Below are 115343 nucleotides of genomic sequence, written 5' to 3'. Positions count from 1 at the left end.
TCTGCGCGTAGATCGGCCGGAGGAGATCGAGGTCGCGCACGATGGCCGCCGGGCGCAGGTCGAACACCTCGCGGATGGCGCGGATGATCCGGTCGTCCGGAACCGTGCCGGTGCCGAACGTCTCCACGTACAGCCCGACAGGCGCCGCCTTGCCGATCGCGTACGCCACCTGCACCTCCAGCCGGTCGGCGAGGCCTGCTGCGACGGCGTTCTTCGCGACCCAGCGCATCGCGTAGGCCGCCGAGCGGTCGACCTTCGACGGGTCCTTGCCCGAGAACGCCCCGCCGCCGTGACGGCTCGCGCCGCCGTAGGTGTCGACGATGATCTTGCGGCCGGTGAGGCCGGCGTCGCCCTTGGGGCCGCCGATCTCGAACCGTCCGGTCGGGTTGATGAGCGTGCGGATGTGCGCGGTCTCGAGCCCGGCGGCGTGCATGACCGGCGCGATGACCTCCTCGATCACCTCGGCCTGCAGCTGCTCGCTGGAGACGTGCGGCGCGTGCTGCGTGGAGAGGACGACGGTCTCGACCGACCGCGGCGTGTAGCCCTCGTAGCCGATCGTCACCTGCGTCTTGCCGTCGGGCCGGAGGTAGTCGAGCGTGCCGTCTTTGCGCACGGCGGCGAGCCGCTCGGCCAACCGGTGGGCCAGCCAGATCGGCAACGGCATGTACTGCGGCGTCTCGGTGGTGGCGAAGCCGAACATGATGCCCTGGTCGCCCGCACCCTGCCGGTCGAGGTCGTCGACGCTCTGCTCGGCGCGCGACTCGAGCGCATTGTCCACGCCCTGAGCGATGTCGGGCGACTGGGCGCCGATCGAGACGGAGACGCCGCACTGGGTGCCGTCGAAGCTGACGTCGGACGAGTCGTAGCCGATCTCGACGATCTTCTCGCGCACCAGCGCGGGGATCTCGACGTAGCCGTTGGTCGTCACCTCGCCCGCGACGTGCACCAGACCGGTCGTGACCAGCGTCTCGACCGCGACCCGGCTGTGCGGGTCGACCGCGATGAGCGCGTCGAGGATGCTGTCGGAGATCTGGTCGCAGATCTTGTCCGGGTGACCCTCGGTGACCGACTCGGACGTGAAGAGGCGCAGATCTGCCATTGTTCTCCTTGATCGCGGCGCGGAGGGTGTGCCCGGGATGCCGTGGCCCGGTCGTCGACTAGACGACGACGTCGAGGATACGGTCGGCCACCGACAGCTTGCTCCCCGAGGCCTCCATCACTATATCGCCGCCCTTGCGCAGCACGACGACCTCGTTGCTCTCCGTTGCGAAGCCCTGCTCCCAGCCGACCTGGTTGAGCACCAGGAAATCACTGCCCTTCGCGGCGAGCTTGGTGCGCCCGAGCTCGATCAGCGTGGACGGGTCCGGCTCGGTCTCGGCCGCGAACCCCACGACGACCTGGCCGTCGCGGCGCTCCGACGAGAGCCCGGCGAGGATGTCGGGGTTGGCGACCAGGTCGATGCTCAGCGTGTCGCCCGCCTCGGACTTCTTGATCTTGCTGTCGCGAGTGACCGCGGGACGGTAATCGGCGACCGCGGCCGTCATCACGACGACATCGGCCGATCTCGCCGCCTCGGTCACCGCCTCCTGGAGCTCGAGCGCCGTCTGCACCTCGACGACCTCGACGCCCTCGGGAGGGTCGACCTCCAGGTGCGCGGCGATCAGCACCACGTCGGCGCCGCGCGCCTGCGCCGCTGCGGCGACGGCGACGCCCTGGCGCCCGCTGGATCGGTTGCCGAGGAAGCGCACGGGATCGAGCGGCTCGCGCGTGCCGCCCGCCGTCACGACGATGCGTTTGCCGGCGAGGTCCACGCCTCCACGCGGCAGCCGCGACGCTTCGTTCGCGCGCCGACGCTCCGAGAGCACGACGACGTCGGCGACCGGCTCGGGGACGGCCGAGACGGCGAGACGCGGCGAGATCCCCGCGGCGCGCAGTGCGGCCCGCACGATCACGTCGGGCTCCTCCATGCGGCCGGGGCCGGAATCGGCCCCGGTGAGCTGGCCGGAGGCGGGACCGACCACGGTGACGCCGCGGCTGCGGAGCGTCGCGACGTTGGCGACGGTGGCAGGATTGCGCCACATCTCGGTGTGCATCGCCGGCGCCACGACGAGCGGCGCCGTGGAGGCCAGAACGGTGTTGCCCAGCAGGTCGTCGGCGAGACCCGCCGCCAGCTTCGCGAGCGTGTTGGCGGTCGCGGGGGCGATGACGATGAGGTCGGCGGACTGGCCGATGGCCACGTGACGCACCTCGGCGACGCCCTCGTAGAGGTCGGTCGCCACCGGGTTGCGGCTGATCGCCTCGAGCGTCGGGCGGCCGACGAACCGCAGCGCGGCCTCCGTCGCGACGACGTGGACGGAGTGCCCTTCGAGGACCAGCGCGCGGATGACTCCGACGGCCTTATACGCGGCGATGCCGCCGGTCACTCCGACGACGATGGTCAATCGTGGGCTCACGGCGGCATCTCCTCCATCGGCCGGGGATCCGGCTGCGATCGTACGGCTGCTCGGGGCGCGCTGGCTCTCGGCGCTGGTTCTGAAGCGCCGGTTCAGCGGCTCTCAGTCTGCGGGTCTCGGAGGGCCGAGTTACTCCGCGGCGAGGGGCTTGATGACGAGCTTGTCCTCGTTGATCTCGTGCAGCGCCACCGACAGGGGCTTGTCGTCGACCGAGGAGTCGACCAGCGGGCCGACGTTGTCGAACAGGCTGCCCTCGTGGAGGTCGGCGTAGTAGTCGTTGATCTGGCGCGCACGCTTGGAGGCGAAGATGACGAGCGCGTACTTGGACTCGACGCGAGCCAGGAGGTCGTCGATGGGCGGGTCGATGATGCCGTTGTTGCTGGTTGCCATGCGGAAACCCTCTCTGTTCGTGCTTCCGGCCCCGTGAGGCGGGGCGCGGAGAACCTGCGGAAGGCGCCGAACTCGGCGCTACGATTCTGATCTACGGGCGCGACGGCGCCGAGCGGACCTTCATCAAGTCTACGACCTCGCGAGCGGCCTCGGCGACCGTGTGGTTGACGACCCGGTAGTCGAACTCGTCCTGGGCGGCCAGCTCGACCTTCGCGGTCTCCAGCCGGCGCTGCTGCTCGGAGGCGTCTTCGGTGCCCCGGCCGATGAGCCGGCGGACCAGCTCCTCCCACGTCGGAGGCAGCAGGAAGATGAGCCGGGCCTCCGGCATCGACTCGCGCACCTGGCGCGCGCCCTGGAGGTCGATCTCGAGCAGCACGCTCCTGCCCTGCTCCAGCGCGTCCTCGATCGGGGCGCGCGGAGTTCCGTAGCGGTAGGCGTTGTGCACGGTGGCGTGCTCCAGCAGCTCGCCCTCCGCGATCATGCGGTCGAACTCGGCGTCGTCGACGAAGTAGTAGTTGACGCCGTCGACCTCGCCGGGCCGCGGCGCCCGGGTCGTCGCCGACACCGAGAGCAGCACATCGGGGTAGTTCTCGCGGATGTAGGTCGAGACCGTGCCCTTGCCGACCGCGGACGGCCCGGCGAGGACAACGAGCTGGTTGCGGCGCCGGCCGACCTTGTTCTCGCGCTCGATCAGGAACTCGCGCAGCTTGAGACGCTGATGGCGGCCGAGGCCGCCGAGGCGCTTGGCCGGCGAGATCGCCAGCTTCTGCAGGGCCTCCTGCATCTTGGTCGTCCCGATCGCGGGGACGCTGAGCAGGAACTCGGTGACGCGGAGGCGACCCTCGACGCCGCCGGGGGCGGCGGTCGCGTGGTCGAGGACGACCAGCGGCGAGATCTCGCGCGCGGCGATCGCGTTCTTCACGGCGGCGCGCGCCCGCCGGGCGGCGACGGCGGCGGCGGACGCCGCTGCGCGGTCGACCTCGGGAGGCGCCGGCCGGACCGATGCGGGTCGCGTCGAGGCCGGTCGAGCCGATGCGGACTGGGGCTCAGCCATGGCTGGCGCGCACCTCCTCCGCGCGGCGCGCGACCGCGTCGGCCAGCCCGTGCGGGCCGGCGCTCAGGAGGCCGCGGGACTCGCTCACGATCACTCCGGGCGCGTACGCGCCGAAGAGCCGGTCGACGTCGTCGACCCGCGCGCCCTGGTGCCCGAACCCGGGCGCGAGCACCGGGAAGGCCGGCTCGATCGCGACCGCGGTGTCGATGCCGTAGTCGCCGAGCGCGACCGTGGCGCCGAGCACCAGGCCGACCGTGCCGAAGGGATGCGGAGGCTGAGCCTGGTTGAACGCGTGCACGTCTTCGATGATCGCACGCGCCACGGTCATCCCGGCACGCGCTCCGTCGGCGACGACCGCCTGCTGCACGGCCGCGGCCTCCGGGTTGGAGGTCGCGGCGAGCACGAACAGGCCCTTGCCGGTCTCCTCCGCGAGCCGCATCGGCTCGGCGAGGGAGCCGACGCCCTGGAACGCGGCGACCGTCAGGGCGTCGGCCTCCAGCGGAGAGCCGGGGGTGAGCCACGACTCGGCGTAGGCGGCGACGCTCGTGCCGATGTCACCGCGTTTGGCGTCGGCGATCACGAGCAGGCCGGCTTCGCGCGCTGCGCGGATCACGTCCTCCAGCGCCGCGTAGCCCGCCGAACCGAAGCGCTCGAAGAACGCGACCTGCGGCTTGACGATGCCCGCCGCGCCCGTGGCGGCGTCCACCGTGCGCAGGCCGAACTCCCGCAGCCCGGCGGCGGAGGCGTCCAGCCCCCAGTCCGCCAGCAGGTGCGCGTGCGGGTCGATGCCGACGCAGAGCCGCCCGCGCTCGGCGAACACGCCAGCGAGGCGGTCGCCGAACGAGGCGGCTGCGGTGGCCGTGCCGTCGGTCACGCGCGCGCGGCCCTCTGCCGTGCGTACTCCTGCAGCGACGTCACCTCGAAGCCCTCGCGGACCGCATCGAGCGACGCCACGGCGGCGCTCAACTCGGCGATCGTGGTGAACAGCGGCTTGTCGCCGGCCACCGCCGCCGCGCGGATCTCGTAGCCGTCCGCACGCGCCGAGCGACCGCTCGGGGTGTTGATGACGACATCCACCTCGTTGCGGGTGATGAGCCCGACGACCGAGTCCTCCTCCGGCGCCTCGCTGAACTTGCGGACGACGCGCGCGGCGATGCCGTTGCGGTTGAGCACCTCCGCGGTGCCCTCGGTGGCGACGATGTCGTAGCCGAGCTGCTGAAGCCGGAGCACCGGGAGCACGATCGCGCGCTTGTCGCGGTCGGAGACCGAGACGAAGACGGTGCCCTCCAGCGGCATGCCGCCGTAGGCCGCCGCCTGGCTCTTGGCGAACGCCGTCGGGAAGTCGCGGTCGATGCCCATGACCTCGCCGGTCGAGCGCATCTCCGGACCGAGCACGGAGTCGACGATCTTGCCCTCGCGGGTGCGGAAGCGCTTGAACGGGAGGACGGCCTCCTTGACGGCGACCGGCGAGTCCATCGGGATGATCGAGCCGTCGGTGTCGGGCAGGAGCCCCTCCGCGATCAGGCCGGAGATCGTGTCGCCGACCATGATCCGCGAGGCCGCCTTCGCGAGCGGGATGCCCAGCGCCTTCGAGACGAACGGGACGGTCCGCGACGCGCGCGGGTTGGCCTCCAGGACGTAGAGCACGCCGGCGCCGATCGCGAACTGCACGTTCAGGAGGCCGCGCACGCCGATGCCCTCGGCGATCTTCAGCGTCGCCTCGCGCACGCGGTCGATCTCGCGGCGGCCGAGCGTGATCGGCGGCAGGGTGCAGCTGGAGTCGCCGGAGTGGATGCCGGCCTCCTCGATGTGCTCCATGACGCCGCCGATGTAGAGCCGGTCGCCGTCGAAGAGCGCGTCGACGTCGATCTCGATCGCGTCGTCGAGGAAGCGGTCGACCAGCAGCGGATGCGCCGGGCCGACGATGCCCTGACCGGCCACGCGCTCGAAGTAGTCCGCCAGCGACGCGGTGTCGTAGACGATCTCCATGCCACGGCCGCCGAGCACGTAGCTCGGGCGCACCAGCACCGGGTAGCCGATCTGCTCGGCCGCGTGCGCGGCGCTCGGGAAGTCGACGGCCGTGCCGTTGCGCGGGGCCAGCAGGCCCGCGTTCTCGAGGATCTCGGCGAACAGGCCGCGCTCCTCCGCCAGGTCGATCGCCTCCGGGGTGGTGCCGAGGATCGGGACGCCCGCGGCCTCCAGGCCCTTCGCGAGGCCGAGGGCGGTCTGGCCGCCCAACTGCACGACCACGCCGACGAGCTCGCCGGACTGCGACTCCGCGTGGATGACCTCCAGCACGTCTTCGAGCGTGAGCGGCTCGAAGTAGAGGCGGTCGGAGGTGTCGTAGTCGGTCGACACCGTCTCCGGGTTGCAGTTGATCATGATCGTCTCGAACCCGGCGTCGTGCAGGGCGAACGAGGCGTGCACGCAGGAGTAGTCGAACTCGACGCCCTGGCCGATGCGGTTCGGGCCGGAGCCGAGGATGACGACCTTGCGCGAGTCGCTCGGCGCGACCTCGGTCTCCTCGTCGTAGCTCGAGTAGTGGTACGGCGTGAGGGCGGGGAACTCGCCGGCGCAGGTGTCGACCGTCTTGTACACCGGGCGCACGCCGAGGATGTGGCGCACCTCGCGCACGTCGGCCTCGCCGAAGCCGCGCAGCTCGCCGATCTGGGCGTCGGAGAACCCGTGGTCCTTCGCGTAGCGGAGCGTGTCGGTGTCGAGCGTCTGCGCGTCGCGGATCTGCACCGCGACCTCGTTGATCAGGACGATCTGGTCGATGAACCACGGGTCGATCTTGGTGGCCTCGAAGACCAGCTCGGGCGTCGCTCCCAGCCGCAGCGCCTGCTGCACGTCGACGATGCGGCCATCGGTCGGCGTCGCGATCGACTCCAGCAGCTCCTCCACGCTGCGCGACTCGGGTCCCCAGTGGAACGAGGAGCCCCGCTTCTCGAGCGAGCGCAGGGCCTTCTGCAGCGCGCTCGTGAAGCTACGGCCGATCGCCATCGCCTCGCCGACCGACTTCATGGTCGTCGTGAGCGTCGGGTCGGCGGCCGGGAACTTCTCGAACGCGAACCGCGGGACCTTGACGACGACGTAGTCGAGCGTCGGCTCGAAGCTCGCCGGCGTGACCTGCGTGATGTCGTTGGGGATCTCGTCGAGGCGGTAGCCGATCGCGAGCTTGGCCGCGATCTTGGCGATCGGGAAGCCGGTCGCCTTGGAGGCCAGCGCCGACGAACGCGAGACGCGCGGGTTCATCTCGATGACGATGATGCGGCCGTTCTCGGGGTTCACCGCGAACTGGATGTTGCAGCCGCCGGTGTCGACGCCCACCGCGCGGATGATGTCGATGCCGATGTCGCGCAGCTTCTGGTACTCGCGGTCGGTGAGCGTGAGCGCCGGTGCGACCGTGATCGAGTCGCCGGTGTGCACGCCGACCGGGTCGACGTTCTCGATGGAGCAGACGACCACCGTGTTGTCGGAGGTGTCGCGCATCAGCTCGAGCTCGTACTCCTTCCAGCCGAGGATGGACTCCTCGAGGAGCACCTCGCTGGTCGGGCTCTGGTGGATGCCGTCGCCGGCGATGCGGCGCAGCTCCTCCGGGGTGTACGCGAAGCCCGAGCCCAGGCCGCCCATCGTGAAGGAGGGGCGGACGACGAGCGGGTAGCCGAGGTCCTCCGCGTACTCCAGCGCCTCGTCGACGGTGTGGGCGATGTAGGAGCGTGCGACCTCCGCACCGGCCTCGATGACGAGGTCTTTGAAGATCTGGCGGTCCTCACCCTTCTGGATCGCCTCGAACTTGGCGCCGATCAGTTCGACGCCGTACTTCTCGAGGATCCCGTGCTCGTGCAGCTGCATGGCCGCGTTGAGCGCCGTCTGGCCGCCCAGGGTCGGCAGGATGGCGTCCGGCTTCTCCTTGGCGATGATGGTCTCGATGACCTGCCAGGTGATCGGCTCGACGTAGGTGGCGTCGGCGAAATCGGGGTCGGTCATGATCGTCGCGGGGTTGGAGTTGACCAGGATGACGCGCACGCCCTCCTGCTTGAGCACCCGGCACGCCTGGGTGCCGGAGTAGTCGAACTCGCAGGCCTGGCCGATGACGATCGGGCCGGACCCGATGACCAGGACGGAGTGGATGTCGTCGCGCTTGGGCATCAGTCGTTCTCCTGGGTCTGGTCGTCGTTCTCGACCTCGGTCGCAGGCTCCACCGCGCGGATCATGTCGAGGAACCGGTCGAAGAGGTAGTTGGCGTCGTGCGGGCCGGCCGCCGCCTCCGGGTGGTACTGCACGCTGAACGCGTCGATGTCGAGGCAGTTGAGGCCCTCCACGACGTTGTCGTTGAGGCTGAAGTGGCTGACCTCCACCGTGCCGAAGCCGGCCGGCGAGTCGAAGGTCGCGTCGATCGGCGCCTTGACCGCGAACCCGTGGTTCTGCGCGGTGATCTCGACCCGCCCGGTGCGCTTGTCGAGCACCGGCTGGTTGATGCCGCGGTGGCCGAACGGGAGCTTGTAGGTGGTGAGCCCGAGCGCACGGCCGAGCAGCTGGTTGCCGAAGCAGATGCCGAAGTACGGCAGTCCGGCCCGCAGCGTCTCCTGCAGGAGCGCGACGTGCTTGTCGGAGGCCTGCGGGTCGCCGGGGCCGTTCGAGAAGAACAGGGCGGACGGCTTCAGGCTGAGCACGTGCTCGGCGGTGACCTGCTGCGGGAGGACGTGGACGTCGAGCCCACGCCCTGCCAGGTTCTCCAGGGTCGACTTCTTGACGCCCAGGTCGAGGACCGCGACCGAGCCGACGCGCTCGCCGACCGCCGGGACGGTGTAGGGCTCCACCGTGGAGACCTCGGCCGAGAGGTTGCGGCCGGACATCTTCGCGGCCGAGAGCACGAGCTCCAGCTGCTCCGCGTCGCTCAGGCCGAAGTCGTCACCCGAGAAGATCCCGGCGCGCATCGCGCCCGCCGACCGGATGTGCCGGGTCACCGCACGGGTGTCGATGCCACTGACGCCCACGACGCCCTGCTCGACGAGGTCGTCGTCGAGGCTGCGCTGCGCGCGGAAGTTCGAGACAACACGGCTGGGCTCGCGGACGACGAAGCCGTCGACCCAGATCCGCCGGGACTCCATGTCTTCGTCGTTGGTGCCGGTGTTGCCGATGTGCGGCGCCGTCATCAGGACGATCTGGCCCGCGTACGACGGGTCGGTCAGGGTCTCCTGGTAGCCGGTCATGCCGGTGGCGAAGACCGCTTCGCCGAGTGTGCGGCCACGGGCGCCGTACGCCCGTCCCACATAGCGCTTCCCGTCTTCGAGGACGAGGACGGCAGGCTCTGCTGCGACCACGTCACACCTCCCTTTCGGTGCTGTCACCCGGCGTGCTGTCCGCCGGGACGATCTCTTCGACGGCCGAGGTCAGCCGACCCCGGCCGGCCGGGTCCACGACCCGGAAGTAGCTGTCGGCGGCCGCGCCGCCGCTGGTGGTCCAGCCGAGGCGGACGAGACCGTCCCGCTCGACGACGCGGTCGATCGCGACAGTGGACGCCCCGATGCCGGTGAGCGCAGCGGCGGGGATGAACACGGGCTGCTCCCCCGTCACCCGCAGCTGGACGCCGTCGGCCGAGACCTCCACCGTGCCTCTGCCGCGGTACGAGAGGCCGGGCAGTGCGAGGCGCTCCAGCGGCTCGCCCGCCTTCGTCGTGGCGACGTAGAGCACCTCGGAGGTCGCGGTCGCGGCGGACGCGGTCTCCGGCGCGGGGTAGCCGCCCCCGGCCGGCGCGTCGCGACGCACGCGCCGGCGCCAGCCGACGATTGCGAGAGCGAGCACGACGATGACGACGAGCAGGATGCCGATCGTCGGCAGGAGCTTATCCACGGGCCACCTCCAGCTGTTCGACGACCGCGCCGTCGACGACAGTCGCGTACCCGCGGTGGAACGTCGCGACCACACGGCCGGGGAGCGTCATCGACAGGTACGGCGAGTTGACGCCCTTGCCGGCGAGATCGCCGGTCGAGAACTCCCGCGACGCGGTCGGGTCGTAGAGGAACAGCTCCGCCGGTGCGCCCGCCTCGAGCGGGAGGCCGTGGCCCTGCAGCCGGCCGATGCGAGCCGGGGCGGCCGAGAGCACGCGGGCGATGTCGGTCCAGCCGAGCAGCCCGTTGTCGACCACGGAGGCCTGCACGACCGACAGGGCCGACTCCAGGCCGACCATGCCGAACGCGGCGGCGTCCCACTCGCAGTCCTTCGACTCGACCGGGTGCGGGGCGTGATCGGTCGCGACGATGTCGATGGTGCCGTCGGCGAGGCCGGCGCGCAGCGCCTCCACGTCCTCGGTACGGCGCAGCGGCGGGTTCACCTTGTAGCGCGCGTCGTAGCCGGAGGCCAGCTCCTCGGTCAGCAGCAGGTGGTGCGGCGTCACCTCCGCGGTGACGTCGACCCCGCGGGCCTTGGCCCAGCGGATGACGTCGACCGAGCCGGCCGTCGACACGTGGCAGACATGCAGGCGCGAGCCGACGTGCTCGGCCAGAAGCACATCGCGGGCGATGATCGACTCCTCGGCCACGGCGGGCCAGCCTGCGAGGCCTAACTCCCCCGACAGCGCGCCCTCGTTCATCTGCGCGCCCTCGGTGAGCCGCGGCTCCTGCGCGTGCTGGGCGATGACGCCGCCGAACGCCTTGACGTACTCGAGCGCGCGGCGCATCAGCAGTGGGTCGGAGACGCACTTGCCGTCGTCCGAGAACACCCGCACCCTGGCGCGCGATTCGGCCATGGCGCCGAGCTCGGCCAGCCGCTCGCCCCCGAGACCGACGGTCACCGCGCCGATCGGCTGCACGGTCGCGTAGCCGGCCGCCTCGCCGAGGCTGAGCACCTGCTCGACGACGCCGGCGGTGTCGGCCACCGGAGAGGTGTTCGCCATCGGGAACACCGCGGTGAAGCCTCCCGCCGCCGCGGCGCGCGTGCCCGTGAGCACCGTCTCGCTCTGCTCGTAGCCGGGTTCGCGCAGGTGCGTGTGGAGGTCGACCAGCCCGGGCAGGGCGATCAGGCCGTCGGCGTCGATCACCGTGGCGCCCGCCGCCGCGGCGTCGGAGCCCGTCGCGGCGATCCGGCCGTCGGCGAGCAGCAGGTCGGTGCGGGTGCCGTCGGCCAGCGACGCGCCGCGGATCAGGTACTGCTGGCTCACCTTGTCACTCCTGTACACACCGTCACTCATCGCGCACCGCCTGTCGTCGGCGGCTCTTCATTCGTCTGCCGCTCTTCATGGGTCCTCTGGCCGTCCCGGTCGCCCCCGGACAGCAGCAGGTACAGCGCCGCCATTCGCACGGACACGCCGTTGGCGACCTGCTCCCGCACCGTCGACCGCGGCGAGTCGGCGGCGGCCGCCGAGATCTCCAGCCCGCGGTTCATGGGCCCGGGGTGCATCACAATGCTATCCGCCCGGAGCCGGCCCAGCCGTTCCTCGTCGAGTCCCCAGCGCCGCGCGTATTCGCGCTCGGTCGGGAAGTAGGCGGCGTGCATGCGCTCGCCCTGGATGCGAAGCATCATCACCACGTCGGGGTCCGCGTCGATCGCGCGGTCGAGGTCGTAGCCGATCGTGGCCGGCCAGCTCGATACGTCCACGGGAAGGAGGGTCGGAGGAGCGACCAGGGCGACCTCCGCCCCGAGGGTCTGCAGCAGCCACACGTTCGAGCGCGCGACCCGCGAGTGCAGGATGTCGCCGACGATCGTGACGCGCACCCCGTCGAGATCGCGGCCGCGCGAGCCGCGGCCGTGCAGTCGCCTGCGCATCGTGAAGGCGTCGAGCAGCGCCTGCGTCGGGTGCTCGTGCATCCCGTCGCCGGCGTTCAGCACGCCCGCGTCGATCCAGCCGCTGGTCGCGAGCGTCTGCGGCGCACCGGACGCGCTGTGCCGCACCACCACGGCGTCGGCGCCCATCGCGGCGAGGGTCTGCGCGGTGTCCTTCAGACTCTCGCCCTTCGAGACGCTCGAACCCTTGGCCGAGAAGTTGATCACATCCGCGGACAGCCGCTTCGCGGCCGCCTCGAACGAGATCCGCGTGCGGGTCGAGTCCTCGAAGAACAGGTTGACGACCGTCTTGCCGCGCAGCGTCGGGAGCTTCTTCACCTCGCGGTCCTGCACATCCGCCATGTCCTCCGCGACGTCCAGCAGAGTGATGGCGTCGTCGCGCGAGAGGGTCTTCGTGCTGAGCAGGTGCCTCATGCGCGGCCTCCGTCGTCCGTCGTTCCGGGCTCGTCGATGGTCACCGACTCCTCGCCGTCGATCTCGTCCAGTCGGACGAAGATGCGCTCGGTCGCCGCCGACGGGAGGTTCTTGCCGACGAAGTCCGCGCGGATCGGGAGTTCGCGGTGCCCGCGGTCCACCAGCACGGCGAGGCGCACGGCCCGCGGCCTCCCGAGGTCGCTGAGCGCATCGAGCGCCGCCCGGATCGTCCGGCCGGAGAACAGCACGTCGTCGACCAGCACGACGGTGCGGCCGTCGATCGGCCCCGGCAGCGACGTCGGCTGCGGGGCCCGGGTGGGATGCCGCGACAGGTCGTCGCGGTACATGGTCACATCGAGCGCGCCCACGATGTCGTCGGGCGAAGCCACGGACTGCGGCTCGATGCGCTGGATGTTCTCGGCGATCCGCCGGGCGAGCACGACGCCGCGCGTCGGGATCCCCAGGACCACCAGATCGTTCGTTCCCCGGTTGGACTCCAGGATCTCGTGGGAGATCCGAGTCAACGCCCGGGCGATGTCAGCCTGCTGCAGCACGGTGCGCGCTGTCATGCCGACCTCCTTCCCCGCCTCACAGGACGGCTGTTAAAGGATGCCAATTGGGACGAGCCTAGCAGGGTGTACGGAATCTACCGGCCCAGGAAGCTCGCGAACTCCTTCTCGTCGCTGATCGAGCCGGTGTACTGCTTGCCGTTCACGAGAACCGTCGGCGTGCCCTGGATGGTGTCGAGCACCTTCTTGCCGTCGACCTCGATCGGGCCGGACTGCGAGTGCGCAGTGTTCGCCTGCGCCCACGCCTGGTAGGGCCCGCTGCGGTCGATGCAACTGGAGATGTCAGCGATGCCGAGGTCCGTGGCGCGCTTGGCGAGCTCCGAGTCGGTCAGACCGTTGGAGTTCTCCTCCGGCTGGTCGGTGAAGAGCGCCTGATAGTAGTCGAGCACGTGATCGGGATCGTGCACCCCGACGCAGACGAGCGCCGCTGCCGCGCGGGTCGAGTAGCCGGTGCCGTTCGATGCGCGGTCGAGGAAGGTCAGCGGGTGCAGGCGGAGCGTGATGGACCCGTCCTTGACGGCGTTCGACAGCGTCGAGCCGTTGGTCTTCTCGAAGGCGCCGCACACCGGGCACATCGCGTCGAACCAGATGTCGACCTTCTTGGGGCCGGCACCCGCCGAGACGAAGCCGCCGTCGAAGTCGACAGCGGCGTCCGTGCCGGTCGGAGGCTTCGCGGTCGCGACCGGGACGTTCGAGTTGCCGCCGAGCAGCGAGCACGAGGCGACGCCCGCCGTCACCGCGACCGCGAGAACGGCCGCCGCGACGACCCGGGCGAACCTGCGGGAGGCCGGGGCCTTCATGCGCGCTGCGAGCGGTTCTGCGCGATCTTGGCCAGCAGGCCGTTCACGAACCCTGCGGAGTCGTCCGTCGACAACACGGTCGCCGCCTCCACGGCCTCCGAGATCGCGACACCGTCTGGCACCTCGTCGTTGAACAGCAGCTCCCACACGCCGATGCGCAGGATCGCTCGGTCGACGGCGGGCATGCGCGCGAGGGTCCAGCCCTGCGCGTACGTTTCGATCTGCTCGTCGATCTCGTCCTGGTGGTCGATCACGCCGTCGACGATCTCACGCGCGTACAGCCAGGAGGCCTCACGCGTCGGCTCGTTCGCGGCGCGCTCCGCCTCGGCGGCCAGAGCCTGCGGCAGGGTCAGCTGACGCAGGTCGGCGCTGAACAGCACGTCGAGCGCGCGCTTGCGCGCTTTGGTCCGGGCGCTCACTAGTCGTTGACGCGGCCGAGGTAGTCACCGCTACGGGTGTCGACCTTGACCTTCGTGCCGGTCTCGAGGAACAGCGGGACCTGGATCTGGTAGCCGGTCTCGACGGTCGCCGGCTTGGTGCCGCCGGTGGAGCGGTCGCCCTGGAGGCCCGGCTCGGTGTAGGTGATCTCGAGCACGACGGAGGCCGGGAGCTCGACGTAGAGGGGCGAGCCCTCGTGCAGCGCGACGGTGACGTTCTGGTTCTCGAGCATGAAGTTGGCGGCGTCGCCGACGACCGGGCCCGGGATGGTGATCTGGTCGTAGTCGCTGGTGTCCATGAACACGAAGTCGGCGCCGTCCTGATACAGGTACTGGTAGTCGCGACGGTCGACGTTGGTGATCTCGATCTTGGCGCCGGCGTTGTAGGTGCGGTCGACGGTCTTGCCCGTGGTGACGTTCTTCAGCTTCGTGCGGACGAACGCTCCACCCTTGCCCGGCTTGACGTGCTGGAACTCGATGACGCTCCAGAGCTGTCCGTCGATGTTGAGGACGATGCCGTTCTTGATGTCAGCGGTCGATGCCATGCGCGAGTTCCATTTCGGTTTGCGGAAGATTCGGGTGGATGCGGCGCTCGGCGCCCTCCACGGAGGGCTCGGCGTACGGAGCCCCACAAGATTCTAGACGTCAGCGCGCGTTTCGGCGAATAAACGCCAGAGCCAGGCGGTACGACTCGAACCCGAGCCCGGCGACCACGCCGGTCGACACCGCACTGATGACGCTCGTGTGCCGGAACTCCTCGCGCGCGTGCGGGTTCGACAGGTGGACCTCGATCACCGTGCCGCCCGCCTTCGTCACGAGCGAGACCGCGTCGCGCAGCGCGTACGAGTAGTGCGTCCAGGCGCCGGCGTTGAGGATCACCGGCGTGGCGCTGTCGGCGGCCTCGTGCAGCCAGCCCAGCAGCTCGCCCTCGGTGTCGGTCTGGCGTAGGTCGACCTCCAGCTCTGGTGCGTCCTCCTGGAGCAGCGCGCGGAGGTCGTCGAGCGTGCCCGCGCCGTAGATGTCGGGCTCGCGCGTGCCGAGGCGACCGAGATTGGGGCCGTTGAGGACGAGGACGGATGCCATGCCGATCACCCTATCGATGCTTCGCCGTCGGCGAGTGGACGGACGCGCACGGCCGACCACACGTCGTCCACCGCGACGTTGCTGATCGCGCGCCAGCCGAACGGGCCGGCCTCCCGGATGATGGTGTCGCGGTTGACGTCGGCGCGGCCTCCTTTCGGGTACAGGAACCAGACGGCGCGGGCTCCCGCCAGCACCGGGAGCTCCGTGCCGAACTGTGTCACGAGCTCGTCACGCGTGCGGACGAAGGTGACGGAGACCGCGGCCTCCGCCGGCGCGACCTCGACGATGCCGCTCGGCATGTCGCCGAGCACCGCACGCTCCTCCGCACCGGCCCCGACGAGGCTCAGCGCGTCGCCGGACTTGATGAGGAGCTTCTCCACGATCGTCCTGGGCATCAGGAGCCGATCTCCTGGTAGGCGGCGAAGAGGAGGCTCTGGTCGGGCCCGGCGAGGACCGTCGGCCGCGCAAGGTCGTCGAGCACGATGAACCGCAGCAGGCTCCCCCGCGCCTTCTTGTCGCGCTGCATCGTCGCCAGCAGGGTCTGCCAGCGGCCGGCCGGGTACGTCGTCGGCAGCGTGAGCGACTCGAGGATCCGGCGGTGCCGGTCGACGACCTCGTCGCTCAGGCGGCCGCTCAGACGCGCGAGCTCTGCGGCGAAGACCATCCCGACCGACACGGCAGCTCCGTGCCGCCACTGGTAGCGCTCGGCGTGCTCGATGGCGTGTCCGAGCGTGTGCCCGTAGTTGAGGATCTCGCGGAGGCCCTGCTCGGTGAAGTCTTCGCCGACCACGCGCGCCTTGATCCCGATCGACAGCTCCACCAGGCGGCGGAACTCCGGCGACTCGGGGTCGGTGGCGACATCCACGTCGCGCTCGATGATGTCCAGGATCTCCGGCTCGGCGATGAAGCCGTACTTGACGATCTCCGCGAAGCCGGCGAGCAGTTCGTTGCGCCCGAGGGAGGTCAGTGTGTCGAGATCGCAGACCACCGCGGCCGGGGCGTAGAACGCGCCGACGAGGTTCTTGCCCTCCGCGGTGTTGATGCCGGTCTTGCCGCCCACGGCGGCGTCCACCATGCCGAGCACCGTGGTCGGGACCTGGATCAGACGGACCCCGCGCAACCACGTGGCGGCGACGAATCCCGCCAGGTCGGTCACGGCGCCGCCGCCGAAGCCGATCACGGCGTCGGAGCGTGTGAAGTCGGCCTGGCCCATGATGCCCCAGAGGAAGGACGCGACCTCGACGCGCTTGGCCGCCTCCGCATCGGGTACCTCGGCCAGCAGCACCTCGTACTGCCCGATGAGCGACTCGCGCACCTCCGCGGCCGCGGCGCCGAGGGTCGGCGGGTGGACGACGAGCACCTTGTTCACGCCGGAGCCGAGGTGCGACGCGAGTCCGAAGCGCAGTCCCCGCCCGACGACGACCGGGTACTGGTTCGTGCCGGCGACGAGGATCTCGGTGGGCTGGTCGGTCATGGCTCTCCTTGTTCGGTGCTCTGCTGGTCTTCGGTGCTCTGCGCGTTTTCGGTGCCCTGCGCGTCTCCCACCCAGCGCGCGATCTCCTCCACGATGGCGTCCATCGGTCGTGAGGAGGTGTCGGCGGTGTAGTCCGCGAGCGACTCGTAGAGCGGGGTGCGCGCCTCGACCAGCCGCTTCCACGACTCGAGATCGGTCACCAGAGGGCGCTTGCTGTTGGCGATGCGCGCGGCGATGGCGTCGGGCCGCACCGTCAGGAGGACGACGCGCGTCGCGGCGAGGTCGGCCTGCGTGTCGGGATCGAGGACCGCGCCGCCACCGAGCGAGACGATGCCGGGACGCGCGACCGCGTCGGCCACGGCGGCGCGCTCCAGGGCGCGGAAGTACGGCTCACCGTGCTCGGCGAAGATCTCGGAGATCGCACCGTGCTCGGCGACCACGACGGCATCGGTGTCCACGAACGGGAGGCCGAGCCGCCGGGCCAGGCGCTTGCCCAGGCGCGTCTTGCCCGCCGCCGGTGGGCCGATCAGGACGATCGTCACGGTCGTTCAGGCGTAGGGCGCGCTGACGCGCTCCGTCGCCAGGTTCTCCGGGATGGCGTCGAGGTAGCCGCGCAGATTGCGGGCGGTCTCGGTCACCGAGTCGCCGCCGAACTTCTCCAGAACGGCGTTGGCCAGCACCAGGGCGACCATGGCCTCCGCCACGACACCCGCGGCCGGCACGGCACAGACGTCGGAGCGCTGGTGGTGCGCCGGGGCGGCCTCGCTGGTCGCGATGTCGATCGTGCGCAGCGCGTGCGGAACCGTGGCAATCGGCTTCATGCCCGCGCGGACGCGCAGTACGCCGCCCGTGCTCATGCCGCCCTCCGTGCCGCCGGCTCGGTCGCTGGTGCGGATGATGGTGCCGTCCTCCGCGACGAGCTCGTCGTGCGCCTGCGACCCGCGACGCGTCGTCGTGAGGAAGCCGTCGCCGACCTCCACGCCCTTGATCGCCTGGATGCCCATGAGCGCGGCTGCGAGCTGGCTGTCGAGCCGGCGGTCCCAGTGCACGTGCGAGCCGAGCCCCGGCGGGAGGCCGTAGGCCAGCACCTCGACGACGCCGCCGAGGGTGTCGCCGTCCTTGTGCGCGTCGTCGACCTCCGCCACCATCCGCTCGGAGGTCACGGGGTCGAAGCAGCGCAGCGGGTCGGCGTCGAGCGTCGCGACGTCGGCGGGGGTCGGGAGCGGGGCGTCCTCCGGAACGCGCACCGGCCCGATCGAGAGCGTGTGGCTGACCAGCGTGATGCCGAGCTCGGCGAGGAACGAGCGCGCGACGGCGCCGAGCGCGACGCGCGCAGCGGTCTCCCGGGCGCTGGCGCGCTCCAGGACCGGACGCGCCTCGTCGAAGCCGTACTTCTGCATGCCCACCAGGTCGGCGTGGCCCGGACGCGGACGCGTCAGCGCGGCGCCGCGGCCGGTCGCCAGTTTCTCGGGGTCCACCGGCTCCGCGCTCATCACGTCGACCCACTTGGGCCATTCGGTGTTGCCGATCCGGAGGGCGATGGGGCTGCCGAGGCTCAGGCCGTGGCGCACGCCTCCCGAGATGTCGAGGGCGTCCTGCTCGAACTTCATGCGCGCACCGCGCCCATAGCCGAGCTTTCGGCGGGCGAGATCGGCGCGGACCGCGTCCAGCGAGACGGGCACCCCTGCGGGGAGGCCCTCCAGGACGGCGATGAGTTCGGGGCCGTGGGATTCCCCGGCCGTGAGCCAACGAAGCATGCCTCAAGTCTGGCACAGCGGCGAAGGCCCGCCTCGCGCCGTTACGCGCCGACCGGCCGGCTCGCGGCAGTGAAGAGGTCGGTGTGCTCGACGAACGCGTGCAGCAGCCGGCAGTCCTCCGAGGTGAACCCGTGACGCTCGTAGACCGGGACTGCACGCGGGCTGGAGTGCACGGTGACGCGTTCGAGTCCGAGCTCGGCGGCGCGCGCCAGCACGGCGTCGATGAGTCGGCCGCCGATACCGTCGTCACGCCGGTCGGGGACGACGTACGCGCACTGGAGGTCACCGGAGGCGCGCTCGAACAGCCGTGCGCTCGGCACCCGGTCGACGATGGCGAGCCAGGCCATGCCCAGCACACGATCGCCTTCGACCGCGACGAAGCACTCGTGGGAGCGTCGGCCGGCGGCCCAGGCGGCGAAGCGGGCCGCGAAGGACTCCCGGGTGTCCTCCGGCGCTCCTCCGAACTCCCGGTTGGAGTCCCACCGCAGACCGCCCACGGCGATCCACTCGGCGGGACGCGCTGGTCGGACCTCCACCACGGCCACGGAGCGGCTACTCGGCCTCGGCCGCGTCGGAGCCGTCACCGAGCGGCGAGCCGTCCGCGGCGATGCCCACCGCCGTGCGCATGGCGTCGAGGACCTCGTCCTCGTCCGGGAGCGGCTGCAGCGGGTCGCCCGAGACGAAGATCCGCACCTGGAGGAGCGCCTGATGGGCCAGCATCGCCAGCCCGGAGACGACCGTGCCGCCGACGAGCTGCCAGGAGCGGCCGAGCGAGCTGGGCCACGGGTCGTAGGCGACATCGAGGAGCACAGCCCTGCGGCGGGTCGAGTCGGTGTAGACCGCGGCCGTGGAGGTACCGCCCGGCAGCGTGCTGATCACGAGTTCGGGCACCTCGAGCGAACGATCGGCCTGCGCGAACGACCGGATCCGGACCATCAGGCCGAGATCGTGGGCGAGCGGCTCCAGCCACAGGCTCTTCTGGAGGTCGCGCACGTGCACATCGACGCGTTCCGCCCCGAGCTCGGCCGCGGCGACGAGAGCGGACGCGGCCGTCGCTCCCCCGCCGAGCACGTGCACGTACCGGGCGCTGTGGAGGCCGGCAGCACCGAGCGCACGCACGATACCCGCGACGTCGGTGTTGAACCCGTCGATCGTGTCGCCGTCGAGCAGGACGGTGTTCGCGACGCCGGTCTGCTCCGCGACCCGGTCGACGGAGCTCAGCAGCGGGACGACGGTCTGTTTGAGCGGCATCGTGAGCGAGAGACCCCGCCACTCCGGCCCCAGCCCGTCGAGGAAGGCCGCCAGGCCGTCCTCCGCGACGTCGACGGGCTCGTACGACCACGGCAGACCGAGCGCTTCGTACGCCGCGCGATGCAGGGCCGGCGACTTCGAGTGGCCGATCGGCGAGCCCAGCACGGCCAGGCGCCGTGCGGGCTCGGTGACCGTGACGGACTCGTCGCCCGCCTCCGCCACGTCCTCAGCGCCGACCTCGTCGTCTGTGTCGAGCACGTCCTCTGCGTCGACCCCGTCGCCTGTGTCGAGCACGTCCTCTGCGTCGACCCCGTCGTCTGCGTCGACCTCGTCGCCGTCCAGCGGCTCTTCGCTGTCCGCCGCCGCTTCAGCCTCCGCGATCGCGGCCTCCTCGGCCTCCGCCTCGCGCTCAGCCTCGACCAGAGCCGCGATCTCAGCCTCCGCCGAGGCTTCCGATACGCCGTCCTCGACCGAGACGTCCTCGACGGGAGGCTTCGGAGCCGGCTTCCGGCTCTCCGCGCCTCCGCGCTTCGCCGGAGTCTGGGGTTCCTCACTCATAGCCGGGGTTGTCCTTCATCCATTGCTGCCACTTCGCGACCGCCGCATCGTGCTCCGCGACCGTCGTCGAGAAGATCGTCTCGCCGGTCTTCAGGTTCCAGGTCACGAAGAACATCCACGGGCCGTCGGCCGGATGGACGACCGCGTTGATCGCCAGATCGCCCGGGTTCGAGATCGGTCCGACCGGAAGTCCGGGGTGCACATACGTGTTGTAAGGATTCGCGGCATTCGCGCGCTCGGCGTCCGTCGTCTCCACCCGCTGCGTGTTGCCCGTGCCGTACGCGACCGTGGCGTCCGACTGCAGGTCCCAGCCCTGCGCGAGCCGGTTGAGGAACACGCGCGCGACCTTGGGGTAGTCGTCCTTGAGGCCGGCCTCGCGCTGCACGATCGACGCCAGCACGACGGTGTTCCACCGATCGGCCGGAGCGACGCCCGCCGCGTCCAGCGACTGGAAGGACCGGTCGACCATGGTCTTGATCACGTCGTGGGCCGTCGCACCGGGAGGGAAGGTGTACGTCGCGGGGAACAGGAAGCCCTCGAGAGTCGTCGCCTGCGCCGGGAGGCCGTACTCGGCCGGGTTCGCCGCCGCCTGCTGGAGCTCGGCCAGCGGGATCTTGGTCGCCTCGGACACCGTCTGCAGGGCGTCCTTCTCGGCCGTCCCTTCGGGGATGACCGCGGTGTTCTGCATGCGGTTCGCGGGATCCTGCAGCGCGGTGAGAGCCGCCTGGGCGCTCATGCCCTTGGCCAGCTTGAACACGCCGGGTTGGAACTCGACCTCGGGGTGCTGGCGGAGCAGCAGCTGATAGAAGGCGTCGTAGCTCTTCGTGACGCCGGCCTTCTGGAGGTTGGTCGCGATCGAGCCTCCGGTGTCGCCCGACTTGATCGTGAACACGACCTGGCCGGTGCCCGAGCCCGTGTAGTCGTTGTCGACCGGCGACAGCGCGGTGATGAGCTTGGCGACTTGCGGCTGGAACGCTGCGTACGCGCCTCCCGCCAGGCCGCCGAGGACCGCGATGATGACGACCGTGATGACGAATGGCTTGACCCAGCGCCGCTTGCGCTTGGAAGGCTTCTCATGCGAGACGTAGTTCTGCTGCCGCCAGGCCAACGGATGCTGCGGGTCTCCCCCTCCGACCTCGCCCCGATCGTCCGAGAGCGGCGAGAAGATCGCGTGCACCGGGTTGTCGAACCGCCCGTGGTCGCCTGCCGCCGTGCCGTGCGTCGCCTCGTGGCGCGCCGAGGCGGCGACAGTCTCGCGATCGGACGCAGCGGCGCCGTTGTCGGCGTCGACCGCGATCGGACCGGTCACAACCGAGTCGAAGTCCAGCCCGGCGAGGGTCTGCTGCTGGGAGGGGGTCTCTGCGGGAGGCGGGGTCCAGGGCCCGGGCGTGCGGGGGTTGCGCTCGTCGGCGGGCGCTGCCGCAGGATCGGAGGCGTGGGAGGACGGCGGTTGCTGGGCGGCACGGGCCTCCTGCGCTTCCCTGGCCTCCCGCGCCTCGCGGCGGGTCATCGGCTGCCGGTTCACGGCGGGGAAAGCGGGTGGCTCCGGCTTCTCCTGCGGGTTCTGCGACAAACTAGGGTCCAATGCTCGGTTCGACGGGACGGCCCGGCGGACGGCCTGAAGCGCGCTCCGCGTCGAGGGCGTGCTGCAAAATTATCGTGGCGGCCACCTGATCCACCACCGGACGCGCGCTTTTCGAATTCTTGCCCGACGCTCGGAGTGCCGAGTGCGCCGAAACGGTCGAGAGCCGCTCGTCAACCAGTCGCACGGGCACCTCGACCTCGGCTTCGAGCGCTTCCGCGAACGAGACGGCATCCGCCGTCGACGCGGTCTGCGCGCCCGAGAGCGCCAGGGGTAACCCGACGATAATCTCGAAAACTCCGAGTTCGGTCACAATCGCGGCGATCCTGCGACGATCCGCAGCGTCTTCGGAGCGCGCGACGGTCTCCACCGGGGTCGCCAGCATCCCATGCGGGTCGGATCGGCTCACACCGATCCTGACCTTGCCGACATCGATGCCGAGCCGCACTCCGGTCCGCACGCTCAGCCGATCGCCGCGACCACTGCCGAGAGCGCTGCGGGGATCGCCTCGGCGTCCGTGCCGCCGCCCTGCGCGAGATCCGCCTTGCCGCCGCCACCGCCGCCGAGGATCCCGGCCGCGGTCTTGGCGAGCGCACCCGCGTTCACGCCGGCGTCGCGCGCGGCCTGGTTGGTCGCCACGATGACCACCGGCTTGCCCGCGGCACGGGCCGCGAGCGCGACGGTCGAAGGGTCGGAACCCAGCCGCTCGCGCACGGTCGTCACCAGGAGCCGCAGATCGTCGGCCGAGTTCAGCGTGCCCGCGTCCTCCGCGACCACGGTGACGGCGCCGCGACGCGTCGACGACTCCAGCAGCGACGGGACCTTGTCGAGCACGGCGCGCGCTTCGAACGCCTGGATGCGCTTCTCCGCGGCCTTGAGGCTCGCCATCAGGTCGGCGATCTTCTCGGGGAGCTGCTCGCGCGGAGTCTTGAGCGAGCCCGACAGCTGGGAGACGATCGTGCGCTCGACCGCGAGATCCTGGAAGGCCTCCAGGCCCACCAGGGACTCCACCCGGCGGTTGGTCGAGCCGACCGACGACTCGCTGACCAAGTTGATCATCCCGATCTCCGCGCTGGTGGACACGTGCGTGCCCGCACAGAGTTCGCGCGACCACGGTCCGCCGATGTCGACGACGCGCACGACATCGCCGTACTTCTCGCCGAAGAGGGCCATGGCGCCGAGCGCCTTCGCCTCCGCCAGCGGGAGCTCACGCGTCGTGACCTGGAGGTTGTCGCGGATCGCGTTGTTCGAGATCTCCTCGATCTCGCTGCGCGTCTCGGGAGACAGCGCCTGGTTCCAGGAGAAGTCGAGGCGGAGGTATCCGGCCTTGTTGAACGATCCCGACTGGTGCGCGTTCGGGCCGAGGACCTGGCGAAGCGCCGCGTGGATGATGTGCGTACCGGAGTGCGCCTGCGTCGCGCCGCGCCGGTACTGCGCGTCGACCAAGCTGGTCGCGGGCGCACCGACACCGACCTCGCCGCTGCGGACGAGGACCTTGTGGCTGATCAGGCCCTTGACCGGCTTCTGGACGTCGAGCACATCGAGTTCGTAGCCCGGGCCGACGATCGTGCCGGCGTCCGCGCTCTGGCCACCGGACTCCGCATAGAGGGAGGTCGCGCCGAGGATCACCTCGGCGACCTGGCCCTCGCGGGCGACGTTGACCGACTGACCGTCGACGATCAGGCCGAGCACGCTCGACTCGGTCTCGAGGTCGGTGTAGCCCGTGAACACGGTCTCGCCCTGCGCGCGGAACGTGCTGTAGACCGACAGGTCGGCGAGAGCGGTCTTCTTCGCCTTCGCATCGGCCTTGGCGCGGGCGCGCTGGTCGGCCATCAGGGTGTCGAACGCCGCGCGGTCGACGCTGAGCCCAGCCTCTTCCGCCATCTCAAGGGTCAAGTCGATCGGGAAGCCGTACGTGTCGTGGAGCAGGAACGCGGTGTCGCCGGCGAGCCGCTCGCTGCCGGACTTGCGCGTGTTCGCGACCGCCGTGTCGAGGATGCTGGTGCCCGCCGCGAGCGTGCGCAGGAAGGTCTCCTCCTCCGCGTAGGCGAGCTGCGACGTGCGCGCGAACTCGGCCTCCACCTCGGGGTACGCCGCCTTCATGGCGTCGCGCGAGGCCGGGAAGAGCTCGGGGAACGTCGCCGTCTCCACACCCAGCAGGCGCATCGCGCGCACCGTGCGGCGCAGCAGCCGGCGCAACACGTAGCCGCGGCCCTCGTTCGACGGCGTCACACCGTCGGTCATCAGCATGAGGGCGCTGCGCACGTGGTCGGCGACCACGCGCAGCCGCACGTCGTCCTCGTGGGCCTCGTTACCGTACGGCTTGCCGGCGAGTTCCGCCGCGCGGTCGAGGACCGGTCGCACCTGGTCGATCTCGTACATGTTGTCGACGCCCTGCTTGATGAACGCGACGCGCTCGAGACCGAGCCCGGTGTCGATGTTCTTCTTGGGCAGGTCGCCGAGGATATCGAAGTCTTTCTTGCCCGTTCCCTCGCCACGGAGGTACTGCATGAAGACGAGGTTCCAGATCTCGACGTACCGGTCGTCGTCCGTCGCGGGGCCGCCGTCGATGCCGTAGGCGGGGCCGCGGTCGAAGAAGATCTCGGAGCACGGGCCGGCCGGGCCGGGCTGGCCGGTCGACCAGTAGTTGGTGTCCTTGCCGAGTCCCTGGATGCGCTCGGCGGGGAGGCCTGCGACGCGGCTCCAGATCTCGCGGGCCTCGTCGTCCTCCTCGTAGACGGTGACCCACAGGTCCTTCGGGTCGAAGCCGAGGCCGCCCTCGTCCTCCGAGGAGGTGAGGAGCTCCCAGGCGAACGTGATCGCCTGCTCCTTGAAGTAGTCGCCGAAGGAGAAGTTGCCGCACATCTGGAAGAACGTTCCGTGCCGCGGGGTCTTGCCGACCTCCTCGATGTCCAGCGTGCGGATGCACTTCTGGACGCTCGTGGCGCGCGGGAAGGGCGCCGGGACCACACCGGTCAGATACGGCACGAACGGCACCATCCCGGCCACCGTGAACAGCAGAGACGGGTCGTCGCTGACGAGCGAGGCGGACGGGACGACGGTGTGACCGCGCGTGGCGAAGAAGTCGAGCCAGCGGCGGTGGATTTCAGCAGTCTGCATGGGTTCCGGTCATTCGAGATGGTGCGAGCGTCAGTCGAGGTGGTGCGAAGAGGCGAGGCGGTGGACGGGTTCAGTCGCCGTCGATGGCCGAGCGGATCTCGGCCTCGCGCTGGCGGTAGCCGTCCGAGACGGCTTCCCCGAAGTCGCGCGCCTTCTTGTCGAGCGTGCCGAAGAACTCGCGACCCTTGGGGGTCTCGTTGACCTTGTGGGCGACGACGAAGCCGACGGCGACGCCGATCAGGAGCCACAGGAAACTCTTCATTGCAGGATCTTCCCTCCCTGGATTCGTGCGTGAGCGCACTCGCGCAAGTCTAGTCCGCCTTACGGCGGGAACGGCCGGTCGCGCCGGGCACCCGGAAGGCCGCGCGGACGGCCGCGCTGAAGCCCGCCAGCTTGATCAGCGGCCCTCCCACCGTGGCGGCGAAGAGCGCGACGAGCGCGGACACGTTGCCGGTGACATCGGCCACGTTCTTGGTGATGAGGTCGACCTTCGCGAGCTGCTTGTTGGTCTCCTGAAGGGTCGTCGCCGTCTCGTCCAGGATGGGCGTGATGCCGTCGCTGGCCTCCTTGATGGCGTCGCGCGTGGAGTCGAGGACGCGGCCCAGCTTGAGCAATGGGACCGCGATGAACCCGACCAGCACGGCGAAGACCCCCGCCGCGATCAGACCAGCGATGTCGCCTCCGGACATGTCGGCTCCCTCCATTCCGAGACGGGCATACGTCACAGCGTAACGGGAATGGGGCCGTGCGGAACCCTGAGCGTCGCGAGATCGCCGGGAAATGCGGAACGGGGCCGTGGCCGGAGCCACGACCCCGTTCGCGGGAGTCTCTGTCGAGAGTGCGCCTGCCTCAGCGGGCGGCGTAGTACTCGACGACCAGCTGGACCTCGCAGGTGACCGGGACCTCGACGCGCTTCGGGCGACGCACGAGGCGGGCCTGGAGCTTGTCGATCTCGACCTCGAGGTAGCCCGGAACCTTCGGCAGGACGTCGACGTGACCGCCGGCGGCTGCGACCTGGAAGGGCTCGGTGCCCTCGGAGCGGGCCTTGACGTGGATGAGCTGACCCGGCTTCACGCGGAACGACGGGCGGTCCACGATCTTGCCGTCGACCAGGATGTGGCGGTGCACCACGAACTGGCGGGCCTGGGAGATGGTGCGGGCGAAGCCGGCGCGGAGCACCAGGGCGTCGAGACGCATCTCGAGGAGCTCGACCAGGTTCTCACCGGTCAGGCCGCCGGTACGGCGGGCCTCTTCGAACGCGATGCGGATCTGCTTCTCGCGGATGCCGTACTGGGCGCGCAGACGCTGCTTCTCGCGCAGACGAACGGCGTAGTCGGAGTCGGCCTTGCGCTTGGTGCGGCCGTGCTCACCCGGGGCGTACGGGCGCTTCTCCATGTAGCGGGCCGCCTTCGGGGTCAGGGCGATGCCCAGGGCGCGCGACTCGCGGGTCTTGCTGCGGGAACGTGAAGACACGGTTTCCTTTCGGTTTTCTCTCTACGAATGTTGGTCGCAGGGCGCACAGGGGCGCACTGCGCAGGGTTTTTCACCTGCAAGAGAGAGGGATTCACGCCAGGGACACCCGGCTACAGGGCTCTTCCCGTCGAAAGCGTGTGTCAGGCAGCCGCACCCTCGACACGCTTCTAGGCCCGTCGATTCTAGCAGATCGCCGTCAGCGTCCGCGCACGATGCGGCGCAGCTTCGCGAGCCGGGCGGCGACGTCGCGCTCGTTGCCGTGCTCGGTCGGTGCGTAGTAGGTCGTGTCGCGCAACTCGTCGGGGAGGTACTGCTGCTCCAGCACGCCGAGGGCGTCGTCGTGCGGGTACTTGTAGCCCTTGCCGTGGCCGAGCCGCTTGGCGCCCGGATAGTGCGCGTCGCGCAGGTGCTTGGGCACCCTCCCGATCTTTCCGGCGCGCACGTCGGCGATCGCGGCGTCGAGGGCCATGTACGCCGCGTTCGACTTCGGGGCCGTGGCGAGGTGCACGACAGCCTGAGCGAGTGGGATCCGCCCCTCGGGCATCCCGATGTACTGCACGGCGTCGGCGGCGGCGATCGCGACGACGAGGGCCTGCGGATCGGCCATCCCGATGTCTTCGGAGGCGGAGACGATGATTCTGCGGGCGATGAATCGGGGGTCCTCCCCCGCCTCGATCATGCGGGCGAGGTAATGCAGGGCGGCGTCGACGTCGGAGCCGCGCACCGATTTGATGAAGGCGCTGATGACGTCGTAGTGCTCGTCGCCGTTGCGGTCGTAGCGCAGCAGCGCGCGGTCGACCGCCTGGGCCACCAGCTCCGCGGTGATCACCGGCTTCTTCTTGGAGGTCGCGGGAGTCGCCGACGCGGCGGAGACCGACGCAGCCTCCAACGCCGTGAGCGCGCGGCGCGCATCGCCCGAAGCGAGCCGGATGAGCGCCGCCCGCGCCTCGTCTTCGAGCGCATACTGACCACCGAGGCCGCGGTCGTCGGCGACCGCCCTGTCGATCACGACGCCGAGGTCGTCGTCGCTGAGCGTCTCGAGGGTGAGCAGGAGGGAGCGCGAGAGCAGCGGCGAGATGACAGAGAAGGAGGGGTTCTCGGTCGTCGCGGCGACGAGGATGACCCAGCCGTTCTCGACGCCCGGGAGCAGGGCGTCCTGCTGCGCCTTGGTGAACCGGTGGATCTCGTCGAGGAACACGACGGTCGAGACGCCGTACAGGTCGCGCGTGGAGAGCGCCTCGTCCATGACCAGCCGGACGTCTTTCACTCCGGCGGTGACGGCCGAGAGCTCGACGAACCGACGCCCCGACGAATGCGCGATGGCCTGGGCCAGAGTGGTCTTGCCCGTGCCGGGAGGCCCCCAGAGGATGACCGAGACCGAGCCGCTCTGCCCGTCTTTGTCGCTCGCGAGCGCGACGAGCGGGGAACCCGGGCGCAGCAGGTGACGTTGACCGGCGACCTCGTCGAGCGATTTCGGCCGCATGCGCACGGCGAGAGGCGTCGCTCCCGTCCGGAGCCCAGGTTGCACGTCGACCACCCGTCAAGATTAGTCGCAGCCACTGACATCCCCGTCGGCGGTTCGGGTTTGGGTGCTCATAGCCGCGACGGATAGGGTTCGTGCAGCATTCCATCCCGCTCGATGGACATCCCCCGCTCGACGGCGCCCCCGGAGGACAGACGTGGCACCCAGCAAGCAGAACGACCGCGAAGCACGGCAGGCTCGCGAGCGCCTGCGCGCCTACCAGGCGCGCCAGACCGTGCACGAGCAGAAGGTCAAGCGCCGCACGCGCGACAACTGGATCGGCGGCATCGCGGTCATCGTCATCGTCGCCCTGGCGATCGGCACCCAGCTCCTCTTCTTCGCCAAGCCGTCGGCGACAAGCGCCTCCGCCTCGCCGTCTCCGTCCGCATCGTCGGCGGCCGGCGTCCCGTCGAAGTCGATCGCCGAAGGGCGCACCTGGACGGGCGACCTCACGATCAACGGGATCAAGCTCGGCGTCTCGCTCGATGGAGCCGCGGCTCCGCAGGCCGTCTCGTCGACCATCTCGCTGGCCCAGAAGAAGTTCTACGACGGGCTCAGCTGCCACCGCCTCACCAACGGCGGTTTCTACGTGCTGCAATGCGGCGACCCGAAGGGCGACGGCACGGGCGGCCCCGGCTACTCGTACGGCCCGATCGAGAACGCGCCGAAGGACGACAAGTACCCCGCGGGCACGCTCGCGATGGCGCGTCAGAGCGGTAACGCGAGCAGCCAGGGCAGCCAGTTCTTCATCGTGTACAAGGACACCACCATCCCCTCGGACTCGGCGGGCGGCTACACGGTCATCGGGAAGATCACGAGCGGGCTCGACACGCTCGTCGCCGACGTCGCCGACAAGGGCGTCCAGGGCGGGGGCACGGACGGCAAGCCCGCCGTGACGACGAAGATCGACAGCTTCACGCTGCAGTGATCCTGCGTGTGCAATAGGCTGATTCCCAACGTGGCACGCAAGCAAGGTGAGGCTCTTGGCTACTTCTGAACAGCACCCCTGGGGTCGCGTCGACGAGACCGGCACCGTGTACGTCCGTGAGGGCGACGGCGAACGAGCCGTCGGCGAGTACCCGGACGGCACTCCGGAGGAGGCGATCGCCTACTTCGAGCGCAAGTACACCGACCTCGCCGGCCAGGTCGGCCTCCTCGAGCAGCGTGCACGCCGCGGCGCTCCCGCCGCCGACGTCGCCAAGTCGGTGGCGAACCTCCGCACGGCGGTCGAGGGCGCGAACGCCGTCGGCGACCTCCCGTCGCTGCTCGTGCGCCTGGATGCTCTCGGCGGCACGGTCGAAGAGCTCACCGAGCAGCAGAGCGCCGAGGCCAAGGCGGCCCTCGAGCAGGCCATCGCCGACCGCACCGCGATCGTCGAACAGGCCGAGGCCCTCGCCGCTCAAGACCCCGCGCGCACGCAGTGGAAGCAGACCACCGCCGAGCTCGACGCCCTGTTCGCCAGTTGGCAGGCCCACCAGCACGACGGCCCCCGTCTGCCCAAGAACGAGGCCAACGAGCTCTGGAAGCGATTCCGCGCGGCGCGCTCGACGATCGAGCACAACCGCAAGGCCTTCTTCGCCGAGCTGGACAACCAGCACCGCGACGTCCGCTCCCGAAAGAACGCGCTCATCGAGCAGGCGGAGCGCCTGGTGCCGCTCGGCGCCGACGGCGTGCCGGAGTACCGCCGGCTGCTCGACCAGTGGAAGCTCGCCGGTCGCGCAGGCAAGAAGAACGACGACGCCCTCTGGGCGCGCTTCAAGGCCGCGGGCGACGCGATCTACGGGGCGAAGGCGGAGGTCGACGCGCGCGACAACGAGGAGTACCAGGCCAACCTCGAGCTCAAGCTCGCGCTGCTCGACGAGGCGGAGCCCCTCCTCCACGAGAAGGACCGCGAGACCGCCCGCACGAAGCTCATCTCGATCCAGGAGCGCTGGGATGCGATCGGCCGCGTGCCGCGCGAGCAGGTCCGCCCGATCGAGGACCGTCTGCGCAAGGTCGAGGCCGCCGTGCGTCGACTCGACGAGGAGCACTGGGAGCGCAACAATCCCGAGAAGAAGGCCCGCTCCGAGGGCCTCGCGAGCCAGCTCAACGCGGCGATCGCGAAGCTGGAGCAGGAGCTCGAGGACGCCAAGGCCAGCGGCGACTCCGCCAAGGTGAAAGAGGCCCAGGAGGCGCTCGACGCCCGCAAGATCTGGCTCGACGCGCTCGGCTGAGCCCGCCCTCCACAGCGGGGGCGTCCTCCACAGCCGTGCTCACGGGCGAAGTCTCCACGGGTTCGCCGATCCCGCCCAGTAGCGGCCGCCCGCAGACCAGGCTGGAGGCATGACCACAGCATGCCCACTCCTGATCGACCGCAGTGTCCTCCCGCTCGCCGAGCTCTTCGCCCTGGTGCTCGACGGTCAGCTCTATCGCGTCGGTGACGGGTTCGCGACGCCGGACACACCTGACACACCGGAGCTGCGCGCGCACGCGTTCGGCATGCTGCGCCCCGGCCGGCTGGTCGCCGACCGGGGCACCGCCGCCTGGATCCACGGCACGCGCGCCACTCCTCCGGCCCGGCCGCAGGTGTGCATCGAACGCGCGAGTCGCGGCCGGGTGCCGATCGGGTTCGACGCGCACCAACACGCACTCGCCGCCGGTGACACGATCGAGCTCGCCGGAGCCCGGCTGACAGCGCCGCTGCGCACAGCTCTCGACCTCGTGCTCACGAGCCCGGGATTCGACGCACCGGACGCCCTCGAGGTGCGGCACCTCCTCGTGATCGCCGGGGCATCGCCCGGCGATCTCCGGGGTCGGATCGCCTGCACGCGACGACGCGGAAGCGCCCGTGCGGTCCTCCGCCTGGCGCTGGTCGAGCGAACGGAGCTGCCCGCGCCGTTGGAGCACGCGGAGCCGCCCGAACCGGCGGGGACGCGGCTCAGCCGCCGCTGACCCGGTACACGTCGTAGACGCCGTCGATCCGCCGCACCGCGTTCAGCACGCGGTCGAGGTGGGTGGTGTCGCCCATCTCGAACACGAATCGGCTCAGCGCGAGCCGGTCGCTCGAGGTGGTGACCGTCGCCGAGAGGATGTTGACATGGTGCTCGGAGAGCACGCGGGTGACGTCGGAGAGCAGACCGGAGCGGTCGAGGGCCTCGACCTGGATCTGCACGAGGAAGACGCTCTTCGAGCTGGGCGCCCACTCCACGTCGATCATGCGGTCGGGCTCCTGCAGCAGCGACTGCACGTTGTGGCAGTTGGCCTGGTGCACCGAGACGCCCTGTCCGCGAGTCACGAACCCGACGATCGGGTCGCCGGGAACCGGCGTGCAGCACTTCGCGAGCTTGACGAGGATGTCGGGAGCACCGCGCACGAGCACGCCGGAGTCGCTGTTGCGCAGCTGCTTGGCGCGACCCTTGACCGGGATCTCCAGCTCGCCGTCGGACTCGACCTCGCTCTGCAGCGATGCGACGATCTTCTCGATCACGGACTGCGTCGAGATGTGTCCTTCGCCGACAGATGCGTACAGCGACGAGACGTCCGGGTGCTTGAGCGACGAAGCGACCTCCACCAGGGCGTCCTGCGTCATCAGCTTCTGCAGCGGGAGGTTCTGCTTGCGCATCGCGCGCGCGATCGCGTCCTTGCCCTGCTCGATGGCCTCGTCGCGGCGCTCCTTGGTGAACCACTGGCGGATCTTGTTGCGCGCTCGCGGGCTCTTGACGAAGTTCAACCAGTCTTGGCTCGGCCCGGAGTCGGGGTTCTTCGATGTGAAGATCTCGACGACGTCGCCGGTCGAGAGCGCGCTCTCCAGGGGCACCAGCCGCCCGTTCACCTTGGCGCCCATCGTGCGGTGCCCGACCTCGGTGTGCACGGCGTAGGCGAAGTCGACCGGGGTGGCGCCGGCGGGAAGACCGATCACGCGGCCCTTCGGCGTGAAGACGTAGACCTCTTTCGCACCGATCTCGAACCGCAGCGAGTCGAGGAACTCCGACGGGTCCGCCGTCTCGGCCTGCCAGTCGGAGATGTGCGCGAGCCACGCCAGATCGGTGTCGACCTTGCCCGGGCCTCCGGTGCTCTTGCCTGTGGTCTGCTCCTTGTACTTCCAGTGCGCGGCGACACCGAACTCGGCGCGCTGGTGCATCTCCTCCGTACGGATCTGGATCTCGACAGGGCGGCCCTGGGGGCCGATCACGGTCGTGTGCAGCGACTGGTAGAGATTGAACTTCGGGGTGGCGATGTAGTCCTTGAAGCGGCCCGGCATCGGCGTCCACCGGGCGTGGATCGAGCCGAGCACCGCGTAGCAGTCGCGCACGGTGTTGACGAGCACGCGGATGCCGACCAGGTCGTAGATGTCGTCGAACTCGCGTCCGCGCACGACCATCTTCTGGTAGATCGAGTAGTACTGCTTGGGCCGGCCGACCACCTTGCCGCGGATCTTCGCGGTCTTCAGGTCGTCGTTGATGGCGTCGATCACCTGCTGCACCAGACGTTCCCGCTCCGGAGTCCGCTGCTTCACCAGGCTCTCGATCTCGGCGTAGAGCTTGGGGTACAGCACCGCGAACGAGAGGTCTTCGAGCTCCCACTTGATCGTCTGGATGCCGAGACGATGCGCCAGCGGAGCGTAGATCTCGAGGGTCTCCGTCGCCTTCCGCGTGGCGTTGGCGGCCGGGACGAATCCCCAGGTGCGCGCGTTGTGCAGGCGGTCGGCGAGCTTGATGATCAGCACGCGGATGTCCTTCGACATCGCCACGATCATCTTGCGGACGGTCTCGGCCTGCGCGCTGTCGCCGTACTTGACCTTGTCGAGCTTGGTGACGCCGTCGACGAGCATCGCGATCTCGTCGCCGAACTGGTCGCGCAGCTCGTCGAGGGTGTAGCTGGTGTCCTCCACCGTGTCGTGGAGCAGCGCCGCCGCGATGGTCTTGGCGCCGATCCCGAGATCGGCGATGATCTGAGCGACCGCCACCGGATGGGTGATGTACGGCTCGCCCGACCGCCGCTTCTGTCCGTCGTGCGCACGTTCGGCGACGGCGTACGCGCGCTCGATGAGCGAGAGATCGGCCTTGGGGTGGTGCATGCGCACCGTGCGGATGAGGGTGTCGACCGCGCCGGCGGGCTGGGCGCGGGAGAAGATGCGCGGAACGAGGCGGCGCAGCGAAGCGGACTGCGGTGTCGATGTGTCAACCATGTGCGCGCCTCCTCTCGTCCATTATGGCCGGTGGTCCGGCCCGGACAGCGCGCCCCCGGAAGCCTGCCAGGCAAGCATCCCGCCGGTGACGTTCGCGGCCGCATAGTTCGCCTGCAGCAGCGCGTCCGTCACCATCCGCGACCGGGCGCCGCTGTGGCAGATCACCAGGATCTGAGCGTCGTCCGGAAGCTCATGCTGCCGGTACCCGAGTTCGCCGAGCGGGATGTGGTGGGCCTCCGGCGCATGACCGGCCTCCCACTCGTCCACCTCTCGGACATCGAGCAGCCACGCCGCTCCGGAGTCGATGAGCTCGCGCGCACGCGTGGCGCTCACTTCGTCGTCCGACAGGTAGAAACCGCTCACTCGTCCCCGCTATTCCGCCGAGACCGGCTCGACAGCGGCGACGGTGGCCTTGGGACGGAGCGAGCGGACCTTCTGGTCGTGCTTCTTGATCGCCGCCTCGCCCTCACGGAACTGCGAGTACATCGGGGCAGCGAGGAAGATCGTCGAGTACGTGCCCACGATGATGCCGATGAGCAGCGCGAGCGAGATGTCGCGCAGCGTCGCCGCACCGAACGCGTAGGCGCCGATGAAGAGGATCGATGCGACCGGCAGCACCGCGACGACCGCGGTGTTGATCGAGCGGACCAGCGTCTGGTTGACCGCGAGGTTGACGGCCTCCGGGAAGGTCCTCCGTGTGAGCTCCAGCTCCTCCTTGGTGTTCTCGCGGATCTTGTCGAACACCACAACGGTGTCGTAGAGCGAGTAGCCGAGGATGGTCAGGAAGCCGATCATCGTCGCCGGCGAGATCTCGAAACCGACGAGGGCGTAGATGCCGGCCGTGACGATGAGGTCGTGGAACAGCGAGACGATGGCCGACGCCGACATCTTCCACGTTCGGAAGTACAGCGCCATCGCGATGAAGGCGAGGAGGAGGAAGACGATCAGACCCTGAATGGTCTGCTGCGTCACATCCGCGCCCCACGACGGGCCGATGAAGGTCGACGAGACCTCGGACGAGGAGACGCCGTACGTCTTCGCGAGCGCGTCGCCGACGGCCTTGGTCTGGCTCTCCGAGAGCTGATCGGTCTGCACCTGGATGGCGTTGCTGCCGACGACGCTCACGTGCGAGACGGCGTTGGGGACCACGCTCTGCACGGCGCCCTGCGCCTTCGACGTATCGGTGCTCTGCACATCGCTGATCAGGAACTGCGACCCGCCGCGGAACTCGATCGAGAAGTTGAACCCGCCCTTGACGACCGGGACCAGGATCGAGAGCGCGACCATGACGATCGCGATGGAGTACCAGATCTTGCGCTTGCCGACGAAGTCGAACGAACGGGCACCGGTGTAGAGGTCGTTTCCGAACTTGGTGAGACGGCTGGCCATCAGTTGTCCTTCCCCTCGGACGAGCGATCCGACGACGAGGAGGTCGAGGCGGAGGCGAGCTCCGCCGCCTTGCGCTCGGCGATCGTCTGGCGGCGAGCGGCCTCGCCGCTGCTGCGCGCGGCCTTGCCGGCCGGGACCGAGGCCGGCGCCGGAGTACGGAAGCGGGCCGCGCCACGGTACACCGCACCGAGAGCGTCGGGGTCGAGTCCCGACAGCGGGTGGCCGCTGCTGAAGAAGCGGGTCTTCGCGAGCAGCTGCAACGTCGGGTGGGTGAACAGCAGCACCACGATCACGTCGATGATCGTCGTGAGACCGAGGGTGAACGCGAAGCCGCGGACGTTCGCCGCCGCGAGCACGTAGAGCACGACGGCCGCGAGGAGGTTGGTGGCCTTGGACGCGTAGATCGTGCGTCGTGCGCGGCCCCAGCCGGCCTCCACAGCCGATTCGAGACTGCGCCCATCGCGCAGCTCGTCTCGTATTCGCTCGAAGTAGACGATGAAGGAGTCCGCGGTGAAACCGATGGCCACGATGAGGCCGGCGACGCCCGCGAGCGAGAGCCGGTAGTCGTAGTGCCACGACAGCAGCGAGATCGTCAGCCAGGTGAGCGCGCCGGCGACCACGAGCGAGAAGATCGTGACCAGACCGAGCAGGCGGTACTGGAAGAACGTGTAGATCGCGACGAGGATCAGACCGATCAGACCGGCTATCAGGCCGCTGATGAGCTGCGAGGTTCCGAGCGTCGCCGAGATGTTGTCCTGGCTCTGCACCTTGAAGCTGAAGGGCAGCGCGCCGAATTTCAGCTGGTCGGCGAGCGCCTTCGCGCTCTGCTCGGTGAAGTTGCCCGAGATCTGCGGCTTGCCGTCGGTGATGGCGGCCTGCGTGGTCGGAGCCGAGATCACGCGGCCGTCGAGGACGATCGCGAACTGGTTCTGCGCACCCTGGAGGCCGATGAGACGGGTCGTGACGTCGGCGAACTGCTTGGTACCGGTGCTGTCGAAGACGATGTTGACGGCCCACTGGCCCGTCGTCACGCCTTGCGAGCTCTGCATGATGGCGGCGCTCGCGTCGGAGATGTTCTGACCCTTGACCTCGACCGGTCCGAGCAGGTACTTGACCGTGTTGCCGTCGTCACAGGTGATCAGCGGCTTGTCGGTCGGAGCGGCGCTCAGGTCTTTGTTCTTGTTGGCGGAGCAGTCGTACGCATCGAACTGCGCCTGCAGCTCGGGCGTCACCCAGGCGAGGTCGCTGCCGTTCGTCGGCTTGGTCGAGGGGGTCGACTGGAGGCCGGGCGCGGGGCTCGGGGCCGGTGTCGACTTGCCGTCGGCGCCCACGACCTCGTTGGTCGGACCGCTGGTCTGCAGAACCGGGCGGAAGTCGAGGCGAGCACTCGCCTTGACACGGTCGAGCGTCTGCTGGTCCGGCTTGCCCGGAAGCGAAACGACGATGTTCCGCGATCCCTCGGTGGAGATCTGCGCCTCGGACACACCCGACGCGTCGATGCGCTGACGGATGATCGAGACCGCCTGGTCGAGCTGCTGCTGCTGCACCGTCTGACCGTTCTCGACCTGCGGGGCGAGGATGATCTGGGTGCCGCCCTCGAGGTCGAGCGCGAGCTTGGGCAGCCACGTCGCATTGCTGAACAGGACGCCGGCCGTGAGGGTCCCGAGAAGGACCACCACGATGACGCCGAGCCACGTCAGCGAACGCCAGGCTTTTTTGACCGGGGTCGACTTTGCCACCTAGGAACTCAGCTTTCTACGAGCGATCCGCGCACCCTCTCGGCGCGCGGAGCACAGGGATGCTATCAGTCGTCGCTCTTGGCGCCGGGCTTCTTCGGCGCGTCGTCGATCCGCTCGCCGAACTCCGGCTCCGACGGCTCGACCGTGATCGCGTGATCCTGGTTGAGCTCGGGGCCGGCGACCTCGGTGTCGTCGAGCTCCGGGGTCTTGGGCTCCACGACGCGGGCGAGCACCTGGCGGTGCACCTTCACGACGTGGCCGGGGCTGGTCTCGATGAGCGCGGTGTTGTCGTCGTCGTCGACGGACAGCAGAGTGCCGTAGAGCCCGAAGTTGGTCATGACCTCGGCGCCAGGCACCATCTTCGAACGCGTCTCCGCCTGCTCCTTCTGCCGCTTGCGGCTGTTGCGGAACATGAAGAACACGAGGGCCGCCAAAATGACGACCATCACAATGGTCAACGGATCAATGGGCATGAAGTCTGCCGAACCTTCCGGTTAAGTCAAGGGGGGTAGGCGAGTGGCCAGCTTGAATTATAGGTCATCCATCAGGGACGGTTGCTGTGAGTGCCCCTGCTGCGGGCTGGATAGCCCGAAGTGGCGCCAGGCCGCCGGTGTGGCGACGCGCCCGCGCGGCGTGCGCGACAGCAGCCCGATACGCACCAGGAACGGCTCGACGACCGACTCGATGGTCTCCGCCTCTTCTCCGACCGAGACGGCGAGGGTGTTCAACCCGACCGGTCCTCCGTCGAAACGCTCCAGAATCGCGTGCAGCACGGCTCGGTCGAGACGGTCGAGGCCGAGCGCGTCGACGTCGTAGAGCTCGAGGGCGGCTCGCACGGCATCCAGGTCGGCGCGGCGCCCGTGGACGAGGGCGTAGTCGCGAACGCGGCGCAGCAGACGGTTGGCGATACGCGGAGTCCCGCGGCAGCGGCCGGCGATCTCGGCGAGGGCCTCCCGGTCGATCTCGAACTCCAGCATCACGGCGGCCCGCGAGAGCACCTGCGTCAGTTCGCCCTCGTCGTAGAACTCGAGGTGCGCCGTGAAGCCGAAGCGGTCGCGCAGCGGATTGGGCAGCAGCCCGGAGCGGGTGGTGGCGCCGACGAGCGTGAACGGCGCGAGGTCGAGCGGGATGGAAGTGGCGCCTGCGCCCTTGCCGACCATGATGTCGATGCGGTAGTCCTCCATCGCCAGGTAGAGCATCTCTTCCGCGGAGCGCGCCATGCGGTGGATCTCGTCGATGAAGAGCACCTCCCCCGGGGTCAGCGACGAGAGCAGAGCGGCGAGATCGCCCGCGTGCTGGATCGCCGGACCGCTCGAGAGGCGCAGCGGCCGCTCGCTCTCGTGCGCGACGATCATCGCGAGGGTCGTCTTGCCGAGCCCGGGAGGCCCGGCGAGCAGGATGTGGTCGGCCGTGCGCTCCTGCATCTTCGCGGCCGTCAGCAGCAGCTGCAACTGGCCGCGGACTTTGGCCTGGCCGACGAACTCCGACAGCGTACGCGGGCGGAGAGCACCTTCGAACGCGAGCTCCGACTCGGATTCCAGCTCGGGGGCGGTCAGGTCGTCGCTCATCGGCTGGCGCCCTTCGGAGCCGTGGCGGCCGGGCCGAGCCGGGCGAGCGTCAGCCGCAGCAGCGTCTGCACAGAGTCGCGCGCACCCTCATCCGTCTCGGCCACGACGTCGGCGACGGCCTCCGCCGCGACCTTCTCAGGCCAGCCGAGACCGACCAGTGCGACGAGCACACTGTCGGGGACGGCGGAGGGCCGACCTCCGGCCTTGACGGCGCGTGCCGGTGCGCGGCGGGCGGCCGCGAGCTTGCCTGTCAGGGAGACGACGATGAGCTTGGCGGTCTTGGGCCCGATACCTGACACCTTGCGGAACGGCGCGTCGTCGTCGGCCGCCACGGCGTCGGCCACCTGATCGGGGCTGAGCACCGACAGGACGCCGATCGCCGACTTCGGGCCGACGCCCGAGACGCCGTTGAGCAGTTCGAAGACCTGCAGCTGCTCGAGGTCGGCGAAGCCGAAGAGCTGGAGGGCGTCTTCGCGGACGATCAGCGAGGTGTGGACGAACGCCTCCTCACCGACGCGCAGGGACAGCACGTGGTCGGGGGTGAGCTGCACGGCGAAGCCGACGCCTCCCACCTCGATCACTGCGGAACCGCCGATCGCAGAGAGAACGGTACCGCGGAGGGAGGAGATCACCTGGCTAGCCTACGGGGCACCGCCGACGCACGAGCGGAGCGCTCGGCGGCGCGCCATGCCGCCTGGGCGGGAGTCTGCGCAGATGCAGGCTCCGAACCGGGGCCCCTGGGGGTGTCGGCCATCGGCGAGCCGCGCCATGCGTGACAGATGGCGATGGCGAGAGCGTCTGCGGCGTCGGCCGGCTTGGGCGCCTCCGCCAATCCGAGGATGCGCGCGACCATCGCCTGCACCTGCCGCTTGTCGGCGGAGCCGTAGCCGGTGATGGCGGCCTTCACTTCGCTCGGCGTGTGCAGGGCGACGGGGAGGCCCCGACGCGCGGCAGAGTGCAGTGCCACACCGCTGACCTGGGCCACGCCCATCACAGTCCGGAGGTTGTGCTGGGCGAAGACGCGCTCGATGGCGACGACCTCCGGCCGATGCTCGTCGAGCAATGCGTCGATGCCCGCGCCCACCGCGAGCAGCCGCTTCTCGAGCGGCATGTCCGCCGGCGTGCGGATGACCGTGACCTCCACCAGCGTCGCGCGGCGGTCGGGGCGCACATCGACGACGCCGACGCCGCAGCGCGTCAGACCCGGGTCGATGCCGAGAACCCGGATCGTCATCGCGTCGCCTTACTCGTCGTCTTCGAGCTGCGCCTGCACCTCGGGGGTGATGTCGAGGTTCGTGTAGACGTTCTGCACGTCGTCGGAGTCTTCGAGGGCGTCGATCAGGCGGAACACCTTGCGCGCCACCTCGACATCGGCCTCCACGTTGACCGTGGCCACGAACTCGGCGTCGGCCGAGTCGTAGTCGATCCCCGCGTCTTGGAGCGCCGAACGGGCGGCGACGAGGTCGGTCGCCTCGGTCAGCACCTCGAAGCTCTCGCCGCGGTCGGTGACCTCCTCGGCGCCGGCGTCGAGCACCGCAGACAGCACGGCGTCTTCGTCGACACCGTCGGCGTGCGGCACCACGATGACGCCCTTGCGGTGGAAGTTGTACGCGACGCTGCCCGGGTCGGCCATGGTGCCGCCGTTGCGGGTCATCGCAGTGCGCACTTCAGCGGCCGCGCGGTTCTTGTTCTCGGTGAGGCACTCGATCAGGAGGGCGACGCCGCCGGGACCGTAGCCCTCGTACATGATGGTCGAGTAGTCGATGGACTCACCGGTGAGGCCGGCGCCGCGCTTGATGGCGCGGTCGATGTTGTCGTTGGGGACCGAGGTCTTCTTGGCCTTCTGCACCGCGTCGACCAGGGTCGGGTTGCCGGAAAGGTCGGCGCCGCCGGTCTTGGCCGCCACTTCGATGTTCTTGATGAGCTTCGCGAACGACTTGGCGCGACGGGCGTCGATGACCGCCTTCTTGTGCTTGGTCGTTGCCCACTTGGAATGCCCGGACACTGGTGCTCCCTCGAATTGCCGTTGAACCTGTCCATAATAATGCCTCGGCCGGGGCCGGCCCGAAGGCGACGGCGTCGGAGGGTCGGAGGTCCGAGGGCCGGAGGCCCGTACGCGAATGAGAGCTAGTGCGCCGCGAGCGCGCGGTGCACCGAGGCGACGGCGCTTGCCCCCTCGCCGACCGCCGCGGCGATGCGCTTCATCGAACCGTGGCGCACATCCCCCGCCGCGAACACCCCGGCGATGCTCGTCTCGAACGGCAGCGGCCCGCGGCCGGTGGAGGGCTCGCCCGGCGGGAGGTCGACGTCGGTCAGCAGGAACCCGCTGCCGTCGACCGCCGCGCCGCTCAGCCAGGAGGCCCGCGGTTCGGCGCCGACGAAGCAGAACAGCGCGGCGGCGGCGAGCTGCTCGCGCTCCCCCGTCGCCGACGACGTCAGCGTCACCGCCTCCAGCTGATCGCCGCCGTGCAGCGCGGTCACGTCCGAGGACGGGTGCACCGTGATCCGCTCGTGGGACACGACGCGGTCGACCAGGTATGCCGACATCTTGGCCGCGATGTCCGGCCCGCGTACGACCAGCGCGACCTCGCTCCCGAGCCCGGCGAGGTACAGGGCGGCCTGGCCCGCCGAGTTCGCCCCTCCGACGACGACTGCCGGGCGTGCGGCGACCGTGCGCGCCTCCAGCTCGGTGGTCGCGAAGAAGATGCTGCCGCCTTCGAAGTCCGCCCAGCGGTCGAGCGGGAGGCGCCTGTAGCGGGCGCCGGTCGCGACCACGATCGCCTTCGCGCGGATGCTCTCCCCCTCGGCCAGGGTCAGCTCGTGGCCGCCCGGCGACGGCGCGAGGGCGGTGACCTCCGCAGGGGCCGAGAGCCGCACGCCGAACTTGAGCGCCTGGACGAGCCCGAGCTCGGTGATCTCCCCTCCGGAGACGCCGGCCGGGAAGCCCAGGTAGTTCTCGATCCGGGAGCTCGCCGCCGCCTGGCCGCCCGGGGCGAGCGCGTCGAGCACAAGGGTGGAGAGCCCCTCCGATGCGCCGTAGATCCCGGCGGCGAGTCCGGCCGGCCCTGCGCCCACGACGACGAGGTCGAACTCGTCGCCGTCGCGGTAGCGGTAGGCGAGCCCGACCGCCTCGGCGAGGGCGAGCGGAGTCGCGCCCGCGATGACGGTATCGCGGGCGACGACGATCGGGAGGTCCAGCTCCGCGTGACCGGAGGCCTCCAGCGCCGCACGGCCCCGATCGGTCCCGACGTCGTTCCAGCGATGCGGCAGCTCCATCCGTGCGGCGTAGCGGCGGAGTGCCATCGCACCGGCCGAACCCTCGGTCCCGAAGATCTGGGTGGTGCGGCCCGCCGCGGCCATCAGCAGGCGGCGCCGGGCCCGGAACGCCCCCAGCAGGGTCTCGGACAGCGACCCGTCGTTCGACATCAGCTGCTTGAAGACGGCATTCGGGATGCGCCGGACGGTGCTGGGCTCCACGATCCGCGCCGTCAGCAGCGAGGCCTGCCCCGTGAGCATGCTCAGCTCGCCGAGGAACTCACCCGCCTGCCACTCGGCGACGACGCGCGCGGGCGAGTCGGCCGTGGCCTCGCGGACGATGTCCACTCGTCCCGACTCCATGACGAAGAAGTCGAGCTCGTCGTCTCCGGCGCGGAACAGCGTGTCACCGACCGCGAACTCCTCGGAGGCGCCGAGGGCGAGCAGCCGCGCGAGCACATCCTGCTCCAGGACGGGATTGGCCGCGGTTCCGACCGGGACACGGAACGGCGGCCGCTCGGCCGAAGGGGTCGACACGCCGCGATCATAGAGCGCGCCGGCGTGCCCGCACCATCCTCAGACCCGGGCGTCCACCCGTGCCCGCACCTTGGCGAGGAAGTACGCGTGGAAGCGCGTGTCACCGGTGATCTCCGGGTGGAACGAGGTCCCCAGCAGGTCGCCCTGCTCCACGGCGACGACACGGCCGTCAGGCACGCGCGCCAGCACGGTCGCGCGCTCCCCCACGCTCTCGACGATCGGTGCGCGGATGAAGACGGCGTGCACCGGCTCCTCGCCCAGCTGCGGGATGTCGAGATCGGTCTCGAACGAGTCGACCTGCGAGCCGAACGCGTTGCGGCGCACCGCGACGTCCAGGCCGCCGAGGCTCTGCTGGCCTGCGATGCCGTCGACGATCGTGTCGGCGAGCATGATGAGCCCTGCGCACGTGCCGTAGACGGGCAGCCCTCCCGCGATCGCGGCCCTCAGCGGCTCGGCGAGCCCGAACGCGCGGGAGAGTTTGTCCATCACACTCGACTCGCCGCCCGGGATGACCAGGCCGGCGACCTGCTCCAGCTCCTCCTGGCGCCGCACGGGGACGGCATCGGCGCCCAGGCCGCGCAGGACCGCGATGTGCTCGCGGAAGTCGCCCTGCAGGGCCAGGACGCCGACGCGGGGGCCGGTCGCCTCGACGGGGCTACCAGCCACGCTCGGCGAGGCGGTGCGGAGCGGCGAGGTCGGAGACGTTGATGCCGACCATCGCCTCCCCGAGCCCGCGGGATACATCGGCGATGACCTTGGGGTCGTCGTAGAACGTGGTCGCCTTCACGATCGCGGCCGCGCGCTGCTCCGGATTGCCCGACTTGAAGATGCCGGAGCCGACGAACACGCCGTCGGCGCCCAGCTGCATCATCATCGCCGCGTCGGCAGGAGTGGCCACGCCGCCCGCGGTGAACAGCACGACCGGGAGCTTGCCCGTCTCGGCGATCTCGGCGACCAGCTCGTAGGGCGCCTGGAGGTCCTTCGCGGCCACGTAGAGCTCGTCGCGGGTCATCGACTTCAGCGCGTTGATCTCCGACGTGATCTTGCGGATGTGCTTGGTGGCCTCCGAGACGTCGCCGGTGCCTGCCTCGCCCTTGGAGCGGATCATCGCCGCGCCCTCGTTGATGCGGCGCAGCGCCTCGCCGAGGTTGGTGGCGCCGCAGACGAACGGCACGGTGAACTTCCACTTGTCGATGTGGTTGACGTAGTCGGCGGGCGACAGCACCTCGGACTCGTCGATGTAGTCGACGTCGAGCGCCTCCAGCACCTGAGCCTCGACGAAGTGGCCGATGCGCGCCTTCGCCATGACCGGGATGGACACCTCCGCGATTATCGCCTCGATGAGGTCGGGGTCGCTCATCCGGGCGACGCCGCCCTGCGCGCGGATGTCGGCGGGTACCCGCTCGAGCGCCATGACGGCGACGGCGCCGGCGTCCTCGGCGATGCGCGCCTGCTCCGGCGTGACGACGTCCATGATGACGCCGCCCTTCAGCATCTCGGCCAGGCCGCGCTTGACCCGGCTCGACCCGGTTGCGGTGCCCTGTTCTGTGTCTGTCATCGTCGCCCTCTCTGCGGTACAAAAAGTATTTTGGCCTATGCCGAACGATAGCATCCCCCTGAGGGCTCAGTAGACTCGGAAGCCGGGGAGTGGAATTGGACGAACAGGTCATCACGGGCACGACGGCGGCGGAGATCGCCGCCAGCGTCCGCGAGCTGCACGAGCGTGGGGCGCTACGCCGGGGCGACGCTCTGCCGCCGGTACGCGAGCTGGCCGCCCAGCTGCAGGTCAACCGCAACACGGCCGTCGCCGCCTACCGGCTGCTGGCGCAGGCCGGAGTGGTCGTCGCGCGCGGGCGCGCCGGCACGGTGATCGCCGGTGTGGAGGCCGTGGCCCAGGAGGGCTTCGCGGCCGACAATGTGCTGCGCGACATCGGAACGGGCAATCCCGACCCCGGTCGCATCCCGGATCTCTCCGCCGCGCTGGCCCGCGCCGTCGGCCGGCCGGTGCTCTACGGCGAGCCCGTGATCGACCCCGCACTGCAGGCGCGCGCGCTGTCCTGGATCCGCGAGGACCTCCCGGAGCACGCCGTGCGGATCACCGTGACCAACGGGGCCGTCGACGCGGTCGAGCGACTGCTCGCCCAGGCGCTCCTCCGCGACGACGCCGTCGCCCTCGAAGACCCCTGCTTCCTCGCCAGCATCCACACGGTCCGGCACGGCGGCTACCGCGCGGTGCCTGTCCCTGTCGATGCCGAGGGGATGACCGTCGACGGCCTCCGTGCGGCGCTCGATGCCGGCGTCCGGGCGATCATCTGCACGCCGCGGGCGCAGAACCCGACGGGAGCGACGCTCTCCCCCGCCCGCGCGGCTGAGCTGCGCGCCCTCCTCGCCGATCATCCGTACGTGCTCGTGATCGAGGACGACCACTTCTCGATGCTGTCCCAACGGTCGTACGAGACCCTGATCGGTCCCGAGCACCAGCGGTTCGCGCTGGTGCGCTCGGTGTCGAAGTTCCTCGGCCCCGACATGTGCCTGGCCGTCGCCGCGACGGACCCCGAGACGGCGGACCGGCTCGCTTTCCGGCTCAGCCCGGGCACCACCTGGGTCAGCCACATCCTCCAGCGGCTCGTGCTGGCCCAGCTGAGCGACGCGTCCGTCCTCGCCGAGATCGCGGAAGCAGGACGCCACTATGCAGAGCGCAACGAGCTGTTCGCGGCGCGGCTCACCGAGCGCGGGTTGCCGACCGAGGCCGCCGACGGGCTCAACCTCTGGGTCGACCTGCCGGTCGAGGCCAGACTCGTCGCCGATCGGCTGATGCGCCGCGGCTGGCTGGCCCGCACCGGCGACGAGTTCGTGCTCGGGGATCGGAGGGCGCCGTCGCAGCAGCTGCGCCTGACCGTGCACGACCTCACCGCGGACGAGGCCGACCGGCTGCTCGACGATCTCGCGGAGGTGACGGAGGCCGCGGGCCGGCGCTCCTGACCCGACGAAGGCAGTGCCCGCGGGATGAGAGGATCGAGGGATGAAGATCCTCTCGATCCAGTCCGCTGTCGCCTACGGTCATGTCGGCAACAGCGCCGCCGTCTTCCCCCTGCAGCGCATCGGCGTCGAGGTGCTCCCCGTCTACACGGTGAACTTCTCCAACCACACGGGGTATGGCGCCTGGCGCGGTCCGCTCATCGCGCCCGATGACGTACGCGAGGTGATCACCGGCATCGAGGAGCGCGGTGTCCTCGGGCAGATCGACGCCGTGCTCTCCGGCTACCAGGGCAGCGAGGGCATCGGCGACGTGATCGTCGACGCGGTCGCCCGCGTCAAGGCCGCCAACCCGAACGCCGTCTACGCGTGCGACCCGGTGATGGGCAACGCGAAGTCGGGCTGCTTCGTGGCACCGGCGATCCCCGACCTCCTGCGCGATCGGGTCGTGCCGGTGGCCGACATCATCACGCCGAACCAGTTCGAGCTCGGCTACCTCACCGGCACCGAGCCCGCCGACCTGGAGTCCACCCTCGCGTCCGTCGACGCCGCACGGGCGATGGGCCCGCGCACCGTCCTCGTCACGAGCGTCGAGCGACCCGACCAGCCGGAGGACACCATCGAGATGCTCGCGGTCGACGACGCCGGCGCGTGGATCGTGCAGACGCCGCGCCTGCCGCTGAAGGCGAACGGCTCCGGCGATGTCACAGCGGCCCTGTTCACCGCCCACTATGTGGCCTCGGGCGACGCTGCGAGCGCGCTGAGCAAGACTGTGTCGAGCGTGTACGACCTCCTCGACCGCACGCTGCAGTCGGGCGAACGCGAGCTTCAGCTGGTCGAGTCGCAGGAGTCCTACGCGAGCCCGCGCGAGCAGTTCACGGTCACGCAGGTGCGCTGAGCGCCCGTCCGATCGGTATTAGTCGTCGCTCTTGGGCCAGGCGTCCGCGAGCGCGGTGCGCACCTCGCCGAGGAGCTGCGGGAGCGCCTTGGTGCGGGCGATGATCGGGAAGAAGTTCGCGTCCTGCGCCCAGCGCGGCACGATGTGCTGGTGGAGGTGCGCCGCGATCCCGGCACCGGCCACCGATCCCTGGTTCATGCCGATGTTGAAGCCGTCGTTCCTGGACACCTCGCGGATGACGCGCATCGCCGTCTGGGTGATGCTGCCGATCTCGGCGACCTCCTCCGGGGTGGCGTCGTCGTAGAGGGCGATGTGGCGGTACGGGCACACCAGCAGGTGGCCGCTGTTGTACGGGAACAGGTTGAGCAGCGCGTACGCGTACTTCCCGCGCGTCACGATCAGGGCGTCCTCGTCGCTCAGCGTCGGCGCCACGCAGAACGGGCAGCCTTCGTGGCCGGGGTCGCCCTGCTGGATGTAGACCATCCGGTGCGGCGTCCACAGCCGCTGGAACTCGTCAGGCACACCGACCAGGTACGACGGGTCGTCGACGCGGACGGGGCCGTCGGTCCCGTCCGCGTCGACGCCGCGGGTGTCGCTCAGCCCTGCCATGCCGTATCGACCAGCTCGTGGCTGCCGATGCTCGCGACGATCCGCTCGATGGCGTCGTCGACCGTCACGCCGTTGAGCTGCGTGCCGTCGCGGAAGCGGAAGCTGACCGTTCCGGCGGTCGCGTCCTCCTCGCCGACGATGAGCTGGAACGGCACCTTGGCCTTGGTGTGGGTGCGGATCTTCTTCTGCATGCGGTCGTCGGAGTGGTCGACCTCCGCCCGCACCCCGCGGGCCTTCAGCCGCGCGATGACGTCGTCGAGGAACGGCCCGTAGGCGTCGGCCACCGGGATGCCCACCACCTGGACCGGCGACAGCCAGACCGGGAACGCTCCCGCGTAGTGCTCCAGCAGGATCGCGAAGAACCGCTCGATAGAGCCGAGCAGGGCCCGGTGGATCATCGCCGGCTGCTTGCGGGTGCCGTCGGCCGCGTTGTACTCCAGCTCGAACAGCTCCGGCTGGTTGAAGTCCAGCTGCACCGTCGAGAGCTGCCAGGTGCGACCGATCGCGTCGCGCGCCTGCACCGAGATCTTGGGGCCGTAGAACGCAGCGCCCGCCGGGTCGTCGACGAGCTCGAGGCCCGATTCGATCGCCACCTGACGGAGGGTCTCGGTCGCCGTCTCCCAGCTCTCGTCGCTGCCGACGTACTTCTCCGGGTCCTTCGTGGAGAGCTCGAGGTAGAAGTCGTGGAGGCCGTAGCCGCGCAGCGTCTCGAGCACGAACTCGAGCTGGCGCCCGACCTCGTCCTTGATCTGGTCGTCGGTCACGTAGATGTGCGCGTCGTCCTGGGTGAGGCCGCGCACGCGGGTCAGGCCGGAGAGCGTTCCCGACTTCTCGTAGCGGTAGACCGTGCCGAACTCCGCGAGCCGCAGCGGCAACTCCCGGTAGCTGCGGCCGCGCGCACGGAAGATCAGGTTGTGCATCGGGCAGTTCATCGGCTTGAGGTAGTAGTCCTGCCCCTGCCGGGTGATGTTGCCGTCCGCGTCGCGTTCCTCGTCGAGGTGCATCGGCGGGAACATGCCGTCTTTGTACCAGTTGAGGTGCTGGCTGGTCTCGAAGAGATGCGCCTTGGTGATGTGCGGGGTGTTCACGACCTCGTAGCCGTTCGCGATCAGCCGCTCGCGCATGTAGTCCTCGATCTCCTTGCGGATGATCCCACCCTTGGGGTGGAACACCGCGAGGCCCGAGCCGATCTCCTCTGGGAAGCTGAACAGGTCGAGCTCGGCGCCCAGCTTGCGGTGGTCGCGCTTGGCGGCCTCCTCCATGCGGGTCTGGTAGGCCCGCAGCTCGTCCTTGCTCGGCCACGCCGTGCCGTAGATGCGCTGCAGCTGCGGGTTCTTCTCCGAGCCGCGCCAGTAGGCCGCAGCCACACGGGTGAGCGCCCAGCCGTTGCCGATCATGCGCGTGTTCGGGAGGTGCGGGCCGCGGCAGAGGTCCTTCCAGACCGTTTCACCGCTCTTGGGGTCGACGTTGTCGTAGATGGTCAGCTCGCCCGAGCCGACCTCCACGGACTCGTCGCCGCCCTCGGCCGCTCCACCCTTCAGCCCGATGAGCTCGAGCTTGTAGGGCTCGCCCGCGAGCTCGGCACGCGCCTCGTCATCGGTCACGACCCGGCGGACGAACCGCTGGCCCGCTCGCACGATCCGCGACATCTCTTTGTCGAGCGCCTTGAGGTCCTCCGGCGTGAACGGCTCGGCGACGTCGAAGTCGTAGTAGAAGCCGTCGGTGATGGGCGGCCCGATGCCGAGCTTCGCCTCCGGGTTCACGGCCTGGACGGCCTGCGCGAGCACGTGCGCCGTGGAGTGGCGGAGGATGTTGAGCCCGTCGGGCGAGTCGATCGTGACCGGCTCGACGGTGTCGGTGGTCGTGACGGTCGTCGCGAGGTCCTTCAGCTCACCGTTGACGCGCATCGCGACAACGGAACGGTCGGTGAAGAGCTCGAAGCCGTCGGCCACCTGTCCACTCCTATGAGTCGTATTCCAATGGGATGGATCAACTCTAGTCGGCGCGAGCGAGGCGGCAGGACGTCCGGCGTCACGGCACCAAGGTGTAGGCCGCCGACCACCAGCCGGACCCGATCACCGTAGGCTGCGCATTCGGATCCAGGGGATTCTTGAGATAGAGAAGCTGGCCGCTCCGACCCGGGTCCGCAGCCACGATGCCGGACGAGCCTCGCCCTTCGTAGTCGCCGACAGACCAGCCGTCCAGTGCCGGGGCCATACTGCTGGGTTGCACGATGGGAATCGAAGTCGGGAAGGGAGTCGGGTTGCCCGCGGGTGTGCGGTTGAGATCGAGGCTGTATCCGCCCGGGGTGAGGTCGGCGTAGCCGTCGGCATTGAGGTCGGCGAGGGCGGGACCGTGCCCGTTCAGATCCTGGGCTACCCCATCGGCAGGCAGTTGCGCACCCGAACTGAACGGACGATGCAGCGGGTCGGTCGCTATCCGGTTCTTGTAGAACCAGCGGGTGCCGTCGGAACGTTCGGCAACGACGTCGGCGTAGCCGTCCCCGTCGACGTCGCCGACCGCGATCGAGGTGAACGACTGCCACCCGGAGCCGATCGTCGTACCGGACGAGAACGGGAGCTTGGCCGGCGAGCTCCCGATGTTGTTGTAATAGGCGACCAATGCACCGTCGGAGCGGATGGCGACCAGGTCGGCCACCCCGTCGCCCGAGAGGTCTCCCATCGTGACGTTCCGCATCCCGTAAGCCGCGCTCCAGCCGGTGCCGATACTGCGGCTCGTCGAGAACGGAACCCGGCCCGGGTTCGAGTTGATGCCGTTCTGGTACAGGAGAAGACGGCCGGCGATGTCGATCGCCAGGAGGTCGGCGTATCCGTCGCCGGTGATGTCCGAGTCGTGCATCTGGGCAGCGCGCTTCCGGGCTGTCGTGATCCGCGGGCACGGGTCAGCCGTCGTCGAGAACGTACCGCTCGCCAGTGTGCCCGCTTGGCCCGGAGCCCCGACATACCAGTTGTACGTGTCGTTCGCCAAGAAGCGGTAATTCGTCGACGTCTGTTCGAACGCGATGGTCCCGTCTGCCCGCGCCGTCGGCACTCCATAGGCTCCACTCGTCGTCGCGCCCGAGATGTTGATGGGATAGGTCTGGCCTGGTACGAGTCCGCTCAGATCGGCTGTGAAGTCGATAGCGGATGAGCTCTCGCCCTGTGGGGTCAGATAACGCAGGGGACAGTCGAGTGCGGCGGTCGGCGTCCCCGACACCCGCACGGGACTGGCACACGAGCTGGCAGTCACGTAGCCCACGCCCTGAATAGCGTTCGCTTGCCACGCAGTCAACTCATACGCTGCCCCGGACTGAAACTGCCCAGTGAGCGTGGTGTCCACCGTCGCCTGGCCGTTCGAATCGGTCGTCGCGGTGAGCGACCCATAGGGCCCCGTGGGAGGCGATTGCTGCGGCACGGTGACTTCGATCGTGTAGCCGGTGTCAGGCGCGAGCGAACTGAGTGATGTCGTGAGATGCGCCGTGCTGTAGTAGCCGGGCTGCAGGCTTCCGCAATCGATGGTGATCGACGAGGCTGAAAAGGCCGTTGGAATCGAATCGGCGAGAGCCGGCGATGCCAGCATCCCCCCTCCCGCGACCATGGCGATCGCCACCACGAATCCGACAAGCAGGCGACGCAGACGTGATCCCACAGAGTACCTCTCGGTCAACAGCGCCGCGGCGGCGCCACGTCAGGCTATCGGCGGAAGTCCCGTCGACCGATACCCGCGAACGCGGGCCACGGGAGTGGCGCTGCCCGTCGGCAGTGTAGCGGCGCAGCCGCGAAGCCGCCCATCCACTACGCGCTCAGGCGCGGATAGTCCGTGTAGCCCTCGGCGCCCGACCCGTAGAACGTAGCCGCGTCGGGCTGGTTCTCCGGGTGCTCGCCCTTCCAGCGCTCGACGAGGTCCGGGTTCGCGATGGCGAGGCGGCCGACGGCCACCGCGTCCGCGTGCGCGTCCTCGACCAGCGCGATCGCCTCGTCGCGCGTGGTGACCGCCCCGAATCCGCTGTTCACGATGAACGGGCCGCCGAAGCGCTCGCGGAGGTCCTGGACGAGTGCGCCGGCCGGGTCGCTGTGCAGCACGCTCACGTAGGCGAGGCCGAGCGGCGCCAGTCCGTCGACCACGGCCTCGTAGGTCGCGGTGGCATCGGCAGGGTCGGTCTCGAAGACATCCTGGATGTTGTGCATCGGCGACAGGCGGATGCCCACTCGCCCGGCGCCCACGGCCTCCGCGATCGCTGTGGTCACCTCGACGACGAAGCGGGCGCGCGCCTCGGGGGTTCCGCCGTACTGGTCGTCGCGGACGTTGGACACCGGCGAGAGGAACTGGTGCAGCAGGTAGCCGTTGGCGCCGTGCACCTCCACGCCGTCGAGGCCGGCGACGATGGCATTCTTCGCCGCTGCGACGAACTCGTCGCGCACGGTCGCGAGCTCTTCGGAGGTGAGCGCGTGCGGCACCGGGTAGGCGACCTTGCCTGCTGCGGTGCGCGCCTCACCGTTGATCGCGACGGCGCTCGGGGCGACGACACGATCCGTTCCGTTGATCTGCTGGTGCGACACGCGCCCGCTGTGCATGAGCTGCAGGACGATGCGGCCGCCCTTGGCGTGCACTGCGTCGGCCACGGCGCGCCAGCCGGCGATCTGCTCATCCGTGACGATGCCGGGCTGGCCGGGGTACGCACGGGACTCGTGACTCGGGTAGGTGCCCTCGGAGATGATCAGACCCACGCTCGCCCGCTGCGCGTAGTGTTCCGCCACCATGGGCCCCGGGATGCCGGCCTCGCCCGATCGCGTGCGGGTGAGCGGCGCCATCACGACGCGGTTGGGAAGGTGGAGGTCTCCGAGCGAGACGGGAGAGAACAGATCCATCGAGGGCATGCCTTTCGGTTCACGGATGCGATACGGCCAGTCGGGCCGAGCCGCGGCGATCAGGTCGCGCAGCCTGTGAGGCGAACAGCGAGCGCATCCGCACTATTCCGAGCGGTTCTCCGCGTCGCGGTTGAGGCGGTCTCAGCAGCGGCGGCCTAGACACGCGATGCAGCTGGCCCGCTAGCATCGTGACCAACGGCGACGAGGGGGATGTCCGTCATGGAGTCGAAACTGCGACCGAAAGTGGTGCTGTGGTGGGGCATCGGCCTCGCCATCGCCGGAATTCTCGTGACCCTGTTCCTGCCGCAACTCGCCTACACGGCCGTTCAGCAACCGAGTTCGGCGACGGGTGTCGACCAGGGGCTCCTCCTCGTGCTCGATCTGGTGATCCGCGTGATCGGCCAGGTCATGACGCCGCTCGGTGTCGCGCTCATCGGGGCGTCCGTGGTCATGGCGTACGTCGGCCGGCTGCTGACGCCGACGCCATCCGAAGCCGACCCCAGCACGGTCGAGATGTGACGTCGGGCTGAGGCCATGACGTGGCTGCGGCGAGGAGTAGCAGTGGTGGTCGGCGTCTTGGCTGCAACGCTGCTCGCGGGATGCGCCCCACTGTTCGCCGTGTGCGCCATGCCCGACATCCGCCCGCCTCACGTCAGTGTCGATGCGTCGATCTGGCTCCGGCTGCATGCTGGGGGCACCGTTCACGCCTGCTACGCGGGCGCCTGTGACGATGATGACGGAACCAGAGTGTCGTTCGAGGTCCTGGTCCCCCGCAACGCGGACCTCACAACCAAGCACGACCTCGTGGTCACACTGGCCGACGGGACGGGCACGACGATTGAGACTGCGCAGGTGGCGCTCGAAGTCGTGCCCGGGCAGAAGGGGTCACCGTGTCCGATGCCAGACCAGTGGAGCCGCGAGATTCTGATCGGCGCGGACGGACAGATCCAAGTGGGCGGTCCAGACGACGGGCGCATCATTGTTCCCACTCCGGCGATGACGGCCGGATCGTGACCCTGGTCACCAGCCGCCACACCGGACCTCCCTGACAAGCGCGGCGGGACCTTGCCGTGAAGTCCGGACGAAGTCAAGCGGTAGCCAGAATCAACGATCGGGGGGCTCGAATGACGGTGTCGGAGTATGGCCTGGCGCTCATGGCGGCCGCCGACGCCCACCTCTTCACCCAGTGGAACTTCGTGACGCGGATGCTCATGCTCGGCGTGTTCATCGCGATCGGCTGGATCCCGGTCGCCCTTGTCATCATCGCTGTCGCGGTGCGGCCGCAGTGGGCGACCTTCATCGCGCTCGGCGTGGTCGGCGCGGTGATCCTTGCGGCACTTTTCGCGGTCGTCTGGGTGCCGAACGCCGAGCCGGCCAATGGCTTCGGAGCTGTGGTCCTCTGTCACTTCACTTGCGATTCGGCCGGGTCGACCGTCCATTTCACTTCGCTCGGCTGATCCCCTTTCCGCCCACCCCGGGGATCCTCCTCATGGGCGAGACGTATCCGTCGTTCGGGCGACGCATCCAGCCGTTCACCGGCGTCAAGGTGGAAGCGTGCGTTGGCGAACGGTTCTGAAGTGGATGCCCGGCGGGCTGTTCATGCTGCTCGCCACCGCAGGCGTCTGGCTCTTCGCAGCCGACTCAGGGAGGCCTGACGTACTGCTGGTGGGAACGCTCGATGGCTCTCAGCTCGGACTGCTGCTCATCATCCTCGCCGCGGGAAGCGCCGTCGTCGCCCTCATCCAGACGGCCGTCCTGGCGAGTCGGCTGCGACAGCCGCTCTGGCGGTATCTCGTGCGGCTGATCGCGGGGCTGCTGCTCGCGGCAGCGGTGCCACTCGCGTACGCGCTCATGCTCGTGGCGGCGTTCGCCACGGTGGACTCATACCAGCGACTCGACGTTCCCGGACACAACGTCGCGGTCCGGACGTTCACGTGGCACCATCGCAGTCTCGACATCCTCGAGCAGGACGGACTGTTGTTCCGCCCAGTGGCGCTTTGCGGCAACCCGCTGCCGGTGGATGGCTATGACGCCTTCTCCGCGGGAGAGTACGAGGTGGTCGTTCGCGGTGGTCACGATGTGATCCGATTCGCCGAGGGTCCGCTCGGGTCCTTCACCGGCGAGGCCGTCCTCGGGGCAACCCTGGGTGATGACGTGTCGGCGAGCTGCGGCTCGGGATGAGCAAAACGACGAAACCCCCGGAATTCCGGGGGTTTCTCTGTGGTGGGCGATACTGGGATCGAACCAGTGACCTCTTCCGTGTCAGGGAAGCGCGCTACCGCTGCGCCAATCGCCCGAGCCTGAACGCATCAGGATCGAGGTGGATACGGGATTCGAACCCGTGTATACGGCTTTGCAGGCCGCTGCCTCGCCTCTCGGCCAATCCACCGAAGCCACAACACGGAAGAACCGTACCGTATTCGAGAGGCCCGGAATCCGAGGAAACCAGGCCGACTCGAGCGGATGACGAGACTCGAACTCGCGACCCTCACCTTGGCAAGGTGATGCGCTACCAACTGCGCTACATCCGCATTTCGCACCCCGGTCTCCCGTGGCACTTGAATGACTTTAGCCGATCCCCGCTCCGATGACAAAACCGGCCGCGCGCGCCGGGTGTGTCGCGACGCGCAACGCCCGGTGCGCCGCCCCGATGTGCATTCGGGGTGCGGGGTCGGCTAGTATCGAGTCTCGCAGCCGGAACCGTCCGGCCGCAGCAACGGGCGATTGGCGCAGTTGGTAGCGCGCTTCCTTCACACGGAAGAGGTCATCAGTTCGAGTCTGGTATCGCCCACCGCGCAGAAGGGCCTCCGATGGATCGGAGGCCCTTTTTACGTTCCGTGACGCCCGCGCTCGCGCGCCCGCCCGCCGTGCGGCACCCTTTCCCAATGAGCTTCACGCCGGCACGCCCCCTGGAGCAGCTCTTCGCGTCCAGGTCGAGCATCAAGTGGCGCCGGTATCCGGCCGACGTGCTGCCGGTGTTCGTCGCCGAGATGGACTTCGACGTGGAGCCGGCCATCCTCGATCGGGTCGCGGACACCCTCCGCAACTCCGACACCGGTTACCTCGACTCGGCCGGGCCGCTCGCGCCGGCGTTCGCCGACTTCGCCTGGAGCTCCTGGGCGTGGGGCGTCGACCCGGAGTGGGTGCACCTGGCCACCGACGTGACCGTCGGCGTCGTGGAGACGCTGCGGCTGGTGCTGCCGGAGTCCGGCGGCCGGGTCGTGCTCACGCCTCCGGTGTACCCGCCGTTCTTCGAGATGATCGAGGAGGCCGACGCCGTCGCTGTCACGGTTCCGCTGCTCGAGGACGCCGGCTGGGCGCTCGATCTCGACGGGCTGGAGGCCGCCTTCGCCGCAGGGGTCGACGCACTGCTGCTCTGCAACCCGCAGAACCCGACGGGCCGATGTCACAGTCGTCGCACACTGGAGGCGCTCGCGCGTCTCGCCGCCCGGTACGGAGTCTTCGTCGTCAGCGACGAAGTGCACGCCCCGCTCGCCCACCCGGGCACCCGCTTCACCCCGTTCGCTCCCGTCGCCCGCGCCGCGGGGGCACGCTCCGTCACCGTGACCTCCGCCAGCAAGGCCTGGAATCTCGCCGGCCTCAAGTGCGCGGTCATCGTCGCAGCCGAGCCCGCGACCGCCGCCCTGCTCGAGCGGCTGCCGGAGGAGCTCGCCGCTCGCACGAGCATCCTCGGCCTGCACGCGAACGTCGCTGCTCTCGCCTGTCTGCGGTGGCGCGACGGGCTGCTCGACCAGCTCGTGGCGAACGTCCGCCTCCTGGAGGCCGAACTCGCCCTCCATGCGCCGGGCGTCGCCGTCGTACGCCCCGACGCCGGCTACCTCGCCTGGCTCGACTTCCGCGCCGCCGGGCTCGGCGACGATCCGGCCCGCACGCTCATCGAGGTCGGCCGGGTGGCGCTCAACTCGGGGCTGGCGTTCGGCGAGCAGGGCCGCGGCTTCGCCCGCATCAACCTCGCCTGCGACCCGAGCACGGTCGTGGAGGCCGTGCGCCGCATCGCACACACCATCGCCGTCGTCCGCTCCCCCGCCCTCGCGGGTTAACCTGCGGCGGCGCCCAGGGCACGGGTCAGGTCGGCGAAGAGGTCGCGGGGGCTCTCGAGGCCGATGGAGAGGCGGACCAGGCCGGGTGTGATCCCGGCCTCCAGCCGCTCGGCCTCCGTGAGCTTGGCGTGGATCGTGCTACCCAAGTGGATCGCGAGCGTACGGACGTCGCCGATGTGCGTCATCGGGCTGATCAGCTCCAGGGCGTCCAGGAAGCGGCGTGCGGCCTCCTTGCCGCCCGCAAGGTCGATCGAGACGATGGCGCCTGCGCCGCGGGGGAGGTACCGGAGCGCGAGGTCGTGGAACGGATCGCCCTCAAGCCCCGGGTAGTGCACCCGGGCGACCTCCGGGCGCTCCTGCAGCCACTCGGCGACGGCCTGGGCGTTCTGCACGTGCCGGTCCATCCGCACCGATAGGGTCTCTATGCCGTGCAGGAGCAGGAACGTGCTGAGCGGCGGCACGGTCGGCCCGTACTCCAGCACGATGACGGTGCGCAGGTAGGCGAGCAGCGCACCCGCACCGAACCGCTCCACGAAGGAGGCCGCACCAGGGCGCGGAGGCTCGGTCAGCTGCGGGAACCGTTCGGACTGAGCGCTCCAGTCGAAGCGGCCGGCGTCGACGACGGCGCCGCCGATCACCGACCCGTGGCCCGACAGCCATTTGGAGGTCGAGTGGATGACGATGTCCGCACCGTCGTCGATCGGTCGCCACAGGTAGGGCGTCGGCACGGTGTTGTCGACCACCAGCGGCACTCCGGCCGCGTGCGCGATGGCGGACAGCCGTGCGATGTCGACCACCTGGTTCAGCGGATTGGGCAGGGTCTCGGTGTACACGGCCTTCGTGTTCGGCCGGAACCGCGCCGCCCACTCCTCGTCGGTCGCATCGTCGTCGACGTACTCGAAAGCGATGCCCTGGCGCCGCAGGATGCCGCGGAACATCTCGCGCGTGCCCTCGTAGAGCGAGCGCGTGGCGAGGATGTGGTCACCGGACTCGGCGAGCGCGTTGATCGCGGCGGCGATGGCGGCCTGACCGCTGGAGACGACGATGCCGTCGACGCCGCCCTCCAGGTCGGCGATGCGGCGGCCGGCGACCGCGTTCGTGGGGTTGTCATTGCGCGAGTAGGCGCGGTAGCGGCTGCGCCCGGCGAAGCGGTCCTCGCCGTCGTCGAAGTCGTCGAAGACGTAACCGGCCGTCTGGTAGATGGGCGTGACGCGGGCGCGGGTCTCGGCGTCCACGACCGATCCCGCGTGGATCTGGCGGGTCTCGAAATCGAGGGGGCGCGAACAGTCGTCAGGCATGCGGCCACTGTAGTGACGAGGGGGCGGGGTCGTGGAGGTCCTCTTCACCGTTCGTCATGCAACCGGGAGGCGCGGGTCAGGCCCAGCCGTAGAGACTCTGCAGCGCCGCGCGTACGGCGTCGTACCGTCGCGCGTCCAGGGCGGCGGCCTCCCTGCGCATGCCGTTCTTGTGGACGCGGAAGACCCGGTCGAGACGGACGTAGCTGGGCCGCCCCTGGCCGTCCCAGGAGCCGGAGCCGATCGCGAAGTACTCGGGCCTCCCCGGATGGGCCTGGCTGGTCAGGGCGACCGCGATCACCGAGTCGCTCCGTTCGGAGGCCACGACCAGCACCGGGCGATCCTTGCCGCGGCCGTCCCGCTCTTCGTAGGGGACCCAGGTCCAGACGATCTCACCCGGGTCGGGGTCGCCGTCGACGCGCGGGCTGTACGAGGTGCGGATCCGCGAGAGGCGGTGGGGATCGACCTCCATGGTGGCGTTGACGCCGGTGCGCCCCGGTTCAGTGGTCTTCGCCGCCCCCGCGTCCTTCGCCGCCCCCGGGCGGAACAGTCTGGAGATCGCGGTCAGGAATCGGCTCACTCCCTGCACGATAGCGGACCCGTGTGAGCCCCATCGTGAAACGCAGCGCGAGCGCGAGGCAGAGCGAGACCACGAACGACCCGATGAGCACCGAGAAGCCGGCGATGCCCTGGGCGGTGAACAAGTCGAAGTTGCCGCTGTCGACCATGCCCCCGCCATGGGCGAAGAGCCCGATGTAGAGCAGGCCGACCAGGCTCGCCACCGTGACGATCACGATCAGCGCCATGGAGGCCCCGAACCGGGCCCGAGAGGCGAGATCGACCATCGTCGCGCAAGCGAGCGCGGCGACCACGCCCAGCAGCAGCGACCAGCCGAGGGTCAGGACGCCCGATGCCGGCGTGATCGCCACCAGCCCGGAGAACGCCCCGCACAGTGCGCTCGTCGTCGTCGGACGCCGCAGCAGCACACGGTCGACAGCCATCCACGCGAGGCAGCCTCCCGCCGACGCGAGGAACGAGTTCATCGCGATGAGCCCCGTGTACGCGTCGACCGCGCCCTCCGATCCGGTGGTGAGTCCGAGCCAGCCGACCCAGACGAGTGCGCCTCCGAGTGCGATCGCGCCGAAGCTGCGCTCCCCCGGCGGCCGGTGCTCGCCGCGCCCGCAGGCGAGGATCACGCCGGCCGCGGAGGCACCCGCGGCCACCCCGATCGGCAGCGCTCCTCCGAAGTCGATGACGCCCAGCACACCCGTCGCCCAGCCGTCGTCGAGGGCGAAGACGGCGTAGCCCACCGGGTACAGCACGAGCACGGACCAGAGTGCGGCGAACACGAGCCACGCGCGCAGAGTGATCCGGGAGGCGACGGCGACGCCCACGATCGAGACGGACACCGCGCAGGCGGCCAGCAGGGCGCCCGCACGCGCGATCTCGTAGAGCGAGCCGCCGTGCGGCCCTGCCGCCCCGAAACCCGTCGCGAGGTCGAACGAGGGCGCTCCGACGACGTGGGCGATCCACGGGGCTCCAGCGAGCATCCCGTAGCCGCCGAGGATCCCGAGCAGGACGGTCGCCGCCGTGCCGGTGAGGGCGAACAACAGCGCCCGGGAGGCCGCGGACCGGCCGCCGAGACCGCCGACGAAGAAGGCCAGACCCGACGGGATGAGCAGCGTGAGGGCTCCGCAGACGAACAGCAGCAGCGCGTCCACCTGCTCGCTCGTCGCGACCATCCCGCTCCTTCGTCCTCCGTGACTCCCTTACCCTAGCCGTCGCCTCCCGCCTAGCCCGGCCTCCAGACCGGGCCGCGCGAACGACGGACGGGGCACCGCCCGAAGGCGGCACCCCGTCCGTGTGCCAGGTGCTGTGTCGAGCCGAGCGGTCAGACCGTCTCGAGCGAGTAGCCCTCCTCGCCGTGCACGACGGTGTCGACGCCGGCCAGCTCGTCCTCGTTCTTGATCCGGAAGCCCATGGTCTTCTGGATGACCCAGCCGATGGCGTAGGCCAGGACGAACGAGTAGATCAGGACGCTGAAGGCGCCGAGTGCCTGGGCACCCAGCTGCACCCAGCTGCCGCCGTACCAGAGGCTCGAGAACGGCTTGGTGGCGTCGCCGTCGATGTGGGTGAAGCCGAAGAAGCCGATCCACAGGGTGCCGACGAGACCGCCGATGAGGTGGATGCCGACCACGTCGAGGGAGTCGTCGAAGCCGAGCTTGAACTTCAGGTCGATGGCGACCGCGCAGACGGCGCCGGCGACCAGGCCGAGCAGGATGGCGAAGCCCGGGGTCAGGATGTTACAGGCCGGGGTGATCGCGACCAGGCCCGCGACCGCGCCGGAGGCGGCGCCGATCGAGGTGGGCTTGCCGTCCTTGATCTTCTCCACGATCAGCCAGCCGATGGTCGCGGCGGCGGGGGCGGCCAGGGTGTTGATCCAGGCGATCGCGGCGACACCGTCGACCGCGGCCTCCGAGCCGGCGTTGAAGCCGAACCAGCCGAACCACAGCAGCGCGGCGCCGAGAAGCGTCAGCGGCACGTTGTGCGGCTTGCTCATGCCCTTCGAGAACCCGACGCGCTTGCCGAGCACCAGGGCCAGGGCGAGGCCCGCCGCACCGGCGTTGATGTGCACCGCCGTGCCGCCGGCGAAGTCGTTCACGTGGAGGATCGAGACGATCCAGCCCTGCGACAGGTTGAACACCCAAAACGCGACCGGGAAGTAGACGACCGTCACCCAGACCCCGGCGAAGACCATCCACGAGCCGAACTTCGCCCGGTCGGCGATGGCACCGGAGATCAGCGCCACCGTGATGATGGCGAAGGTGGCCTGGAAGCCCGCGAAGGCGAGGCCTCCGAGGTCGGGTGTCATGCCGTCTTTGCCCATCAGGCTGGACAGGAACAGGTCGGGAGTGCCGAGGACGTGCGGGATGAGCGGAGTGCCGAAGGCCAGGCCGTAGCCGTAGACGACCCAGAGCACGCCGACGATGGCCATCGCGCCGAAGCTCATCATCATCATCGACACCACGCTCTTGGCGCGGACCATGCCGCCGTAGAAGAACGCGACGCCGGGCGTCATCAGAAGAACGAGTGCTGCGGCCACGAGCAGCCACAGGGAATTGACGGTACCTGTGGCTGCGTAGTCCGCTGCTGTGTGCAACACCATGCCGGATCTCTACCTCTCTGTGCGACGCCCTGGGGGTGGGTTCGAGCTCATCGGAGCCGAGCCGGGCGCTTCGGGGTGGAGCCAGTCTGATCGCGGGAGGTTTCGGGTGCGGGATGCTGGTGTTTCGTCGGTGTTACGCGATCCTGTGCTGTGTAAACAGTCTGTTTCGTGCCTCCACGAATCCGCCGAGGAGAGGAAGATGCCGCGTCACTCGTCGTGCGGCGGCAGCTCCCCCGCGGTCAGCGCGATCATGCGCGAGACCGAGCGGAGGTACTTCTTGCGGTAGCCGCCGCCGAGCATCTCGTCGTCGAAGACGTCGTTCAGCGGCGTGCCGGTCTGCACGACCGGGATCTCGGCGTCGTAGACGCGGTCGATGAACGCGACCAGGCGCAGCGCCGCCATCTGGTCGTGGAGCACGTGGACGTCGGCCAGGCCGATGACGTCGACGCCGTCGAGCATCTTGATGTAGCGCGAGGGGTGCACCGTCGCCAGGTGCGCGATGAGCGCGTCGAAGGTGTCGCTGGTAACGGTCTCGCCGCGGTCGGCGAGCGCGGTCAGCACCCGGTCGTACTCGCCGGCGTCGACCGTGATGGCGGACCCGGTCGTGTCGCGGCGACGGTAGTCGAGGCCGTCGATGCGGAGGGTCTGGAAGTTGGCCGACAGCGACTGGATCTCCCGCAGGAAGTCGCTCGCGGCGAACCGGCCCTCGCCGAGCGCGTTCGGCGGGGTGTTGCTGGTGGCGGCGATGCGGGTTCCGGAGGCCACCAGCTCGCCCAGCATCCGGGTCATCATCATCGTGTCGCCCGGGTCGTCGAGCTCGAACTCGTCGATGCAGATCAGCGTGGAGCCCTTCAGCAACTGCACCGCACCCGCGTAGCCGAGTGCGCCGACGAGGGCGGTGTACTCGATGAACGTGCCGAAGTACTTGGGCCCGGGGGCCTCGTGCCACAGGGCGGCGAGGAGGTGGGTCTTGCCGACGCCGAAGCCGCCGTCGAGGTAGACGCCCGGCTTCATGGCCTCCACCTTCTTTCGGCTGCGGCTGAACAGCCCGGCGGGCCGCTGCGGCTCCCACGACTTGGCGAACAGCTTGAGCGTGGCGACGGCCTCGGACTGCGAGGGGTAGTCGTGGTCGGGACGATACGAGTCGAAGGTCGCGTGCTCGAACTGCGACGGCGGCACCAGGCTCGCGGCGATCTCGGCGCCGGTGATCTGCGGCGAGCGGTCAGCGAGGCGGGGCAGGGCTCCGGTCGTCTCGAACGTCATGGCGGGGTGTGCACCTTCGGTCGTCGTGGCTGTGTCGTCGTTTTTGTGTCGAAGTGTTGACGGGGCGTCCTGCGGGTGCGGCACGCCGCGTAGCCTGGAGGTCGCGCCCCGCGAAATCGCAGGGTTCCAGCCTAAGCCGTAAGGATCAGCAGCATGGCCATCGCCACCGACCCGTCGCCCGACTTCGCCGGCTACGCCCACCCCGAACGCCTGGTCAGCACCGGCTGGCTCGCGGAGCACCTCGGCGAACCCGGACTGGTCGTCGTGGAATCCGACGAGGACGTGCTCCTCTATGACACCGGCCACATCCCCGGCGCGGTCAAGATCGACTGGCACACCGACCTCAACGACCCGGTCGTGCGCGACTACGTGAGCCCGGAGCGTTTCGCCGAGCTGCTCGGCTCCAAGGGCATCGCCCGCGACACCACCGTCGTCATCTACGGCGACAAGAACAACTGGTGGGCGGCCTACGCGCTGTGGGTGTTCACCCTCTTCGGCCACGAGGACGTCCGCCTGCTCGACGGCGGCCGCGACAAGTGGATCGCGGAAGGCCGGGAGACCACGCGCGAGGTCCCGTCTCCCGCGGCGGTGGAATACCCGGTCGTCGAGCGCGACGACCACACCATCCGCGCCTTCAAGGAGGACGTGCTCGCCCACCTCAGGCTCGTCCGTTCGGGTGGAGGGGCGCTGATCGACGTCCGCTCGCCCGAGGAGTACAGCGGCGAGCGCACCGAGATCCCCGGCTACCCGACAGAGGGCGCGCTCCGGGCCGGCCACATCCCGTCCGCGGCGTCCGTGCCGTGGGCGCGCGCCGCCGCGCCGGACGCGACGTTCAAGCGACGTGCCGATCTGGAGGCCGTCTACCTGGGCGATGCCGGCCTGAAGCCCGGCGACGAGGTCGTGGCGTACTGCCGCATCGGCGAGCGCTCCAGCCACACCTGGTTCGTGCTCACCCACCTGCTCGGCTTCGAGAACGTGCGCAACTACGACGGCTCGTGGACCGAGTGGGGCTCTGCGGTGCGGGTGCCGATCGTGACAGGCACGCAGCCGGGTGAGGTTCCGGCGCTCTGACCGTGCGGTCCTCCGGCGAAGGTAGCCTTGAAGGATGACCGCCCTCACCGGCACGCTCGCCGAGATCCGCGACGACTTCCAAGCGCTGGAGCAGAACGACCGCCTCCAGCTGCTCCTGGAGTTCTCCGATGAGCTGCCCGAGCTCCCGGAGCGCTACCGCGACCACCCCGACCTCCTCGAACGCGTCGAGGAGTGCCAGGCTCCGGTGTTCATCTTCGTCGAGGTGGACGACGCGAACGTCGTGCACCTCTACGCCACCGCCCCCAAGGAGGCCCCGACCACGCGCGGTTTCGCCTCGATCCTGGTGCAGGGCCTCGCGGGGCTCACGGCAGAGGAGGTGCTCGCGGTGCCCGACGACTTCCCGAACACGCTCGGCCTGACCCAGGCGGTCTCGCCGCTGCGCATCCGCGGGATGTCGGCGCTGCTGGGACGCACCAAGCGGCAGGTGCGGGCGAAGGTGGCCGCCTAGGGCTTCCCGTAGTCGGCGAACACGCGCCTGCGCACGCCGTCCAGCGTGATCCTGCCGCCGTACGGCACGATCCACTGCGGCGAGGTGTGTCCGAACGGCACGCCGACGCAGACGACCGCGTCGGGGTTGTATTCGGCGACCGTCTCGATCACCGCGTCGCGCTGGGCCGCGCGCAGCCGCTCCCGCTCGGTCGCATCCGGTCGGTGCTCGAACGTGCTCACCGGCGGTCGCGCGGCCAGGACGCCCGCGAGCGGGGCGAGGAGGCCGCGCTCGCCCAAGGCACGGAGCGTGTAGCGCACCCAGTGCGCGGGCGGCGTCAGCTCGCTGGTCTCCAGCAGGAGCACGGCACCCTCCAGCGCCGACGGCGGGAACGGGAAGCGGTCGGCGAGCAGAATCCAGTCGATGACCTCCAGGCAGCCGCCCCAGGTGGCCCCGGTGACGCTGCGAGCGGGGCCGGCCCAGGAGAAGCCCTCCGTCGGCTCGCGCTCGCCGGTCTCGGCGAGCGCACGCGGGTCGCCCCAGTCGACGCCGAAGTCCTCCGAGTCCCCCGGGTCGGTGAGCTCGAGCGGACCGCCGCCGAGCAGCGCCGCGCGCAGTGACCGCACGTGGATGTCGTGGACGTGCGGGCCGGGGCCGAGCTGCACCTGCGTGCTGCCGCCGTAGAACGCGCCGACGCCGGTGCCCCACAGCCAGTTGAGGAGGTTCGTGTTGTCGCTGTAGCCGAGGAACGGCTTCGGGTCGGCCAGCACGGCCTCCCGGTCGAGGTGCGGGATCACGCGGAGCTGGTCGTCGCCGCCGAGCGTCACGATGAGCGCCCGGATGTCCGGATCCGCGAAGGCGGCGTTGAGGTCTCGCGCGCGCTCCTCGGGCGAGGCGCCGACCTGTCGTGTGGTCGGGTACTCCACCGGCACGAGGCCGGTCAGCTCGTGAAGCCTGCGCATCGCCTGCTCGTGCACAGCCGGCCAGCGGCCGGGGGCGGCGAACGACGGCGAGACGACGGCGATGCGGTCGCCCGGCCGGGCCGCGGGAGGGACGACCGGCCGGTGCGGGGCGCTCACGCGTCAGGGCCTTCGGCCTGCGGCCGGTCCGCCTCCGGCTGCTGCGCCTCCAATCCCTGCGCCTCCAGCCACTCCCGGATCGCCGAGGTCCACTTCGCTTCGTCGTAGTTCCAGAGCTTGGTGTGCAGCGCGACGGTGAATGGCACGAACGTGACGATGTCGCTCCGCGCCTTCGCGAGTGCCCGCGAGCCGGAGTCGGGCACGAACGCGTCGTCTTCGCTGTGGAGCACCAGCATCGGGAGGCTGAGGTCGGCGGCACGCGCGACGAAGTCCATGCTGCGCAGGTCGATCGGGGCGCCGAGGCCCGTGATCGGGCCGCTCCAGTCGGCCTCGATCAGCCGGATCGCACCGCGCGCGATGGGGTCGGGGAGGCGCAGCAGGTTGGCCTGGTACTCCAGTGTGTCGACCCAGTCGATCACCGGCGACTCGAGCACGAGGCCGGTCACGAGCCCGAGGTTCTGGGAGCGGGTCACGGTCTGCAGCACGACCGCTCCGCCCATCGACCAGCCCATCAGCACGATCGAGCGCGCCCCCTGGGAGGCCGCGTAGCGGATGGCGGCATCGATGTCGCGCCACTCCGTGCCGCCGAGACCGTAGCGGCGGTCGGCGCTCGCCGGCGCGTCGCCGTCGTTGCGGTACGAGGCGAGCAGGCAGGTGTAGCCGGCGTCGTGGAAGGTGCGCACCGCGCGCAGGCCTTCCTGGCGGGTGGCGCCCCAGCCGTGCACCTGGATGACCCAGCGGCCCGGGCCCGCGTCGTCGGCCGCGGGGAACACCCACGCCGGCGCCGCTCCGAGGTCGGTCTCGATCCCGACGCTCTCGACCGGCAGGCCGAGCTCCTCCGGGTCGAGGTAGTAGTAGCCGCTGATCCGCGCCCGGCCGGGGCCGAGGTCGCCGAACTCGACCCGTTCGAGCTCGCGGACGACCTCCCCGTCGCGGCGCTCCAGGAGGCCGCCGAGCTTGGCGTACCCGGACTCGGAGCCGAACCAGATCCCGAAGCGGCCCGGCATCGCGGCGTCCGGGGTGTCCCGCAGGGTGATCGTGCCGGCTGCCAGATCGACGGCGCGGACGACCTCCCGCAGCGGACGCCGGCGCACCGGGGTGATGACGGTACGGGCGACGCGAGCCATCGCGTACCCGGCGCCGGCCGCTGTCAGGAGCACGAGCCCCCCGGCGATCGCGGCCGTGACGCCGACTGCCTTGCCGAACGCGCTGTGTCCGCCGGATCCGCTGCTGGTCGCCGCCATGGGCCACAGCGTAGCCGGGGCCGCCGACGCGTGTCTTCAGGACATCCCCAGGCGGCGTGCCTTACCGATGCGAGCCCCCAAAGGCTTCTAGTGTTCGTAGCGTGTCGACACCAACCTCGACCCCGCACCAGCCCGGGGAGCCGCACCTTCCGGCGGAGTACCGGGCAGCGCTGCAATCGATCCGCAGCGCTCACGCACGCCCGGAGCTCGTGGTCACGGAGATCCCCGCGCCGGCGCAGCTCGCACCCTTCTCCGTGGCGCTGGCCGCCGATGTGCGCCCGGCTCGGCACGGAGACGACTCCGACCTCGGAACCGGACGCTTCATCCTGCTCTACGACCCCGACGAGCCCGAGGCATGGGGAGGACCGTTCCGCGTCGTCTGCTTCGCGCAGGCGCCGCTGGAGACCGATATCGGACTCGACCCGTTCCTCGCCGACGTCACCTGGTCGTGGCTCGTCGACGCGCTCGACGCCCGGCACGCGAGCTATACCGCGGCCAGCGGCACCGCGACCAAGATCATCTCCACCGGCTTCGGCGAGCTCGCCAGCCAGGGCGACGGCGCCCAGATCGAGCTCCGGGCCTCCTGGAGCCCGTTGGAGACCGACCTCGCCGCGCACGTCGAAGGCTGGGGCGAGCTGCTCTGCATGCTGGCAGGCCTCCCGCCGACAGGAGAGGGCGTGAGCCTGCTGAACACGAGACGGTCACCGCGTGGCTGAACACACCGTCATCGACACCCGCGACGGCTACCGCGCGGCAGTCGACCTGCTCGTCGCAGGACACGGGCCGATCGCTGTCGACGCCGAGCGTGCGAGCGGCTTCCGCTACTCGCAGCGCGCCTACCTCATCCAGATGTTCCGGCGCGGCTCGGGGACGTTCCTGTTCGACCCGCCCGCGATCGGCCGTTTCGACGAGCTGAACGAGGCCATCGCGAGCGACGAGTGGGTGCTGCACGCCGCCACGCAGGACCTGACCTGCCTGCGCGAGGTGGGACTCGACCCTGTCAGCATCTTCGACACCGAGCTCGCCGCCCGGCTGCTCGGGATGCCGCGCGTCGGACTCGGCACCGTGGTGGAGGAGCTGCTCGACATCCACCTCGCCAAGGAGCACAGCGCGGCCGACTGGTCGACGCGCCCGCTTCCGGAGCCCTGGCTCGACTACGCCGCGCTCGACGTGGAGCTCCTCCCCGACCTCCGTGACGCGATCGCCGGCCTCCTGGACGAGGCGGGCAAGATCGAGATCGCCCGGCAGGAGTTCGCCGACGAGCTGACGCGGGAGCTCGCCGTGCAGCGCAGCGAACCGTGGAGGCGGCTGTCCGGCATCCACTCGATCCGCGGCATCCGCAACCTCGCCGTCGCCCGCGAGCTCTGGACGAGCCGCGACGCCCTCGCGCGCCAGCTCGATGTGGCGCCGGGCCGGCTCGTCCCCGACGCCTCGCTCACGGCCGCCGCCAAGGCGATGCCGGACAGCAAGCGCGCTCTGGCCGCGATGCGCGAGTTCACCGGCCGCGCGAGCCGCACCGAACTCGACCGCTGGTGGGCGGCCATCGAGGCCGGTCGCACGACCGAGGACCTCCCCGTGCTGCGCGGCACCGGCGAGACCCTGCCGCCGCCGCGGGCGTGGGCCGACCGCAACCCGGAGGCCGACGCCCGGCTCAAGGCCGCACGCGCCGCTCTGACGACCGTCGCCGAGGAGCTCTCGCTCCCGTTGGAGAACCTGCTCACCCCCGACACGCTGCGCCGTGTGGCGTGGGCACCGCCCGCGGAGATCACTCCCGACTCGATCGCCGAGGCGCTCGCTCGGCACGGCGCACGGGCGTGGCAGATTGAGGCAACCTCACAGTCGATCGCGCAAGCGTTTGTGGAAAGCAGCCAAACGCCCGACGACGCGTCCGAAGCGGCTTCGTAGAAAGAATCAAACGATTCCCGCCCCGCCGGAGGGCCTCCTTAGGATCGATGTCGACCTGATTGGGAGGCACTGTGGCCGAAAGAACGGAAGTCGTGTTCGTCGACGGAGTCCGTACTCCGTTTGGACGTGCGGGCGAAAAAGGGCAGTACTGGAACACCCGCGCGGACGACCTGGTCGTCAAGGCCATGATCGGCCTGCTCGAGCGGAATCCGAACGTGCCCAAGGAGCGCATCGACGATGTCGCCATCGCAGCGACGACGCAGCAGGGCGACCAGGGACTCACCCTCGGCCGCACGGCGGCGCTGCTGGCCGGGCTGCCGAAGTCGGTGCCCGGATTCGCGATCGACCGCATGTGCGCGGGCGCCATGACCAGCGTCACCACCCTCGGCTCCGGCATCGCGTTCGGCAGCTACGACCTGGTGATCGCCGGCGGCGTCGAGCACATGGGACGCCACCCGATGGGCTTCGGCGCCGACCCGAACCCGCGCTTCCTGTCGGAGCGCATGGTCGCCGAGGACGCTCTCAACATGGGCATGACCGCTGAGCGCATCCACGACCGGTTCCCCGCGCTCACCAAGGAGCGGTCCGACCGCTTCGCGCTGGGCAGCCAGCAGAAGACCGCGGCGGCGTATGCGGCGGGCAAGCTGCAGCCCGACCTGGTCTCCGTCGCGATCCGCTCCGAGCAGGGCTGGGGCCTCGCCACCCAGGACGAGGGAATGCGCCCGGAGACCACCATGGAGGGCCTCGCGACGCTGAAGACGCCGTTCCGCCCGCACGGGAGGGTGACCGCGGGCAACGCCTCGCCGCTCACCGATGGCGCCACCGCCAGCCTGCTGGCATCCTCCGACGCCGTGAAGGAGTTCGGCCTGAAGCCGAAGATGCGGATGGTCAGCTTCGCGTTCGCCGGCGTCGAGCCGGAGATCATGGGCATCGGCCCGGTGCCGTCGACCGAGAAGGCGCTGCGCAAGGCAGGCCTCACGATCGACGACATCGGCCTGTTCGAGCTGAACGAGGCGTTCGCCATCCAGGTGCTGTCGTTCCTCGACCACTTCGGCATCGACGATCAGGACCCTCGCGTCAACAAGTGGGGCGGCGCGATCGCGGTCGGCCACCCGCTGGCCGCCAGCGGCGTCCGCCTGATGATCCAGCTCGCCCGCCAGTTCGAGGAGCACCCGGAGGTCCGCTACGGACTGACCGCGATGTGCGTCGGCCTCGGCCAGGGCGGCACCGTGATCTGGGAGAACCCCAACTTCGACAAGCGCGCCGCGCGGAAGGGCTGAGAAGCATCGTGACCGACTACAGCACCATCGACTTCTCCCCGCTCGTCGAGCTGACCTCCGACGAGGTCGTCACCCACTCCTACGTGAAAGACGTGCCGCTGCCCAGCGGCAAGACCCTCGCGCTGGTCACCCTCGACAACGACCGGGACCACACCCGGCCGAACACGATGGGCCCGGCCACCCTCCTGGAGCTCGGGAAGACCTTCGACGAGCTGACCGATCGCGCCGCCCGCGGCGAGATCGACGCGGTCGCCGTCACCGGCAAGCCGTTCATCCTCGCCGCCGGCGCCGACCTCAGCAGAGTGGGCGACATCCCGAGCGTGGAGGTCGCCAAGCTGCTCCCCCAGCTCGGCCACTACGTGCTCGGCAAGCAGGCGACCTTCGGCGTCCCGTCGTTCGTCTTCACCAACGGGCTCGCGCTCGGCGGCGGCGTGGAGATCGGCCTCAACGCCGACTACCGCACCATCGACCGCAACGCCGCCGCGTTCGCGCTCCCCGAGGTGTTCCTGGGACTGATCCCCGGTTGGGGCGGCGCGACAATCCTCCCGAACCTGATCGGCATCGAGAACGCCCTCAAGGTCGTCGTCGAGAACCCGCTCAAGCAGAACCGGATGCTGAAGCCGCAGGAGGTCTTCGACCTCGGCATCGCCGACGCGATCTTCGACTCGGCGAACTTCCTCGAGGACTCGCTGAAGTGGGCGGACAAGGTGCTCACCGGCGCGATCGAGGTCAAGCGCCCGAACGTGCCGGGCAAGGTCGAGCGGATGGTCAAGTGGGACGCCGCCATCGGCATCGCCCGCAAGCTGCTCGAGAGCCGCATCGGCACCGTCCCGAAGTCGCCCTACAAGGCGCTCGAGCTGCTCAAGGCCGCGAAGTCCAACGACCGTGCGGCCGGATTCGAGCTGGAGGACGACGCGCTCGCCGAGCTCATCTCGGGCGACCAGTTCCAGGCGAGCATCTACGCCTTCAACCTCGTGCAGAAGCGCGCCAAGCGCCCGGCCGGGGCCCCGGACAAGAAGCTCGCGAAGAAGGTCACCAAGATCGGCGTGATCGGCGCCGGCTACATGGCCAGCCAGTTCGCGCTCCTGTTCGTCCGCCGCCTCCGGGTGCCGGTGGTCATCACCGACCTCGACCAGGCGCACGTCGACAAGGGCGTGGCGTACATCCACGACGAGATCGGCAAGCTGCAGGAGAAGGGCCGCATCAATCCCGACGAGGCCAACCGCCTGCGGGCGCTGGTCACCGGCACGACGGACAAGGCCGACTTCGCCGACTGCGACTGGGTCATCGAGGCCGTGTTCGAGGAGCTGACCGTCAAGCAGAACGTGTTCGCGGAGGTCGAGCAGTACCTCTCCGACGAGGCCGTGCTCGCGACCAACACCTCCTCGCTCTCGGTCGAGCAGATCGGCGCGAAGCTGAAGCATCCGGAACGCCTGGTGGGCTTCCACTTCTTCACCCCGGTGGCGGTCATGCCGCTGATCGAGGTCGTGAAGACGCCGCTCACCGACGAGGCGACCCTCTCCACGGCGATGGTCACCGCCGCCGCGCTCAAGAAGAACGCGGTGATCACGGCCGACACCCCCGGTTTCGTTGTGAACCGGGTGCTGGCGAAGGTTCTCGGGGAGGCCATGCACGCGGTCGACGACGGCACGCCGTTCGAAACCGTCGACAAGGCGTTCGCGCCGCTCGGCCTCCCGATGGCGCCCTCGGTGCTGCTCGACCTGGTGGGCCTCAAGGTGGGGGCGCACGTGCTCGACACGCACCACGCGGCCTTCCCCGACCGGTTCTACCGCAGCGACAACCTCCACCGGCTGGCCGAGTACGGCACGCTGCTGGAGAAGGACGGCAAGGGCAAGATCAAGGGCCTCGACAAGGGCGCGGCCAAGATCCTGGTCGGCGGCAAGAACCCGTGGACCGAGCAGGAGATCCTCCGCAGGCTCGAGGACGGCCTGGCCGACGAGATCCACCGCATGCTCGTCGACGACCACGTCGTCGAGGCGCCGGAGGACATCGACCTGTGCATGATCCTCGGCGCGGGCTTCCCGTTCCAGATGGGCGGCATCACGCCGTACCTCGACCGGGTCGGCGCCTCCGAGCGCGCCTTCGGCGACACGTTCCACCACCCGCCCGTCCGCGGTGTCACGGCGCCCGTGGAGGCCGTCGCCTAGCCCGCGAGCAACGCACGGAGTACGGCCGAGACCGCCGAGTACGCAGAGGATCCGCGTACTCGGCGGTTTCGTTCTTTCACCCGCGACGGGTCTTGACCGGCGGGAAACCCCCTCGTTAGCGTTCACATATCAGCCATGCACTCGACGGACGGGGCCGCGCGTGACAGATCAGAAGACCACCACACCTCAGCAGTCGGCGCCCGTCAAGCTCTCACTGATCACGATGACCGGCATGGTCGTCGGCGGCATGGTCGGCGCGGGGGTCTTCTCGCTCCCGCGACGTTTCGCACAGGAGACGGGCGTCGCCGGCGCACTCATCGCGTGGACGATCGCGGGCGTCGGCATGCTGATGCTCGCATTCGTATTCCAGCTGCTCGCCAATCGCAAGCCCACGCTCGACGCCGGTGTCTACGCGTACGCCAAAGCCGGCTTCGGCGAGTACCTCGGCTTCTTCTCGGCGTTCGGCTACTGGGCCAGCGCCTCCGTCGGCCTGGTCTTCTACTGGGTCTTCATCATGTCGACCATCGGCGCCGTCGTCCCGGCGTTCGGCGACGGCGACACGATCATCGCCATCGCGATCTCGTCGGCGGCGCTGTGGGGGTTCTTCCTGCTCATCCGCCGCGGCATCAAGGAGGCTGCGGCGATCAACCGTATCGTCACAGTCGCCAAGATGGTCCCGATCCTCGTATTCATCCTCCTGGCGCTGTTCGTGTTCAAGCCCGACGTCTTCGCGGCGAACTGGGGAGGGGCCGACTACGCCGGCTCACTGTTCGACCAGGTGCGCAACACCATGCTGGTGACGGTCTTCGTGTTCCTGGGCGTGGAGGGCGCGAGCACCTACTCCCGGCACGCGAAGCGCCGGGAGGACGTCGGGCGTGCCACCATCCTCGGCTTCCTCAGCGTGTTCGCCGTCTTCGCGTCGGTGACGATCGTGTCCTACGGCGTCCTGCCGATGGGCGAGATCGCCAAGCTGCGCCAACCGTCGATGGCCGGGGTGCTGGAGGCCGCAGTCGGGCCGTGGGGCGCGTGGTTCGTGAGCATCGGCCTCATCGTGTCCGTGCTCGGCGCCTACCTCGCCTGGTCGCTGATGGCGGCCGAAGTGCTCTTCGTCGCGGCGAAGGACCACGACATGCCGCGCTTCCTCGCCAAGTCGAACGACCAGGACGTGCCCGTCCCGGCCCTGCTGCTGACCGCGCTGTTCGTGCAGGCCGTGCTCGTCATCATCTACTTCGCGAACGACGCGCTCAATCTCGCTCTCGATCTCACGAGCGCGCTGACGCTCATCCCGTTCCTCCTGGCGGCTCTCTATGCGCTCAAGCTCGTGGTCACTCGCGAGACCTACCGGGACGATCCGCACGGCTGGGGGCGCGACCTCGTGGTCGCGGTGCTCGCGACGATCTACACGGCGTTCCTGCTGTTCGCGGCCGGGCTGACGTTCGTCCTGCTGTCGTTCATCATCTACGCGCCGGCGACCATCCTGTTCGTGATGGTCCGTCGCGAGCAGGGGCGCCGCTGGTTCAGCGGTCGCGAGCTCGTGATCCTGGCCGTCTCGGTACTGGGCGCGCTAGGGGGCATCGTCGCTCTCTCGGCGGGCTGGATCCACCTGTGACGATGCGGGAATCACGGACACATCGAAGCGATCGCGAGAAGAAAGGCAGCTCATGACAGAGACGAACGTCGGCGTGCACTCGGAGGTCGGGCAACTGCGACGCGTGCTCGTGGCCTCCCCCGGGCTCGCGCACCACCGACTCACGCCTTCGAACGCCGACGAGCTGCTCTTCGACGACGTGCTGTGGGTCGAGAACGCGAAGCGCGACCACGCCGCTTTCGTCGCCGACCTGCGCTCCAACGGCGTGGAGGTTCTCGAACTCCACGAGGTCCTCGCCGAGACCATGGCCCAGCCGGAGGCCCGGGCGTGGTTGCTCGATCGCAAGGTCGTCCCGAATCAGGTCGGGCTCGGGCTGGTGGAGGGCACCCGCGCATTCCTGGAGTCCCTTCCGACCGATCGGCTGGCCGAATTCCTCATCGGCGGACTCTCGACCGTCGACCTCCCCGACGATTACCGCACCGACTACATCGCGCTCGCCCGGGAGTCCACCGGCATCCGCGAGTACCTGATGCCGCCGCTGCCGAACACGCTCTACACCCGCGACACGACGTGCTGGATCTACGGCGGTGTGACGCTGAACCCGCTGTACTGGCCGGCACGCCACGACGAGACGCTGCTCATGAAGGCGATCTACCGGTTCCACCCCGCCTTCACGGGGGCGACGGTGTGGTGGGGCGACCCGGAACTCGACTGGGGCCAGGCGACGCTGGAGGGCGGCGACGTGATGCCGGTCGGCAACGGCGCCGTGCTGATCGGGATGAGCGAGCGCACCTCCCGGCAGGCGATCACGCAGACCGCGGCGGCTCTGTTCGAGGCGGGCGCGGCCGAGCAGGTCATCGTCGCCGGTATGCCCAAGCTGCGGTCGGCCATGCACCTCGACACCGTCTTCACCTTCGCCGATCGCGACCTGGTGACGCTCTACCCGGAGATCATGGACCGCGTGCACACGTTCACGCTGCGTCCGGGCGACGACCGCTCCGGGGTCGACGTGCGGGACGAGGGCGACCGCGCCTTCGTCGATGTCGTCGCGTCGGCGCTGGGCCTCCCCCGCCTCCGAGTGATCGAGACGGCCGGCGACAACTACGAGACCGAACGGCAGCAGTGGGACAGCGGCAACAACGCGGTGGCCCTGCGGCCGGGCGTCGTGTACGCCTACGACCGCAACACCGCTACGAACGACGCGCTGCGCAAGGCGGGTGTTGAGGTCATCCCGATCGTCGGCGCCGAGCTCGGCCGCGGCCGCGGCGGCGGTCACTGCATGACGTGCCCGTTGCAGCGCGACGCGGTCGACTTCTAGGGGGCGCCCGCTCCGGGCACGACGACCAGATCGAGGTACCCGCGCAGCGCCTCGGCGGCGTGGATGCGCTCCGGGCTGTAGAGCCACTGCAGCTGGATGCCCTCCCACAGCGCGACCACGGTCGCCGCGGCGAGCGCTGGATCGACGCCGGCGCGCAGCCGGCCCGCGTCGGCGAGCGCCGTGAATTCGGTCCGATACGTCTCTCGCATCGACGCGTAGCGGTGGAGGAAGTAGCCGTGCGCCGGGTGGTCGTCGGAGGCCGCTTCGGCTACGAGCACGCTGTAGAGGGCGATGAGTCCGGGGATGCGTTCGTTGCGTTCTGCCTGGGCGGCGATGGCGTCGGCGAACGGCAGGCCGGCGAACGCCGTGCGGCCGTCACCGTCGCCCGCGTCGGGGTCGCCGCCCAGCTCGTCGCGGCGGGCCAGCACCGCGACGAGCAGGTCCTCCTTGCCGCCGAAGTGGTGCTGGAGCGTGCTCAGGCCGATGCCGGCCGCGGCGGCGATCTCGCGCAGCGAGGTGCCGTGATAGCCCCGCGTCGCGAAGGCGCGGTACGCCTCGTCGACGATCTGCTGCCGACGCTCGGCCGACTTCGCGTAGGGGCCGCGGCGGCGGGAGCCTCCGGCGCTGTCGTCGCGTTCCACCACGGAGCCTCCAAATTAGGTCAGTCGAACGGGTTTCGGCTACGGTCGATGCTATCCCAGCACGACGCCCGGACGAACCGATGACGATGACCCCTTAGGAGCACCCGTGCCGTCTCCCGCCCTCCTCTCCGATACGACCCCCGGCCGCGGCGCCCTGCGCGCTCCGCGCTCGTGGCTGCACTCCGATGCGCCGTCGCTCTCGCTGAACGGCGAGTGGAGGTTCCGGCTCTCCCCCAGCGCCGACCTCCCCGACGACGTCGCGTCGCCGGGCCTCGACGACGACGCGTGGGACCTCCTGCCCGTTCCCGCGCACTGGGTGCTGCACGGCGATGGGCGCTACGGGCGACCGATCTACACCAACGTGCAGTTCCCGTTCCCGATCGAGCCGCCCTTCGTGCCCGACGAGAACCCCACGGGCGACTACCGTCGCCGCTTCGACCTCCCGGCCGATTGGCCGCGCGACGCGCGTTTCGTGCTGCGCTTCGACGGCGTCGAGTCGCTGTACCGGGTGTGGGTCAACGGCACGGAGGTCGGTTCCGCCAGCGGGAGCCGGCTCGCCCACGAGTTCGACGTCACCGACCTGGTGCACGCCGGCAGCAACCTGCTCTCCGTTCGAGTTCACCAGTGGTCGCCCGCGAGCTACCTGGAGGACCAGGACCAGTGGTGGCTGCCCGGGATCTTCCGCGATGTCACGCTGACCGCGCGGCCCGTGGGCGGCCTGGACGACGTCTGGCTTCGCACATCCTTCGCCGATGCCCGCGGGACGGTCGACCCCGAGCTGATCGCCGCGGATGACGCCTTTCCGGTCACGCTCCGCATCCCCGAACTCGATGTCGAGGTCGTCTGGGCGACGCCGGCCGATGTCGCCCCGGTGGAGGTCGGGGCCGTCGAACCGTGGACCGCCGAGTCCCCCCGGCTCTACGACGCGACCGTCGCCTCCCACGGAGAGACCGTGTCGCTCCGGCTCGGTTTCCGCACGGTGGAGATCCGGGGCGACCGTTTCCTCGTCAACAGGCGCCGGGTCGTCTTCCACGGCATGAACCGGCACGAGACGCATCCCGAGCGCGGCCGGGTCTTCGACGAGCAGCACGCCAGGGCCGATCTGGTGCGGATGAAGCAGTTCAACGTCAACGCGATCCGCACCAGCCACTATCCCCCGCATCCACGGCTGCTCGACCTGGCCGACGAGCTGGGGTTCTGGGTCATCCTGGAGTGCGACCTCGAGACGCACGGCTTCGAGAAGGCCGGGTGGCGGGACAACCCGAGCGACGATCCGCGCTGGCGCGAGGCCTACCTCGACCGGATCCGCCGCACCGTGGAGCGCGACAAGAACCACCCCGCCATCGTGATGTGGTCGCTCGGGAACGAGTCGGGCACCGGCGCCAATCTGGCGGCGATGTCGGCGTGGGTGCACGATCGCGACACGGGGCGTCCCGTCCACTACGAGGGCGACTATACCGGCGAGTACACGGACGTGTACTCGCGCATGTACTCCTCGGTGCCGGAGACCGAGCAGATCGGCACGGACGGCTCACTCGCTCCGCTGCTGAACTGCACGCCGGCGCAGGGCGCGCGCCAGCGCACGAAGCCCTTCATCCTGTGCGAGTACGCGCACGCGATGGGCAACGGTCCTGGCGCGCTCGACCAGTACGAGGCCCTCGTGGACGCCCACCCGCGACTGCACGGCGGCTTCGTCTGGGAATGGCGCGACCACGGCATCCTGACCCGCACGGCCGACGGCACGCCGTTCTACGCGTACGGCGGCGACTTCGGCGAGATCGTCCACGACGGCAACTTCGTGATGGACGGGATGGTGCTGTCGAACGACGTACCGACGCCCGGCCTCCACGAGTTCGCCGCGGTCGCGCAGCCGGTCGCGTTCGCCTTCGCCGACGACGGCGACGAGGTCGTCGTGACGAACCGCCGGCACAGCTCCACCACCGCCGACCTGGCACTGCGCTGGCGGGTCGAGCACGACGGCCGGGAGGTCGCGGCAGGCGTCCTGGACGCGCCGACGGTCGCGGCCGGGGACTCGGCGCGCGTCCCGTTGCCGGTCGTCCCGATCGCGGACGCGGCTGAGACCTGGTTCACCGTGGAGGCCGTGCTCGCTGGCGATGAGCCGTGGGCGCCCGCCGGACACGTGGTCGCGCGAGCCCAGCTCGACCGCACGCCGGCCCGCCTGCCGCGTCGTCGCCCTGTCGCGGCCACCGCTGCTGCATGGCAGGACGGCGACGGCACGCTCGACCTCGGTCCCGCCTCCTTCGCACGCGGCCGGCTGGTCCGTCTGGCGGGGCGCCCGGTCGCCGGTCCGCGGCTCGAGCTCTTCCGGGCTCCGACCGACAACGATGAGGGAGCCGCCTACAGCGACCCCGCGTACAGCGACGGCAGTATCGCCGGCGTCTCGAGCGCTCGCCTCTGGCGCGAGCAGGGCCTCGACCGGCTCACGCATCGTCTGGAGCGCGTGGAGGAGGCGCCCGGCGCACTGCGTACGATCACGCGCGTCTCTGCGGCGAACTCGGTGCACTCCGTCACGGTCGAGACGCGCTGGACGGCGATCGACGGCGAGCTGGAGCTGCGCGTCGAGATCGAGCCGTCCACGGGCTGGCCGAGCGTGTGGCCGCGGATCGGCGTGCGCTTCGACCTCCCGGACGACGCGCACCCGATCGATACCGCCGAGTGGTTCGGCACCGGCCCGCTGGAGTCGTACCCCGACAGCACGCGCGCCGCGTACGTCGGCCGGTTCCGCGACTCGATCGACGAACTGAACGTCGAGTACGCGCGCCCGCAGGAGACTGGCCACCGTTCGGCCGTGCGGGACGTCGACCTGGGCGCCTTCGCTTTTACCGCGATCCCGGACGGTCGAGGCCGCCTCCCGGGCTTCGCGTTGTCGCGGCACACGCCCCAGCAGGTAGCAGCCGCCGCGCATCCGCACGAGCTCCCGGCCTCCGACACGACCTATCTGTTCGTCGACGCCGCTCAGCATGGCCTGGGCTCGCGCGCCTGCGGGCCGGACGTGTGGCCCGAGTTCGCGCTTCGGCCGGAGGCTTGCACGCTGCGGCTGCGCTTCCGCGCGTGACAACGCACAGGGGACGCAACACGCCGCTTCGACCGGATCGTCGCGGCGTGTCGCGTCCCCTGTGAGGCCTACTTGTTGAGCGGGCCCATGTCCGCGTAACGGTCGCCGACCGGTGCGGCGACCTTGTCCAGGCGGGCGAGCTGCTCGGGCGTCAGGTCGAGGTCGGCGGCTGCCACGTTCTGCTCCAGGTTCTCGACGCGACGTGTGCCGGGGATGGGCGCCAAGTCGTCGCCCTTCGACAGCAGCCAGGCGAGGGCGACCTGCCCCGGCGCGGCGCCGGCCTCCCGGGCCACGGCGTCGACCTCCTCGACGATCCGGATGTTGGCCTCCAGGTTGTCGCCCTCGAACCGCGGGTTGAACCGGCGGAAGTCGTCGTCGGCGAGCTGGTCGAGCGAGCGGATCGATCCGGTGAGGAAGCCGCGGCCGAGAGGCGAGTACGGCACGAAGCCGATGCCGAGCTCGCGCACCGTGGGCAGCACCTCCGACTCGGGGTCGCGCGTCCACAGCGAGTACTCGGTCTGCACGGCGGTGACCGGATGCACCGCGTTCGCGCGGACGATCGTCTCCGGCGCGGCCTCCGAGAGGCCGTAGTGCCGGATCTTGCCCTCCTCGATGAGCTCCTTCAGCGCGCCCACGGTCTCATCGATCGGCGTGCCCGGATCCATCCGGTGCTGGTAATACAGGTCGATGCGGTCGGTCTGCAGGCGACGCAGCGAACCCTCCACCGACAGGCGGACGTTCTCCGGCGACCCGTCCAGACCGCGCTCGCCCTTCGACCGGTGCAGGATGGTGCCGAACTTGGTCGCGATGACCACCTGGTCGCGGCGTCCGCCGGCGAAGGCGCGGGCCAGGAGCTCCTCGTTCGTGTAAGGACCGTAGATCTCGGCGGTGTCGAAGAACGTGACCCCGAGGTCCATCGCGCGATGGATGGTGCGGATCGAGCCCGCATCGTCGGTCCCGGCTCCGGTGTAGAACGCGCTCATGCCCATGCAGCCGAGGCCGAGCCGCGAGACCTCGAGCTTCTCCGTTCCCAGGGTGATCTTCATCAATGCCATACCGTCACGATAACCCTCTGTCCGACCCTGCTGGTACCGTCGCGGCATGGCCCTCACCAAGTACTACGTCGCGTCCTCCATCGACGGCTTCATCGCCGATCTCCACGACCGCATCGAATGGCTCGAGCAGTTCGGCTTCGAGGAGTTCGACGAGCACTATCAGGCGTTCCTGTCCGGCATCGGCGCGCTCGTGATGGGCGCCACGACGTACGAGTTCCTGCTGGCGCAGGGCGAGTGGCCCTACGCCGAGATCCCGACCTGGGTCGTCACCCACCGGGCGCTGCCGACCCTCGAGGGCGCCTCGATCACGTTCTTCGCCGGTGACGTCGACCAGCTCGACGCCGAGGTGCGGGAGGCCGCGGACGACCGCGACGTCTGGCTGGTCGGCGGAGGCGCGCTGGCCGCGCAGTTCGCCGACCGCGGGCTGATCGACGAGCTGCACGTGACCTACGTGCCCGTGCTCGTGGGCGCGGGCAAGCCGTTGCTCCCGGTCGCGGAGGCGAGCCGTCCGCTCGTCCTGTCCAGCACCAAGACGTTCCCGTCCGGCAGCGTCGAGCACGTGTACCGCTTCGCCTGAGCTCCGCTCCGGAGCCCGGAGCCCATAGCGCGAAGAGCGCTACGCTCGGCGCTTCTTGGCGTCGACGCCCTCCGCGGCGGGTTCGTCCAACGGCAGCGGGCGCGCGATCGGGATGCGGCTGCCGAGCACCTGGGCCACCAGGTCGCGCGCGATCTTCTGCGGCGTGAGCCCCGCGTCGTCGAGGATCTGGTCGCGCGTCGCGTGGTCGATGAACGCGTCGGGCAGGCCGAGCTCGTCGACAGCGGTGTCGATCCCGGCCTCCCGCAGGTCCTGGCGCACCCGCGTCCCGATCCCGCCGACCCGGATGCCGTCCTCGATGGTGACGACGATGCGGTGATCGGCGGCCAGGCTCAGGATGCTGCGCGGCACGGGGACGACCCAGCGCGGGTCCACGACCGTCGCGCCGATGCCCTGCGCGGCCAGCCGGTCTGCGACCTTGAGCCCGAGGTCGGCCATCGGGCCGACCGTCACCAGCAGCACATCGTGGGCGTCCGACTCGCGCAGCACATCCACGCCGTCGTCCAGTCGGCGGATGGCGGGGATGTCCGGTTGCACGCTCCCCTTCGGGAACCGCAGCACCGTCGGCGCGTCGTCCACCGCCACGGCCTCCGCCAGCTCCTCGCGGAAGCGGGTGCCGTCGCGCGGCGCAGCGAGCCGGATGTTCGGCACCACTTGCAGGATCGCCAGATCCCAGATGCCGTGGTGGCTGGGGCCGTCGGGCCCGGTGACGCCGGCCCGGTCGAGAACGAAGGTCACGCCCGCCTTGTGCAGGGCGACATCCATCAGCACCTGGTCGAATGCGCGGTTGATGAACGTGGCGTAGATCGCGACGACCGGGTGGAGGCCGCCGTACGCGAGACCGGCGGCGCTCGTCGCCGCGTGCTGCTCGGCGATGCCGACGTCGTGCACGCGGTCGGGGAACCGCTCGGCGAACTTGTGGAGGCCCGTCGGCCGCAGCATAGCGGCGGTGATGCCGACGAGCTTCGGGTTCTGCTCGGCGAGCGTCACGATCTCGTCGGCGAACACGCCCGTCCACGTGTGCTTCTTCGTGCTGTCGAGGGGCTCGCCGGTCTCTGGGTCGATCTTGTCCACCGCATGGAACTGGTCGGCGGCGTCGCGCAGAGCCGGCTCGTAGCCGCGGCCCTTCTGCGTGATCGCGTGCACGATGACCGGCGCGCCGTAGTTCTTCGCCTGGCGGAGCGCCTCCTCCATCGCTTGGATGTCGTGACCGTGCACCGGGCCGATGTACTTGATGTCGAGGTTCGAGTACAGCGCCTCGTTGTTCGAGAACCGGCTCAGGAAGCCGTGGAGTCCGCCCCGGATGCCCCGGTAGAACGACTGGCCCGGCGAGCCGAGCTTGTCGAACGCCTTGCGGCTGCTCAGGTACAGGTTGCGATAGCCGCGGCGCGTGCGCACGGTGTTGAGGAATCGCGCCATGCCGCCGATGGTCGGCGCGTAGGAGCGCCCGTTGTCGTTGACGACGATGATCAGACGGCGGTTGTTGTCGTCGGAGATGTTGTTGAGCGCCTCCCACGTCATCCCGCCGGTGAGCGCGCCGTCGCCGACGACCGCGACGACGTGCCGGTCGTCCTGCCCGGTCATGCCGAACGCGCGCGAGATGCCGTCGGCCCAGCTCAGCGACGACGAGGCGTGCGAGCTCTCCACGATGTCGTGCTCGGACTCGGAGCGCTGCGGGTAACCGGCGAGGCCGCCCCGCTGCCGCAGGTGCGAGAAGTCCTGGCGCCCGGTCAGCAGCTTGTGCACGTACGACTGGTGACCGGTGTCGAACACGATCGCGTCGCGCGGCGAGTCGAAGACCCGGTGGATGGCGATCGTCGTCTCGACGACGCCGAGGTTCGGCCCGAGGTGACCGCCCGTCTTGGCGACGTTGGCGACCAGGAAGGCGCGCACTTCGGCGGCGAGCTGGTCGAGCTCCTTGTCCGTGAGCCGGTCGAGATCACGCGGCCCGTGGATGGTTTCGAGGATGCTCATGGATTTCAGTGTAGAACCGTGTGAATCAGAGGAGGCTCGGAACCGACGATCCCGAGCCTCCCCTTGACAACGGTCTGGTTACACGAGGCTCCGCAGCACGTACTGCAGGATGCCGCCGTTGCGGTAGTAGTCGGCCTCACCCGGGGTGTCGATCCGGACCACCGCGTCGAACTCGACGACCTTCTTGCCCGCGGGCGAGTGCTCGGTGGGCTCGGCGACGACGCGCACGGTCTTGGGCGTGCGGCCCTCGTTGAGCTCCTCGAGACCCGTGATCGAGAACGACTCGGTGCCGTCCAGGCCCAGCGACTCGATGCTCTCACCGGCCGGGAACTGGAGCGGGACGACGCCCATGCCGATCAGGTTCGACCGGTGGATGCGCTCGAAGCTCTCGGTGATGACCGCTCGGACGCCCAGGAGGCTCGTGCCCTTGGCCGCCCAGTCGCGCGACGAGCCGGAGCCGTACTCCTTGCCGCCCAGGACGACGAGCGGAGTGCCCTGCGCCTGGTAGTTCTGCGACGCGTCGTAGATGAACGACTGCGGACCGTCGGGCTGCGTGAAGTCACGCGTGTATCCACCCTCGACGCCGTCGAGGAGCTGGTTGCGCAGACGGATGTTCGCGAACGTTCCGCGGATCATCACCTCGTGGTTGCCGCGGCGCGAGCCGTACGAGTTGAAGTCCTTGCGATCGATGCCGTGCTCGGTGAGGTACTGGCCTGCCGGGCTGTCCGCCTTGATGGAGCCGGCGGGCGAGATGTGGTCGGTGGTGACCGAGTCGCCGAGCTTCGCCAGCACGCGGGCGCCGGTGATGTCGGAGACCGGGGTGGTCTCCAGCGTCATGCCGTCGAAGTACGGAGGCTTGCGCACGTAGGTCGACTTCTGGTCCCACTCGAACACCGAGCCGGTCGGGGTGGCGAGCGACTTCCAGCGCTCGTCGCCCTCGAAGACCGAGGAGTACTGGTGGACGAACATGCCCTCGTTGATGGAGGAGTCGATCGTCTGCTGCACCTCGGCGGCGTCCGGCCAGATGTCCTTCAGGAAGATGTCGTTGCCCTCGGAGTCGGTGCCCAGCGGGTCGACCTCGAAGTCGAAGTTCATCGTTCCCGCCAGGGCGTACGCGATGACCAGCGGCGGGCTCGCCAGGTAGTTCATCTTGACGTCGGGGTTGATGCGGCCTTCGAAGTTGCGGTTGCCCGAGAGCACGGCGGTGACGGCGAGGTCGCTGTCGTTGACGGCCTGCGAGATCTCCTCGAGCAGCGGGCCCGAGTTGCCGATGCAGGTGGTGCAGCCGTAGCCGACCGTGTAGAAGCCGAGGGCCTCCAGGTCTTTGGTCAGACCGGCCTTCTCGTAGTAATCCGTCACGACCTTCGATCCCGGCGCCAGCGTGGTCTTGACCCACGGCTTGGCCTTCAGGCCCTTCGCCGCCGCGTTGCGGGCGAGCAGGCCCGCCGCCAGCATGACCGACGGGTTCGAGGTGTTCGTGCACGAGGTGATCGCCGCGATGGCGACGGCTCCGTGGTCGATCACGAAGTCGGCGCCGTTCTCCAGCTTCACCGGGGTGGGGTTGGAGGCCGTCTTCGGCGCGTGGCTGTGGTGCGTGTGCACGTGGTGGCTGTAGGAGTCCTCCGGCTGCAGCTCGCCGGGGTCCGATGCCGGGAACGACTCCGAGATGGTCAGGTCGACCAGGTCGTGCGAGATCTCCGCGTAGTCGACCAGGTCCTTCTCGAACTGGTCCTTCGCCGAGCTCAGCTCGATGCGGTCCTGCGGACGCTTCGGGCCGGCGATCGACGGGACGACCGTCGACAGGTCGAGCTCGAGGTACTCGGAGAAGACCGGCTCGGTCGCCGGGTCGTGCCACAGGCTCTGGGCCTTCGAGTACGCCTCGACCAGGGCGACCTGCTCCTCGCTGCGGCCGGTGAGGCGCAGGTAGTCGAGCGTGACGTCGTCGATCGGGAACATGGCGGCGGTCGAGCCGAACTCCGGGCTCATGTTGCCGATGGTGGCGCGGTTGGCCAGCGGGACCTCCGCGACACCGGCGCCGTAGAACTCGACGAACTTGCCGACCACACCGTGCTTGCGCAGCATCTGGGTGATCGTGAGCACGACGTCCGTCGCGGTCACACCGGTCGGGATCGCACCGGTCAGCTTGAAGCCGACGACCTTGGGGATGAGCATGGAGACCGGCTGGCCCAGCATGGCCGCCTCGGCCTCGATGCCGCCGACGCCCCAGCCGAGCACGCCGAGGCCGTTGACCATGGTGGTGTGCGAGTCGGTGCCGACGCAGGTGTCGGGGTAGGCCTGGAGCTCGCCGCCGACCTCACGGGTCATCGTGACGCGGGCGAGGTACTCGATGTTGACCTGGTGGACGATGCCGGTGCCCGGCGGGACGACCTTGAAGTCGTCGAACGCGGTCTGGCCCCAGCGCAGGAACTGGTAGCGCTCCCCGTTGCGCTCGTACTCGATGTCGGTGTTGCGCTCGAGTGCGTTCTCGGTGCCGAACAGGTCGGCGATGACGGAGTGGTCGATGACCATCTCGGCCGGCGCGAGCGGGTTGATCTTGTTCGGGTCGCCGCCGAGCGACGACACGGCCTCGCGCATGGTGGCGAGGTCGACGATGCAGGGCACGCCGGTGAAGTCCTGCATGATCACGCGGGCGGGCGTGAACTGGATCTCGGTGTCCGGCTCGGCCTGCGGGTCCCAGCTGCCGAGCGCCTTGATGTGGTCCGCGGTGATGTTCGCGCCGTCTTCGGTGCGCAGCAGGTTCTCCAGCAGCACCTTGAGGCTGAACGGGAGCTTCTGGTAGCCGTCGACCGTGTCGATCTTGAAGATCGTGTAGTCCTTCGACCCGACCGTCAGGGTGCTCTTCGCACCGAAACTGCCGAACTCTGAATCAGTCGTAGCTGACACTGTGCCTTCTCCTTCGTCGGCAGGCGATTCACCGCGAGCCGTGTCCATCTTGGTCGTGCGTCGAAGCGTGTTTCCAGCAAGGTAAGCCTAAGTGTTCAGCCCAGGAAAGTATCTTGACGTCAAGATAAAAACTAGCACGTTCAGATCCGGTCGAACACCAGGCCGCGCCGCCGGGCGAACCGGTAGAAGAGCTCGATCCCCACCGAGCCGACGGCCCCGACGGCGATCCCCCAGGCCAGCGCGGCGTCGAGGGAGAGGTGCATCTCGAAGAACGTCGCCGTCGCCGGGATCACGCACACCAGCACGAACGCGGCCGCCACCCCGCCGAGCAGGAACCAGCGCCAGGTGGTGAGCGGTCGCGTGAGCACGCACAGGATCCAGAGCGAGACGCAGAACAGGGCGACCGTCGTCACGCTGCGTGCCTCGTGCAGCGGGAGCGCGCGGTGCAGCGGCGCATACGCCACGACCGCCGTGAGACCGGCGATCGCACCGGTCGGGATGGAGTAGCGCAGGATCCGCGGGAGGACGCCCGGCGTGTAAATGCGCTTGTTGGGCGCGAGCGCGAGGAAGAACGAGGGGATGCCGATGGCGAGCGTCGAGACGAGGGTCAGCTGCCGCGGCAGGAACGGGAACGGCCACAGCACGACCGCGCTCACCAGCGCGAGCAGGATGCCGTAGACCGTCTTGGCCAGGAAGATGTTCGAGACGCGCTCGACGTTGGCGATCACCCGGCGGCCGGAGGAGAGCACGTCCGGGAGCCGGTCGAAACGGTTGTCGAGCAGCACCAGCCGCGAGACCGCCTTGGTGGCCGCCGTCGCGGTCCCCATCGCGATCCCGAGGTCGGCGTCCTTGATCGCCATGGCGTCGTTGACGCCGTCGCCGGTCATCGCGACGGTGCGGCCCTCGCGCTGCAGCAGGCCGACGGCCGTGCGCTTCTGCTCCGGGCTGACCCGGCCGAAGATGCTGGCGCGGCCGAGAGCGTCGGCGAGCGCCTCGTCGGTCGTCAGGGTGGAGGCGTCGATCGCGTCGCCCTCCATGTTCAGGGCACGGGCGATGGCCTCCACCGTGACCGGGTTGTCCCCCGACATCACGACGACGCGCACCGCCTGCTCGCTGAAGTAGCCGAGCGTCTCCGGGGCCTCCGTCCGCAGGTTCTCCCCCAGGATCACCAGCAGCGCCGGCTCCACCCGCACACCGGTGAGCGGAACGTGCGTGCCGTGCGGCAAGGGGTCGACCGCCCGGGCGAGGGCGAGCGTGCGGCGGCCGGTCGCGGCGATCGCGTTCGCGCGCTGCAGCGCCTCCGCGTGGTCGGCCAGCACCCGCTCGGGCGCGCCGAGCACCCAAGAAGTCTCCGCGCCGTCGACCCGCATGGCGAGCGCGCTGTACTTGGTCGCCGAGCTGAACGGGATCCGCCGCTCGATCCGGAATCGGTCGCTGCGGAACCGGGTGGACAGGATCCCCGAGGTCGCGTTGCCGGTGTCGTCGGCACCGAACGCGGCGAGCGCCGTCTCCGCGAGCTCGGCCGGCACGTCGCCGATCGGCTCCGTCCCCTCCAGCTCCAGCTCACCGGTGGTGAGGGTGCCCGTCTTGTCGAGGCAGAGCACGTCGACGCGGGCGAGCACCTCCACGGCGGCGAGCTCCTGCACGAGCACCTTGCGCGCGGCCAGTTGGATCGCCGCGACGCCGAACGCCAGGCTCGTGAGCAGCACCAGCCCCTCCGGGATCATTCCGACGACGGCGGCGACCGCGTCGAGCAGGGCGCGTCTCCAGCGCGTGTCGGTGAAGAGCTCGGCGAAGCCGCCGTACGCCAGCACGCGGCCGATCAGGGTCACCAGGATGACCGGTCCGAGGATCCACGACAGGTAGACGAGGATGCGGTTGGTGGCGTCGCGCAGCTCGGAGCGCACGAGCGAGTGCCGTTTGATCTCGCTGGTGAGCTTGCTGGCGTAGGAGTCGGCGCCGACAGCGGTCACGACCGCGTACCCTGTCCCGGTCGCGACGTGCGAGCCCGAGAGCAACTGCTCGCCCTCGTCTTTGAAGACCGGGTCGGCCTCCCCCGTCAGCAACGACTCGTCGAGCGAGAGACCGGTGCTCTCGGCCACCACCGCGTCGGCGGGGATCTGATCGCCCGGCCGCAGGACGAGCAGGTCGTCGAGCACGACCTCCTGCAGTCCGATGGTCACGACCTCGCCGCCGCGGCGCACCCGGCTCTCGGGCGCGGCGAGCAGCGCGGCCTTGTCGAGCACCCGCTTGGCGCGGATCTCCTGCACGATGCCGATCAGCGCGTTGACGACGACGACGCCGTAGAAGAAGCCGTCGCGGAGGTCGCCGAGCAGCAGGACGGCGATGAAGCAGACGGTGAGGATGCCGTTGAACAGCGTGAAGATGTTCTCGCGCAGGATGTCGCCGAACGAGCGCGAGCCCACCTGGCGCTGGAGGTTCACCCGGCCGTCCGCCTGGCGCTCCGCCACCTGCGCGGCACTCAGCCCCTCTCTGGTGCGCGCGTCGAGCATCCCTCCCCCTCCTGGACGCGGTGCCGGCTAGCCGGCGTTCTTCTCCGACGAGCGCGTCGCCTGCTGCGGCTTCTGCGGGAACTGCCCCTTGACCACGAACCAGGTCACCAGCAGGAGCGGGGCGTACAGCGGCACGCCCATCAGCAGCTTCGTGAGCGCCAGCGCGCTGGTGGCCGCGTCGGTGTGCGCCAGATAAAGCGGAACCTGCACGAGGAGCCGCGCGGCGAAGAGCAGGAACCAGAGGAACGTGAGCGCCTGCATGACCCGGAACTTCGACTTCACCGATCGCCAGGCGAGACCGTCGCCCATCAGGTAGCCGGCCGCGAGGCCGATCAGCGGCCAGCGGACCAGGATCGAGATGAGGAGGGCGGCCGCGTAGGCGGCGTTGGTCCAGATGCCCAGGATGAAGTTGTCCTCGCCGCGGCCCGTGATGAGCGCGAAGATCGCGGACAGCCCGACGCCGATCAGGCCGGCGAGCGCCTGGGTGACCGGCGTCTTGCCGATGATCCGCACCGCGGTGAACACCACGGCGACCGCGACGGAGACGCCGATGGAGAGCGGCACGTTCTGCGTGAACGTGAAGAGGATGAGGAAGACCAGACCGGGAAGGATGGTCTCCAGCAGTCCCCGTACGCCGCCGAGGGCGGAGAGCAGCGCGGTGCCGGTCGGCGTGCCGCCGTCGACGAGCTGGCCCATGCCCGAGTTCCGCGCCGCGCGGGCGAGGGACTCGCCGACGGTGGAGGCGACCTGATCGTCGTGCTCCACGGCGCCGGATTCCACAGCGCCGGACTCCTCCGCGCCGGACGCCTCTGCGCCTTTCTCCGGGTCGTGCTGCTGATCGGTCACGTCGGCACCGCTCACAGAGACGAGTAGCCGCTGTCGCCGGCGCTCGGCGCCGACGGCATGCGCAGCGGGATGAGGTCGCGCGGAGGCATCGGCACATTGCCGCGGACGACGACGATGCTGCGGAAGAGGTCTTCGACGAGCGCGGCCGCATCGGGCTTGACGGCCGCGTCGCCCGCGATCACGCCGCGCAGGAACCAGCGCGGGCCGTCGACGCCGACGAACCGCGCGACACGGGTCTCGCCGGGCGCGCCCTGCGGAGGGGCCACGGGGATCTCGGCGACGAGCTCCGGGCCGAAGACGCCGTCGCGCTCGCTCACGCGGCCGCCCTGGCGCTGAACCTGCTCCGCGATCTGGCCGCGGATCTCGTGCCAGAGCCCCGTGGAGCGCGGCGCGGCGAACGGCTGCACCTGCAGCGTGGAGTTCGCGTAGTCGAGGCCGACGGCGACGACGCGCTGCGACTCCTCTTCGACCTCCAATCGCAGGTGGAGGCCCTCGCGGGGAAGGATCTTGACGCCGCCGAGGTCGACATAAGGACGGACCGGGTTCGCCTCGCTCTCGTCGAGGGGACCTTCCGTCTCACGATCCTCCGGTGCGGACTTGTCCGCGTCCTGAGGAGCCGCGAGGTCCTCGCCGGGGGTGTCGCTGCTGTCGGTCAAGCGTGTTCTCCTGCCTGGGTGACGGTGTAGCCGGACGAGCCGAAGCCCGCGGAGCCGCGGTGGCTGTCCGGGAGGGTGTCGACGGGGACGAACCGGGCCTGCACGACCGGCATGACGATCAGCTGGGCGATCCTGTCGCCGACGGCGATATCGTACGACATCGACCTGTCCGTATTCAGGACGGTCACCTTGATCTCGCCGCGATAGCCGGCGTCCACCGTCCCCGGCGCGTTGACGATGGTGATGCCGTGCCGCATGGCGAGGCCGCTGCGAGGAACGACGAAGGCGAGGTAGCCCTCGGGAAGTGCGATCGAGACGCCGGTCGGCACCGTGTGCCGCTCGCCAGGGGCCAGCGTGACGGCCTCCGCCGCGCACAGGTCGGCGCCGGCGTCACCGGGGTGGGCGTACGCCGGAAGGTGCTGAGCGATGATCGGGACGTCCACGGTTTCGGTCACGTGTCGAGGGTAGTGCACGAAGGATGATCGAATAGGCGTATGGACCTCTACCGCGAACGGCTCTGGGCGACCCCCTGGCTCTTCATCTCCACCATCCTGGTCGTGCCGGCCGTGATGCTCGTCTTCGCCCCGATCAACTTCACCGTCGGCGTCGTGCTCGCGATCGTCTTCTACGCGGCCATCGTGGTCGCGCTGCTGGTCTCCGCGCCGGTCATCCGTGTCACGTCCGACGAGCTGAAAGCCGGGCACGCGAGCATCCCGCTCGAGTTCATCGGAGAGCCCAAGGCCTTCCGGGCCGAGGAGGCCACCCTCGAGCGCGGCCAGCGTCTCGACGCCCGCGCCTGGCTGCTCATCCGCGGCTGGATCAAGCCGGTCGTCAAGGTGCCGGTGCTCGACGTCGACGACCCGGCGCCCTACTGGCTGATCTCAACAAGAAACCCGGACCAGTTGGTCCGGGTTCTCGATGAGGCCCGACGTTCCTCCAGCCCCCTCGGGGACTAGCGGCGTCGTAGCGGTGCGGTGCGCGGCTTACGCGGCGCACTCCACGCAGATCGGTCCGAGCTTGCTCTCGTGGTCGATCTGCGAGCGGTGCTTCACCAGGAAGCAGCTCACGCAGGTGAACTCGTCAGCCTGAGGAGGCAGCACCACGACGTCGAGGTCGAGGTCCGACAGGTCGGCACCGGGGAGCTCGTAGCCGCCCGGGTTGTCGGCGTCCTCGACGTCGACGACACCAGACATCTTGTCCGGAACTCGCTCCTTGAGGGCCTCGATCGACTCGGAGTCGTCCTCGGTCTTCCGCGGTGCGTCGTAATCCGTTGCCATGCCCATCCACTTCTCGTCGTAACGGCCGATTCTCGCAATCGGCGGCCATAGTTTGCATCAATCCCCTGCGAATAGCAAAACCACGCAGGAGCCTCTCAGTGATTGCTCGGTATTCAACTTCCGGCACGCCCGGGGTATTCCCCCGAAAGCCCCCGTTCTCGTGGCATTCTGGGCCGGAACGAACGCGAGCTCGGAAGGCATCACAATGCAGGATTTGAAGGTCATCGGGGTCGAGAACGGCGCGATCGTCGCCGTCGGCGACGACGGTGAGCGCTTCCGCATCGCCGTCGACGACACGCTGCAGTCGAAGATCCGGCAGGTGCGTCAGCAGGCGTCCGCCGAAACGCCCAAACTCTCCCCGCGCGAGATCCAGGCGCACATCCGCTCCGGGATGTCGGCCGACGACGTCGCCGCGGTCACCGGGGCACCGCTGGACTACGTCCAGCGCTTCGAAGGCCCGATCGTCGCCGAACGCGAGCACGTCGTCGCGAGCGCGCTCAGCGTGCCCGTGCGCACCGCGGCCGAGGTCGACCCGCTGGGCGACCCCGACACCTTCGGCTCGGTCATCCGCGACCGGCTGGCCTCCCTCGGCGTCGCCGGAGAGCGCTGGGCGAGCTGGAAGGACGAGGAGACCGGCTGGATCGTCAAGCTGGAGTTCACGGCCGACGAGATCGACCACGACGCCCGCTGGAGCTACGACCTCCGCAAGCACGCGCTCGCTCCGCTGAACTCGGAGGCCACGACGCTCTCGCAGGCCGGCGAGCTCCGTGGAGGCGCGCTCATCCCGCGACTGCGCGCGGTGCTGCCGCACGAGGGCGAGCCGGACACCTCCCGTTTCGACAGCGGCGCCTTCACCTTCCCCGCGCCCGGAGTCGACCTGCTCGGCCCCGAGGTGACGCAGCCGCTCGAGCCGCTGGAGCCGCACGCTCCGGGGCGCGCCAGCAACTCCATCGCCGTCTCGGCGATCAACCGCGCCGACGAGACGCCGCGCGACCTCCACCAGACCGCCGACCTGCTGGAGGCTCTGCGGCGCCGGCGTGGAGAGCGCGAAGCCGCCACCTACGACGACCGGACTCCGCCGCGCACCGAGCTGCCGGACCGCCGTGAGCACGGCCGACCCGAGGCCGGACCCGCTGAGACCGAGCAGCCCACCCTTCTCGACCCGCTGCCGTTCCGGCTCGTGGAGGAGAGCATCACCATCGTCGAGGAGTTCGCGCCCGCGTCGGAGCGGCCCGCGACTCCCGCTGTTCCCCCGGCCTCCGCGCCGTCGCCCGCGTCCTCTCAGCAGGAGCAGGCACCCACCGGCGGCCGCCGCAAGGGCCGTGCCGCGATGCCGAGCTGGGACGAGATCGTCTTCGGCGCACGCACGGACGACGACCTGGCCTGACCCCGCGCGCAGCTCGGCTTCGCGCGGTCAGACCGCCGCGCCGAACCGCAGCAGCGGGACGCGGGTCTCCTCCACCGTGAGCGAGCCGTGCTGCCCGATCATGCTGCGCCCGGTGCGCTGCGGGTCGCGCGAGTCGTAGTAGGCGATCCGCTTGCGGGCGGCGACGAGCACGTCGCCGATCCGGGGCGCCACCGCCGGGTCCACCGTCGGACCGAACCAGCCGGCGGCGATGGCTTCCGCCCGGGTCGCGACCCACGACCGGCCGCCCTCGACCGCGTTCCAGCGGGCGGCGACCTCCTCGGGGGACGCGCCGGAGTCGACATAAAGGTGCAGCAGTCGCGGTTCTCCCGCGATCTCCTCGACGCCCTCCAGCAACTCCGGCGCGGTGTCGTAGAGCACGTGGCCGCTCTCGGGGATGTCCACGATCCCGTGGTCGGCCGTCACCAGCACGCCGTGGGCCGGGCCGAGTGAGGCCGCCAGCTGCGCGACGAGACCGTCGAGCGTCTCCAGCTCCGCGGTCCACCGCGGCGACTCCCAGCCGCGCGCGTGGGCGGCCTGGTCGAGCTCGGCGACGTAGAGATAGGTGAGCGCGGGGCCCGGCGTGCGGAGGATCTCCCGCACGGCGTCGAACCGATCGGCCATCGTGCGGCCCCCGATGAACTCGGCTCCCCGGAGGACGGCATGGGTGAAACCCGAGTCGGCGTAGGCCGGCACCCCGACGGCGTACGCGGCGACGCCCTCGGTCGACGCCCTCTCGAACACCGTCCGCGAGCGCTGCCAGGTCGCCGGGTCCATCCGCTCGTCCCAGCCGCTCAGCTGGTTGCTGAGCCTCCCCGCGTCGTCGCGCACCCGGTAGCCGACCAACCCGTGCTCTCCGGGCGTCGTGCCTGTGGTGAGAGTGGCGAGCGCTGCGGCCGTCGTCGTGGGGAATCCCGCGTCGATCGTGGTCGTCTTTCCGAGGCGGGAGGCCAGCGTACGCGCGTGGCCCTCCCGTGCCCGCAGAGCGGCAGCCCCGAGGCCGTCGACCACGACCACCACCGCATGCTGCAGCGGGCGGAGGCCGAGCGCGTTCTCCTGCCCCTGCACCGCTGCGAGGCAACTCGGCAGAACCGTGGCGAGGCTCGCCGGGGTGGTGAACGCGGCCGGTAGCATGGGGGGCATCCGGCCCAGTCTGTCACAGCTGGACGGACGGGAGCCGTCGAACCCGCGCCTCCTGCCGCCCCATCACCGAATGCACGAATGACACCAGCAGACGATCAGGCCCCGACAACAGAACGCATCGAAGACGTCGACGTCACGACGGAGATGCAGGGGTCGTTCCTCGAGTACGCGTACTCGGTCATCTATTCGCGAGCGCTCCCCGACGCCCGGGACGGCCTCAAGCCGGTGCAGCGCCGCATCCTCTACATGATGACCGAGATGGGACTGCGGCCCGACCGCGGTCACGTCAAGTCCGCGCGCGTCACCGGCGAGGTGATGGGAAAGCTGCACCCGCACGGCGACAGCGCCATCTACGACGCCCTGGTGCGCATGGCGCAAGACTTCACCCTGCGCGTCCCGCTGGTCGACGGCCACGGCAACTTCGGCTCGCTCGACGACGGCCCGGCGGCTGCGCGTTACACGGAGGCCCGGCTCGCCGCCGCCGCGCTCGCGCTCACGGAGGACCTCGACGAGGACGTCGTCGACTTCGTCCCGAACTACGACAACCAGCTGCTGCAGCCGGACGTGCTGCCCGCCGCCTTCCCGAACCTCCTCGTCAACGGCGCGAGCGGCATCGCCGTCGGCATGGCCACCAACATGGCCCCGCACAACCTCGTGGAGGTCGTCGGCGCGGCGCGGCACCTGCTGGCGAACCCGGAGGCGACGCTCGACGAGCTGATGGACTACGTCCCCGGCCCCGACCTCCCGAGCGGTGGAACCATCGCCGGGCTCTCCGGGGTGCGCGACGCCTACGCCACGGGTCGCGGCAGCTTCCGGATGCGCGCCAAGGTGTCGGTCGAGTCGATCACCGCCCGCAAGAGCGGCCTGGTGGTCACCGAGCTGCCGTACATGGTCGGCCCCGAGAAGGTCATCGAGAAGATCAAGGACGGCGTCAACGCCAAGAAGCTGAACGGCATCTCCGACGTCACCGATCTGTCCGACCGGCAGCACGGCCTCCGTCTCGTCATCGGCATCAAGACCGGCTTCAGCCCGGAGGCGGTGCTCGAGCAGCTCTACCGTCACACGCCGCTCGAAGAGGGCTTCGCGATCAACAACGTCGCCCTCGTCGCCGGCGGCCCGCAGACACTCGGTCTGCGCGAGCTGCTGCGCGTCTACCTCGACCACCGCGTCCGCGTCGTCACCCGGCGCTCGGAGTTCCGACTGCGCCGGCGCAAGGAACGGCTGCACCTGGTCGAAGGCCTGCTCGTCGCGATCCTCGACATCGACGAGGTCATCCAGGTCATCCGCACCTCCGACGACACCGACGCGGCGCGCACACGCCTGCAGCAGGTCTTCGACCTGAGCACCCTGCAGGCCGACTACATCCTCGAGCTGCGCCTGCGCCGACTGACCCGGTTCTCGCGCATCGAGCTCGAGACCGAGCGCGACCAGTTGCAGGCCGAGATCGCCGAGCTGGAGAAGATCCTCGCCAGTCGTGCCCGCATCGAGCAGCTCGTGTCCGACGAGCTGGAGCAGGTCGCCGCGAAGTTCGGCACCCCGCGCCGCACGCTGCTCACCGAGGCCAAGCCGTCGATCGCCGGCGCCGGTTCCCGCAGCAAGGCGATGACCGTCCAGCTGGAGGTCGCCGACGTCCCCTGCCGCGTCTATCTGTCGACCACGGGCCGTATCCTCCGTGTGGACGCCGGCGGCGAAGGCGAGGGGCTGGACCGCATCCAGCCTCCCGCCCGCCGCAGCAAGCACGACGCGATCCTCTCGGGGCTCGACACGACGAGCCGCAGCGAGATCGGCGCGATCACCGACCGCGGACGCCTCATCCGGTTCTCGCCGGTCGACCTTCCCGCGGCACCCCTCAACTCGGTGCAACTCGGTGCCGGGGTGAAGGTGGGCGACTACCTCGCGCTGGCCGACCGCAAGGAGCGCGTGCTCGCGGTGGTCTCGCTCGACTCGCCGCTGCCGATCGCCCTCGGCACCCGGCAGGGCATCGTCAAGCGCGTCACACCGGGCGACTGGGCCAACAAGCCGGAGTTCGAGATCATCGCATTGAAGGCCGGCGACGCCGTGGTCGGCGCCGTGCAGACCTCCGACGACGCCGAGCTCGTCTTCGTGGCGAGCGACGCGCAGCTGCTGCGGTTCGGCGCGAAGTCGGTGCGCCCGCAGGGCCGCTCGGCGGGCGGCATGGCCGGCATCAACCTGGGCGCAGACGCCCACGTCGTGTTCTTCGGGGCCGTGGAGGCCTCCGAGCGGGACCAGGCGGAGGTCGTCACCATCGCCGTCAGCGACCAGACCCTCCCCGGCGCCGACCCGGGCAGCGGCAAGGTGAGCGACTTCGGCGAGTTCCCCGCCAAGGGCCGGGCCACCGGCGGCGTGCGGTCGCAGCGTTTCCTCAAGGGCGAGACCGAGCTCTCGCTCGCCTGGGTCGGCGCCTCCCCCGCGCTCGCGGTCGGACCGGACGGCGCCTCGCGCGTGCTCCCCGAGGGCGGCGCACGCCGCGACGGCTCGGGCACGCCGCTCGACATGGTCGTCGGCTCCATCGGCCGCCGCCTGGCGTAGGCGGGCAAGGGAGGAGATCCCGCCGCCGACCGAGCACGCCCTCGGGTAACGGAGGAGTCCGGGCCGGGTTTCACCCGGATCTCCTCCGCTGACGGCGCGGAGCGTCCATAACGATCCGAGCCGCCTCGGCTTGGCCAACGGAGGAGTTTGCGGCGCAAGCAGGCGTGGAATTCCTTCGTTAACTGCCTCCGCGCGGCACCGCGACGCAGATCTCCTCCGTTGCCGACTACACGTCGATGCGGGCGCGGCTCAGGTCGTCCGCGCCGGCGATGATGAACTCCTTGCGCGGGGCGACGTCGTTGCCCATCAGCAGCTCGAACACGCGGTTCGCGGCCTCCGCGTCCGCGACACGCACCCGCCGCAGCGTGCGGTGGGTGCGGTCCATCGTCGTCGTCGCCAGCTGGTCGGCATCCATCTCGCCGAGGCCCTTGTAGCGCTGGATCGGCTCCTGGTACTTCTTGCCGCGCTTCTTCAGGTCCGCGAGCACCGCCTGCAGCTCGGCCTCCGAATACGTGTAGATCGTCTCGTTGGGCTTCGATCCCGGATTCACCACGATCACGCGGTGCAGTGGAGGCACGGCCGCGAACACGCGTCCCTCCTCGATCATCGGACGCATGTAGCGGAAGAACAGCGTCAGCAGCAGGGTGCGGATGTGCGCCCCGTCGACGTCGGCGTCCGACATGATGATGACCTTGCCGTAGCGCGCGGAACCCAGCTCGAACGACCGGCCCGAACCCGCGCCGATCACCTGGATGATGGCCGCGCACTCGGCGTTCGACAGCATGTCGGACACCGAGGCCTTCTGCACGTTGAGGATCTTGCCGCGGATGGGCAACAGCGCCTGGTACTCGCTGTCGCGGGCGCGACGCGCGGTGCCGAGGGCCGAGTCGCCCTCCACGATGAACAGCTCGCTGTTGGCCACGTCGCTCGAGCGGCAGTCGACGAGCTTCGCGGGCAGCGAGGAGGTCTCGAGCGCGTTCTTACGGCGCTGCGTCTCCTTGTGCGCCCGCGCGGAGATCCGCGACTTCATCTCGGCGACGACCTTGTCGAGCACGAGCGCCGACTGCGTCTTGTCGTCGCGCTTCGACGACGAGAAACGCTCGGCGAGCGTCTTCTGGATCACGTTCGCGACGATGGTCCGCACGGCCGGAGTGCCGAGCACCTCCTTGGTCTGGCCCTCGAACTGCGGCTCGGGGAGGCGCACCGTGAGCACTGCGGTGAGGCCCGCCATCACGTCGTCCTTCTCGAGCTTGTCCGTACCCGCCTTGAGACGGCGCGCGTTCTGTTCCACCTGCTGACGCAGGAACTTGAGCAGCCCCTGGTCGAACCCGGTCTGGTGGCTGCCGCCCTTGGGCGTCGCGATGATGTTGACGAACGACCGCATCACGGTGTCGTAGCCCGTGCCCCAGCGCAGGGCGATGTCGACCTGGCACTCGCGCTTGAGCTCGGTCGGCACCATCGCGCCGCCGTCGGACAGCACCGGCACCGTCTCGGTGAAGTGGCCCTCCCCGGTGAGCCGCCAGGTCTCGGTGATCGGGCTGTCGGGCGCGAGGAAGTCCACGAACTCCGAGATGCCGCCGTCGTAGCTGAAGGTGGTCCGCTCCCCTTCGGGCGACCGCTTGTCGTCGATGGTGATCGCGAGACCCGGCACCAGAAAGGCGGTCTGCCGGGCGCGGCCGATCAGGTCGTCGACCGAGAACTCGGCGCCCTTCGTGAACACCTGGCGGTCTGCCCAGTAGCGGATGCGCGTGCCCGTCACGCCCTTGGCGACCTTGCCGGCGACGCGCAGCTCGCTGCCGCTCACGAACGGCGAGAAGGTGGCGTCGGGGCTCGGCGCGGCCGAGCCGTCGGCGAACACGCCGGGCTCACCGCGGTGGAAGGACATCGCCCAGGTCTTGCCGTCGCGGTCGACCTCCACGTCGAGCCGCTCGGACAGCGCGTTGACGACCGACGCGCCGACGCCGTGGAGGCCGCCGGACGCCGCGTACGAACCCGTGCCGAATTTGCCGCCGGCGTGCAGCTTGGTGAACACGACCTCCACACCGGTCAGCCCGGTCTTGGGCTCCACGTCGACCGGGATGCCGCGCGCCGTGTCGCGCACCTCGACGCTGTCGTCGGAGTGCAGGATGACCTCGATCGCCGTGCCGTGCCCGGCAAGCGCCTCGTCGACGGAGTTGTCGATGATCTCCCAGAGGCAGTGCATGAGGCCGCGGGAGTCGGTGGAACCGATGTACATGCCGGGCCGTTTGCGCACCGCTTCCAGGCCCTCGAGCACCGAGAGGTGTCTCGCCGAATAGTCCGAGCTGGCCACGAGCGCTCCTTGTGTTCCGTGCGTGTTCCGCGCGCGCCCGTTACGGATCGAAGGCGCGGCGCATCTTCCACACTAAGCGGTGCGCCGGGTGAACCCGCGATCGACACCCGCGAGGCCGGAGGCTACGCGTTGAGCGAAATAGCAGCCAATACGCGCCTGGGAGCCGGGTTTACGTGGTTCTATAGAGATACCGAGTTCACCGGTTGCGACGGAAAGGAGCATCACATGTCTACTATCACCTCGGAGAACGGTGCGGTTGACGAGCTCGAGTCGGGGCCGCAACTGACGGCCGCGGACCGCTGCGACAGCTGTGGCGCTCAGGCGTACATCCGCGTCGTCGTCAACAACGGCGAACTCCTCTTCTGCGCCCACCACGGCAAGAAGCACCAGGAGAAGCTCTCGCAGATCGCGCACAGCTGGCACGACGAGACCGCGCGTCTCTTCGAAGAGCAGCGCGCCTAGGTCTGCCGCGGGAACGCGGGCGAGCCTCGAGACGGAGCTGATCGGGCGATGGCAGGAGCCACCGGCGTGCGCAGACGCGCATTCGTCGATCTCGACGCCATCCGCTCGAACGCTTCAGAGACAGCCACCGCACCCCTCCCCGACTGCACCGCCGACCTCCGCGCCGACGCGTACGGCCACGGGCTCATCCCCGTGGCGCGTGCGCTGACGGACGCGGGGGTCGGCGGTTTTCTCGTCTCCCGGGTGGAGGACGCTTCGGCCCTGGCCGATGAGGGCATTCCCGTCCCCGCCCATATCGGAGTCCCGGCCGGCCGCCATGCTCGCGGTCCGGAGAACCTCCTCGGCCCCGAGTTGTTCGGTCTCATCGCCTCCCGGCCGACGGCTGCCGCCCTTCGGCTGACCGGCGAGATCATCGCCGTCAAGCGCGTCGGGGCCGACCGGGGCGTGTCGTACGGCTACACGTACCGCACCGCGCGACCGAGCACGCTCGTGCTGGTCGCGCTCGGCTACGCCGACGGCATCCTGCGGGTGGCGTCCAACAAGGCGCCCGTGCTCGTCGGCGAGACGACGGGGCGAATCACCGGCCGCATCGCGATGGACCAGTTCGTCGTCGACATCGGCGACGCCGACGCCGTTCCCGGCGATCCGGTCATCCTGTTCGGCGACCCGGCGCGCGGCGAACCCTCGGCGGCCGACTGGGAGGCCGCGCTCGGCGTCGCCGCGCCGGTCATCGCGAGCCGGCTGGGCCGACGCATCGAACGGGTTTACACGCCGTGACCACCGACAGCACGAGGAGCAGCGCCGCATGACCATCGTGGACGCGATCGCCGAGCCCCTCCCCCGCGCGGTCATCGATCTGGCGGCCCTCCGCCGCAATGTGGCGCATCTCACCCAGTTGATCGCCCCGGCGCAGACCATGCTCGCCGTGAAAGCGGACGCGTACGGCCACGGCCTGATCCCGATCGCGGAGGCCGGGCTGGAGGCGGGGGCGACCTCCCTCGCCGTGCTGGAGGTCCCGGCCGGGCTCGTGCTGCGCAGTGCGGGCATCACGGTTCCGCTCCTCGCGTGGCTGCACGGCCGCGACACCGACTGGCGCGCCGCGATCGAGGTCGACATCGAGCTCGGCATCTCCGCGGTCTGGCAGCTGAAGGCGATCGCCGAGGCCGGCGCCGACCGGCCCGCGGTGGTGCACCTCAAGGTCGACACCGGGCTCAGCCGCAACGGCGCAACGCGTGAGGAGTGGCCGCACCTGATCGACACCGCCCTCGACCTCGAGCGGCGCGGGATCGTCCGGATCCGTGCCGCGTGGTCGCACCTGGCAGACGCCTCCATCGCCGACGACGAGGCCGCACTCGTGGAGTTCCGGAGCGCGGTCGCCGAGGCGGAGGAGCGGGGTGCCCGGTTCGAGGTGCTGCACCTCGCGGCGAGTTCAGCAGGCATCCGCATGCCGGAGGCACGATTCGACTTCGTGCGCTTCGGCATCGCCGCCTACGGGTTCTCGCCGTTCGACAACTGCACGGGCGCGGAGCTCGGGCTGGAGCCCGTGATGCGCCTGGAGGCCCCCGTCACCGAGGTCCACGTCGGCGGAACCACCCGCGCGCGGCTCGCGATCGGCTATGGCGACGGTGTGCCGACGCTCGGCATAGCCAAGACGTCCGTTCTGCTGGGCGGCCACCGCTGCCCGGTGATCGACGTGGAGGTCGACTCGATGATCGTCGACCCCGGCTCCGCCCGGGTGAACGTGGGCGACACGGCCGTGCTGTTCGGCACCGGCCGGTCCGGTGACGTCACCGCGGAGAAGTACGCCGACTGGGCCGAGACGATCGCCGACGAGATGGTCACCGGCGTCGGCGCGCGCGTCCCCCGCGTCTACGAGAACTGACCACCCTCCCGGGTGTCAGAGCGCGACGTTGAGGCGCTCGGCGATCGCCCGGCGGGCGTTCGTCGCGTAGCGGTCGACGCGCTCGGTCTGCGTGACCGGCGGAAGCTCGCCGCGCAACGCGGTCTGCAGCAGCCGGTCGGCCAGAGCCGGGTTCATCGGGAGGACGGGACCGTGCAGGTGCGTGCCGATCGCACTGCCGACGACGACGCCCTCCGTGCGGTCGCCGTTGCCGAAGCCGCTCACGACATCGCCGAGCGGCTCGCCGCCGTCCAGCTTCGTCGTCGCGGAGTGGTTCTCGAACCCGGCGAGCGTGAGGCCGTCGCGCGTCTTCACCACCACCTCGGCGACGTGACGACGCGAGCCGAGCGCGGCGCGCGTGGGGAAGACACCGGCGCCCGCAAGCGTCTCGCCCTCCGGTGTCTCGATTTCGGTGCCGAGCAGCTGCCAGCCGCCGGCGATCGCGAGGATCGGGACGCCCGCATCCCGCCACTGCCGCAGCTGGGGAGCGATGCGCGCGACGTCGCGGATGACGGCGCGCTGCGATGAGAGCGGTCCGGAGCCGATGTGAACGATGTCGACGCTGGTGGGCAGGTCGCCGCCCGGTGCGTGCGTCACGACCTCGGCCTCCACACCGCGCCAGCGGGCACGCTCGGCCAGCGCGAGCACGTTGCCCGCGTCGCCGTTGATCCCGAGCTCGCGGGGGTAGAGGTGGAGGATGCGCAGGACGGTCATGCGGCTCCGCCTTCCAGGTCGAGGAAGCCCAGCTGCTTGCGGATCGCCATCATCTGCTCGTAGTTCACGATCATCGTCTTGGTGCCGCGCGCGGGCTTCGGCAGGGCGAGGAACGCCTGCAGGGCCGGCTTGAGCTCCGGCATCACCTGGTCGACCTCGATGCCGGCGTAGGCGAACCGGGTCGCGAACTGCCAGGCCTTCGTGCCCGACACGATGTCGACGTGCTCCAGCTTGGAGAGGTCGATGTCGTACACCCACGACGGATCGGGCGTGCCCTCGTCGACGGAGACGAACACCTGCTCGGGACTGTGGCTCAGGTAGTCGAGGTTGAGCTGCAGGCTCGGCGGGTTCTTCATCATGATGATCTCGATGTCCTCGTCGCCGACCCGCAGCGTCTCGCCGCGGCCGTAGACGGTCCGGAGCGAGCTCATCGCCGCGACCACGGCCTCCGAGCGGAAATCGTCGCCCAGCACGCGGCGCGCCATCGCGGTCGCCCCGGCCGCGTCGACCGCGTAATGGAGGCCGCGCGCCGGAAGGCCGATGCGGACGGACTCGCCGCCGATGGTCAACTGCGCGCTCTGGGTCTCGAGCTTGCTGACGAAGACCGCCGGAACCGGCAGCGCTCCCGCGGCCGCACCGGAGAAGTCGGTGACGTTGGCGAGACCGTTCGGAGAGGACTCGATGATCGCCGGCGCCACCGCGAACGTGGTGACGTCCCGGCCCGCGGCCGCGAGCTCGGCCCCGACCCGCGCGAGGCTGTCGTCGTCGGCGTTCACCACGACGAACTCGCCCGACCGCTCGGCGATGGTGCGGAGCATCCCGATCACCCGGGTGGGCTCGAAGAACCGGTTGAGCTGATCGATCTGCACGTTGAGCAGCAGCGAGCCGCGCGGCTTGAGCACGTTCGCCAGATCGACGCCGTACGCCTCGTCGACCTCGATCACCCCGACGTCGCCGCGGACGTAGCCGTCGAGCGGCACGTCGGCCAGCAGGGCGGAGGCGATCCCCTGCGGGAGGTTGCCTCCGGAAGGGTTCGTGAAGACGTTCAGCCCGTGCTCGCGCAGGATGGCCGTGAGCATGTTCGTCGTGGTCGACTTGCCGTTCGAGCCGGAGACGAAGACGACGCCGAGCGGGAGGCGGCTGACAGCACGTTCGAGGAACTTCGGCGCGATCGCGAGCGCGACACGCCCCGGCACCGCGGAGCCGCCTCCCCGCAGGCGCAGAAGCCAGCGGGCGAGGCGGCCGGCGATGACCGCCAGTCGGTAGCGCACCTTACTCGAGGTAGTCGCGCAGCGACTGCGAGCGGGACGGGTGGCGGAGCTTCGCCATCGTCTTCGACTCGATCTGACGGATGCGCTCACGCGTCACGCCGAAGGTGTCGCCGATCTGGTCGAGCGTCTTCGGCATACCGTCACCCAGGCCGAAGCGCATGCGGATCACGCCCGCCTCGCGCTCGGACAGGGAGTCGAGGAGGCTCTCCAGCTGCTTCTGCAGCATGGTGAAACCGACCGCGTCGGCCGGGACGACCGCCTCGGTGTCCTCGATCAGGTCGCCGAACTCACTGTCGCCGTCCTCGCCGAGCGGCGTGTGCAGCGAGATGGGCTCGCGACCGTACTTCTGGACCTCGATGACCTTCTCCGGGGTCATGTCGAGTTCCTTCGACAGCTCCTCGGGGGTGGGCTCGCGGCCCAGGTCCTGCAGCATCTGGCGCTGCACACGGGCCAGCTTGTTGATGACCTCCACCATGTGCACCGGGATGCGGATGGTGCGGGCCTGGTCGGCCATCGCGCGCGTGATCGCCTGACGGATCCACCAGGTGGCGTAGGTCGAGAACTTGAAGCCCTTGGTGTAGTCGAACTTCTCGACCGCACGGATCAGGCCCAGGTTGCCCTCCTGGATGAGGTCGAGGAACTGCATGCCGCGGCCGGTATAGCGCTTGGCGAGGCTGACCACGAGGCGCAGGTTCGCACCGAGCAGGTGGCTCTTGGCGCGCTGGCCGTCGCGGGCGACCCAGCGAAGCTCGCGCTCGAGCTCCTTCGGCATGTTCGGGGTGTTCGCGAGCTTGTCCTCCGCGAACAGGCCGGCCTCGATACGCATCGCGAGCTCGACCTCCTCCGCGGCGTTCAGCAGCGGGACCTTGCCGATCTGCTTCAGGTAGTCCTTGACCGGGTCGGCCGTCGCGCCGGTGATCGTCGTCGAGTAGACAGGGACGTCGTCGTCCTCGTCGACCGCGCGGAGCACGAGTGCGTCGGTGGGCAGCGGAGCGTCGGCCGCGGCCTGGACGGCGGCGCTCTCGCCCTTCGGGCCGGACTCCTCGGAGTCGTCGCCCTCGGTCTCGTCAGCGTCCTCGGCGTCGTCGGCCTCGGCGGCGTCTTCCACGTCGATCTCGACCTCGGCGTCGTCGTCGAGCTCTTCGTCGTCGTCGCCCTTGGCGGCCTTCTTGGTGGTCGCCTTCTTCGCGGGCGCCTTGGCGGCCTTCTTGGCCGCAGGCTTCTTCGTCGCGGTCCCCTCAGCCGCGGCGACCTCTTCGGTTTCGTCTACGACTTCGGCCTCGCGGGCCTTGGTAGCTGCACGGGTTGCCATGTGAACACCTTTCATACCGGGCGGAAGGCCGTGGTGCGCCGACCGGGCGCCCGACTCAGGTCGCGTGCGGACATTACTAAGACCCATGTCAAGTACTGGGTGAGTGCGACGGGCACCATCGAGTGCTCCGACCCCAGGACATGAACGGGTCCAGATATCAATTATTGCACGTTCTCGCCAGGCTCCCGACCACTTCGCCTCCGCCAAACGTCTATGAGTGCAACCCACAGAGGCCCCACTTCTATTCCCTCGTCCTGCGCCAGCCGCCGGCGCGTGCGGCGGCGTGCCCGCACCAGGAAGACGACGCCGATCCCGACGATCACGTACTGCACGGCGAAGGCCCAGCGAAAGGAGTCGAGAGCGTACAGTCCCGCGGTCGTGTGGGCGGTGTTCTGGGCGTCGAGGGCGACGCCGATGAGGAACATCATCACGAAGCTGGCGAGGAACCCTCCCACGTTCACGATGCCGTTGGCGGACCCGAGACTGTGCAGCGGGTTCGAAGTGCGTGCGAAGTCGAAACCGATCAGCGATCCGGGTCCGCCGATGCCGATCGCCACCAGCAGCAGGATCAGCAACCAGAGCGGAGGGGTTCCCGGCCACAGCAGCACGAGAGCCCAGACCAGTCCCATCATCGCGACGATCCCGAGCACCAGGTTGCTGCGCCGCAGCGGGAAGCGGGCGGTCAGCAGCCCGAGGATCGGCCCTGCGATCAGTCCGGCGACGACAGACACGATGAGGAGGCCGCTGGCCTCGGCCGGGTCGATGCCCAGCGCGAACACCATGAACGGCAGACCCCACATCAGGCTGAAGACGGTGCCAGACGACTGCGTCGTGAAGTGCGACCAGAAGCCGAGCTGCGTGCCCGGCCGCGCCAGGCTGATGCGCAGCTGCCGGATCGACTCCGACCAGGAGGCGGGACGCGGCCCCTCGCTCGATCCGACCGGCCGGTCGCGGATGGCGGCGACGATGCCGACGAGCGCGACCACCGATACCGACGCCGCGCTCAGGAAGGCGGTCGTCCAGCCGGACTGGTGCAGCAGGAGGGCGAACGGGACGGCCGACAGCACCTGGCCGAGCTGACCGATGTTGCCGATCCACTGCGAGAGCTGAGGGACCAGTTTGCCGCGGAACCACGAGTTCACCAGCCGCATGAGAGAGGTGAAGACCGTGGCGTCGCCCGCCCCGACCAGGATGCGGCCGATGATCGCCAACGTGATCGTCGGCGCGAAGGCGACGGTGACCTGCCCGACCACCATCAGCGCCGTGCCGGCGATCATGAGCGCGCGGGAGCCCACCCGGTCGATGAGGACGCCGACGGGGACCTGCATGGCTGCGTACACGATCAGCTGCACGACGGCGAGCGACGAGAGCACGGCTGCCGAGACATGGAACCGCTCGGTGGCCGCCACACCGGCGACGCCGATGCTGGTGCGCTGCATGACGGCGACGAGATAAGCGAACACCCCGATCCCGAAGATGACCCAGGACCGCCGCGAATTCACCCCACGATCCTATGCCCGGGGCACCGCATCACCCGGACGGGGCGTCGTCTCCCCGACGGATCAGCGGTCGCCGCGGGGGTTCTCGTCGTCGCCGTGACGGCGGAAGGCGAGGAAGTTCTCAAGCTCGGCGGCGATCTCATCGGCGCTCGGCAGCTCGCCGTCGCGATCGGTCAGCGGCGAGCGCAGCTGGGTGTCCTCCATGTAGCTGTCGTGACGCTCCTCCAGCGTGCCGACCAGCTTGCCGAGCTCGGCATTGCCTGCGACCTGCTCGTCGATGTTCGCGACGAACTCGCGGTCTTCCTCGCGGAGGCGGTCGGTGGGGAAGATGAGTCCGGTCGCGGCGCTGATGCTCTCGAGCCCGGCGATCGCGGCCGCGGGATACTCGGTGTCGGCCAGGTAGTGCGGGATCAGCAGGACGAATCCCGCGATCGGGTACGACAGCTGCTGGAGGCGGTACTCGAGGAGGTGGAGGGCGTTGCCGGGCACCTGGGTCTGCGGCTTCCAGATCGACATGGCCTCGATCAGGTCGCTGCGGTTGCCGCTGACGGTCACGCCGATCGGGCGCGTGTGCGGCACCGGCATGGGGATGGCGTGCACCCAGGTCACGCTCTTGACCTTGAAGCGGTCGATGAGGCCGAGCACGGCGTCGGTGAACGCCTCCCACCGGAAGTCGGGCTCGAAGCCGGAGAGGAAGAGGAAGGGCTGGCGGAGCTCGTCGTAGACCAGGTGCAGGCGCAGCGTCGACGGCTGGTAGTCGGCGAGGTGGTCCTGGTCGAAGTAGATGATCGGCCGGCGCGCACGGTAGTCGAGGAGGATGTCGGCGTCGAAGGTCGCGACGACCTCGCTGTCGAGCGTGCCGAGAAGATAGGTGCCGAGCTGGCTGACCCCGGAGCCGGCGTCGGCGAACCCGGTGAGCCCCGCGATCAGCGGAAGGCCCTCCGGCACCTCCAGTGCCGGGTTCAGCTCGTACAGTTCGCCGGGGTCTCGCATATCTCAACTCTAGGCCGAGCTCCCGGCCCGCGCTCTGCGACCGGACCCGCTCGCAGCACGCCCACAGCGAACAGGCGGCATCCGCGAGGAGACGGTCGGCAACGGCTAATGTCGAGGCATGACCGCTCCCGCACTCCGTCTCTCGTCCGCTCCCTCGCCCGAAGCCGCCGTCCTCGTGCTCGCGGCGCGCACCGGTTCCGACGGCGTCACCGTCGTCTCCACGGGCGCACGCGACGGGCTCGCCGGCGAACTGGCCGCGGTCGGCTTCGGCGGGGGCAAGGACGAGCTGGTGCGCCTCCCCGGCGCCGCGGGAGGTCCCGGGCTCGCGATCGTCGGCCTCCCCGAGCCGGTCGACGAGGACGCCCTCCGGTATGCGGCGGGAACGGCGATCCGGCAGCTCGCGGGCGTCGGCCACGTCGCCCTCGACCTCCCGACGGCCGACGACGCCCAGCTGGGCGCCGTGCTCGAAGGGGCGGCGCTCGGCGCCTACGCCTTCACCGAGTACCGCTCGGCGAGCCGCGCGGGGGTGAAGGCTCCTGTCGAGACGATCGAGGCGATCGGTTCGTCCGACGCGGGCGACACCCTCGTCGCCCGCGCCCTGGCCGTCTCGGGCGCCGCCTCCCTCGTGAAAGACCTGGTCAACACTCCCCCGATCGACCTCTACCCCGCCTCGTTCGCCGCGCGGGTCGAGGAGGCCGCGGAGGGTCTCCCCGTCACGTTCGAGGTCTGGGACGAGCGCCGGCTGGCCGCAGAAGGATTCGGCGGCATCCTGGGCGTCGGCCAGGGGTCGACCCGTCCCCCGCGGCTGGTGAAGGTCGACTACGCGCCGGCGGACGCAGGCAAGCACCTCGCCCTGGTCGGCAAGGGCATCACCTTCGACTCAGGCGGCCTCTCGCTCAAGCCCGCCTCCGGCATGGTCGGGATGAAGTACGACATGACCGGCGCCGCAACGGTGCTCGCCGTCGCCCTCGCCGCCGCGCGCCTCGCGCTGCCGGTGCGCGTCACCGCGTGGCTCTGCCTGGCCGAGAACATGCCGTCAGGGTCGGCCATCCGCCCCAACGACGTGCTGCGCATCCGCGGCGGCCGCACCGTCGAGGTGCTCAACACCGACGCGGAGGGCCGGCTCGTGCTCGCGGACGGTCTCGTCGCCGCCGGTGAGGAGCACCCGGACGCGATCGTCGACGTCGCGACGCTCACCGGCGCGGCGATGGTCGCACTGGGCACCCGCTACGCGGCCGTCATGGGCTCCGACGACCTGGTCGGCGACGTCCTCGCCGCGGCCAAGGCCTCCGGCGAGCTGCTCTGGCCGATGCCGCTCGCGAGCGAGCTGCGCGCGACCATCAACTCCGACGTCGCCGACATCGCCAACGCCAACCCGGGAGTCACCGCGGGCGGAATGCTGCTGGCCGGCGTCTTCCTGCAGGAGTTCATCGGCCGCACCGGCGACGCGGAGGACGCCCCTCGCATCCCGTGGGCGCACCTCGACATCGCGGGCCCGGCCAAGGGTCCGTCGGCGCCCTACGGCTTCACCGCCAAGGGACCGTCCGCCGTGAGCGTACGCGCGCTCATCCGTTTGGCCGAGGACTTTTCCCAGAGGTAGTAGGGTCGTATGGGCGGGAAAATCCTGCCCATGCAAACCTGCCTCGAGCCACCCCTCGGGGCAGGATCGTGTCACGAATCCTGATGCACGCGAGGGAGTAGCTGGGTGTCTGAGCAGAACTTTGACATTGTGGTGCTCGGCGGTGGGAGTGGAGGCTACGCAGCAGCGCTGCGGGCGGCCGAACTCGGTTTCACCGTCGGCATGATCGAGAAGGACAAGGTCGGCGGCACCTGCCTGCACCGCGGCTGCGTCCCGACGAAGGCGCTGCTCCACGCGGCGGAGGTCGCGGACTACACCCGCGAGTCGGCCAAGTACGGAATCGTGACCGAGATGCAGGGCGTCGACATCAACGGCGTCACCGAGTACCGCACCGGAATCGTCGCGAAGAAGTACAAGGGCCTGCAGGGCCTGGTGAAGGCCCGCGGCATCACCGTCATCGAGGGCGAGGGCCGCCTCACCTCCCCGACCACCGTGCAGGTCGGCGACGACACCATCGTCGGCAAGAACGTCATCCTCGCCACCGGCTCCTACTCGCGCAGCCTCCCCGGCCTCGAGATCGGCGGCCGCGTGATCGCCAGCGAGCAGGCTCTCGAGCTCGACTTCGTGCCCAAGAAGGTCGCCGTGCTCGGCGGCGGCGTCATCGGCGTCGAGTTCGCCAGCGTCTGGAAGTCGTTCGGCGCCGAGGTCACGATCATCGAGGCCCTTCCGCACCTGGTCCCCAACGAGGACGAGTCGATCAGCAAGTCGCTCGAGCGCGCCTTCCGCCGCCGCGGCATCGACTACCGTCTCGGCGTCCGCTTCTCCGGCGTGACCCAGAACGAGAGCGGCGTCGTCGTCTCGCTCGAAGACGGCAGCACCGTCGAGGCCGAGCTCCTGCTCGTCGCCGTCGGCCGCGGCCCGCTCACGCAGGGCCTGGGCTACGACGAGGTCGGCATCACGCTCGACCGCGGCTTCGTCATCACCGACGAGCGCCTCCAGACCAACATCCCCGGCGTCTACGCCGTCGGCGACATCGTCCCCGGCCTGCAGCTCGCTCACCGCGGCTTCCAGCAGGGCATCTTCGTCGCCGAGGAGATCGCGGGCCTGAACCCGATCATCGTCCCCGACGTCAACATCCCCAAGGTGACCTACTGCGACCCGGAGGTCGCCTCGATCGGCCTCACCGAGGCGAAAGCGGTCGAGCAGTACGGCGCCGACGCGGTGAGCAGCTACGACTACAGCCTGGCCGGCAACGCCAAGAGCGAGATCATCAACACCAACGGCTCGGTCAAGGTCGTGCGCGTGAACGACGGCCCCGTCGTCGGCGTGCACATGATCGGCGCCCGTGTCGGCGAACTCATCGGCGAGGCGCAGCTTGTCGTGAACTGGGAGGCGTACCCGGAGGACATCGCCCCGTTCATCCACGCGCACCCGACGCAGAACGAGTCGCTGGGCGAGGCCTTCCTGTACCTCGCCGGCAAGCCGCTGCACACCCTCTAAAGACGTCTGCCGCGGAAGCGGCTGCAATAAGCTACTGAACGATCAGGTTTTGAAGGAGAGAAGCTCATGAGCGAATCCGTCAGCCTCCCGGCACTCGGCGAGAGTGTCACGGAAGGCACGGTCACCCGCTGGCTGAAGAACGTTGGCGACCGTGTCGAGGTCGACGAGCCCTTGCTCGAAGTCTCGACCGACAAGGTCGACACCGAGATCCCCTCGCCCGTCGCGGGCGTCATCGAGGCGATCCTGGTGCAGGAGGACGAGACCGTCGAGGTGGGCACCGCGCTCGTGACGATCGGCGACGGCTCCGGGGCCGGCTCGGCTCCCGAGGCCGCCGCCCCGGCTGCTGAGGCCGCTCCGGCCGCTGAGGCTGCTCCCGCCGAGGCTGCTGCTCCCGCGCAGGAGGCTGCTCCGACCCCGGCTGCGGCCCCCGCACAGGAGGCTGCTCCGGCACCCGCCGCAGCTCCCGCACAGGAGGCCGCTCCTGCCGCCGCCGCACCGGCTCAGGAGGCGCCTGCCCCCGCCGCACCGGCTCAGGAGGCTCCCGCCGCCGAGCCGGCTCCCGCGCCCGCTCAGGAGGCTCCGGCCCCCGCCGCAGAGCCCACTCCGGCTCCGGCCGCCACCTCGGGTGCGCACGCCGGCAACGCCGGCTACGTCACCCCGATCGTGCGCAAGCTCGCGAACGAGCAGGGCGTCGACCTGTCGACCGTCACCGGCACCGGTGTCGGCGGACGTATCCGCAAGGAGGACATCCTGTCGGCCGCCGCTCCGGCGCCCGCGGCTGCCGCTCCCGCCGCGGCGGCCCCGGTCGTCGAGGTCTCGCCGCTGCGCGGCACCACGCAGCAGATGACGCGCCTGCGCAAGGTCGTGGCCGAGCGCGCCGTCGTCTCGATGCAGTCGACCGCTCAGCTGACGACCGTCGTCGAGGTGGACGTGACGAAGGTCGCCGCCCTTCGCGACAAGGTCAAGGCCGACTTCCTCGCCAAGACCGGCACGAAGCTCTCCTTCCTGCCGTTCTTCGCTCTCGCCGCCGCCGAGGCGCTGAAGGCCTACCCGGTCATCAATGCCACGGTCGACGGGGACAGCATCGTCTACCCGGACCACGAGAACATCTCGATCGCCGTCGACACCGAGCGCGGGCTGCTGACCCCGGTCATCCGCAACGCGTCCGACCTCGACATCGCGGGTCTCGCGCGTGAGATCGCCGACCTGGCCGAGCGGACGCGCGACAACCGCCTCAAGCCGGACGAGCTCGCCGGCGGCACCTTCACGCTGACCAACACCGGTTCGCGCGGCGCCCTGTTCGACACCCCGGTCGTCTTCCTCCCGCAGGTCGCGATCCTGGGAACGGGCATCGTCACGAAGAAGCCGGTCGTCATCTCGGCCGACGGCACCGACTCGATCGCGATCCGCTCGACGGTGTACCTCGCCCTGTCGTACGACCACCGCATCGTCGATGGCGCGGACGCCGCCCGCTTCCTGGTCGCGGTGAAGAACCGCCTCGAGGGTGGCGCGTTCGAGGGCAGCCTCGGCATCTGACCCACGCGCGACGTCAGCCGTCGCACGAGTCGCGGCTGCCGGCCGCGAATTCGCACCTGTTCGGCCCTGTTCCGCTTTCGCGGAACGGGGCCGAACTGCTTTTCCCGACCGCGTCGCCTCCGTCTTGAGCGGGCGGGAACAGCACCAGCGCGAGCAGCACAGCCGCTACCGGGACGACGGCGACGGCGACGACCAGCGGCCGGGCGACCGCCCACGCGCGCACGACGCCCATCGCCCTCCCCACGGGCCGATCCCCGATCCCGTCGAGCAGCCGCTCCACAGCCCGCAACATCCGATCGCCCCCTGCGGGGTCGCGCGCGGGCGCCTTCGCTTGTCGTGACGACGCCCGGTGCCGAGTGGCGGGCAGTGGCGCGGTGCCCGGCGGCACGAACCCTTCGTCGTCCGCTCGACTCCGCGGGATGACCTCGGGACTCGCCGCTCGTCGCTCTCCCTCGGCGGATCGCACCGCCTCACGACCGACCGACGCCTCGAGCTCCGGCGACGACGACACAGCACGCGCGGCCTCCTCGGCAACCGGCGCGTTCTCCGTCCGTAGGACGTCCGAGTGCGCCTCCCGCTGCCTCGCGACGGCGATCGGGTCCGCTGTGCACAGGACCGCACGGATGACGTCCTCCCAGCGCCGGTGACCGGCGGCGGTGGCCGCTGCCAGCAGTGCCGCACCGGGCGCTCCGCCCACCGCGGCGCACACCGTCGCGGCGAGGCTGGCGTACGCCTTCACATCAGCCTTGGCAGCGTCGTGATCGAGCGGCCTCACCGGATCGATGCCCGTAAGGACCGGACAGCCGTCGTCGCGGAATCCGACGCCGTGCGGCGTGAGCCGCACACCCGCCCGGCCGCACGCATGGAGGTCGGCGAGACCGCGCGCGACCGCCACCAGCACCGTGACGGCCTCCCCCACCGCCAGCCTCGCACGGCGCGCGACAAGCTCGTCGAGCGTTCCGCCTGCCGGATGCTCGACGAGGCGCACCACGACTGCCCGACCTCCTCGCCCACGCGTCGCGCGGAGCGGCGGCGGGGACAGTGTCCGAGGAAGGTGCTCCGACACGGCTCCCGGCAATCCGTCTTGCGCGAACGCAGCGTCCTCGTCTCGAACGCTCACGGTCGCGAGTGCCGGGCCACGCAGCTCTCCCCCGCTGACGACGATCGACACGCCGTCACCCTCCCGTCGCCCGTCACCCCACCGCTCGATCACCCACCCCGCCTCCGCGGCGACAGCCGCAGCCCGCCGTGCCAGATCGATCGGTCGCCGCGTGTAGATGCCCATGCCACATCTCATCCCGCCCGAACCGCGTGCAGGCGGCCGGTCCGAAGATCGGTGGAGAACCCGTCCATGCGCCCATCTGTGAAGGACGGAAGGAGCGAAAGCAGCACAGTTTCGAATTTCTGGACTGAGTCCACATAGGATGCTCTCATGACTGTCTTCGATGTCTCCGGGGTCGGCTCCCACCCTGTTCCCTACGACGAGGCGCTGCTGCGCCAGCGCGCCGTCCACGCCCAGGTCTCCTCCGGCGCCGCGCCCGACACCGTCCTGCTCCTGGAGCACGAATCCGTCTTCACCGCCGGCAAGCGCACCTCCCCCGAGGAGCGACCGACAGACGGCACCCCGGTGATCGACGTCGACCGCGGCGGAAAGATCACCTGGCACGGGCCGGGTCAGCTCGTCGGCTACCCGATCCTGCGGCTCGCCGAGCCGATCGACGTCGTCGGCTACGTCCGCTGGCTCGAAGACGTGCTCATCGGCGTGCTGAGCGGTCTGGGAGTGCCAGGCGAGCGCGTCGACGGACGATCCGGGGTCTGGCTGCGCGGCCTGCCCGGCGACGACGGGACGGCCCGTGACGAGAAGATCGCCGCGATCGGCATCCGTGTGGCCGAGGGCGTGACCATGCACGGCTTCGCGCTGAACTGCTCCAACAGCCTCGACGCCTACGACACGATCGTCGCCTGCGGCATCCGCGATGCCGGCGTCACGACGATCTCGCGCGTGCTCGGGCGCACGGTCACGCCGCAGGAGGTCGCCCCGCTGGTGCAGGCCGCCCTCGACCGCAGGCTGGCCGATCCGGCCTCCAGCCCGGTCGCGGCAGCGACCCGCACCGAAGGCACCGCGCAGGAGGTCGCCGCATGAGCGCCCCGGTCGAGGGTCGCAAGCTCCTCCGGCTCGAGGTGCGCAACGCCCAGACGCCCATCGAGCGCAAGCCCGCCTGGATCAAGACGAAGGCCAAGATGGGCCCGGAGTACCGGCAGCTGCAGAACCTGGTGAAATCCGAAGAACTGCACACCGTCTGCCAGGAGGCCGGCTGCCCCAACATCTACGAGTGCTGGGAGGATCGCGAGGCGACGTTCCTCATCGGCGGCTCCCAGTGCACCCGGCGCTGCGACTTCTGTCAGATCGACACCGGCAAGCCCGCCGAGTTCGACCGCGACGAACCGCGACGCGTGGGCGAGTCGGTTGCGAAGATGGGACTGCGCTACTCTACGGTGACCGGCGTGGCCCGCGACGACCTGGAGGACGAGGGGTCGTGGCTGTACGCCGAGACCATCCGCGAGATCCACCGGCAGAGCCCCGGCACGGGAGTGGAGATCCTGGTGCCCGACTTCTCCGGCAACCCGGAGTACCTCGGCGAAGTGTTCTCCGCCGAGCCGGAGGTGTTCGCGCACAACGTCGAGACGGTCCCGCGCATCTTCAAGCGCATCCGGCCGGCGTTCCGGTACGAGCGCTCGCTCGACGTGATCACCCAGGGTCGAGCCGCCGGCCTCATCACGAAGTCGAACCTCATCCTCGGGATGGGCGAGGAGCGCGCCGAGATCAGTCAGGCGCTCCATGACCTCCACGACGCCGGCACCGACATCATCACGATCACCCAGTACCTGCGGCCGAGTCCGCGCCACCTTCCCGTGGCGCGCTGGGTGCACCCGGACGAGTTCGTCGAGCTCAAGCAGGAGGCCGAGGAGATCGGCTTCCTCGGCGTGCTGTCGGGTCCGCTGGTGCGCTCGTCGTACCGTGCTGGCCGGCTCTGGGCGCAGTCGATGCAGGCGAAGGGACGGCCGGTCCCGGCCGAGCTGCAGCACCTCGCGGACGCCTCCTCCGGGTTCGCGCAGGCTGTCTCCTGACCGCCCGGACGACAGCCCCCGGCCGGCACTACGCCGGCCGTGAACAGGTCATCAAGGGAGCGGCCGAGCCGGTATCCTTGTGACTATGGCACGCAAGGACAAGTCCACCAAGGAGCCCGGTCGGCTGAAGCAGATGTGGCAGGTCTTCCAGATGACCCGTCGCTACGACGATCGTGCCCTGCTCTACATCGTGGGCGGAATCGTGCTGCCGATCCTGGCCGGCATCGCGATGGCGGTGTTCCTGTCCGGCGGCAACGTCTTCACCATGGTGCTCTGGATCGTGGCGGGCGTCCTCGCGGGCGTGCTCGTCGGCCTGGTCATCCTGGGGCGTCGTGCCGAGCGTGCCGCGTACTCGCAGATCGAGGGCCAGCCGGGAGCCGTGGGCGCCGTGCTGCGCAGCTCGCTCAAGCGCAGCTGGCGCGGCTCCGAGATGCCGATCGCGGTCAACGGCAAGACCCAGGACGCCGTCTACCGCGCGACCGGTCGCGGCGGCGTGGTGCTCATCAGCGAAGGCCCCAAGACCCGCACGCAGCGCATGGTGGACGAGGAGCGCCGCAAGATCACGCGCGTGCTGCCCAACGTGCCCGTCACCACGATCTCGGTCGGCCCCGACGCCGACTCCGTTCCGCTGCACAAGATCCCGCGGACGCTCGCCAAGATCAAGCCGTCGCTCACCAAGGCGGAGGTGCTGGCGATCAGCAACCGCCTCCAGTCGCTCGAGAACCCGATGCCCATCCCCAAGGGCGTCGACCCGATGAAGGTGCGCGCTCAGCGCGCGCGCTGACCCGAGCACCCGACCAGTCCCGAGTGTCGCCTACGCGGCGGCAGCCTCGGTGTCACGCACACGGCGGCGATACAGGAGTTGGTCGGCGACGAGCACGACCGCCAGCACGAGGTTCACGGCCCAGGCCACGACGGCCGTCGGCAGGAGGCCGCCCATCGGCCAGAGCACTCCGAGCGCGAGTGCGCCGACCACGACGGTGAGCGACCAGCGCATCCCCGTCGCCCGGCGGAAGAGCAGCAGGCCGATCAGGTAGACGATCGCCGAACCGCACAGCAGTCCCGTCGTCCACGGTGCCGGCCTGCCGGTCGGATGCTCGAGGACGAGCCCGTCGGCGACGGCGGAGAGCACGATCCCGAGCACGAGGAGCAGCGGGATGTAGGTGTACGCCGTCTGCGCGATCAGCCCCGGCTCCGCTGCGCCTTCCAGATACTCGCTCCCGCCCCGCTGCGCGTGCGCGAAGTAGAGCAGCCAGAGCAGCACCGTGCCCGCGAACGCTGCCAGGAACGCGCCGAGATGCACGACGTCGAGCGGCGCCGTCGAGAAGGCCGCACCCGTGACCACGATCGACTCACCCAGCGCGATGATGAGGAACAGACTCACCCGCTCGGACATGTGGGTGCCGGAGATGTTCCAGGTCGACAGCTGTGACCGGCCGAGCCCCGGCGTCCAGAACCGCAGCCTCGGCCCGATGTAATCGATGGCCAGTGCGATCAGCCAGACGGTGAGCCGCGCCTCGTCGGGGAGGAACGCTCCCGTGATCCAGAGCGCGCCCGCCACCGCGTGCCACACGATGATGCGGACGAAGTTGACCGCGTGGTCGCGCTGCGCCCCCGAGAAGGCGAAGAAGGTGAAGACACTCCTGCTGAGCTGCATGAGCACGAGGCTCACCGCGAACAGCACGGCACGGTCGCCGAAGGCCTCCGGGATCGCCGACGCGAGCAGGAGACCGAGCAGCATGAGCACGACGAAGAGCGCGCGGACCGGTCCGGTCTCCGGGTCGAGCCAGCTCGAGGCCCAGGTGGTGAACATCCACACCCACCAGACCACCATCGCGAGCATCACGGTGTGGAGCAGCGACAGTGCGGACTGCTCCTGGAGCAGCACGTGCGAGACCTGGGTGACGGCGAACACGAACACGAGGTCGAAGAAGAGCTCGGTGTAGGTCACCCGGTGGGCGTCTGCGGCCTCCGACCGCAGCACATCGCGGGGGAAGCCGAACGCGCGCATGGCAGGAGTGTAGCTGCGTCCCTCGTGACGGCGGCCGACCTCAGCCCCGTGGAGTCAGGCGCGGATGAGAACCGTGCCCGCGACTTTGTCGTGGAAGCCGCGCTGGTCGGAGTCCCAGACCAGCGCGGGGATGACGATGCAGAGGAGGACGGTGCGCACGATCGGCCGCCAGACGCCGACCCAGCCTCCGGCGACCGCGACCACGCGCATCCCGAACACCCGGTGGCCGATGCTGCCCCCGATCGTGGGGATGAAGACGATCTGCATCAGCGCGAAGACACCCAGCGTCGCCCACTGGTCGTAATGGAAGAACGCGAGCGAGATGAGCGAGGCGAGCGCCCAGTCGACGACGATCGCGCCGAGGCGGCGACCGAGGCGGCCCACCGAGCGCGGGCCCGCCTCCGGGAGGCCGAGCCGTTCGCCCGGGTAACGGCTGGGCGCGATGTCTCCCGAGCGGGAGGACGGGGGCTTCTGAGGCACCTGACGAGTTTACCGGGAGGACCACGTCGTAACATGCCGGAAACATTTGCGTCACCGGAGGGAAACGGCCTCCCCCTAGCGTGTAGCTTGGGCTGCACGCGCAGTCCCTCACCGCAAAGCCATTGGGAGTCCTCCGTATGTTCCGTGATTCTTCCGAGGTGCTCAAGTTCATCAAGGACACCGACGTCAAGTTCCTTGATATCCGCTTCACCGACCTGCCCGGTGTGCAGCAGCACTTCAACATCCCCGCAGCGACCGTCGACGAGGAGTTCTTCTCCGTCGGCCAGCTGTTCGACGGTTCCTCGATCCGCGGTTTCGCGTCGATCCACGAGTCGGACATGCAGCTGATCCCGGATGTCTCGACCGCCTACATCGACCCGTTCCGCGTCGAGCGCACGCTGATCATGGTCTTCGACATCTACAACCCGCGCAACGGTGAGATCTACGCGAAGGACCCCCGCCAGGTCGCCAAGAAGGCCGAGAAGTACCTCGCCTCCACCGGCATCGCCGACACGGCGTTCTTCGCCCCCGAGGCCGAGTTCTACATCTTCGACGACGTGCGTTACGAAGTGAAGCAGAACTCCTCCTTCTACTCGGTCGACTCCGAGGAGGGCGCCTGGAACTCCGGCCGCGTCGAAGAGGGCGGCAACCTCGGCAACAAGACCCCGTACAAGGGCGGCTACTTCCCGGTGAGCCCGGTCGACAAGCAGGCCGACCTGCGCGACGACATCTCGCTGAAGCTGATCGACGCCGGCCTCATCCTGGAGCGCGCGCACCACGAGGTGGGCACCGGTGGCCAGGCCGAGATCAACTACCGCTTCGACACCATGGTCCACGCGGCGGACGACATCCTGAAGTTCAAGTACATCGTCAAGAACACGGCCGAGCAGTGGGGCAAGACCGCCACGTTCATGCCGAAGCCGCTCTTCGGCGACAACGGCTCGGGCATGCACACCCACCAGTCGCTGTGGAACGACGGCAAGCCGCTGTTCTACGACGAGGCCGGCTACGGCGGCCTCTCAGACATCGCCCGCTGGTACATCGGCGGCCTCCTCAAGCACGCCCCGGCGGTGCTGGCCTTCACGAACCCGACGGTGAACTCCTTCCACCGCCTGGTCCCCGGCTTCGAGGCCCCGGTCAACCTGGTCTACTCGGCCGGAAACCGCTCGGCGTCCATCCGCATCCCGATCACGGGCACCAACCCGAAGGCCAAGCGCATCGAGTTCCGCGCGCCGGACGCCTCGGGCAACCCGTACCTCGCCTTCGCCGCCCAGCTCATGGCCGGCCTCGACGGTATCAAGAACCGCATCGAGCCGCACGAGCCGGTCGACAAGGACCTCTACGAGCTGCCGCCCGAGGAGGCCAAGAACATCCCCCAGGTGCCGGCGTCGCTCGGC

General features: G+C 69.8%; 103 protein-coding genes and 4 tRNA genes (2 of these 107 cut by a window edge). 34 read left to right on the top strand and 73 right to left on the bottom strand.

The genetic code is table 11. The annotated features are described in order from the left end of the window. The 28 genes from metK to ASF88_RS06945 form a co-directional block, all read right to left on the bottom strand. Positions 1-1099: the 5' portion of a methionine adenosyltransferase gene (gene metK / locus ASF88_RS07080; protein ID WP_055915884.1), read on the bottom strand. Its footprint begins 95 nt before the window's first position; the window shows 1099 of its 1194 coding nt (coding positions 1-1099); its start codon is at positions 1097-1099; its stop codon lies beyond the left edge, outside the window. 58 nt (positions 1100-1157) lie between these two features. Then, positions 1158-2441, bottom strand: a complete 1284-nt coding sequence (locus ASF88_RS07075; RefSeq protein ID WP_055915882.1) for a bifunctional phosphopantothenoylcysteine decarboxylase/phosphopantothenate synthase — start codon at positions 2439-2441, stop codon at positions 1158-1160. A gap of 141 nt (positions 2442-2582) precedes the next feature. Further along, the gene (rpoZ, locus tag ASF88_RS07070; protein WP_055915880.1) at positions 2583-2843 is read right to left on the bottom strand and encodes a DNA-directed RNA polymerase subunit omega; all 261 of its coding nucleotides are present in this window, start codon (positions 2841-2843) and stop codon (positions 2583-2585) included. A 91-nt stretch (positions 2844-2934) separates the two neighbouring features. After that, positions 2935-3897 (bottom strand): guanylate kinase, encoded by a 963-nt coding sequence (gene gmk / locus ASF88_RS07065; RefSeq protein ID WP_055915878.1) that lies wholly within the window; start codon positions 3895-3897, stop codon positions 2935-2937. Further along, positions 3890-4771 (bottom strand): orotidine-5'-phosphate decarboxylase, encoded by an 882-nt coding sequence (gene pyrF / locus ASF88_RS07060; protein WP_082518788.1) that lies wholly within the window; start codon positions 4769-4771, stop codon positions 3890-3892. Before pyrF ends, gmk begins: the two co-directional genes overlap by 8 nt. Further along, entirely contained in the window at positions 4768-8049 is a 3282-nt protein-coding gene (gene carB, locus ASF88_RS07055) for a carbamoyl-phosphate synthase large subunit (protein WP_055915876.1), read from the bottom strand. The genes pyrF and carB overlap by 4 nt, the downstream gene beginning before the upstream one ends. Next, positions 8049-9224 (bottom strand): glutamine-hydrolyzing carbamoyl-phosphate synthase small subunit, encoded by a 1176-nt coding sequence (gene carA, locus ASF88_RS07050; RefSeq protein ID WP_082518787.1) that lies wholly within the window; start codon positions 9222-9224, stop codon positions 8049-8051. The genes carB and carA overlap by 1 nt, the downstream gene beginning before the upstream one ends. Before the next feature lies 1 nt (position 9225). Beyond that, positions 9226-9753: a PH-like domain-containing protein gene (locus tag ASF88_RS07045; protein ID WP_055915872.1), complete on the bottom strand. Its 528-nt coding sequence runs from the start codon at positions 9751-9753 to the stop codon at positions 9226-9228. Then, positions 9746-11089 (bottom strand): dihydroorotase, encoded by a 1344-nt coding sequence (locus ASF88_RS07040; RefSeq protein ID WP_200935238.1) that lies wholly within the window; start codon positions 11087-11089, stop codon positions 9746-9748. The genes ASF88_RS07045 and ASF88_RS07040 overlap by 8 nt, the downstream gene beginning before the upstream one ends. Next, entirely contained in the window at positions 11086-12096 is a 1011-nt protein-coding gene (locus ASF88_RS07035) for an aspartate carbamoyltransferase catalytic subunit (protein ID WP_055915870.1), read from the bottom strand. The genes ASF88_RS07040 and ASF88_RS07035 overlap by 4 nt, the downstream gene beginning before the upstream one ends. After that, positions 12093-12665: a bifunctional pyr operon transcriptional regulator/uracil phosphoribosyltransferase PyrR gene (pyrR, locus tag ASF88_RS07030; RefSeq protein WP_055915868.1), complete on the bottom strand. Its 573-nt coding sequence runs from the start codon at positions 12663-12665 to the stop codon at positions 12093-12095. Before pyrR ends, ASF88_RS07035 begins: the two co-directional genes overlap by 4 nt. 77 nt (positions 12666-12742) lie before the next feature. Further along, positions 12743-13465, bottom strand: coding sequence for a DsbA family protein (locus ASF88_RS07025; protein WP_055915866.1), 723 nt, complete (start codon positions 13463-13465; stop codon positions 12743-12745). Then, the gene (gene nusB, locus ASF88_RS07020; RefSeq protein WP_055915864.1) at positions 13462-13884 is read right to left on the bottom strand and encodes a transcription antitermination factor NusB; all 423 of its coding nucleotides are present in this window, start codon (positions 13882-13884) and stop codon (positions 13462-13464) included. The genes ASF88_RS07025 and nusB overlap by 4 nt, the downstream gene beginning before the upstream one ends. Then, entirely contained in the window at positions 13884-14447 is a 564-nt protein-coding gene (efp, locus tag ASF88_RS07015; RefSeq protein ID WP_055915862.1) for an elongation factor P, read from the bottom strand. Before efp ends, nusB begins: the two co-directional genes overlap by 1 nt. Positions 14448-14547: 100 nt before the next feature. Then, positions 14548-14985 carry a type II 3-dehydroquinate dehydratase gene (locus ASF88_RS07010; RefSeq protein WP_055916818.1) on the bottom strand — a complete coding sequence of 146 codons (438 nt, stop codon included), beginning with the start codon at positions 14983-14985 and terminating at the stop codon, positions 14548-14550. A gap of 5 nt (positions 14986-14990) precedes the next feature. Beyond that, positions 14991-15380 carry a hypothetical protein gene (locus ASF88_RS07005; RefSeq protein WP_055915860.1) on the bottom strand — a complete coding sequence of 130 codons (390 nt, stop codon included), beginning with the start codon at positions 15378-15380 and terminating at the stop codon, positions 14991-14993. Beyond that, positions 15380-16459, bottom strand: a complete 1080-nt coding sequence (gene aroB / locus ASF88_RS07000) for a 3-dehydroquinate synthase (RefSeq protein ID WP_055915858.1) — start codon at positions 16457-16459, stop codon at positions 15380-15382. The genes ASF88_RS07005 and aroB overlap by 1 nt, the downstream gene beginning before the upstream one ends. Then, positions 16456-17001 carry a shikimate kinase gene (locus ASF88_RS06995; protein WP_055915856.1) on the bottom strand — a complete coding sequence of 182 codons (546 nt, stop codon included), beginning with the start codon at positions 16999-17001 and terminating at the stop codon, positions 16456-16458. The genes aroB and ASF88_RS06995 overlap by 4 nt, the downstream gene beginning before the upstream one ends. Before the next feature lie 6 nt (positions 17002-17007). Further along, a complete protein-coding gene (aroC, locus tag ASF88_RS06990; protein WP_055915853.1) occupies positions 17008-18216 on the bottom strand; it encodes a chorismate synthase in 1209 nt (402 codons plus the stop codon). A gap of 41 nt (positions 18217-18257) precedes the next feature. Next, positions 18258-18761 (bottom strand): GNAT family N-acetyltransferase, encoded by a 504-nt coding sequence (locus tag ASF88_RS06985; protein WP_055915851.1) that lies wholly within the window; start codon positions 18759-18761, stop codon positions 18258-18260. A 7-nt stretch (positions 18762-18768) separates the two neighbouring features. Beyond that, on the bottom strand, positions 18769-20025 hold the full coding sequence (locus ASF88_RS06980) for a shikimate dehydrogenase (RefSeq protein WP_055915849.1): 1257 nt from the start codon (positions 20023-20025) through the stop codon (positions 18769-18771). After that, positions 20018-21535 (bottom strand): endolytic transglycosylase MltG, encoded by a 1518-nt coding sequence (mltG, locus tag ASF88_RS06975; RefSeq protein ID WP_055916815.1) that lies wholly within the window; start codon positions 21533-21535, stop codon positions 20018-20020. The genes ASF88_RS06980 and mltG overlap by 8 nt, the downstream gene beginning before the upstream one ends. 64 nt (positions 21536-21599) lie before the next feature. Next, complete coding sequence (gene ruvX / locus ASF88_RS06970) at positions 21600-22067, bottom strand: Holliday junction resolvase RuvX (RefSeq protein ID WP_200935237.1); 468 nt, start codon at positions 22065-22067, stop codon at positions 21600-21602. A 2-nt stretch (positions 22068-22069) separates the two neighbouring features. Next, positions 22070-24727: an alanine--tRNA ligase gene (alaS, locus tag ASF88_RS06965; protein WP_055915847.1), complete on the bottom strand. Its 2658-nt coding sequence runs from the start codon at positions 24725-24727 to the stop codon at positions 22070-22072. Positions 24728-24797: 70 nt separating this feature from the next. Continuing rightward, positions 24798-24989, bottom strand: coding sequence for a hypothetical protein (locus ASF88_RS06960; RefSeq protein ID WP_055915845.1), 192 nt, complete (start codon positions 24987-24989; stop codon positions 24798-24800). Between the two features lie 49 nt (positions 24990-25038). Then, positions 25039-25416: a DUF948 domain-containing protein gene (locus ASF88_RS06955; protein ID WP_055915843.1), complete on the bottom strand. Its 378-nt coding sequence runs from the start codon at positions 25414-25416 to the stop codon at positions 25039-25041. Between the two features lie 160 nt (positions 25417-25576). Continuing rightward, on the bottom strand, positions 25577-26200 hold the full coding sequence (gene rpsD, locus ASF88_RS06950; RefSeq protein ID WP_055915841.1) for a 30S ribosomal protein S4: 624 nt from the start codon (positions 26198-26200) through the stop codon (positions 25577-25579). Between the two features lie 196 nt (positions 26201-26396). Continuing rightward, entirely contained in the window at positions 26397-27737 is a 1341-nt protein-coding gene (locus ASF88_RS06945) for a replication-associated recombination protein A (RefSeq protein ID WP_082518786.1), read from the bottom strand. Positions 27738-27879: 142 nt separating this feature from the next. On the opposite strand from ASF88_RS06945, the gene ASF88_RS06940 reads away from it, so the two are divergent. The 3 genes from ASF88_RS06940 (at position 27880) to ASF88_RS06930 (ending at position 30653) form a co-directional block, all read left to right on the top strand. Then, positions 27880-28650 (top strand): peptidylprolyl isomerase, encoded by a 771-nt coding sequence (locus tag ASF88_RS06940; protein ID WP_055915839.1) that lies wholly within the window; start codon positions 27880-27882, stop codon positions 28648-28650. A gap of 46 nt (positions 28651-28696) precedes the next feature. Continuing rightward, positions 28697-29935, top strand: coding sequence for a DUF349 domain-containing protein (locus ASF88_RS06935; RefSeq protein WP_442915018.1), 1239 nt, complete (start codon positions 28697-28699; stop codon positions 29933-29935). A gap of 109 nt (positions 29936-30044) precedes the next feature. After that, positions 30045-30653 (top strand): hypothetical protein, encoded by a 609-nt coding sequence (locus tag ASF88_RS06930; RefSeq protein WP_055915834.1) that lies wholly within the window; start codon positions 30045-30047, stop codon positions 30651-30653. Here the strand turns inward: ASF88_RS06930 and ASF88_RS06925 are convergent. From ASF88_RS06925 to pdxS, 12 genes are all read right to left on the bottom strand, one after another. Next, positions 30640-32889, bottom strand: coding sequence for a RelA/SpoT family protein (locus tag ASF88_RS06925; RefSeq protein ID WP_055915832.1), 2250 nt, complete (start codon positions 32887-32889; stop codon positions 30640-30642). The genes ASF88_RS06930 and ASF88_RS06925 overlap by 14 nt on opposite strands. Before the next feature lie 21 nt (positions 32890-32910). Continuing rightward, complete coding sequence (locus ASF88_RS06920; protein WP_055915829.1) at positions 32911-33252, bottom strand: rhodanese-like domain-containing protein; 342 nt, start codon at positions 33250-33252, stop codon at positions 32911-32913. Between the two features lie 9 nt (positions 33253-33261). Beyond that, positions 33262-34278, bottom strand: a complete 1017-nt coding sequence (secF, locus tag ASF88_RS06915; RefSeq protein ID WP_055915827.1) for a protein translocase subunit SecF — start codon at positions 34276-34278, stop codon at positions 33262-33264. Then, on the bottom strand, positions 34278-36017 hold the full coding sequence (gene secD, locus ASF88_RS06910; RefSeq protein ID WP_055915825.1) for a protein translocase subunit SecD: 1740 nt from the start codon (positions 36015-36017) through the stop codon (positions 34278-34280). Before secD ends, secF begins: the two co-directional genes overlap by 1 nt. A gap of 65 nt (positions 36018-36082) precedes the next feature. Next, entirely contained in the window at positions 36083-36490 is a 408-nt protein-coding gene (gene yajC / locus ASF88_RS06905; RefSeq protein ID WP_055915823.1) for a preprotein translocase subunit YajC, read from the bottom strand. 57 nt (positions 36491-36547) lie between these two features. Further along, the gene (gene ruvB / locus ASF88_RS06900; RefSeq protein ID WP_055915822.1) at positions 36548-37585 is read right to left on the bottom strand and encodes a Holliday junction branch migration DNA helicase RuvB; all 1038 of its coding nucleotides are present in this window, start codon (positions 37583-37585) and stop codon (positions 36548-36550) included. Then, positions 37582-38217 (bottom strand): Holliday junction branch migration protein RuvA, encoded by a 636-nt coding sequence (gene ruvA, locus ASF88_RS06895; RefSeq protein ID WP_055915820.1) that lies wholly within the window; start codon positions 38215-38217, stop codon positions 37582-37584. The genes ruvB and ruvA overlap by 4 nt, the downstream gene beginning before the upstream one ends. After that, the gene (gene ruvC, locus ASF88_RS06890) at positions 38214-38813 is read right to left on the bottom strand and encodes a crossover junction endodeoxyribonuclease RuvC (RefSeq protein ID WP_200935256.1); all 600 of its coding nucleotides are present in this window, start codon (positions 38811-38813) and stop codon (positions 38214-38216) included. Before ruvC ends, ruvA begins: the two co-directional genes overlap by 4 nt. A 15-nt stretch (positions 38814-38828) precedes the next feature. Next, positions 38829-39590, bottom strand: a complete 762-nt coding sequence (locus ASF88_RS06885; RefSeq protein WP_055915815.1) for a YebC/PmpR family DNA-binding transcriptional regulator — start codon at positions 39588-39590, stop codon at positions 38829-38831. A gap of 122 nt (positions 39591-39712) precedes the next feature. Then, positions 39713-41377: an FAD-dependent oxidoreductase gene (locus ASF88_RS06880; protein WP_055915814.1), complete on the bottom strand. Its 1665-nt coding sequence runs from the start codon at positions 41375-41377 to the stop codon at positions 39713-39715. 39 nt (positions 41378-41416) lie between these two features. Then, positions 41417-42043 (bottom strand): pyridoxal 5'-phosphate synthase glutaminase subunit PdxT, encoded by a 627-nt coding sequence (gene pdxT / locus ASF88_RS06875; RefSeq protein ID WP_055915811.1) that lies wholly within the window; start codon positions 42041-42043, stop codon positions 41417-41419. Then, the gene (pdxS, locus tag ASF88_RS06870; protein ID WP_055915809.1) at positions 42033-42935 is read right to left on the bottom strand and encodes a pyridoxal 5'-phosphate synthase lyase subunit PdxS; all 903 of its coding nucleotides are present in this window, start codon (positions 42933-42935) and stop codon (positions 42033-42035) included. The genes pdxT and pdxS overlap by 11 nt, the downstream gene beginning before the upstream one ends. 95 nt (positions 42936-43030) lie before the next feature. Here pdxS and ASF88_RS06865 point away from each other — a divergent pair, with 95 nt between their 5' ends. Together ASF88_RS06865 and pdxY are read left to right on the top strand one after the other, a co-directional pair. Next, a complete protein-coding gene (locus ASF88_RS06865; RefSeq protein ID WP_055915806.1) occupies positions 43031-44359 on the top strand; it encodes an aminotransferase class I/II-fold pyridoxal phosphate-dependent enzyme in 1329 nt (442 codons plus the stop codon). A gap of 40 nt (positions 44360-44399) precedes the next feature. Continuing rightward, positions 44400-45251: a pyridoxal kinase PdxY gene (gene pdxY, locus ASF88_RS06860; protein WP_055915804.1), complete on the top strand. Its 852-nt coding sequence runs from the start codon at positions 44400-44402 to the stop codon at positions 45249-45251. A gap of 18 nt (positions 45252-45269) precedes the next feature. Here pdxY and ASF88_RS06855 read toward each other — a convergent pair whose 3' ends face one another. The 4 genes from ASF88_RS06855 to ASF88_RS06840 all read right to left on the bottom strand — a co-directional run bounded on the left by ASF88_RS06855 (position 45270) and on the right by ASF88_RS06840 (position 50728). Further along, positions 45270-45860 (bottom strand): HIT family protein, encoded by a 591-nt coding sequence (locus ASF88_RS06855; RefSeq protein ID WP_055915803.1) that lies wholly within the window; start codon positions 45858-45860, stop codon positions 45270-45272. Then, complete coding sequence (thrS, locus tag ASF88_RS06850) at positions 45848-47812, bottom strand: threonine--tRNA ligase (protein ID WP_055915801.1); 1965 nt, start codon at positions 47810-47812, stop codon at positions 45848-45850. Before thrS ends, ASF88_RS06855 begins: the two co-directional genes overlap by 13 nt. A gap of 79 nt (positions 47813-47891) precedes the next feature. After that, entirely contained in the window at positions 47892-49469 is a 1578-nt protein-coding gene (locus tag ASF88_RS20035; protein ID WP_082518783.1) for an FG-GAP repeat domain-containing protein, read from the bottom strand. Positions 49470-49654: 185 nt separating this feature from the next. Next, on the bottom strand, positions 49655-50728 hold the full coding sequence (locus ASF88_RS06840; RefSeq protein ID WP_055916807.1) for an alkene reductase: 1074 nt from the start codon (positions 50726-50728) through the stop codon (positions 49655-49657). Between the two features lie 219 nt (positions 50729-50947). On the opposite strand from ASF88_RS06840, the gene ASF88_RS06835 reads away from it, so the two are divergent. From ASF88_RS06835 to ASF88_RS06820, 4 genes are all read left to right on the top strand, one after another. Next, on the top strand, positions 50948-51247 hold the full coding sequence (locus ASF88_RS06835; RefSeq protein WP_235493313.1) for a hypothetical protein: 300 nt from the start codon (positions 50948-50950) through the stop codon (positions 51245-51247). A 42-nt stretch (positions 51248-51289) separates the two neighbouring features. Beyond that, entirely contained in the window at positions 51290-51742 is a 453-nt protein-coding gene (locus ASF88_RS06830; RefSeq protein ID WP_235493312.1) for a hypothetical protein, read from the top strand. A gap of 110 nt (positions 51743-51852) precedes the next feature. Then, positions 51853-52185 carry a hypothetical protein gene (locus ASF88_RS06825; RefSeq protein WP_055915793.1) on the top strand — a complete coding sequence of 111 codons (333 nt, stop codon included), beginning with the start codon at positions 51853-51855 and terminating at the stop codon, positions 52183-52185. Positions 52186-52282: 97 nt separating this feature from the next. Continuing rightward, entirely contained in the window at positions 52283-52909 is a 627-nt protein-coding gene (locus tag ASF88_RS06820; RefSeq protein WP_235493310.1) for a hypothetical protein, read from the top strand. Positions 52910-52949: 40 nt separating this feature from the next. On the opposite strand, the gene ASF88_RS06815 is transcribed toward ASF88_RS06820, so the two are convergent. The 3 genes from ASF88_RS06815 to ASF88_RS06805 all read right to left on the bottom strand — a co-directional run bounded on the left by ASF88_RS06815 (position 52950) and on the right by ASF88_RS06805 (position 53259). Next, positions 52950-53024: transfer RNA gene (locus ASF88_RS06815), tRNA-Val, on the bottom strand. Positions 53025-53046: 22 nt separating this feature from the next. Further along, positions 53047-53117, bottom strand: a tRNA-Cys gene (locus ASF88_RS06810). A 69-nt stretch (positions 53118-53186) separates the two neighbouring features. Continuing rightward, positions 53187-53259, bottom strand: a tRNA-Gly gene (locus ASF88_RS06805). A gap of 187 nt (positions 53260-53446) precedes the next feature. Here ASF88_RS06805 and ASF88_RS06800 point away from each other — a divergent pair. Continuing rightward, positions 53447-53519 (top strand) — tRNA-Val (locus tag ASF88_RS06800). Between the two features lie 94 nt (positions 53520-53613). After that, entirely contained in the window at positions 53614-54789 is a 1176-nt protein-coding gene (locus ASF88_RS06795) for a MalY/PatB family protein (protein ID WP_055915788.1), read from the top strand. On the opposite strand, the gene ASF88_RS06790 is transcribed toward ASF88_RS06795, so the two are convergent. The 5 genes from ASF88_RS06790 to zapE form a co-directional block, all read right to left on the bottom strand. Beyond that, entirely contained in the window at positions 54786-56087 is a 1302-nt protein-coding gene (locus tag ASF88_RS06790; protein WP_055915786.1) for an O-acetylhomoserine aminocarboxypropyltransferase/cysteine synthase family protein, read from the bottom strand. The two genes, ASF88_RS06795 and ASF88_RS06790, sit on opposite strands and share 4 nt — an antisense overlap. 76 nt (positions 56088-56163) lie before the next feature. Beyond that, entirely contained in the window at positions 56164-56664 is a 501-nt protein-coding gene (locus ASF88_RS20315) for a type II toxin-antitoxin system PemK/MazF family toxin (RefSeq protein WP_235493308.1), read from the bottom strand. Further along, entirely contained in the window at positions 56585-57826 is a 1242-nt protein-coding gene (locus ASF88_RS06780) for an ammonium transporter (protein WP_082518782.1), read from the bottom strand. The genes ASF88_RS20315 and ASF88_RS06780 overlap by 80 nt, the downstream gene beginning before the upstream one ends. A gap of 149 nt (positions 57827-57975) precedes the next feature. Beyond that, a complete protein-coding gene (locus ASF88_RS06775; RefSeq protein ID WP_055915784.1) occupies positions 57976-59250 on the bottom strand; it encodes an ammonium transporter in 1275 nt (424 codons plus the stop codon). A 207-nt stretch (positions 59251-59457) separates the two neighbouring features. After that, entirely contained in the window at positions 59458-60513 is a 1056-nt protein-coding gene (gene zapE, locus ASF88_RS06770) for a cell division protein ZapE (RefSeq protein ID WP_055915782.1), read from the bottom strand. A 153-nt stretch (positions 60514-60666) separates the two neighbouring features. Here zapE and ASF88_RS06765 point away from each other — a divergent pair, with 153 nt between their 5' ends. Both ASF88_RS06765 and ASF88_RS06760 read left to right on the top strand, forming a co-directional pair. Next, positions 60667-61584 (top strand): sulfurtransferase, encoded by a 918-nt coding sequence (locus ASF88_RS06765; RefSeq protein ID WP_055915780.1) that lies wholly within the window; start codon positions 60667-60669, stop codon positions 61582-61584. A 34-nt stretch (positions 61585-61618) separates the two neighbouring features. Then, positions 61619-62053 carry a SufE family protein gene (locus ASF88_RS06760; RefSeq protein ID WP_055915778.1) on the top strand — a complete coding sequence of 145 codons (435 nt, stop codon included), beginning with the start codon at positions 61619-61621 and terminating at the stop codon, positions 62051-62053. Here ASF88_RS06760 and ASF88_RS06755 read toward each other — a convergent pair. Together ASF88_RS06755 and ASF88_RS06750 are read right to left on the bottom strand one after the other, a co-directional pair. Next, the gene (locus ASF88_RS06755; RefSeq protein WP_055915776.1) at positions 62050-63111 is read right to left on the bottom strand and encodes a S66 family peptidase; all 1062 of its coding nucleotides are present in this window, start codon (positions 63109-63111) and stop codon (positions 62050-62052) included. The two genes, ASF88_RS06760 and ASF88_RS06755, sit on opposite strands and share 4 nt — an antisense overlap. Continuing rightward, the gene (locus ASF88_RS06750) at positions 63108-64355 is read right to left on the bottom strand and encodes an alpha/beta hydrolase family protein (RefSeq protein ID WP_055915774.1); all 1248 of its coding nucleotides are present in this window, start codon (positions 64353-64355) and stop codon (positions 63108-63110) included. Before ASF88_RS06750 ends, ASF88_RS06755 begins: the two co-directional genes overlap by 4 nt. A gap of 101 nt (positions 64356-64456) precedes the next feature. Between ASF88_RS06750 and ASF88_RS06745 the strand changes: the two genes are divergently transcribed. The 6 genes from ASF88_RS06745 (at position 64457) to ASF88_RS06720 (ending at position 72614) form a co-directional block, all read left to right on the top strand. After that, entirely contained in the window at positions 64457-65071 is a 615-nt protein-coding gene (locus ASF88_RS06745) for a DUF3000 domain-containing protein (RefSeq protein WP_055915772.1), read from the top strand. Next, complete coding sequence (locus ASF88_RS06740) at positions 65064-66260, top strand: HRDC domain-containing protein (protein ID WP_055915770.1); 1197 nt, start codon at positions 65064-65066, stop codon at positions 66258-66260. Before ASF88_RS06745 ends, ASF88_RS06740 begins: the two co-directional genes overlap by 8 nt. 71 nt (positions 66261-66331) lie before the next feature. Beyond that, positions 66332-67540 (top strand): thiolase family protein, encoded by a 1209-nt coding sequence (locus tag ASF88_RS06735; RefSeq protein WP_055915768.1) that lies wholly within the window; start codon positions 66332-66334, stop codon positions 67538-67540. Positions 67541-67548: 8 nt separating this feature from the next. Next, complete coding sequence (locus tag ASF88_RS06730; RefSeq protein WP_055915766.1) at positions 67549-69708, top strand: 3-hydroxyacyl-CoA dehydrogenase NAD-binding domain-containing protein; 2160 nt, start codon at positions 67549-67551, stop codon at positions 69706-69708. 160 nt (positions 69709-69868) lie between these two features. Then, a complete protein-coding gene (locus tag ASF88_RS06725) occupies positions 69869-71317 on the top strand; it encodes a basic amino acid/polyamine antiporter (protein WP_082518781.1) in 1449 nt (482 codons plus the stop codon). 52 nt (positions 71318-71369) lie between these two features. Continuing rightward, a complete protein-coding gene (locus tag ASF88_RS06720; RefSeq protein ID WP_055915764.1) occupies positions 71370-72614 on the top strand; it encodes an arginine deiminase in 1245 nt (414 codons plus the stop codon). Here ASF88_RS06720 and ASF88_RS06715 read toward each other — a convergent pair. After that, positions 72611-73255, bottom strand: coding sequence for a TetR/AcrR family transcriptional regulator (locus tag ASF88_RS06715; protein ID WP_055915762.1), 645 nt, complete (start codon positions 73253-73255; stop codon positions 72611-72613). The two genes, ASF88_RS06720 and ASF88_RS06715, sit on opposite strands and share 4 nt — an antisense overlap. Positions 73256-73361: 106 nt before the next feature. Between ASF88_RS06715 and ASF88_RS06710 the strand changes: the two genes are divergently transcribed. Further along, positions 73362-76331, top strand: a complete 2970-nt coding sequence (locus ASF88_RS06710; RefSeq protein ID WP_055915760.1) for a glycoside hydrolase family 2 TIM barrel-domain containing protein — start codon at positions 73362-73364, stop codon at positions 76329-76331. A 68-nt stretch (positions 76332-76399) separates the two neighbouring features. Here the strand turns inward: ASF88_RS06710 and ASF88_RS06705 are convergent, their stop codons facing one another. Beyond that, positions 76400-77380, bottom strand: a complete 981-nt coding sequence (locus ASF88_RS06705) for an aldo/keto reductase (protein WP_157498281.1) — start codon at positions 77378-77380, stop codon at positions 76400-76402. 52 nt (positions 77381-77432) lie between these two features. On the opposite strand from ASF88_RS06705, the gene ASF88_RS06700 reads away from it, so the two are divergent. After that, positions 77433-77963 carry a dihydrofolate reductase family protein gene (locus tag ASF88_RS06700; protein WP_055915756.1) on the top strand — a complete coding sequence of 177 codons (531 nt, stop codon included), beginning with the start codon at positions 77433-77435 and terminating at the stop codon, positions 77961-77963. Positions 77964-78002: 39 nt separating this feature from the next. Here ASF88_RS06700 and dxs read toward each other — a convergent pair whose 3' ends face one another. From dxs to dut, 6 genes are all read right to left on the bottom strand, one after another. Continuing rightward, complete coding sequence (gene dxs / locus ASF88_RS06695; RefSeq protein ID WP_055915754.1) at positions 78003-79955, bottom strand: 1-deoxy-D-xylulose-5-phosphate synthase; 1953 nt, start codon at positions 79953-79955, stop codon at positions 78003-78005. Between the two features lie 78 nt (positions 79956-80033). Further along, positions 80034-82907, bottom strand: coding sequence for an aconitate hydratase AcnA (gene acnA, locus ASF88_RS06690; RefSeq protein ID WP_235493306.1), 2874 nt, complete (start codon positions 82905-82907; stop codon positions 80034-80036). A gap of 92 nt (positions 82908-82999) precedes the next feature. Beyond that, complete coding sequence (locus ASF88_RS06685) at positions 83000-85372, bottom strand: cation-translocating P-type ATPase (RefSeq protein WP_055915750.1); 2373 nt, start codon at positions 85370-85372, stop codon at positions 83000-83002. 27 nt (positions 85373-85399) lie between these two features. After that, positions 85400-86218, bottom strand: coding sequence for a DUF3159 domain-containing protein (locus ASF88_RS06680; protein WP_082518846.1), 819 nt, complete (start codon positions 86216-86218; stop codon positions 85400-85402). 11 nt (positions 86219-86229) lie between these two features. Further along, on the bottom strand, positions 86230-86874 hold the full coding sequence (locus ASF88_RS06675) for a DUF3710 domain-containing protein (protein WP_055915748.1): 645 nt from the start codon (positions 86872-86874) through the stop codon (positions 86230-86232). Next, positions 86871-87329, bottom strand: a complete 459-nt coding sequence (gene dut / locus ASF88_RS06670; protein ID WP_055915746.1) for a dUTP diphosphatase — start codon at positions 87327-87329, stop codon at positions 86871-86873. The genes ASF88_RS06675 and dut overlap by 4 nt, the downstream gene beginning before the upstream one ends. A 39-nt stretch (positions 87330-87368) precedes the next feature. Here dut and ASF88_RS06665 point away from each other — a divergent pair, with 39 nt between their 5' ends. After that, on the top strand, positions 87369-87830 hold the full coding sequence (locus ASF88_RS06665; protein ID WP_055915744.1) for a DUF3093 domain-containing protein: 462 nt from the start codon (positions 87369-87371) through the stop codon (positions 87828-87830). 27 nt (positions 87831-87857) lie between these two features. Here the strand turns inward: ASF88_RS06665 and ASF88_RS06660 are convergent, their stop codons facing one another. Continuing rightward, the gene (locus tag ASF88_RS06660; RefSeq protein ID WP_025155643.1) at positions 87858-88151 is read right to left on the bottom strand and encodes a DUF4193 domain-containing protein; all 294 of its coding nucleotides are present in this window, start codon (positions 88149-88151) and stop codon (positions 87858-87860) included. A 205-nt stretch (positions 88152-88356) separates the two neighbouring features. Here ASF88_RS06660 and sepH point away from each other — a divergent pair, with 205 nt between their 5' ends. Further along, complete coding sequence (sepH, locus tag ASF88_RS06655) at positions 88357-89538, top strand: septation protein SepH (RefSeq protein ID WP_055915740.1); 1182 nt, start codon at positions 88357-88359, stop codon at positions 89536-89538. A 27-nt stretch (positions 89539-89565) separates the two neighbouring features. Here sepH and ASF88_RS06650 read toward each other — a convergent pair whose 3' ends face one another. Further along, entirely contained in the window at positions 89566-90699 is a 1134-nt protein-coding gene (locus ASF88_RS06650) for an alkaline phosphatase family protein (protein WP_235493305.1), read from the bottom strand. Between the two features lie 78 nt (positions 90700-90777). On the opposite strand from ASF88_RS06650, the gene ASF88_RS06645 reads away from it, so the two are divergent. Next, positions 90778-93249: a DNA gyrase/topoisomerase IV subunit A gene (locus tag ASF88_RS06645; protein ID WP_055915736.1), complete on the top strand. Its 2472-nt coding sequence runs from the start codon at positions 90778-90780 to the stop codon at positions 93247-93249. A 226-nt stretch (positions 93250-93475) separates the two neighbouring features. On the opposite strand, the gene ASF88_RS06640 is transcribed toward ASF88_RS06645, so the two are convergent. Further along, positions 93476-95560, bottom strand: a complete 2085-nt coding sequence (locus ASF88_RS06640; protein WP_055915734.1) for a DNA gyrase/topoisomerase IV subunit B — start codon at positions 95558-95560, stop codon at positions 93476-93478. 225 nt (positions 95561-95785) lie between these two features. Between ASF88_RS06640 and ASF88_RS06635 the strand changes: the two genes are divergently transcribed. The 3 genes from ASF88_RS06635 to ASF88_RS06625 all read left to right on the top strand — a co-directional run bounded on the left by ASF88_RS06635 (position 95786) and on the right by ASF88_RS06625 (position 97904). Next, positions 95786-96022 (top strand): DUF7455 domain-containing protein, encoded by a 237-nt coding sequence (locus ASF88_RS06635; RefSeq protein WP_055915732.1) that lies wholly within the window; start codon positions 95786-95788, stop codon positions 96020-96022. Positions 96023-96088: 66 nt separating this feature from the next. Then, positions 96089-96799 (top strand): alanine racemase, encoded by a 711-nt coding sequence (locus ASF88_RS06630; RefSeq protein ID WP_055916795.1) that lies wholly within the window; start codon positions 96089-96091, stop codon positions 96797-96799. A 28-nt stretch (positions 96800-96827) separates the two neighbouring features. Further along, positions 96828-97904, top strand: a complete 1077-nt coding sequence (locus ASF88_RS06625) for an alanine racemase (RefSeq protein ID WP_055915731.1) — start codon at positions 96828-96830, stop codon at positions 97902-97904. 15 nt (positions 97905-97919) lie between these two features. On the opposite strand, the gene ASF88_RS06620 is transcribed toward ASF88_RS06625, so the two are convergent. From ASF88_RS06620 to ASF88_RS06600, 5 genes are all read right to left on the bottom strand, one after another. Beyond that, entirely contained in the window at positions 97920-98636 is a 717-nt protein-coding gene (locus tag ASF88_RS06620; protein WP_055915729.1) for a type 1 glutamine amidotransferase, read from the bottom strand. Then, positions 98633-99907 (bottom strand): MurT ligase domain-containing protein, encoded by a 1275-nt coding sequence (locus tag ASF88_RS06615; RefSeq protein ID WP_055915727.1) that lies wholly within the window; start codon positions 99905-99907, stop codon positions 98633-98635. Before ASF88_RS06615 ends, ASF88_RS06620 begins: the two co-directional genes overlap by 4 nt. A 1-nt stretch (position 99908) precedes the next feature. After that, positions 99909-101219 (bottom strand): RNA polymerase sigma factor, encoded by a 1311-nt coding sequence (locus ASF88_RS06610; RefSeq protein WP_055915725.1) that lies wholly within the window; start codon positions 101217-101219, stop codon positions 99909-99911. Between the two features lie 161 nt (positions 101220-101380). Beyond that, the gene (locus ASF88_RS06605; RefSeq protein WP_055915723.1) at positions 101381-102721 is read right to left on the bottom strand and encodes an MFS transporter; all 1341 of its coding nucleotides are present in this window, start codon (positions 102719-102721) and stop codon (positions 101381-101383) included. Between the two features lie 60 nt (positions 102722-102781). Next, positions 102782-103711 carry a proteasome assembly chaperone family protein gene (locus ASF88_RS06600; protein WP_055915721.1) on the bottom strand — a complete coding sequence of 310 codons (930 nt, stop codon included), beginning with the start codon at positions 103709-103711 and terminating at the stop codon, positions 102782-102784. Positions 103712-103829: 118 nt separating this feature from the next. On the opposite strand from ASF88_RS06600, the gene ASF88_RS06595 reads away from it, so the two are divergent. From ASF88_RS06595 to sucB, 3 genes are all read left to right on the top strand, one after another. Continuing rightward, complete coding sequence (locus ASF88_RS06595; RefSeq protein ID WP_055915719.1) at positions 103830-105311, top strand: leucyl aminopeptidase; 1482 nt, start codon at positions 103830-103832, stop codon at positions 105309-105311. Positions 105312-105416: 105 nt separating this feature from the next. After that, the gene (gene lpdA / locus ASF88_RS06590) at positions 105417-106790 is read left to right on the top strand and encodes a dihydrolipoyl dehydrogenase (RefSeq protein WP_055915717.1); all 1374 of its coding nucleotides are present in this window, start codon (positions 105417-105419) and stop codon (positions 106788-106790) included. Between the two features lie 66 nt (positions 106791-106856). Then, positions 106857-108326, top strand: a complete 1470-nt coding sequence (gene sucB, locus ASF88_RS06585) for a 2-oxoglutarate dehydrogenase, E2 component, dihydrolipoamide succinyltransferase (protein ID WP_055915715.1) — start codon at positions 106857-106859, stop codon at positions 108324-108326. A gap of 13 nt (positions 108327-108339) precedes the next feature. On the opposite strand, the gene ASF88_RS06580 is transcribed toward sucB, so the two are convergent. Beyond that, positions 108340-109611 (bottom strand): hypothetical protein, encoded by a 1272-nt coding sequence (locus tag ASF88_RS06580; RefSeq protein ID WP_055915713.1) that lies wholly within the window; start codon positions 109609-109611, stop codon positions 108340-108342. A gap of 147 nt (positions 109612-109758) precedes the next feature. Between ASF88_RS06580 and lipB the strand changes: the two genes are divergently transcribed. From lipB to ASF88_RS06565, 3 genes are all read left to right on the top strand, one after another. Continuing rightward, positions 109759-110469 carry a lipoyl(octanoyl) transferase LipB gene (gene lipB, locus ASF88_RS06575; protein WP_055915711.1) on the top strand — a complete coding sequence of 237 codons (711 nt, stop codon included), beginning with the start codon at positions 109759-109761 and terminating at the stop codon, positions 110467-110469. Further along, positions 110466-111455: a lipoyl synthase gene (gene lipA / locus ASF88_RS06570; RefSeq protein WP_055915709.1), complete on the top strand. Its 990-nt coding sequence runs from the start codon at positions 110466-110468 to the stop codon at positions 111453-111455. The genes lipB and lipA overlap by 4 nt, the downstream gene beginning before the upstream one ends. 85 nt (positions 111456-111540) lie before the next feature. After that, complete coding sequence (locus ASF88_RS06565; protein WP_055915707.1) at positions 111541-112239, top strand: DUF4191 domain-containing protein; 699 nt, start codon at positions 111541-111543, stop codon at positions 112237-112239. A gap of 30 nt (positions 112240-112269) precedes the next feature. Here ASF88_RS06565 and ASF88_RS06560 read toward each other — a convergent pair whose 3' ends face one another. Together ASF88_RS06560 and ASF88_RS06555 are read right to left on the bottom strand one after the other, a co-directional pair. Then, positions 112270-113466 carry a low temperature requirement protein A gene (locus ASF88_RS06560; protein ID WP_055915705.1) on the bottom strand — a complete coding sequence of 399 codons (1197 nt, stop codon included), beginning with the start codon at positions 113464-113466 and terminating at the stop codon, positions 112270-112272. A 54-nt stretch (positions 113467-113520) separates the two neighbouring features. After that, entirely contained in the window at positions 113521-113946 is a 426-nt protein-coding gene (locus tag ASF88_RS06555; protein WP_055915703.1) for an RDD family protein, read from the bottom strand. Between the two features lie 137 nt (positions 113947-114083). Between ASF88_RS06555 and glnA the strand changes: the two genes are divergently transcribed. Then, on the top strand, positions 114084-115343 hold the 5' portion of the coding sequence (glnA, locus tag ASF88_RS06550; protein WP_055915700.1) for a type I glutamate--ammonia ligase. Its footprint extends 165 nt past the window's final position; 1260 of the gene's 1425 nt are visible here — the first part of the coding sequence; its start codon is at positions 114084-114086; the stop codon falls past the right edge of the window.

Source organism: Leifsonia sp. Leaf336, from assembly GCF_001423695.1.
Lineage (GTDB): Bacteria > Actinomycetota > Actinomycetes > Actinomycetales > Microbacteriaceae > Leifsonia.
The sequence above is the reverse complement of the archived record's forward strand: the minus strand, read 5'-3'. Positions and strand labels throughout refer to the sequence as shown.

Bases quoted from the DNA above. Each gene is read 5' to 3' on its own strand.
- ruvB (WP_055915822.1), bottom strand. From the start codon at position 37,585: ATGAGCGACGACCTGACCGCCCCCGAGCTGGAATCCGAGTCGGAGCTC.
- sucB (WP_055915715.1), top strand. From the start codon at position 106,857: ATGAGCGAATCCGTCAGCCTCCCGGCACTCGGCGAGAGTGTCACGGAA.
- ASF88_RS06620 (WP_055915729.1), bottom strand. From the start codon at position 98,636: ATGACCGTCCTGCGCATCCTCCACCTCTACCCCCGCGAGCTCGGGATC.
- ASF88_RS06750 (WP_055915774.1), bottom strand. From the start codon at position 64,355: ATGGCGGCGACCAGCAGCGGATCCGGCGGACACAGCGCGTTCGGCAAG.
- aroC (WP_055915853.1), bottom strand. From the start codon at position 18,216: ATGCTTCGTTGGCTCACGGCCGGGGAATCCCACGGCCCCGAACTCATC.
- acnA (WP_235493306.1), bottom strand. From the start codon at position 82,907: ATGGACACGGCTCGCGGTGAATCGCCTGCCGACGAAGGAGAAGGCACA.
- ASF88_RS06660 (WP_025155643.1), bottom strand. From the start codon at position 88,151: ATGGCAACGGATTACGACGCACCGCGGAAGACCGAGGACGACTCCGAG.
- ASF88_RS07010 (WP_055916818.1), bottom strand. From the start codon at position 14,985: ATGGCATCCGTCCTCGTCCTCAACGGCCCCAATCTCGGTCGCCTCGGC.
- ASF88_RS07040 (WP_200935238.1), bottom strand. From the start codon at position 11,089: ATGAGTGACGGTGTGTACAGGAGTGACAAGGTGAGCCAGCAGTACCTG.
- ASF88_RS06700 (WP_055915756.1), top strand. From the start codon at position 77,433: ATGGCCCTCACCAAGTACTACGTCGCGTCCTCCATCGACGGCTTCATC.
- ASF88_RS07025 (WP_055915866.1), bottom strand. From the start codon at position 13,465: ATGAAGGCCCCGGCCTCCCGCAGGTTCGCCCGGGTCGTCGCGGCGGCC.
- ASF88_RS06775 (WP_055915784.1), bottom strand. From the start codon at position 59,250: ATGGTGTTGCACACAGCAGCGGACTACGCAGCCACAGGTACCGTCAAT.
- alaS (WP_055915847.1), bottom strand. From the start codon at position 24,727: ATGCAGACTGCTGAAATCCACCGCCGCTGGCTCGACTTCTTCGCCACG.
- ASF88_RS06610 (WP_055915725.1), bottom strand. From the start codon at position 101,219: ATGGCAACCCGTGCAGCTACCAAGGCCCGCGAGGCCGAAGTCGTAGAC.
- ASF88_RS06645 (WP_055915736.1), top strand. From the start codon at position 90,778: ATGACACCAGCAGACGATCAGGCCCCGACAACAGAACGCATCGAAGAC.
- ASF88_RS06955 (WP_055915843.1), bottom strand. From the start codon at position 25,416: ATGTCCGGAGGCGACATCGCTGGTCTGATCGCGGCGGGGGTCTTCGCC.
- ASF88_RS06560 (WP_055915705.1), bottom strand. From the start codon at position 113,466: ATGCGCGCGTTCGGCTTCCCCCGCGATGTGCTGCGGTCGGAGGCCGCA.
- ASF88_RS06855 (WP_055915803.1), bottom strand. From the start codon at position 45,860: ATGGCAGGGCTGAGCGACACCCGCGGCGTCGACGCGGACGGGACCGAC.
- ASF88_RS06840 (WP_055916807.1), bottom strand. From the start codon at position 50,728: ATGGATCTGTTCTCTCCCGTCTCGCTCGGAGACCTCCACCTTCCCAAC.
- pyrR (WP_055915868.1), bottom strand. From the start codon at position 12,665: ATGACAGCGCGCACCGTGCTGCAGCAGGCTGACATCGCCCGGGCGTTG.
- ASF88_RS06625 (WP_055915731.1), top strand. From the start codon at position 96,828: ATGACCATCGTGGACGCGATCGCCGAGCCCCTCCCCCGCGCGGTCATC.
- ASF88_RS07035 (WP_055915870.1), bottom strand. From the start codon at position 12,096: ATGAGGCACCTGCTCAGCACGAAGACCCTCTCGCGCGACGACGCCATC.
- ASF88_RS06835 (WP_235493313.1), top strand. From the start codon at position 50,948: ATGGAGTCGAAACTGCGACCGAAAGTGGTGCTGTGGTGGGGCATCGGC.
- ASF88_RS06780 (WP_082518782.1), bottom strand. From the start codon at position 57,826: ATGGTCGCGACGAGCGAGCAGGTGGACGCGCTGCTGCTGTTCGTCTGC.
- ASF88_RS06760 (WP_055915778.1), top strand. From the start codon at position 61,619: ATGACCGCCCTCACCGGCACGCTCGCCGAGATCCGCGACGACTTCCAA.
- ASF88_RS06825 (WP_055915793.1), top strand. From the start codon at position 51,853: ATGACGGTGTCGGAGTATGGCCTGGCGCTCATGGCGGCCGCCGACGCC.
- ASF88_RS06930 (WP_055915834.1), top strand. From the start codon at position 30,045: ATGACCACAGCATGCCCACTCCTGATCGACCGCAGTGTCCTCCCGCTC.
- pdxS (WP_055915809.1), bottom strand. From the start codon at position 42,935: ATGACAGACACAGAACAGGGCACCGCAACCGGGTCGAGCCGGGTCAAG.
- yajC (WP_055915823.1), bottom strand. From the start codon at position 36,490: ATGCCCATTGATCCGTTGACCATTGTGATGGTCGTCATTTTGGCGGCC.
- mltG (WP_055916815.1), bottom strand. From the start codon at position 21,535: ATGACCCGCCGCGAGGCGCGGGAGGCCAGGGAAGCGCAGGAGGCCCGT.
- efp (WP_055915862.1), bottom strand. From the start codon at position 14,447: ATGGCATCGACCGCTGACATCAAGAACGGCATCGTCCTCAACATCGAC.
- ASF88_RS06580 (WP_055915713.1), bottom strand. From the start codon at position 109,611: ATGGGCATCTACACGCGGCGACCGATCGATCTGGCACGGCGGGCTGCG.
- aroB (WP_055915858.1), bottom strand. From the start codon at position 16,459: ATGACCGACCAGCCCACCGAGATCCTCGTCGCCGGCACGAACCAGTAC.
- carB (WP_055915876.1), bottom strand. From the start codon at position 8,049: ATGCCCAAGCGCGACGACATCCACTCCGTCCTGGTCATCGGGTCCGGC.
- ASF88_RS06795 (WP_055915788.1), top strand. From the start codon at position 53,614: ATGAGCTTCACGCCGGCACGCCCCCTGGAGCAGCTCTTCGCGTCCAGG.
- dxs (WP_055915754.1), bottom strand. From the start codon at position 79,955: ATGAGCATCCTCGAAACCATCCACGGGCCGCGTGATCTCGACCGGCTC.
- zapE (WP_055915782.1), bottom strand. From the start codon at position 60,513: ATGACGTTCGAGACGACCGGAGCCCTGCCCCGCCTCGCTGACCGCTCG.
- rpoZ (WP_055915880.1), bottom strand. From the start codon at position 2,843: ATGGCAACCAGCAACAACGGCATCATCGACCCGCCCATCGACGACCTC.
- ASF88_RS06665 (WP_055915744.1), top strand. From the start codon at position 87,369: ATGGACCTCTACCGCGAACGGCTCTGGGCGACCCCCTGGCTCTTCATC.
- gmk (WP_055915878.1), bottom strand. From the start codon at position 3,897: ATGGCTGAGCCCCAGTCCGCATCGGCTCGACCGGCCTCGACGCGACCC.
- ASF88_RS06960 (WP_055915845.1), bottom strand. From the start codon at position 24,989: ATGAAGAGTTTCCTGTGGCTCCTGATCGGCGTCGCCGTCGGCTTCGTC.
- ASF88_RS06635 (WP_055915732.1), top strand. From the start codon at position 95,786: ATGTCTACTATCACCTCGGAGAACGGTGCGGTTGACGAGCTCGAGTCG.
- ASF88_RS06980 (WP_055915849.1), bottom strand. From the start codon at position 20,025: ATGAGTGAGGAACCCCAGACTCCGGCGAAGCGCGGAGGCGCGGAGAGC.
- ASF88_RS06600 (WP_055915721.1), bottom strand. From the start codon at position 103,711: ATGCGAGACCCCGGCGAACTGTACGAGCTGAACCCGGCACTGGAGGTG.
- lipB (WP_055915711.1), top strand. From the start codon at position 109,759: ATGACTGTCTTCGATGTCTCCGGGGTCGGCTCCCACCCTGTTCCCTAC.
- ASF88_RS06790 (WP_055915786.1), bottom strand. From the start codon at position 56,087: ATGCCTGACGACTGTTCGCGCCCCCTCGATTTCGAGACCCGCCAGATC.
- ASF88_RS06650 (WP_235493305.1), bottom strand. From the start codon at position 90,699: ATGCCCCCCATGCTACCGGCCGCGTTCACCACCCCGGCGAGCCTCGCC.
- ASF88_RS06765 (WP_055915780.1), top strand. From the start codon at position 60,667: ATGGCCATCGCCACCGACCCGTCGCCCGACTTCGCCGGCTACGCCCAC.
- ASF88_RS06925 (WP_055915832.1), bottom strand. From the start codon at position 32,889: ATGGTTGACACATCGACACCGCAGTCCGCTTCGCTGCGCCGCCTCGTT.
- ASF88_RS07005 (WP_055915860.1), bottom strand. From the start codon at position 15,380: ATGCCCAGGACGATCGTGGAGAAGCTCCTCATCAAGTCCGGCGACGCG.
- sepH (WP_055915740.1), top strand. From the start codon at position 88,357: ATGCAGGATTTGAAGGTCATCGGGGTCGAGAACGGCGCGATCGTCGCC.
- secF (WP_055915827.1), bottom strand. From the start codon at position 34,278: ATGGCCAGCCGTCTCACCAAGTTCGGAAACGACCTCTACACCGGTGCC.
- ASF88_RS06595 (WP_055915719.1), top strand. From the start codon at position 103,830: ATGACCGCTCCCGCACTCCGTCTCTCGTCCGCTCCCTCGCCCGAAGCC.
- ASF88_RS06720 (WP_055915764.1), top strand. From the start codon at position 71,370: ATGACAGAGACGAACGTCGGCGTGCACTCGGAGGTCGGGCAACTGCGA.
- ASF88_RS06685 (WP_055915750.1), bottom strand. From the start codon at position 85,372: ATGCTCGACGCGCGCACCAGAGAGGGGCTGAGTGCCGCGCAGGTGGCG.
- ASF88_RS06565 (WP_055915707.1), top strand. From the start codon at position 111,541: ATGGCACGCAAGGACAAGTCCACCAAGGAGCCCGGTCGGCTGAAGCAG.
- lipA (WP_055915709.1), top strand. From the start codon at position 110,466: ATGAGCGCCCCGGTCGAGGGTCGCAAGCTCCTCCGGCTCGAGGTGCGC.
- pdxY (WP_055915804.1), top strand. From the start codon at position 44,400: ATGAAGATCCTCTCGATCCAGTCCGCTGTCGCCTACGGTCATGTCGGC.